The organism is Lacinutrix venerupis, assembly GCF_001971745.1.
In the GTDB taxonomy this organism is placed as follows: Bacteria; Bacteroidota; Bacteroidia; order Flavobacteriales; family Flavobacteriaceae; genus Lacinutrix; species Lacinutrix venerupis.
Genome location: NZ_CP019352.1, coordinates 2,140,001 through 2,255,343, shown reverse-complemented (window position 1 = coordinate 2,255,343; position 115,343 = coordinate 2,140,001). Strand labels below are relative to the sequence as shown.

Genomic DNA, 115,343 nt, shown 5'->3' with positions numbered 1-115,343 from the left:
AATAAATGATGTTTTACAAATTAGTAAACTAGATTCTAAACAAGAAAATAAGTTAAATAAAAAAGCTTTTAACCTAAAAGATCTTGTAATTGGTATTATGAAGTCTTTTGAGTTTTTAAAGGTGCAAAACATGAATACCTTTAATATTAAAATTTCTGAAGACATACCTAATATTTTAATAGGCGATGATGTAAAATTATCTCAGATACTAATTAATATTATTGGAAATGCCTGTAAATTCACCGAGAATGGTATAATAACAGTAAATGTTGGTGTTGAAGCTATAAAAGATAATAATGTAACAATTAATTTTAACATTAAAGATACTGGTATAGGTATAGAAAAAAGTAAACAAGAAGTAATTTTTAATGAATTTGCTCAAGTAGAAAATAGAACAAAAGGATACCAAGGCACAGGCTTAGGTTTACCTATTGTTAAAAAACTTTTAGAGATACATAAATCTAAAATTAACCTTATTAGTGAAGAAGGGAAAGGAACAGAAATTAGTTTTAAAATAACTTACGATATAGCAACCGAAACGTCCCAAGTTATAAAGGAAAATTTATTAGAATCTAAAATTTCTATTAGAAATAAAACAATTTTAGTTGTAGATGATAATAGAATAAATAGAATAGTAACTAAAAAAATTCTAGAAAAATATAAAGCAAAACCATTGGTTGCAAATGGAGGACTTGAGGCAATAGAATTTGTTAAAAATAATACAGTTGAACTTATTTTAATGGATATTAACATGCCAGAAATGAATGGCTTAGAAGCAACAGAAGCGATTAGGTTAATAAATCCAGATGTGCCTGTAATAGCTTTAACTGCAGTAGAAATTGAAGAAATGAAAGAAAGTATACAAAACTCAACAATTTGCGATATTATAGTAAAACCTTACGACGAGGTCGTTTTTATAGAGACCATTTTAAAACATATTTAATTAAGGTTTAACAATAAAAAAAGCTCAAAATTGACATACAATTCTGAGCTTTTTTTATAAAGAATACTACTATTAATAGTAAGTAAAACGTCTTACTTTAGCAATATGTTTAGCTAAACGAATAACTTGATGGCTGTATCCATATTCGTTATCATACCAAACATAAAGTATTGCATTTTTTCCATCTTTCCTTACAATAGTAGCTTTACTATCATAAATAGAAGGAGCAGAGCAACCAACGATATCGCTAGAAACTAACTCGTCGCTCATTTCATATTTAATTTGTTCTACTAAATCACCTTCTAAAGCATATTTTTTTAATGTAGCATTCATACTATCAACACTAGCTTTAGATTTTAATTCTAAATTTAAAATAGCCAAAGATCCGTTAGGAACAGGAACTCGAATAGCATTAGAAGTTAGTTTCCCTTCAAAACTTGGTAATGCTTTAGAAACAGCAGCACCAGCACCAGTTTCTGTAATAACCATGTTTAATGCTGCAGCACGACCACGTCTGTATTTTTTATGAAAATTATCAACTAAATTCTGGTCGTTAGTATAAGCGTGTATTGTTTCTAAGTGTCCGCTTTTTACACCAAAAGTATCTTCAATAGCCTTTAAAACAGGAGTAATAGCGTTAGTAGTACAAGAAGCAGCAGAAAATATATCTAAACTATCTGGGTCATTTTCTAAATGGTTTACACCGTGTACAATATTTGGAATACCTTTACCAGGCGCAGTAAGTAAAACCTTGTCTGCACCAGGAGAATTTTTTAAACGTGTTAAGGCTTCTTTATCTCTAAAAACACCCGTGTTATCAATAATTAAAGCATTATTAATATCGTATTTTGTATAATCTATGTCTTCTGGTTGATTTGCTGAAATAATTCTAACCGTAGTACCATTAATAATTAAAGATTCATTTTCTAAATCTACAGCAACAGTTCCAGAAAATTCACCGTGAACAGAATCGTTACGTAATAATGAAGCTCTTTTTTCTAATACAGTTGCATCGTTTTTACCACGTGTAACAATAGCACGTAAACGCAATTGGCTACCTTTACCAGTTCTAGTCATTAATTCTCGGGCAACTAAACGCCCAATACGTCCAAAACCATATAATACAACATCTTTAGGAGTTATATCATCTGTTTTATCAGCGTTTTTTAATTTGCTAGAAACAAATGCCATAGCATTTGAATGCTCTTGCTCTTCTAAATGATACTCGTAAGTTAATTTACCAATATCCAATTTTGCTGGCGGAATATCTAATGTCTTAATAGCTTGTGCAATTTCCACAGAGTCAAAAACCGAAATTGGTTTTTGCACAAATTCACCTGCATATTCATGAAGGTTTAAAATTTGGCTTACATTTCTATCTATTAATTGGTTTCTAAAAAGAACCAACTCTATAGATTTGTCGTACCAAAGGTCGCTAACAATTTTAATAAATTCTACGGTAGCACGACGTCTGTCGGCTTGAAAAGCTAGTTCGTTTTCATAGGTTTCTTTAACTGGCATTCGTTTAAGTATTTAGTGAGTTGTTTTTTATATTTCAGTTTTACTGAAATTTTTTGCAAAAGTATAGAATTCAAACGTTTTCGTAAAGGATTTTAAATAAAAAAATAAAAGCACTTTAGAATTTTCTAAAGTGCTTTTAAAAATCTTATAATTTTAAATTTTATCTAAATGCGTATTTTAAATTTTGTCCATTAGAATTAATTAACTCAATAGCTAATGGGTGATAAGGATCTTTATTCTTTATAATCTCTTTTACATCTTCAACCGAGTTAACTTCAACACCGTTTACTTTAGTTATAATATCTCCAGCTTGAATACCTTCTTGAGATAAATATTGTGCATATCCTCCAGAAATTGCTGTTATTTTAACGCCTTTTTTAACCTTATACTTTCTTAAGTCTTTAGGCTTAGCATCTTTTATAATACCAATATTAGGTATTGTTAAAGTGTTATTTTTTAATAAAGTTACTTCTGCTTGTTGTTGTACACCATTACGTAAATAATATACTGTTACTTTATCGTTAGGTCTTTTAGTATCTAAATAACCTCTTAAGTCCGAAAATTTTCTAATTTCAATATTATCAACCTTTTTAATAATATCTCCACTTTTTAATCCTGCAGCATCTGCACCAGTATCTTCATCTACATCATCTACATAAAAACCTTCTGTTTCTCCAACTCCAAGTTTTTCGGCAGCACTACTATTTAAAGAGCCACCACGAACACCTAAAATACCATTTTGTACGTTACCAAATTCCATTATATCTTGTACCACTTTCTTTGCTATATTACTTGGCACAGCAAAAGAGTAGCCTATATAAGAACCTGTTTGAGACGTAATAGCAGTGTTAATACCAATAAGTTCTCCATTAATATTTACTAGTGCTCCTCCAGAATTTCCAGGATTTACGGCAGCATCTGTTTGTATAAAAGATTGACTACTTTCTCCAGATAAATCTCTAGATTTAGCACTTATAATTCCTGCAGTTACCGTAGATGTTAAATTAAAAGGATTACCAACAGCTAATACCCATTCTCCAATTTTAGCAGTATCGCTATCACCAAAAGTTGTATAAGGTAAAGCTTCATCACTTTCAACCTTTAATAATGCAATATCTGTTTTGGGATCTGTACCAACAATAGTAGCTTCTAAAGTTCTGTTATCGTTTAAGGTAACGCTTAGTTTTTCAGAAGAATCAATAACATGGTTATTAGTAATAATATAACCATCTGGAGAAATAATTACACCACTACCAGTACCTAATTGTTTACGCTGAGGTACACGACCTAACATTAAATCTCGCATAGATGGCTGCGCGGTTGTTATAGTAATATTTTTTACATGCACTACAGCATCTAACGTTTTTTCTGCCGCATTTGTAAAATTAATACCTTCTATGGCTCCTAAATTACTATTTGATGCAGTATAATTTACAGGTTGAAAAAAAGGTTGAACTTTTTCTTCTTGTTGTGCAATTGTTTGTTCTTCTTCAAGAAAGGTTTTATATGTTCCAAGAGTAATTGCACCTCCTAATACCGAAACTAAAACCAGTGTTGCTATTTTTTTCATATAAAAATTTTTTTATTTCCTTTTAGTAAGGAATCTTAGTTAAGATTTATTAGTATAACTATAAAATTAATTTTTTTATTGCTCAATAAAATCAACTTTAACGAGAGATTAACATCAAAAATAAATTTTCAATACACTATATTTGTTCCTCTAAATTTTACTTAATGACACACACCTTTTTCAAATATCAAGGTACAGGAAATGACTTCGTTTTTATTGATAATCGTAAGGAGTTATTTAACAAAAATAATACCAAATTAATAGCGCATTTATGTAATAGACGCTTTGGTATTGGTGCGGATGGCTTAATATTGCTAGAGAATGATGAAGATGCAGATTTTAAAATGGTTTACTTTAATGCAGATGGAAACGAAAGTACAATGTGCGGAAACGGAGGCAGATGTATTGTTGCTTTTGCTAATAAACTAAACATTTTTAAAAATAAAACAACGTTTAATGCTATAGATGGTTTACACGAAGCAACAATAGATAATGGTTTTGTTAAACTTAAAATGAAAGATGTAGACGATGTAGAAGTATTTAAAGATTATGTGTTTTTAAATACAGGATCTCCACATCATGTAACATTAGTAGAAAATATAAAAGAATATAATGTTAAAAATGAAGGAGCAAAAATTAGATATGGTGCGCCTTATAATAAAGTAGGCACTAATGTAAATTTTGTTAAGCAAATAGATTCTGAAACTTTTTCAGTAAGAACTTACGAAAGAGGTGTAGAAGATGAAACTTTATCTTGCGGAACTGGAGTAACAGCAGTTGCTTTAGCAATGCATACCTTAGAAAAAACTAATACAGAAGTAGTAACCTTAAATGTAGAAGGAGGAACGCTTAAAGTATCTTTTGAAAAAACTGAAAAAGGTTATAAAAACATTTGGCTTCAAGGTCCTGCAACTTTGGTTTTTAAAGGCGAAATAGAATGGTAACATTAAAAGGTGAACATATATATTTACGCGCTTTAGAGCCAGAAGATTTAGAATTTATTCATGCTATTGAAAACGACGAGTCTATTTGGGAATTAAGTAGTACTATAACACCTTATTCAAGATTTTTAATTAAAGAGTATTTAGAACATGCTCACAAAGATATATACGAAGTAAAACAATTACGTTTATTAATTTCAGATTATAATAATGTAAAAATTGGTTTAATAGACGTATTCGATTTTGATGTAAAAAACCAACGCGCAGGTATTGGAATTTTAATTCATAATGCTAATAATAGAGGTAAAGGTTATGGAAAAGAAGCACTTTCTCTATTAGTAAAATACTGTTTTATGCACTTAGATTTGCATCAATTATATTGTAATATTTCTGAAAACAACATGGCAAGTATTGCACTTTTTGAAAATGAAGGTTTTGAAAAAGTAGGATTAAAAAAGGACTGGAATTTCCATAACGGACACTATAAAAACGAATATTTATACCAACTTATTAATAATGTACATTAAAAAAATTATCACAGCCATTGCTATTATTGGCTTAGCAATAGCAGCTTATTTTGCTTATTTTATTTACGGAGCAATGTTAAAACCTAATACAGCATTTAATAATAAAGAAGCTTATATTTTTGTTCCAACCAATGCAACTTATTCAGAAGTTAGGGAGCAATTGGAACCTTTGTTAAAAGATATTGATGGTTTTGATGCACTTGCAGAGCAAAAAAAATATACTACTAATATTAAATCAGGTCGTTTTGTTATAAAAAAAGATATGAGTAATAATGATATTATTAATTCTATAAGAAGTAATAATATACCACTTAAAATAGCCTTTAATAATCAAGAACGTATTGAAGATTTAGCTGGCCGTATAGCTTTTCAAATAGAAGCAGATAGTTTGTCTTTATTAAAAGCAATGACGCATCCTGAATTTTTAAAGAAAAACGGATTTACAACCGAAACTGTTTTAGGAATGTACATACCTAATAGTTACGAAGTTTACTGGAATACTTCTGCAGAGAGTTTTAGAGATAAAATGCTAAAAGAATACCATAGATTTTGGAATCCATCTAGAACCAAAAAAAGAAAAGCACTTAACTTATCTACTAACGAAGTCATGTCTATAGCGGCAATTGTACACAAGGAAACAGCAAAAGTAGATGAGCGTCCTAGAGTTGCTGGAGTATATTTAAATAGAATAAAAAAAGGAATGCCTTTACAAGCAGATCCTACAGTAATTTATGCTGTTAAAAAACAATCGGGAGATTTTAAACAAGTTATAAAAAGAGTACTTTATAAAGATTTAGAAATAGACTCTAAATATAATACTTACAAATACGCAAATATACCTCCAGGCCCAATTTTTATGCCAGATGTTTCAGCAATAGATGCTGTTCTAAATCCAGAAAAGCATGATTATTATTATTTTGTAGCTAATGTAAATAACTTTGGTTATCATAAATTTGCTAAAACTTTATCACAACATAACGTAAACAAACGTGAGTATGTAGCGTGGATAAATAAACAAGGTGTTAATAGATAAAAGTGAAACGTTTTCTACTCTTTCTTTTTTTCTTTAATTTCTTATTTAGCTTAATAGCACAACAAAATAGTTTTTTTAAACCTAGTGATACTTTAAATATAAAACGAAGAAATGCAGTAGTAATTTCAGAAGCTACTGTTGGCGGTTTAACACTTTTAGGTTTAAATCAACTTTGGTATTCAGATTACGAACGTTCAAAATTTCATACAATAAACGATAATAGTGAGTGGCTTCAAATGGATAAGTTAGGTCACGTTTTTTCTGCTTATCAACTTGGTAGTTTTGGAGCAAAAACATTAAAATGGAGTGGTGTTAGAAAAAAAGATCAACTTTTATATGGTGCAACTTTAGGCTTTTCTTTTCTTACTGCTGTAGAAATTTTAGATGGTTTTTCTAGTGAGTGGGGATTTAGTTGGGGAGACTTTACTGCAAATACAGCCGGAACTGGATTGTATATTGGTCAAGAACTTTTATGGAAAGAGCAACGTATTGTTATGAAATATTCTTTTCATAGAACTAAGTATGCTTCACAAAGACCAGATAAACTTGGAAATGGCTTTTTAGAAGAAGCATTAAAAGATTATAATGGACAAACGTACTGGTTATCTGCAAATCTTCATTCTTTTTTGCCAGATACTAAAATACCAAAATGGTTAAACCTAGCTATAGGTTATGGAGGAGAAGGTATGTTGTCTGGAGATAAAACTCTTATAGTAGATAATAATCTTATTAATCAAAATAGAAAGAGACAATTTTACATAAGTTTAGATGTCGATTTGACAAAAATTAAAACTAATTCTGAACTATTAAAGACGTTTTTTAGCGTTTTTAATACTATAAAAATACCATTTCCAACTGTGGAGTTTACCGATAAAAATAGCGTAAAGCTCCATCCTATCTACTTTTAAAGCACTTAAACGATTGATTTTCAGTATTAAAAAAAAGGTTGTACATTTGCACTCGAAATTTTAGGCACGCTTATTGTTTAATAGCTGCTTTAAAAAATCAAATGGTTATGAATAAAAAAAATATTGCAAAGTTAGTTTTATTAGCGTTTACAATATGTATTTTAATTGTAGTATCGCTTTCAAACAAATCTTATACTAAAGATTATGCTATACTGGTTAAAAATAACACAGAAGATATAGCATTAAGTAATTCAATTGAGCAAAATAAAAATGCCAATGTTTCATTTAAAAATCAATTCTCTCCAAAATTAGGAAAATCGTTCAACGGTTTTAAAGAGCAATTAGGTTTTAAAGAATCTCAAAACGATTATTTTAGAGTTAACACTTTAGGTTATTTAGGTAAATACCAATTTGGAAGAAGTACTTTAAAGCTTATAGGTATTAATGATACTCAACTCTTTTTAAATACTCCAGAATTGCAAGAAAAAGCATTTATAGCAAATGCAGAGCGTAACAAATGGGTATTAAGAAAAGATATAAAACGTTTTGTTGGTAAAAAAATTAATGGAATTGAGGTTACAGAATCTGGTATTTTAGCAGCAGCACATCTTGCTGGTCCAGGTGGAGTAAAAAAATACCTAAGAAGCTATGGCTCTAATGGTTTTGAAGATGCTTATGGAACTTCTATTAAGTATTACATGAAACGTTTTCATGGTTATGATACATCAAAAATTAAAGCAAATAAAAAAGCTAAAGTATCTGTTAATGCTTAATTAATAAGTTATTTAACTTTTATGAATTATAAATAACGTTGGTCTTTTATGGAGGTCAACGTTATTTTTTTTCCAGCTGTTTGCCGACATTGTTTTTATAAATTCTGAAGGTAAAGTAATATCGCAAGCCACGCAGATATTTGTGTTACCATTTAATGTATTACACAAGTCTTCAAGAAATTTATTATTTCTATATGGAGTTTCAATAAATAATTGAGATTGATTTTGCTCGAAAGATAAACGCTCTAAGCGTTTTATTTCTTGCTTTCTTTCGTGCTTATCTATTGGCAAATAGCCATTAAAAGCAAAACTTTGACCATTCATACCAGAACTCATCATTGCCATTAATATTGACGATGGACCAACTAATGGCACTACTTGTATATTATTTTCGTGTGCAAGTTTTACAATATCTGCACCAGGATCTGCAACACCTGGACAACCAGCTTCAGATAGTAATCCAATATTTAATCCTTTTTTACATGGTTCTAAAAAAGTTGGGAGTTCTTCTATTTGGGTGTATTTATTTAATGCAAATAATGTTAAGCTAGATTGTATTTTAGATGGACATATTTTTTTAATGTCTCGTCTTGCGGTTTTTTCATTTTCGACAATAAAAATATCAACTTGTTCAATTGTATTTTTTACAGTTATAGGTAAAACCTGTAATGGATCTGTGTCTCCTAAGGTTGTAGGAATTAGATAAAGTTTTCCGTAAGATTCGTTCATTTAATTTATTGTTGTTTTAACCTAGTAGCTATTACATTACATGCTTCGTCTAACATATTATATACGTCGTCGAAACCAGAATCGCCACCATAATATGGGTCTGGAACTTCTAAATCTTTATTAGGATGACTTTCGTTTAAAATAAGCTTTACTTTAGCAATATCTTTAGGGTTTCTAGCCATTTTTACAATGTTGGAAAAGTTAGATTTATCCATAGCGTAAATAAAGTCGAAGTTTTCAAAATCTTCAACCTTAAACTGTCTTCCTCTTTGGTTAGTAATATCTAAGCCGTTTTTTTTAGCAACAGCAATAGAGCGTTTATCTGGTAAACTCCCTATGTGGTAATTACTTGTTCCTGCAGAATCTATTTTAAAATGTTCTGTATTTAATTTTGAATCTAATATACCGTGAGCCAGTGGTGAGCGACAGATGTTTCCGAGGCAAACCATTAAAATTTTAATCATAATTCTGATTTTTTTTTAGACCGACAGCTTTTTTGTCAAGTCTTCAACATACTTTCTAAATTGCTTATCTGTAGAAGATAAGTTGTCAACTGTTTTACAAGCATGTAAAACGGTAGCGTGGTCACGTTTTCCAATTTGAGAGCCAATACTTGCTAAAGATGCTTTTGTTAATTTCTTTGCAAAAAACATAGCTAATTGTCTAGCTTGAACAATATGGCGCTTTCTTGTTTTAGACTGAAGCGTATCAACATCCATTTGAAAATAATCTGATACAACTTTTTGTATATAATCTATAGAAACCTCACGTTTAGTATTTTTTACAAACTTTTCTACTACTTGTTTAGCTAGTTCTATATTAATCTCTTTTTTGTTGAAAGATGATTGTGCAATTAAAGAAATAATGGCACCTTCTAATTCTCGAATATTAGATTTAATATTTTTAGCAACGTACTCTATAATATCATCTGGCATTTCTACACCATCTCGATATAATTTGTTTTTAAGTATAGAAACACGTGTTTCAAAATCTGGTGTTTGTAGTTCTGCACTTAATCCCCATTTAAAACGAGATAATAAGCGTTGCTCTATATCTTGCATATCTACCGGTGCTTTGTCACTTGTTAAAATAACTTGCTTTCCGTTTTGGTGTAAATGGTTAAAAATATGAAAGAAAACATCTTGTGTTCCAGATTTTCCAGATAAAAATTGTACATCATCAATTATTAGAACATCTATTAATTGGTAAAAATGAATAAAATCATTTCTATTATTTTTCTTAACAGAGTCAATATATTGTTGTGTAAATTTTTCAGCAGAAATATATAAAACTGTTTTTTCTGGATATTTATCTTTAATATCTACACCTATAGCGTGTGCTAAATGTGTTTTTCCTAAACCAACACCTCCAAAAATTAATAATGGATTAAAAGATGTTCCTCCTGGTTTTGCCGAAACAGCTAAACCAGCACTTCGTGCTAAACGGTTAGAGTCACCTTCTAAAAAATTATCAAAATTATAATTTGGGTTAAGTTGAGATTCAATTTTTACATTACGAATTCCAGGTATTACAAATGGATTACGTAATTCTCTATCCTTATTTTTTAAAGGCACATCTACATCTTGAGCTTTTACTGAAGAACGATTAGAACTTGGAATGCGCTCTGTAAAAGGTTGCTTGTTACCATAAGTGTTTTCCATTTTTATAATGTAAACAAGCTTGGCAGTTTCTCCTAATTCTTTTGTAAGTGCTACTTTTAAAATTTTAACATAATGCTCTTCAAGCCACTCGTAAAAGAATTTACTAGGTACTTGTACACTTAAAGCATTATCTGTAAGCTTTACTGCAACGATTGGTTCGAACCAAGTTTTGTAGGCTTGAGGTTGGATATTGTCCTTTATAAAATTAAGACAGTTATTCCAGACCGATTGCGCAGTTATACTCATGTTAATTTTTTATATTTTTAAGTTAGTTGATTTACAGACGAAATATTGGGACATTGGCCGTCTGTTTTGTGCTTGGCAAATATGTGAACAAAAAACTTAAAAAAAAAATCATTTACTATTGAATATTTAGTTTTTTTTCCTCATACTGATATCGTAAACGAAACTACAAAAAAAATATCACAATTATAGAATGAAAACTGATAAAATTGATATAAGAGTTAGATATGCAGAAACCGATCAAATGGGTGTTGTTCATCACGGAAATTACGCATTATATCTAGAAATTGCAAGAATTGAATGGTTAAGGAAATTAGGAATTTCTTATAAAAAAATGGAGGAAAGTGGTATTGGTCTTCCGGTTGTGTCTTTAAGTGTAAAATATAAGAAATCTATTAAATATGATGATGTAATTACTGTTAAAACAACACTTAAAAATAAGCCTTCTGTTAAGGTTGAATTTGATTTTGAAATACTGAATGATTTGGGTGAAATTCTTTCAACAGCAAATGTAGTTTTAGTATTTGTTGATTTAAAGACAAATAAACCTACAAGACCTCCAGAATATTTTTTAAAAGCTTTAAGTGAATAATTTTAATATTAGACCTTTTTAATTGATACTTTATATATAGAGTCGAAAATATTGTAAATAGCTTTGGCATCTTTTTTCCTAACAGAAATAGTTACTTCGCAGTCTAATTCTAGTTTTTGGTTGGTAATATTTAAGTTTTTTTCTTTAATAATACGCATTACTTTATTCATTAATTCGTATTCAAAACTTATAACAAATTCAATGTTTATTGTAAGTTCTTTAATACTTGATGCTTCTAAAGCTAATTGAGCTCCCGTTTTATAAGCGTTTATTAAACCTCCAACACCTAGTTTTACACCACCAAAATAACGAACAACTACTATTAGTATATTAGTTACATCGAATGATTGTATTTGGCCATATATAGGCATTCCAGCACTATTGTTTGGTTCTCCATCGTCGTTTGCGCGGTAAACAATGTTTTCGGTTCCAATTTGGTAGGCGTAGCAAAAATGTCCTGCTTTTTGATGTTGCTCTTGTAAGTTTTCAAGGTGGCTTTTAATGTCTTCTTCAGTTTTAACAGGAAATGCATAACAAAAAAACTTAGAGTTCTTGTCTTTAAAAAGTACTTCTTTAGAAGGTTTTAAAATTGTTTTGTATATATCACTTTTATTATCCGCCATAATAATTATGCTAATGTTACTAATATAATAGATACTATTGCTAATGCAATACCAAACCAGTTTTTTAAACTTAACTTTTCTCTAAAAAAACTGAGGCCAACTAGTGTAGATATCATAACAATAGCAACATTGTTAAGAGTAAAAATTATAGAACTTTCAAATTGGTCTATTTGTAAAGCTTTTAAAAGCATATAAATAGAGTAATAATTTATAATGCCTAAAATTAATCCAGAATATATGCTACGAAAATCTATTTTTAATGCACCTTTTATCGCTTTCGCGGAAAGAATAGTAATTCCTATTAAACCAGAAATAGCAAAGATAATAGCCGAAAACAAGTGAGTTTCTATTGTAGAAACATAGGTTGTTTCAATATATTTTAAAGTTGTATCTATAATTCCAGAACCAATAAATAAAATTACTGGTAACCATACATTTTTTAGTTTAACTGTGCTAGTTTTTACCTTAATAGAAGTTAAATAAACAGCAATTAATGCTAGCGAAATGCCTAATAGTTTTTGAGGACTTAAATTCTCGTTGTATGCATATATGCCAAAGACAATTGGTATAACAACACTCATTTTACTAGCAACCGAAGCAACCGAAAGCCCATTTTTTTGAGCTGTTAAAGCCACTACATTAAATATTGTAATAAATAAAAAGCCTAAAAAAACTGCGCCATAAAACCATTGTTTATTAATTATTGAGGTTAATGTTATAGTTTCTGTAGCGCTTGTAATACCAATTGTAAATGCAACAAAATAATTAACTATAATTGTTTGAAGTGTGTTTATTTTGTATTTAGAAAGTAATTTAAATAGAACAAAAACAAGTGTAGAGGCTAATATGCTAATAATTAGATATATCAAAATAAGTTGTTTTTTATGGTAAACAAATCGATTATATCTTCAGTTTTTGGGTTGTTATTCCATACATGAATACCAAGTTTAGCAGCAGCTTGAGTATTCTCTATTGTATCGTCTATAAAAAGGCAGTCTTCGGCTTTTAAATTGTTTTCTTTTAATACAAATTCAAAAATATTGGTATTAGGTTTTCTTAAATTTATTTCATGTGATAAATAAAAAACATTAAAAGCAGATTTAAATTCTTCATAAAAAGGAACATTCTCTTTTATGCAATTAATATGAAGTTCGTTTGTATTACTAAGTAGAATAAGATTATACTTGTTTTCTTTAGCTAATTGTTTTATAAAATCTAATCGTTTAGGAGGAAAGTCGCATAAAATGTAATTCCAAGCTTCAATAATCTCTTTTTTAGATAGTTTAGGAAAGTTTTGAGTGTAAAACTCTATAAATTCAGCAGTAGAAATTAAGCCTTGCTCGTATAGTGTGTTTATGGCTATTAATTCTTCAGAAAGTTCTTCTAATTCAAATAACTCTAAAGCATTTAACATGGCTCCTTCTTTATCAAGATTAATAAATACGTCTCCGAAATCGAATATTATAGTTTTTATCATTTAGTATTGTTATGCTTTTATTTGTGTGTTTTACAAGTAAGAGAATTGTGTGTTTTAAACGTTTAAATTAATGTTTACGTTCGTAAATTCTCAACACGTCATTAAAAATTGTTTGTTCAGAAATTAAATTTCCAGAAAAAACAGGAGCTTTAACGCCTTCTTTAAATTCTATAGCTCCTTTAAATACTCTTGCTTCATCCCAAAGTTCTTTGTCTATAAACAACTGAAGTGTTTTTGCTCCGCCTTCTATAATTATAGAATTAATATTTTTTTTATATAAATATTGGCAAGTTTCTTTTAAAGACTGCTCTTTAATAATTAAAGTTTCAGCTTCAGTATTAAAAATATTATACGCTTTAGAAAGCAAATTGTTTTTATCTAAAACTACACGGATTGGGTTTTCGCCAGTCCAATCTCTAACAGTTAAACTTGGGTTATCTTTAACTACTGTATTGGTCCCTACTAAAATGGCTTGTTCTTCTGCACGCCATTTATGTACTAATTGTCTTGATGTTTTATTAGTAATCCAAATAGGTTTTTGTTCATTTTTTGTTGCAGGTGCTATAAATCCATTGTTAGTTTCTGCCCATTTTAATATAATATAAGGACGTTGTTTGTTGTGGAAAGTAAAAAAGCGTTTATGGTGCGCCTTACATTTAGATTCTAAAACGCCAACAGTAACTTTGCATCCAGAATCTATTAATTTTTTTATTCCTTTTCCAGCAACTTCAGGATTATCATCTACACATCCAATAACTACGTTAGGTATTTTATAATGTATAATTAAATCGCTGCATGGAGGTGTTTTTCCATAATGAGAACAAGGTTCAAGCGTTACGTAAAGTGTGCTTTGTTGTAAAAGAGATTTGTCTTTAACTGCATTTATTGCATTTACTTCGGCATGGTTACCACCGTATTTACTTGTAAAACCTTCACTTATTATTTTGTTATTATATACTATTACAGCACCAACCATAGGATTTGGACGAGTTTTTCCTAATCCGTTTTTGGCAATTTGTATTGCTCGGTGCATATATGTTTGGTGTGTATTCAAATTAAATTTTAATTTTTACATCTTCAATTTCATCGATATTGTATTTATGGGAAAATCCAAAAACTTTATATTTAATTTCACCTTGGTATTGTACTTTAACTGTTTTATTAAGTACGCTACTTAATAAACCACTAAGGTTATTAAGATTTAAAATTTTACTAGTAGGAATATTTGCTGATAACGGAATTGAAAAATCTTTTTTTGCAGGTACATCAAATTCTTTAGAAGATACAGTGGCAGCTTCAATACCATTTACGGTAATAATAATGCCTTCGGTTTCCAGTTTTCCGCCAACATTGTTTGGGTTGTTAAAAAAAGCGTCTGCGGTAACAACAATAAATTCGCTATTAGACTCTGCAACTGCTATATTTTCAACACGCAAAAATTCTGGTTTTTCCTTAAATTTACAGCTTAAAAAGCAACATGTAATTGTTAATAAGATTATAAGTTTCTTCATCTTGATTTTTTTAATTTAATTGGTATTGCTGTATATTCAACCTCAAAATACTGCGTAAAAATACTATAATAAAGTGAGTAAAAATAATATGGTTATTAGAGAAATTATGCTTGAAGATAATGCGCAGATAGAAGGTGTTATACGTGCATGTTTTCCAGAATTTAATATTCCTTTAAAAGGTACTGCTTATGCAGATCCAGAAACAAAAAGAATGTATCAATCTTACAAAAATAAAAACGATGTTTACTATGTAATCGATGTTGATGGAGAAATACTTGGTGGAGCAGGTATAAAAACTTTAAAGGGTTTTAAAAGTACAGTTTGCGAACTTCAAAAAATGTACTTTTCACCAAAAATTAGAGGAAAAGGTTATGGTAAACTATTGTTTAAAAAATGTATAGATTCTGCAAAAAAGATGGGTTATAAGCAGTGTTATATAGAGTCTGCTCCACAATTAAAAGCTGCAATTCATATTTACGAATCATTTGGTTTTAAACATTTAAAAGAGCCATTAGGTGATACAGGACATAACTCTTGTTCAATATGGATGATTAAAGATTTATTATAAATAAAGTTAATTGTGTTAGTAAAAGATTTAGAAAATATATTTCACGAAACATTAGATGTTATTTATGGCAAAGAAGAAGTGTCTAGTTTTTTCTTTTTGTGTACAGAGGCTTTTTATAATATTTCAAGATTAGATATAGCCTTAAATAGAAAAATTTCTATAACAAAGGAAGAGCAGCAACCAATTTTTAATGCTTTAGAAGCATTAAAAAAAGAGCAGCCTATTCAATATATATTAGGTGAAACCGAATTTTTTGGTTTACCATTTAAAGTTAATGAAAATACATTAATACCAAGACCGGAAACGGAAGAGTTGGTGCAGTTAATAATAGACTCTAAAAAAAGTAAAACATCAACTCAATTATCAATTTTAGATATTGGAACCGGAAGTGGTTGTATAGCTATTGCTTTAGCAAAAAACTTAAATAATGCACAACTGTATGCTTTAGATGTTTCGGAAAAAGCAATAGAAAAAGCTAAAGAAAATGCCACTTTAAATAATGTAGATATTAATTTTCTAGAAGGAAGTATTTTAAAAGATGATGATTGTAACACATTATTTAAAAATTTAGAGTTTAATATTATAGTATCTAATCCGCCTTATGTTCGTAATTTGGAAAAGGTAGAAATACAAAATAACGTTTTAAATAACGAGCCACATTTGGCATTATTTGTAGAAGATAATGATCCTTTAATATTTTATAGAGCGATTACAAAATTTGCCAAAAATAAATTGAAACAAAACGGACAATTATTCTTCGAAATAAACGAGTACTTAGGAGAGGAAACCAAGGATTTAGTTGAAAGTTTTGGGTTTAAAAATGTAGAAATATTAAAAGATATTTTTAATAAAAACCGAATGTTAAAAGCAAATATATAATGAATAGTATTGCGGTTTTTTGTGGAGCAAGTTTAGGAAATGATAATATAATAATTTCCGAAGCTCATGCTTTAGGTAAAACTTTAGCACAAAATAATATTACCTTGGTTTATGGAGCAGCAAAAATTGGTATCATGGGAGTTGTTGCTAAAGGTGTTTTAGAAAATAACGGAAAGGTATTAGGTATAATTCCTAATTTTTTAAAAACTAAAGAAATTGTTAGTGAAGATTTAACGCAGTTAATAGTAACTAATAATATGCACGATCGTAAAGTTAAAATGTACGAAAAAAGCGATGGATTTATAGTTATACCTGGTGGTTTTGGAACCATGGATGAGTTTTTTGAAATTACAACTTGGGGACAATTAGGTTTACATATTAAGCCAATAGGTATTTTAAACATAAATGGTTATTATGATGCTTTAATACAACAAAGCAAGGTGATGGTGTCTAAAGGTTTTTTAAGTGAAGAAAACTTTAAAGCAGTTGTAATTGATAATACTATAGACGGATTGCTAGATAAAATGAACAGTTTTAAGCCATTGCCAGCGCCAAAATGGTTAAATAAAGATAGATTATAGAATGACAATACAAGAAAAAATAAACCAACTTCGTAACACACTTCGCGAACATAATTATAATTATTATGTGCTAGATAATCCTACGATTAGTGATTATGATTTCGATATAAAATTAAAAGAACTTCAAGCTTTAGAAGAAGCAAATCCAGAATTTTATGATGCTAATTCCCCAACTTTACGAGTTGGAGGAGAGGTTACAAAAAATTTTAATACCGTAACTCATGAGCATAGAATGTATTCTTTGGATAATTCATATTCTTTAGAAGATTTAAAAGATTGGGAAACTAGAATTAAAAAGTTAGTAGATGGAGATGTTGCTTACACATGCGAACTTAAATACGACGGAGCTTCAATAAGTTTAACATACGAAAATGGAAGTTTAGTAAGAGCAGTAACAAGAGGAGATGGTTTTCAGGGAGACGATGTAACTACAAATATTAAAACTATTAAATCTGTACCTTTAAAATTAAAAGGTAGTTATCCTTTAAAATTCGACATTCGTGGAGAAATAGTTTTGCCTTTTGATGGCTTTGTTAAAATGAATGAAGAGCGTGTAGCAAATGGAGAGGAACCGTATAAAAATCCTAGAAATACTGCTTCAGGAAGCTTAAAGTTGCAAGATAGTGCAGAGGTTGCTAAGCGACCTTTAGAATGTTTGTTGTATAACTTAACAGGAACTAATTTAGGTGTTGAAAATCAATTTGAAAGTTTGGTAAAAGCAAGGCAAATGGGCTTTAAAGTTCCAAACGAAGCGCGCTTATGTAATTCTATTGAAGAGGTTTTTCAATTTATAAATCATTGGGATAAAGAAAGGCATAATCTTCCTTACGAAACAGATGGAGTAGTAGTTAAAGTTAATAATTTATATCAACAAGAAGAATTAGGTTATACAGCTAAAGCGCCTCGTTGGGCAATGGCATACAAGTTTAAAGCAGAGCAAGTATCTACTATTTTAAAAGAGATAACATATCAAGTGGGTAGAACAGGAGCAATTACTCCAGTTGCTAATTTAGAACCTGTTGAATTAGCAGGAACCATTGTAAAAAGAGCATCTTTACATAATGCAGACCAAATTGAAAAGTTAGATATACGTGTAAACGATGAAGTTTTTGTAGAAAAAGGAGGAGAGATAATTCCTAAAATTATAGCTGTAGACTTGTCTAAAAGACCTTTAAATTCTGAGCCAACACAATATATAACACATTGTCCAGAGTGCCAGACACCGTTAGAAAGAGTGGAAGGTGAGGCAAAACATTTTTGTCCAAATTATAATGGTTGCGAACCACAGGTTGTGGGAAGAATACAACATTTTATTTCTAGAAAAGCTATGGATATAGATGGTTTAGGAGGAGAGACTGTTGCACTTTTGGTAAAAGAAGGTTTAATTACTAATTATGCAGATTTATATGCACTTAATAAAGAGCAAGTAATGCCTTTAGAAAGAATGGCTGAAAAAAGTGCAGAAAACTTAATTAATGGTATTGATGCTTCAAAGCAAATACCTTTTGAGCGTGTTCTATTTGCTATTGGAATTCGTTTTGTTGGAGAAACGGTTGCAAAAAAATTAGCTAAACATTATAAAAGTATTGAAGCTTTAGCGAATGCTTCTATTGAAGATTTAGAGAAAGTAGATGAAATAGGTGTTAAAATTGCAGAAAGTGTTGTTGCTTTTTTTGCTTCAGAGGAAAATGTAAATACTATACGAAGACTTAAAGAGTTTGGTGTTCAGTTAGAGGTTTCTGCAGAAAAATTGGCTAATTTAACAAATAAATTAGAAGGTAAATCTTTTGTTGTTTCGGGTGTCTTTACTCAAGTTTCTAGAACAGAGCTTAAAAAGCTTATAGAAGATAATGGCGGTAAAAATGTAAGTTCTATATCTTCTAAAACAGATTTTGTAGTTGCTGGCGATAAAATGGGACCAAGTAAAAGAGATAAGGCAGAGAAATTAAATATTCCGTTAATAACTGAAACAGATTTTTTAAATATGCTTTAATTTTAAAATATAAAAGAAACTTGTAAATAGTTTATGGTTAAAATATGTTTTTTATTTTTTGTTTCTTATTAATTGAAACCGTTAATTTGGTATTTCATTACCTTTAAGCCCTTTATGTCCAAGCAAATCAGATTTATTATTGTAGCCGCTATTATTATTTTAATAATAGTGCTTTTAGATGTGTTTGGGTTTAGCACAATATCTTATAATTTAGAGCTAATGTTTGTTCCTGTTTTAGCATTGTTCTATTTTTTTAAAAAAGGAGCTAAAAGTATTACATTAATACTGTTTTTTTTGTGTTATACAGTAGGAGAACTTGTTAGTATGTTTCTGTATAATCCAGACGAAAACATTTATTATTACTTATGTAATATTTCTTACATAATGGCATATTTTTTTCTTATTCTATATGTTGTAAATAGCTTAAATTTTAAAATAATATTTAAAAAATATCTTTTTTACTTTATAGTTTTATTAGTGTTAAGTGTTTATATACTTTATTTTTTTAAAAATCTAGTGGAGCCTATAAACTTTGAATCCCAAGTGGAATTAGCAGTTCATATTGTAGAGTTTTTATATAATTTATCTTTAGTTGTACTGTTATCTTTATCTTTTTTAAGCTATATCCAAAGTAGTGTAAGGGAGCGCTTGGTATTGTTTCTGTCGTGTTTTTTAATAGCTTTTTCAGAATTTATACTTATTGCATATTATTTTATTGATGAAGATACGCCATTAGGTTATGTTTCTACAGTGTTTTTCTTTTTTGGAGTGTCGTTGCTCTATAGCCATATTCTTATAGCACCTGAAGAGGAAACGAATAGTTTGCTTGTATAGTTTTTCTTTCAAATACAATTTAATTACGTGTATTTCGTCGATTAAGTGTATATTTTAACGTTTATTGGTTTATTTTCTTATATATTTACTTTCCCTTAAATCTATTATAATGAAAATCACAAAATTACAGTGTATAACAAGCCTTCTTGTTATAATCACTTGTTTGTTTATGGTTAGCGTCTTGTTTGACCTTGTTAAACTATCAAGCTATTTAAGAGCTTTTATACTTTCTTTTTTAGTGTGTTTATATTTTACCGTATCAGAAAATAAAAGTAAATTTTTTGCAATTTTTTTAATTTCTTCCGCGTTTGCAGAGTTTATAAAGGCTTTTAGTTATTTTGATGTTAGTGTTTTACCTAGAATTAGTAATATCGCTTATATATTTGGCTATTTAAACTTACTGTTATATATAGCTAAGCGTATTAATTTAAAAATATTAATGAGTAAATTTAAATTACCAATTTTTGTACTATTTATATTTAATGGTTATTTAATATTTACCTTAAATCAAATGATTTTAGCAGATAGTACTATTAAAGTTTATACATTAGATTTTTTAATAGAATGCCTTTATAATATTAGCATATTATTATTGCTTTCTTTTTCATTAATTAACTATTTGTATCATGATTCTAAAAAAGGATTAATACTTTTTTTAGCAAGTGTTTGTATTGTGTTTTCTGAAACAGTAAGAGTGGCATATGTGTTTGTTTCTTCAGATTATATACTAAGTGTAATTTATTCTATACTTTTAATTATAGGTTTCTCTCTTGTGTATTTTTATATTGTTTCTAAAATGAATAAATATTATAAAGTATTATTTTAAAAACGGAATGTTTTTTCTGTTGTAGAATAAAACAATACAAGAAAGAATAAATGTTATTAATGCTGTATAAAATAATATGCCATTATCTCCATTAACACTTATTCCAAGTTGTGTTATGTGTAAAAATATTGCGCCGCCAATTATACCAATAGTAAGTAGAGCTCCAACCCATACTGTTTTAGGGATTAATAGTAATATACCAGCAACAAGCTCTAAAATTCCAATAGCAATACGACCGTAAGGCTCCATGCCAACTTGAGTGAAAATGTAAACGCTATCTGGATGTCCAGTAAATTTATATCTTAAAGTTTGTATTAAAATAATGGCAATAACAATGCGTAATCCTAATAGTATTTTGGCTCTCATAAAAGCATAATGTTAATAATTAATAACTACTAAGTTTAGTCGTTATTAATTATTATTTATTACACTATTATAGAAGTTCCATTTGCAGTTTTGTTTTTGTCAGCATCAAAAAAGAAATCAATTTTACCTAAATTAATACCATAACAACCTACTTGGTTTACTAATACGTTTTTACCATCTTTATTTTGTGCTACTGTAGGCTTTGGTAAAAAAGTGTGTGTATGGCCACCAATAATTAAATCGATATCTCTTGTTTCTTTTGCAAGAACAAGGTCACAAATTTTATTTGGGTTTTTTGAGTAATAATATCCTAAATGAGATAGGCAAATAACTAAGTCGCATTGCTCTTCATTTTTTAAAATTCTAGACATATCTGTAGCAATCTCTACAGGATCTAAATACTCTGTTTCTTTATACATTTTTTTGTCAACTAAGCCATCTAGCTTAATACCTAAACCAAAAACACCAATTTTAATACCTTCTTTCATAAACACATGATAAGGTTTAACATGCGTATCCATTATTGTATTTTTAAAATTATAATTAGCAGATAAAAATTTAAAATCGGCATGAGGTAATTGCGCATACAAACCATCTATACCATTGTCGAAATCATGATTACCAATAGTTGCAGCATCATATTTCATTTTAGACATAAGTTTAAATTCTAATTCGCCGCCATAATAGTTAAAATATGGAGTGCCTTGAAAAATATCACCAGCATCTAATAAAAGTGTATTTGGATTTTCATTTCTAATAGACTCAACTAAACTTGCGCGTCTAGCAACTCCGCCTTGGTTAGCGTTTCTGCCATCTTCTGGGCTAAAAGGATCTATATGGCTATGCACATCGTTTGTATGCAGTATTGTTATTTTTTTTGTTTTTATTGCCGAATTACAAGATTGAAAACCAAATCCACCAAGAGTTACTAATGCTGTGGCAGCCGATGATTTTTGAATAAATGTTCTACGTTTCATTTTTTTAATTATTTGGTTTGGGTAAATCTGTTATCAATTTTCGGGTTAATAGTATCTACTTTTTTAAAGTAATCAATCATAGCATTTCTAATTTTATAATCTAAATAATAAACAGAGTCGTTAGGTTTAAAAAAACGCATTCTGTCTCCACCGTCATATAAATAATCGTTAGTTGCTACATAGTAAGTTTTGTCTTTTTCTATTGGTTTTTTATTAACTAAAGCATTAGAAATTTTATAGTTTTTGTCTAAAGTTAATGTTATACCACGAACAGGATGAGCTCTTTTAGCTTCACTTAAATAATGCATCATACTGTCTATTTGTTGTCCTTTAAGAGCTACAACAACAATGCTGTTTTCAAAAGGCATAACTTTAAAAGCTGTTTCTGTGGTAATGTTTCCTTTAGAAATTATGGATCTAATGCCACCATGATTTAATAAAACAATGTCAATATTTTTACCAGTTCTTTTGTTAAATATTGGGTTTCCTTCAGAAAAAACAACATCTGCCATTAAATTACCAATAGCTGTATTTAAGTCGCCATCACTTTTTGTATAAGTTTTTGGAGCATAAGATAATACTCTATGCATATCTTTTTCTAGTTGTTCTCTATATGGTGAAATTAAAGAGTCAAAATCTTTATCTAATTCAAGGCTATCTTTTATAGCAATTTGTTTACCTTCAATTTTAGAAATTGAATACGGTTCTTGTTTACATGAGTAAATGAAAATAAGAAGTAGCGTTAAATTTAATAAGTGTTTTTTTTTCATGTGTAATACTTAGTTTTTTTTAGAAAACATGTGGTCGATTTTCCTACTTTTGTACAAAGTTTAAATATAAATGATTTTAAAAGGATTAAAAGAAAAATCTAATAAAAACTATATTAATTCTAGGTTAAAAAATAGAGTTGTCTCACAATCAAATAGTAAGATTAATAGTATAGGTGTTATTTTTAATGCAGAAGAGATAGATAATCTTCCAGATTTTAATTTTTTAGCTAAAAATTTATATTTAAATAAAGAAGAAATCGAAATTATTGCTTTTAAAGAGCAAGTTAAAAAAGAAGAAAAAACTTTTAAGCCAACCTTTACATTAAAACATTTAGGGTGGAAAGGCGTTATAAAGGATAAAGAATTGCAACAGTTTTTAAATAAAGAATTCGATTTGTTAATAAGTTATTTTAAAAACGACACAACACCTTTAAAACTTTTAACTGTTTCTTCAAAATCAAAATTTAAAGTCGGCGTTTTAGAAACAGACGAGCGTGTAAACGATTTGATTATAAAAACTGAAATGAATGATTTTAAAACATTTACTTCAGAATTAAAAAAATATTTGAATATTCTAAATAAAATATAAATAATGAAAAATCCTTTTTTAGGTACAGGAATTGCAATAGTTACACCATTTACAACAGAAGGTGAAGTAGATTTTAAAGCACTAGCTAATATTGTAGAATACAATATAAAAAATGGTACTAATTATATAGTAATTAGTGGTACAACAGGCGAAAGTGTAACTATAACAAAACAAGAAAAGCAAGACATAATCGATGCTATAATTAAAACTAATAATGGTAGATTGCCACTAGTTTTAGGTATTGGAGGAAACAATACAAATGCAGTTATAGAGGAAATTAAGACAACAGATTTATCTAATTTTGCAGGAATTCTATCTGTATCTCCATACTATAGTAAACCAACTCAAGAAGGAATATATCAACATTTTAAAGCTGTTTCACAAGCATCTCCTGTGCCAATTATTTTATATAATGTGCCAGGTAGAACAGCATCTAATATGCTTCCAGAAACAACAATAAGGTTAGCAAATGACTTTAAAAATATTGTAGCAGTAAAAGAAGCAGGTAATAATGTAGCCCAATATTTACAATTGTTAAAAGATAAGCCAGAAGGATTTGGAGTTATTTCGGGAGACGATGATTTAGCTTTACCAGTAGCTTTAGCTGGAGGAGATGGAGTAATATCGGTGATTGGACAAGCATTTCCAAAACCATTTTCAAAAATGATAGCATTAGGTAGAGAAGGAGATGCTAAACAAGCATTTAAGCTTCATTTTAAATTAATGGAAATAACAAGTCTTATTTTTTCAGAAAACAATCCAGCAGGAATTAAAGCTGTATTGCAAGCCCTAAATCTTTGTAACGACACAGTTCGATTACCACTTGTTGTCGCTTCAGATGATTTAAAAATTAAAATAGCAAACTTTATAAAGCAGTTTGAAAGTTAAATATTACTTAAACCGTGTGGTAGCTTAATTTCAACTCTTACTTTAGCAGTAAAATTATATTTTTAATATCCATATAAATAGCGTATTTTTGCATCTTGTTTCAAAATCTATAAAATAAACATAAAATTATTTTATAAAACAGATGAAAAAACAATAAAAAAAATTGATGAAAAACTTATTTTATTTACTACTCTTAGTCCTAACGCTTAGCTCTTGTAACGAATATCAAAAAGCTTTAAAGTCTGAAGATATTGCAGCAAAATATAAAGTGGGAGAAGAACTTTATAATGCTGGGAAATTTTCTAAAGCAAATCGTTTATTCGAACAAATAATACCGCAATATAGAGGTAAGCCGCAAGCAGAAAGATTAATGTTTTTAAATGCAGATGCTTCATATCAAACAGGAGAGTTTTATGTAGCAGGTTATCATTTTGAGCGTTTTGTTTCTGCATATCCAAAAAGTTCTAAAAGAGAAGAAGCTACTTTTAAAGCAGCAAAAAGTTATTATCAATTATCACCAGTATATTCTAAAGATCAAGAAGATACATATACCGCATTAGAGAAATTACAAAATTTTATTAATGTTTATCCAGAATCTACAGATGTTACTGAGGCTAATGCCTTAGTAAAGGAATTAAGCTTTAAACTAGAAAAAAAGGCATTTGAAACTGCAAAACAATATAATAGAATTTCAGATTATAAAGCATCTATTTCGGCAATAGATAATTTTATAATAGATTTTCCAGGTTCATCACTTCGTGAAGAAGCTTTGTATATTAAATTTGATTCTGCATACCAACTCGCAGTTAGAAGTGTAGAATTTAAAAAGAAAGCTCGTTTAGAAGCTGCAGAAGCATATTATAATGCATTTAAAAAAGCATATGCAAGTTCTACTTTTTTAGAAGATGCAACAACAAAGTATGAAGATACTTTAGAACAATTAGAACAGTACAATACAAAAAGTTAATAAAACAACTATGGATTTAAAAAAGATCGATGCGCCTTTAAGTACAACAACTTATAATAGAAATAAAGTTGATGCACCTACAGAAAACATTTACGAAGCTATTTCAATTATTTCTAAAAGAGCAGAGCAAATTAATTCTGAAATTAAAAAAGAGTTAATTGAAAAGTTGGAAGAATTTGCAACTTACAACGATTCTTTAGAAGAAATCTTTGAAAACAAAGAGCAAATTGAAGTTTCTAAATTCTACGAAAAACTACCTAAGCCACACGCTTTAGCAGTTAAAGAGTGGTTAGACGGTAAAGTTTACCATAGAAATACAGAAGAAAAACAAGACTAATACTATGTCTATTTTAAGTGGCAAAAATATACTATTAGGCATTAGTGCTGGTATTGCTGCTTATAAAACAGCCATATTAGTAAGAGAATTTATAAAAGCAGGTGCTAACGTAAAAGTAGTTATGACACCTGCTTCTAAAGATTTTGTAACACCTCTTACACTTTCTACACTATCTAAAAATCCTGTACACTCTTCTTTTTATAATGAAGACGATGAGAATGCAGAATGGAATAATCATGTCGAGTTAGGGCTTTGGGCAGACTTTTTTGTAGTTGCACCAGCAACAGCAAATACGCTATCTAAAATGGCAAATGGTACATGCGATAATTTATTATTAGCAACATACTTATCTGCTAAATGTCCTGTATATTTTGCTCCGGCAATGGATTTAGATATGTACATTCATCCATCTACAAAAAATACATTTGCTAAGTTGGAAAGCTTTGGAAATATTATGATTCCTGCAACATCTGGTGAATTAGCAAGTGGTTTAGTAGGACAAGGTCGCCTTGCAGAACCAGAAGATATTGTTGCTTTTATAGAAGCCGATATTCTTAAAAACCTTCCGTTAAAAAATAAAAAAATACTTATTACAGCAGGACCAACCTACGAAGCTTTAGATCCTGTTCGTTTTATAGGAAACCATTCTAGCGGAAAAATGGGTTTTGAAATAGCTAAAGCAGCAGCAAGCCTGGGAGCAGAAGTAATTATAGTTACTGGTCCAACGCACCAAAAAGCTGAACACAGTTTAATACAAGTTATTCCTGTAGTTAGTGCGCAAGACATGTATGAAGCCGTACACCAGCATTTTAATTTTGTTGATGTGGCAATATTATCTGCAGCAGTTGCAGATTATAGACCAAAAGAAGTTTCACAAAGTAAAATAAAAAAGAAAGGTGAAACGTTAACATTAGAGTTAGAGAAAACAAAAGATATATTAGCTTCTTTAGGAGCTATAAAAACAAAACAAATATTAGTTGGTTTTGCATTAGAAACAGATAATGAATTAGAAAATGCAAAAGGCAAATTAAAAAAGAAGAATTTAGACTTAATTGTTTTAAATTCGTTAAAAGACAAAGGAGCAGGTTTTAAAAAAGACACTAATAAAGTGACTATTATAGACAAAAATAATAATATAAACGCTTACCAATTAAAATCTAAAGCAGAAGTGGCAAGAGATATTTTAAGCGTTATAACACAAAAATTAAATGCGTAAACTACTTATACTTTTAGCCTTTTTTACAATAAACTTTGGTTTTTCTCAAGAGCTAAACTGTAATGTAGTTGTAAATGCGCAATTAACGGGTAACGAGAATCTTCAAATATTTAAAACACTTGAAAATCAATTAACAGAGTTTGTAAATAAAACAAAATGGACCAATAGAAACTTTAAACCTCAAGAACGTATAAACTGTAATATAGTAATAAATGTTACAGGACAATCTGGAGAAAATTTTGAAGCATCTATACAAGTACAGTCATCAAGACCAGTATTTGGTTCTACATACACAACGCCTATTTATAATATAAACGATAAAGACTTTTCTTTTAGATATTTAGAATTTCAAAATTTAATTTATAATGAAAATCAGTACGAATCTAATCTTGTTTCTGTATTGGCTTTTCATATAAATATGGTTTTTGGTTTAGACGCCGAAACTTTTCAAAAAGAAGGTGGCGATCCTTACTTTAAGCAAGCTCAACGTATTGTAAATTTTTCTCAACAAGAAAATTTTAAAGGTTGGAAATTAGAAGATGGATTACAAAGTAGATTTGCACTTATAGATAATATTTTATCTCCAACATTTAGTGAGTTTAGAACTGTAATGTATAATTACCATAGAAGAGGAATGGACATTATGAGTGAAAATAGTAAAGATGCAAAAAATGAAATTGTATTAGCGCTATCATATTTTAAGAAAATGAATTCTAATAGACCAAACTCTTATCTTGCCCGTATATTTTTTGATGCAAAAGCAGAAGAAATAGAACAAATATTTTCTTCTGGACCTAATGTGGAAGTTGTAGATTTGGTAGAGCTATTAAACCGCGTCGCTCCAACACATGCCAGTAAATGGCGAAATATAAAATATTAATTTCTTTATTTTTATTACTTAGGTAACAATCTAATAATTATATTTAACGTACACTCTTAATTTGTAGTTATTGCGTAAATTAAATATATAAATTAGAGATTGTAATTAAGTACCGCTTATTAAATTTAAAAAATATGTTAACTTCTTTATCCATAAAAAATTATGCTTTAATAGATCATTTACAAGTAGATTTTAATAATGGGTTTACAATAATTACTGGAGAAACAGGTGCAGGAAAATCTATATTATTAGGAGGACTCTCATTAATATTAGGTAAACGAGCAGATTTAAGTAGCCTTCGTAATAAAGAAAAAAAATGTGTTATTGAGGCTAATTTTGATGTAACAAACTATAAACTCGAAACTCTTTTTAAACTCGAAGATTTAGATTTCGAACCACAAACAATTATTAGAAGAGAAATATTGCCAAGTGGTAAATCTAGAGCTTTTGTTAACGATTCTCCTGTAAAACTTTCTAGCTTACAAGCTTTAGGAGAGCGATTAATAGATATACATTCTCAGCACGAAACACTTCAAATGGTAGACGATAGTTTTCAATTTCAAGTTATAGATGCTTTAGCTAATACCCAGAAAGAAATATCAAATTATTCAAAAAAACAATTAGAATATAAAGCATTAAATAAAGATTTAGAAAAGTTAATAGCCTTTCAAACCGAAGCTATTAAAGAACACGATTATAACTCTTTTTTGTTAAATGAGTTAACCCAAGCGAAACTTAAAGCCGGAGAGTTAGAGACTTTAGAAGAAGAGTTAGAAACTTTAAGCAATATAGATGCAATTCAAGAAAAATTAACAACATCAAATCAATTATTAAGCGATGAGCAAATAGGTGTTTTGTCTACATTAACAGAATTAAAAAATACACTTAAACAACTATCTGTTATTTCTAATAAATACGAAGACCTTTATAATCGTACAAATAGTAGTTTAATTGAGTTAGACGATGTTTTTAGTGAATTAGAAACTTTTCAAGAAAATTTAGAAGCAGACCCAAATAGATTACAAGAAGTAAACGGAAGATTAACAATTATAAATAACTTATTTCAAAAGCATGTTGTATCTACTATAGAAGAACTAATTGTAATAGAAAATCAATTGTCAGACAAAGTATTAGCAACAGAAAATGTAGATTCGGATATAGCTAAAAAGAAATCCGAAATTTTAAAAGTAAAACAAGATTTAGATGCTTTAGCGTTATTAATTCATAATAAAAGACAAAAAGCAATTCCATCTTTAAAAGAAAAATTAGAAGCTATTTTAGCACAATTAGGCATGCCTAACGCCCAATTTAACATTGTACTTTCATTATCAGAAACATATTATTTAAACGGAAAAGATAGTTTAGATTTCTTGTTTTCGGCTAATAAAGGAGGAGAATTTAAACCACTAAAAAAAGCAGCGTCTGGAGGAGAATTATCACGTATAATGCTTGCTATAAAATCTATACTGACTCAATATATAAAATTACCAACTATAATGTTCGATGAGATAGACACAGGAGTTTCTGGAGAAATATCTAATAAAATGGCAGATATTATGGCAGGAATGAGTAAAACCATGCAAGTATTTAGTATTACACATTTACCACAAATTGCAGCAAAAGGGCATACACATTTTAAGGTGTATAAAAAAGATGTAAACGAGGTTACAACAACCAATCTAGTAAAACTTAATCACGACGAGCGTATTGTAGAAATCGCACAAATGCTAGGTGGAGTAGATGTCTCTAATTCTGCCTTAGCGCATGCAAAAGAACTATTAAATTAAACACCTTTATTTATATAAAAGTAGATAAAAGCTAATTATAAAAAATAAGAGTATTTTATATTATCTTTGATGCTTAATACAACTTACCAAAACGACTAAATAAATAACAATATGTCATACAATTTATTAAAAGGAAAAAGAGGAATTATATTTGGAGCATTAGACGAAAATTCAATCGCTTGGAAAACAGCAGAACGTGTTCACGAAGAAGGAGGAACTTTTGTACTTACTAATGCGCCAGTTGCTATGCGAATGGGTGAAATAAATAAGCTAGCAGAAAAAACAGGTTCACAAATTATTCCTGCCGATGCTACAAGTGAAGAAGATTTGCAAAATTTAGTGTCTCAAGCAACCGAGATTTTAGGAGGTAAATTAGACTTTGTTTTACATTCTATAGGTATGTCTATTAATGTAAGAAAAGGAAAACATTATACAGACCAAAATTATGCATGGACACAAAAAGGAACAGACGTATCTGCAATGTCTTTTCATAAAACTATGCAAACACTTTATAAGCAAGACGCTATGAATGAGTGGGGAAGTATTGTGGCATTAACATATATGGCAGCACAACGTGTATTTCCAGATTATAATGATATGGCAGAAAATAAAGCATATTTAGAAAGTGTAGCACGTAGTTTTGGATATTTTTTCGGAAAAGATAAAAAAGTAAGAGTAAATACAATTTCACAGTCGCCAACACCTACAACAGCAGGAAGTGGAGTAAAAGGATTTGACGGTTTTATAGCTTACGCCGAAAAAATGTCTCCTTTAGGAAATGCAACTGCAATGGACTGTGCTAATTATACAGTATCATTATTTAGTGATTTAACAAAACGTGTAACATTACAAAACCTTTATAATGATGGAGGATTTAGTAACATGGGTGTTAGTGATGCGGTTATGGATGCCTTTGTGAAAGGACAAGAAGAATAACAATTATAAAAAATAAACATTATAAACCATTCAAAATTAATTGAATGGTTTTTTTTATGCCATAACAAAAAAAAATTAATATTAAATTATTATCGAACTGTTAACTAATTGTTAACGTTTAATCGAGATAAAAGGTATATTGTCGATTTATTGCTATTTGTTCTTATTACTTAATAAAAAAACAATATTTTGGTAAGATTAATAATTAATATTTACCTAAAAACAATTTAATATGAAGAAAATTACTTTTTTATTTTTAATGCTTTGTGCGACATTTACTTTCGCACAAGTTACAACTTATCCCTATCAGGAACAATTTGAAGGTGTAACAGTATGTGACGGAGGTTTTGCTTGTGTTCCAGAAACATCTTGTGATGATTCAGTACCTACAGGTTGGATTCAAGCAGATACAGACGATGGAAATTTTGCTATAGACTCTGGTTCAACTGGTTCAGGTTACTTAGCAGGAGGAAGCGGACAATATTATTATATTGAGACTTCAGGTTCTTGTACTAATACAAATCAATTAGTTTCTGAAACTTTTGACTTATCATCTCTTACAGCTGCTACTGCTAAACTATCAGTAGCTTCTAATCAAGACGGTTTTTTAACTGTTGAGTTTAGTACAGATGGTGGTGCTACTTGGGATCCAACACCATTATTATCATATACTGCTCCAGGTACAGCTACAGGATGGAATGATCAAACTCTAGATTTAAGTGTAATTACTCCTAATACAAATGTTGCTTTCAGATTTACGGCAGGTGGAGCAGATTCATTTGATGATGATTTAGGTTTTGATAATTTTAGAGTTGAGGAAGCACCAACATCTACGCCTCCTTGTACCGCAAATAACGTGTCTACACCAGATGCTGCATGTGGTAATTTTGATACAGTTTTAACTTGGGATGCATCTGTAGGTGCAGATGGTTACTATTTAACTATTGGTACTTCTACAGGAGGTAATGATGTAGTAGATAATTTAGATTTAGGAGGAGCTCTAACATATACAGTAAGTGATCAAATGATTGCTACGGATTATTTTTGGACAGTATCTCCTTATAACTCGATTGGGACATCAACGTGTACAGAAAATACATATACAACATTTTCAGATGGATGCTACTGTGAGTCTACACCTTCTAGTAATGACGGTACAGGTATAGGAAATTTACTAGTAGGTAGTACAAACTTTTCAAGTACTGGTGATAATACATATGAAGATTTTACAGGAACTCCTGTTGATTTAGGTCAAGGAATTTCTGCTAATGTTCAAATAACATTTGAAACTGGATACAGTTACGATACTAACATATGGATTGATTTGAATGATGATTATGTTTTTGATGATGCAACAGAATTGTTATATTCAGGAGAGTCATTAAGTGATAACCCGACAACTTTAGATGCATCTTTTACAATGCCAGCAGATGCTACGTTAGGACAGCATAGAATGAGAATTGGTACAGCAGATTCAGGTCAATCAACACCAAATTCTTGTTATGAAGGTTCTTATGGAGTAACAATGGACTTAGATGTGAATATTGTTGCTGTATCTTGTACAGCTCCAACAGCTACTGCAACTCTAGTTACAGATTGTGATAATTCTCAGTTTTTTGTTGATGTAGACGTTACAGGTTTAGGTGATGGAACATCGCAAATTAATGATGGAACAAATACTTATCCAGCTACTACTTTAGGAGTTGTTCAAGTTGGTCCTTATGCAGATGGTACATCTGTAAATTTAATTTTAGAAAATGGTACAGATAGTACTTGTGATTTAGCTTTAGGTAGTTTTACATACACTTGTCCAATTCCAGGTCAATTATGTGAGACTGCGCTACCAATTGCTTCAGTACCTTATACTACTTCAGATGATACAGCGAACTATTTTGATGATTATGAGAATGGATCTACACCTTGTAGTTTATATTATATGAGCGGTGATGATGTATTTTATACTTTTACACCTTCTGTAACAGAAACTTATAGATTTGCGTTAAGTAATTTAACTGGTACTTATTCTGGTTTACATGTATTAGATAACTGTTTAGATGCTTCACCTAATTGTGTTGGATTTGTAGGTTCTTCTGGTTCAGCAGATAGGTTTGTAGATGCAGATTTAGTGTCTGGTACAACTTATTACATTGCAATCTCTACTTGGGCTTCTCCTCAGTCTACTGCTTATACATTAGATGTAACAATAGCACCTCCAGCAAACGACGAGTGTGCAGATGCAGAAGCCTTAACTTTAGGAACTATGGTTAGTGGAGATACAGCTGCAGCTACAGATTCTGGAGTGGCAGCAGGTTCTTGTGGTGCAACTGGTGGAGATCAAGATATTTGGTACTCTTTTGTTGCTACTGCTACAATGGCAGTAACAGTTGATACAACTGCAGATACTGTTGTAATATACGATGATACTGCTTGTACAGGAGGTACAGAAATTGCATGTGTTGGAGAAGGTTCTACAGATGTTGGAGGTCTTACAGATGGAGCTACCTACTATGCAAGAGTTTATAACAGTGGTATTGCTAAAGTAGCAGGGCCTGTAGATTTAACAATCTCAGAAACTACATTATCTACTAGAGATTTTAATGGAAACACTATTTTCTCTTACTATCCAAACCCAGTAAATAATACATTAACATTAAACGCTCAACAAGCTATAAATAATGTTACTATATTTAATATGTTAGGTCAAGAAGTTATTAGAACAGCACCAAATGCTGTATCTAAAGATGTTGATATGTCTAGCTTACAATCTGGAACTTACTTTGTACAAGTAACTGTTGGAAGTGCAGTAGAAACTGTAAAAATTATTAAAAACTAATAATTTATATAATATGTTTTACTAAAACTTAGTACTACATAAATATTATAAAAGCCACTCTTTTTAGAGTGGCTTTTTATATTGTATTACTGTACATTTGTATTATGCAATTACCGTTTTCATTTATTATTCCTGTTTATAATCGCCCTAATGAGATAGAAGAGCTTTTACAGAGTTTTTCTAAATTAAAGTTTAGCGGAGATTATGAGATTGTTATTGTAGAAGATGGCTCTACAGATTCTTCAGAACTAGTAGTAAAAAATTATAATTCACTTTTAAACATCTCATATTATTTCAAAGAAAATTCTGGTCCAGGAGACTCTAGAAATTTTGGTATGGAAAAAGCAAAAGGAAATTATTTTATAATTTTAGACAGCGATTGTATTTTACCAGAACAGTATCTAAATGAAGTTATACGTAATTTAAAACATAATTATGTAGATTGTTTTGGTGGACCAGATGCTGCACATGCGTCATTCTCTAACCTACAAAAAGCTATAAATTTTAGCATGACTTCTTTTATAACTACAGGAGGAATTAGAGGTAATAAAAAGAGTGTAAATAAATTTCAGCCTCGAAGTTTTAATATGGGCCTATCTAAAAAAGCATTTCAATCTACTGGTGGTTTTGGACGTGTTCATCCTGGAGAAGATCCAGACTTATCTATAAGGTTATGGAATTTAGGGTTTAAAACAGCATTTTTTGAAAGTGCTTATGTTTACCATAAACGTAGAATATCTTGGTCTAAATTTTATACTCAAGTAAATAAATTTGGTATGGTTAGGCCAATTCTTAATAAATGGCACCCACAAACTAAAAAAATAACATATTGGTTTCCTACCTTATTTGTGCTAAGTATTGTTTTTTCAATTATTATATCGTTTTTAGAAATTATGCTACCTTTATATTTTATATTAGCTTATTACCTTTTAGCTTTTAGTTTAGCTTTAGTAAAAACAAAAAATATAGTAGTTGCTTTTCAATCTTTAATAGCTATAACAATTCAGTTTTTTGGTTATGGTATTGGGTTTTTAAAATCGACATTTTATTTAAGTATTTTAAATAGAAATCCAGAAGCGCAGTTTCCTAAATTATTTTTTAAACATAAATAATGTCTTTAATCTCAAGCACAATAAAAAATATAGTAAGAAGCAGGAAACTAAATGTATTTCTTATATTTTTTATATTGGCTTTTTTTATTTTAATCTTAGCAAGGTTATCGGCAAGTTATACAAATACAGTAAAATTTAAAGTTGTATTAAAAAACATACCAGATGAAATGGTAGTGCTTAACGACTCTACCAATGTATTAAACTTTACAATGAATACAGATGGTTTTGAGTGGTTAAAGTACTATTTTAAAACACCTTCAATAGATATAGATTTTAAAAATGAAGTAAGAAAAAGCGATTCGCTTTATGCGTGGTCTTTGTCTAGAGGATACTCAGGAATTAATGATCAATTTGGAAAAAATATAGAGATAAAAACTATTAATCCAGATACACTTTTATTTAAAGTAGATATTAATGCTGTTAAAAAGGTGCCTGTTATACCTAATTTAAAAATTAATTATAGTCCAGGTTATAATGTTTTAAATTCTATAGTTACTAATCCAGATTCTGTAAAAATAATTGGCCCAAAATCTTTAATTTCTAATATAACTAATTTAGAAACAAATGTGTTAAAACGAGAGAATGTTAACAAGCCTTTTAATGCTAGATTAGCATTAAAATTAGATAGTTTAGATTCTCAAATTTTAGTAAAAACAAAGAGTGTAAGTGTAGATATATTAGTAGAAAAATTTACAGAGGGAACTTTAACTTTACCTGTAGAAATTATTAATGTACCTAAAAATGTAAAAGTTAATTATTTTCCTAAAACGGTTAACCTATCTTACTACACTAGTTTAGAAAACTATAATAAAATAACTGTAGACGATTTTGATGTTATATGTGATTTTAAAGAGCATAATAATAAGTCAACATATTTAACACCAAAGTTAATAAAGTCTCCAAAAACAATAAAAACAGCTCGATTACATGAGCAAAAAATAGAATATATAATCTCAGAATGATAACTGTTGGACTTACAGGAGGAATTGGTAGTGGAAAAACTACTGTAGCTAAAGCTTTTGAAGCTTTAGATATACCTATATATATAGCTGATGATGAAGCCAAAAAATTAATGAATAACTCTAAAGTAATTAGAAGAAAACTAATAAAACTTTTTGGAGAAGAAGCATATTTAAATGGCACACTAAATAAACCATATTTAGCCAAAGCTATTTTTAATAATAAAGAATTATTAAAAACAATGAATGCTATTGTACATCCTAAAGTAGGAAAGCATTTTGTAAAATGGAAAAACAAACAAACTGCTCCTTATGTTATAAAAGAAGCAGCTATACTTTTTGAAAATGGAAGTTATAAAAATTACGACTACATTATAACTGTAACTGCTCCAGAAGAAACACGTATTAAACGTGTGTTAAAGCGTGATAACTCTAATATAAAAAAAGTAAAAGCAATTATAGCTAACCAGTGGCCAGATATTGAAAAAATTAAGCTCTCCGATTTTGTAATAGAAAATATAGATATTAAAAAGACAAAAGAAGAAGTTTTAAAAACCCACCAACAACTCCTTAAACTTGCCAAAAACATTTAAAAAGTTTTAAGTTTTAACATTTTTGTTAATGTAAGGTTAAATCCATCGTTTACTAAATGTTAAAATATTAATTTTGAATGAATGAGTAAAAAAGTGTTTTTTGTACTAGTTGTCCTAATGAGTTTATCTCTTATAGGTATCATATTTGTACAAAGCTATTACATATCTAATTCTATAAGCAGTAAAGAAGATAATTTCAACTTTAATGTTAAACAGTCGTTAATTCAAGTTTCTAAAAATGTTGAACAAGAAGAGTTTAGAGACTATGTTTACAAATTAAAACGTTTAATAGCTCAAGATATAGATATAATTAGAGATACAACAGCTATTCGAAATCTTTATGTTAAACAAGAAGATCAAGCTAAAAACGAAACACTTGTTTACAGAAATGGAATATTAGAAGAAAATTATAAATTATCTCCTGCGCTCTTTGACATAGGTTCTGATTCAATAAGTATTAAAAAAATTATTAGTGAAAAAGAAACCAAAATCTTTAAAACTAGTGAAATTGATGGAAACTTAAATAATAATGAGATTTTTACAGAGTATGGAAGAACAGAAAAAATACTCTTTGATGATTATTATAGAGATTTCGCGTACAGAACGCCAATTCATAGAAGAATATCTCGAGAAAACATAGATAGATTGTTAGCTCTTAAGTTAAAACAATTTGACATAGATATTGATTATGAATTTGCTATATATAGTAATGACTTAGCAACAAAAGTACAATCTGAAAATTTCGAATTAGAAGACCAGATTACAATGGAAGTTCCTATTTTTTCTGAAGATAATGGAACAAACAACTATAGATTATTAGTTAATTTTCCACAAAGAAATAGGTTTATTTGGTCGTCTGTATTAGGTATGTTAGGCTTATCTGTTTTATTTACATCTATAATTATAATTGCTTTTATAACTGCATTAACGCAAATTATGAGGCAAAGACAAATTGCAGAAATTAAAACAGACTTTATAAATAATATGACACATGAGTTTAAAACACCTATTGCAACAATAAATTTAGCTTTAGACTCTATAAAAAATCCTAAGATTATTAATGATAAAGATAAGGTAAAACGCTATTTAGGAATGATACGTGAAGAAAACAAACGTATGCATGCCCAAGTAGAAAATGTACTTAGAATTTCTAAATTAGAAAAAAACGAGTTAAATATTAGTAAGGAAGGACTAGGTATTCACGACTTAATAGAAGACGCTATCTCACATATAGAATTAATTGTAGAAGATAGACAAGGACATATAGAAACAGAACTTAAAGCAACCAAATCTTCTGTATTAGCTAACGAAACACATTTTACAAATGTTCTAGTTAATATATTAGATAATGCTATAAAATATTCGCCAGAAGCACCAAAAATTACTGTACAAACAGAAAATGTAGGTAATAGCATTTTGGTAAATATTAAAGACGAAGGTAGCGGAATGAGTAAAGCTGCTGCTAAACGTGTTTTCGAAAAATTTTATAGAGAACACACAGGAAATATACACAATGTTAAAGGTCATGGTTTAGGCTTGGCTTATGTAAAAAGAATAGTAGAAGACCACAACGGTCATATATCAGTAACAAGTGAAAAAGGGAAAGGGAGTACTTTTACAATAAAACTTCCGTTAATATCATAACATTATGGACGAACAAGAAAAGAAAATATTATTAGTAGAAGACGATCCAAATTTTGGAACCGTTTTAAAAGATTATTTAATGATGAATGATTACGAAGTAATCCACGCCAAAAATGGAATGGAAGGCTTCGAGAAGTTTAAAAAAGACGACTACGATCTTTGCATCTTAGATGTTATGATGCCTTATAAAGATGGTTTTACGCTTGCCAAAGAAATTAGAGAAAAAAATGCCGAAGTACCAATTATCTTTCTAACAGCTAAGGCAATGAAAGAAGATGTACTTAAAGGATATAAAGTAGGAGCAGACGATTACCTAAACAAACCTTTTGATAGTGAAGTGCTTTTAATGAAAATTAAAGCAATAATGGCTAGAAAAGCAACAGATACTGTTGCGGATAGTAAACAGTTTGAATTTAAAATTGGAAATTTCGACCTTAATTCTAAATTAAGATTTTTAACTTTTAAAGGAGGAGAACAAGTAAAATTATCTCCAAAAGAAAACGAATTATTACGTTTATTAGCTTTACATGAAAACGATTTAATGCCAAGAGAATTAGCGTTAACAAAAATATGGAGAGACGATAACTATTTTACATCTAGAAGTATGGATGTGTATATAGCTAAACTACGTAAATACCTAAAAGTAGACGATAGAGTAGAGATATTAAACATACATGGAGAAGGCTTTAGATTAGTTGTTAATCCAGAGTAAAATCTACATTCAATTTACAAATAAAAAACACCACCTATAAAGTGGTGTTTTTTGTTAAATACTAGCCAAATCTCTTTCATTTTTTATAGAGGATTTAGCATCAATTTTTAATTGTTCTATTTCGTTAATAATTACTTTTTTGTAATTTTCGTTAGTACATGTTTTTTTCAAGCTAGTTAGCATAACTAATAGTTTTTGTACCAAAATAATGTCGTGTTTACAGTAAGTTCTTAAAGCAGCCATGACTTGAAAAAGTAAAGTTTTAAAACTAACTGTTTCCATTGTAATTACTATTTCGTCATCAATTTTAGTATAAGTAACATCATTTTTTTCAATTCTAATACTAAAAAGCTGCGTTAAATAATCTATAGCATTTATAGCTGTTCCAGGATCGTTAATACCAGGAGACATGGCTTTAACAGCAATTTCTGTTAATTGCTTAAAGGCTAGCGCGTAATTATCTTCTATCATTTCGCTTTTAGCAAAGGCAAAAAGTTTTAATATTTTTTCAATTTCCTCATCGTTAAGTTTTACGTTAGATTTAAATAAATCATTCTCCTTAAGCACAAAGGTACCTTTAATAGGTATTATTTTAATTTTAGCATCTATTTCTTTAGTTATTTTAGCAATGTTTGTTAACGATACATCTTGCAAATAACCACTAATGTTAGATTTGTAACAGTTCCAATTTTCGGTGTTTTCAAACTCTTTAATATCATCTCCTTCATCTTCATTTTTAATTAAAATTTCTAAACGTTTTTTAGAAGTTTTAAATATTTTCTGCATTATATTACTAATCTGTATTTCTTGAGAAATGGAATGAATAAAATAAATAAATGCTGCCAGACAATTAAGCATAAAAATAATAGCAAACAGTACCGAAAATCCTGGTAGTTGGTATTTATTACCATCTGGCTCTATGTAAACTAGAATAAAAATGCAATAAATAATGGTAGATAAATAAATTCCTAAAACTATTTGATGTCTTGTGTTAGATATTAATCCAGGTAATAGGCGAGGAGAAAAGTTACTAGATGCTTGACTTAAAAGTATCATTACCATAGAGAAACTAAAAACCATAATAGAAATTAAACCAGCAATAAATGTGGTAAGTAAAGATCTTGCAGTTTCGGTATTATTAATAACTAATTGTGGTACGGTTTCTAACAAATATTTAGAGATACCTTGCTCTTCGAGGTAAAACATAAGATATGCAAACAAGCAGCCTACAAAACTTATTAGGGTGGGATAGAATGCTATTTTGTCTTTCAATTTATAAATTAATCGAAAGATGTATACAAATCGTTCTTTCATAAAGTGTTATTTATGTCTAAGATACTCTATTACTTTAATAATTGAAAGTGTTCAATTATAGTTTGCTTTTTATGCTAGAGATTATGTTGTCTATACTTGTTTGGTAGTCAAACCATAAAGTGTTAGGGTCACGTTTAAACCAGGTTAATTGGCGTTTAGCAAATCTCCTTGTGTTTTTCTTAAGTTCTTGAATTGCAAAATCAAGTGTCCATTCGCCATTAAAATAATTAAAAAACTCTTTGTATCCTACCGTATTTAATGCGTTAAGATGTTGCTTGTTAATAAGAGATTTTACTTCTTCTAATTGTCCTTGAGACATCATAATATCTACGCGTTTATTAATACGGTTATATATTGTCTCGCGCTCTGCAGTTAGACCAATGGTTATAGTTTTAAATATGCGTTTATTTTTGTCTTTATTTAAAAATGAAGAATATGGTTTACCACTTCCTAAACATATTTCTAAAGCTCTAATAACACGTTGAGGATTATCTATAGCAATTGTGTTATAAGCTTTTAAATCTAATGTTTTTAATTGAAGCTGAAGTTTTTGCAGTCCATTCTCGGCTAATTCTAAATTTAATTTTTCTCTAATACTCTTATCTATTTCTGGAAAATAATCTAATCCTTTTGTAACGGCATCTACATAAAGACCAGAACCTCCAACCATAATAACAATATCATGTTTTTTAAATAAATTGTCTAAGGTTTTAATAGCATCTTTTTCAAAAGCACCAACGTTATAGTTATCTTCAATAGATTTATTATGTATAAAATGATGTTTTGCTTGAGATAGTTCTTCTTTAGTTGGAGCCGCTGTACCTATTTGCATTTCTTTATAAAATTGTCTAGAATCTGCAGATAATATTTCGGTTTTAAAATGTTGCGCAAGTTTAATACTTAAGCTTGTTTTACCAATGGCAGTAGGTCCAACAATGGAAATAAGATATTTGTTTTTAGAATTCAAAAGTGATGACTATTCTATGTGTAAGTTATGGCCGCAATTATAGCAGTACTCGGCCTCATCTTTATGTTTTGTTGATAAACAATTTTGACACGTTTGAGAGTTTAAGTGAATTTTCTCTGCTTTACTATCCTTGTCAATATCATTTTTGTTTGCGTTTTTGGTATATTCTGCCGAAACAATTCCTGTAGGAACAGCAATAATACCATAACCCATAATCATAATTATAGTTGCTATTAATTGGCCTAAAGGTGTTTGTGGAGCAATGTCTCCAAAGCCTACAGTTGTAAGTGTTACAATGCACCAATACACACTTTTTGGAATATTAGAAAAGCCATGCTCTTCTCCTTCTACCAAATACATTAAGGTTCCAAAAATTATGGATGCAATTAATACTGCAAATAAAAAAACAGATATTTTTGCACGACTGGCTTTTATGGCAGAACTTAAATGGTTAGAAGCACCAAGATAACGTGCCAGTTTTAATACTCTAAATATTCTTAATAGACGTAAAGCTCTTAATGCAACTAATGCGTTACTTCCAACAACAAAAATAGATAAGTACATTGGTATTGTAGATAAAAGATCTATAATTCCATAAAAACTAAGAATATATTTTTTAGGCTTATTTACTGTAATAATTCTAGCAATATATTCTATAGAAAATAAGATAGTAACTATCCATTCTCCTATATATAAAATATCGTGGTATTTGTCATCAATCCAACTAACACTCTCTAACATTACTAGAGCGATACTTGTTAGAATAAAAATAAGTAAAACAATATCAAAAAGTTTACCAGCAGGAGTGTCTGCTTCGTAAATAATCTCGTGGAGTTTATTTTTTAAATTGTTTTTATTTGTTTTACCCATAAATCAAAAATACTAAAAAGATTATTTCCTTAGCTCAGAATCTAATTTAAGAATTTTAAGACGCTTATTTTTTCTTAAGTAACTTTGTATTATGTGTTGCGTGTGTTTATTGTTTTCCATTGGAATAATAATAGATTTTAAAATGTCTTTATTATTTAATTGGTAATTTAAATCGTAAAAACCATAGCCTTTAAATATTCCATTTTCAATTAAAATTGCACTACGTTCGTTAACATTTCGACCTTTATCTATAATAATCATGTCTTGGTCTTTGTAGCTATATTTAGATATAAACTCATTAACACGATTGTTATATAATTTAGTGTTTTCTTCATTTACACAAGCACCATCACATTCTTTTAATTCATACCTAAAACAGCTACTTAAAGTTTTTTCTAAACCTGTTAGCTTTAGGCATAAACTGTATTTTTCTGTGGCTTGATGTAAAAAGTCTTTAGCACTTTGCTTGTTACTAAATGTTGTTATAGGTCTTTTTCGTCCATCGGCTACATCAATTTTTAAATTTATATAACCGTTATTATCTAAAGTAGTATATAAAGCGTGAGAGAAAACATTTTTTCTTAAACCTCTATTAAATATAGGTTTATTTTTTTTTATCTCATGGCTTTCTTTTAATAGCGCAATTAACTCACTACCTGTAGCATCGTAAGTTACAGTTGCTACCTGTAATTGAATTTTTTTAGATTTTCTATTAGTACCTGTAAAATGCTGATTAATACGCTTTTTTATATTCTTACTTTTCCCAATATATATAATATTGCCATCTTTATTATGTATATAATATACACCAGTAATCGAAGGTGTTTGGGCAATAATATCTACTAGTTTTGGCTCTAATTGTTTTTGTGTGTGTTTACGTAAAAATGTTTTAATTATTGTTTTTTCTACGTCTTTGCTTAATAAGAGTTTAAAAAGTTTTACAGTAGCTAAAGCATCTCCAGAGGCTCTATGCCTATCTGTAACCGGTATTCCTAAAGAACGTACTAATTTCCCTAAGCTATAAGATGGTAAATCTGGAATAAGTGTTTTTGCTAATTCTACGGTACAAAGTGTTTCTTTATTAAAATCAAAACCTAAACGCCTAAATTCTGTAGTTAATATTCTATTATCAAACTGGGCATTATGTGCAACTATAACGCAACCTTCGGTGATTTCTACAATTCGTTTTGCAACCTCATAAAATTTAGGCGCATTTTTTAACATATTACTGTTAATTCCTGTAAGGTTAACTACAAAAGGCTGTATTTCTCTTTCCGGATTTACTAAGCTTATAAATTGGTCTACAATCTCGTGTCCATCAAATTTATAAATAGCAATTTCAGTAATGCCTTCTTCATTATATTTACCGCCAGTGGTTTCTATGTCTAGTATTGCGTACAAATAAGTTAAAAGTTGCTTGTATTTATTAGTGTTGTAAAATAATCTACTTTATTTTAGTAAAATTGTTTTGCAGTTTTTATTATAGTGATTAATTATAGTTTCTGCTGCCAAATATACTACTTCCAACGCGAACCATTGTACTTCCACATTCAATAGCTAAATTGTAATCTCCACTCATTCCCATTGAGATTGTTTCTAATTTACAATTAGTAGAATTTAATAATTTTAATTCGTCAAAAACTGTTTTTAATAGTTTGAATTCTTTTTCAATTTGAAGCGTGTTATTAGTAAAGGTTGCCATACCCATAACACCAGTAATTTTAATATTTTTTAAAGTTGAAAATTCTTCCGATTGTAAAATAGTTGAAGCGTCTTGTGGAGTCATTCCAAATTTAGAATCTTCTTCGGCTATTTTAATTTGAAGCAAACAATCTATAACTCTATCATGTTTTTTTGCTTGCTTATTAATTTCTTTTAATAGTTTAAAGCTTTCTACACCATGAATTAAACTTACAAACTCAGCCATGTATTTAACTTTATTACGTTGTACATGTCCAATCATGTGCCATTTAATGTCTTTTGGCATTTCTTTATATTTTTCAACCATTTCTTGGATTTTGTTTTCTCCAAAAATGCGTTGTCCAATATTGTAAGCTTCCATTAAATCACTAATAGGTTTTGTTTTAGAAACAGCTACTAATGTTACGTGTTCTGGAAGTGATTGTTTTATATTGTTAAGGTTGTTTTGTATACTCATTCTTTTTCTTTTCTAGTAATTGCATAATAGATAACATAAAGCCAACTAAAAAGGCCATGAATTATTGCAAATAAAATAGATTTGTTTCTTTCCCATGAAGTAACTACAGCAATTACAGAGCCAAGACCAACTCCATTTTTTATTATGGTATTTTGTATAGTACTAGATTCGTTCTGGAAAGCAAAACATTCTAAACTTATTAAAAATATAATACAAAAAGAAATATGGTGTTTTTTCATAGTTTTATTAAAATTCATAAATGGTTACACCACTTCTTAATTTTGGTTCAATATAGGTGCTTTTTGGTGGCATTTTAAGACCATCGTCTGCAATTTTTTTCATTTGCTCAATGGTTGCAGGAACCATACCAAAACCAACTTTAAACTCGCCACTATCTATTTTGCTTTTTAGATTTACAATTTCTTTTTTTCCACTTAAATAATCTATTCTATTATCATTTCTTAAATCGTAAATTCCAAGAATAGGTTTTAATATAGTTTGGTAAAGCAGTTGCGCGTCTAATTCGTCTAAAGATGTTTCAAAGCTATAATTTGTTTTTCTTAAGTAGAGCGAGTAAAATTCACCATCTAAATACATGCTAAAATGATGAGGTTTAGAAGGTTTGTAAGGCATGATACCTCGGTTTTCAATACGATATATTGCATCTAGCTTAATTAAAAATTCTTCTTTAGTAAAACCATTTAAATCTTTTACAAGTCTATTAAATTCATGGATTTTAAGCTCGGATTCTGGAATAAGAAAACTCATAAAAAAATTATAAGTTTCGTTACCTTGATGGTTTTTATTTTCTGCCTTTAAATCTTTACAAAGTAAATTTGAAGAAGATGAACGATGGTGCCCATCTGCAATATAAAGTGTTTCCATTTTTGCAAAAGCAGCTGTAATTGTTTTTACATGTGCTTCATTATCTATTTGCCATAAGTAATGTGTATCGCGATATGTTGTTGTAAATTCAAATTCTGCACGTTGTTCCTGAATTTTATTTGTAATAGTTGAAATTTCACTATTATCAGGATAGGTTAGGAGTACAGGTTCTGCATTAAAACCTACGGTTTTTAAATAGTCTTTAAATACGGTTTCGCGTGTAGCAATAGTATCTTCGTGTTTTTTAATAACATCGTTTAAGTAGTCTTCTACACTAGCAGCAGCAACAATGCCGTTAAATTCTTGATTGTCACGATCTACAATTTTATAAATGTAAAAAGATGGTTTCTTGTCTTGTACAAAAATACCATCTTCTTTAAATTCTAAATATCTGTTTTTTACTAATTGGTAACGTGCCTCTCCAGAAATCTCTTTAGCATATTTATAGCCTGGATTTACAATATGTAAAAAAGAAAATGGATTATAATCTAAACGTGCTTCGCGTTCTGCTTGCGTATAACTCTGGTACGAGCGTGATGCTACAAGGCTTACTTTATCTCGTGTTGGTTTTACTGCTTTAAACGGAACTACTTTTGCCATAAATTTAGATTACAAACGTAATAGTAGTATTTAGTTAAATTATAAGTTTACTTAACTAAAAACTACTATTATAATTTATTTTAAAAATTGCTTAGCAACTTTTTCGGCTTTTCTAGATTCTGAATAATCATAAAAACCTTCACCAGATTTTACACCTAATTTACCTGCACGAACCATATTTACTAATAATGGGCAAGGTGCATATTTAGGGTTTTTAAAGCCATCGTACATAACGTTTAATATTGATAAACAAACGTCTAAACCAATAAAATCTGCTAATTGTAATGGTCCCATTGGGTGTGCCATTCCTAATTTCATTACCGTATCTATTTCTTCAACACCAGCTACTCCATTATATAGTGTTTCTATAGATTCGTTAAGCATTGGCATTAAAATACGATTGGCTACAAATCCTGGGTAATCATTTACTTCTGTAGGTGTTTTACCTAAAGTTTTAGATAATTCCATAATGGTGTTTGTAACAGCATCACTTGTATTATAGCCACGAATAATTTCTACCAGTTTCATAATTGGTACAGGATTCATAAAATGCATACCAATTACCATTTCTGGTCTAGATGTTACAGCTGCAATTTGTGTAATTGAGATTGATGATGTGTTTGTAGCTAAAATTGTGTTTTCTGGACAAACATCGTCTAATTGTTTAAAAATATTAAGTTTTAAATCTATATTTTCTGTTGCTGCTTCAACTACTAAATCTGAATTTTTAACACCTTCTTTAATGTTTGTATAGGTTGTAATATTACCTAAGGTTTCAATTTTATCAGATTCTGATATTTTTTCTTTAGAGAGCATTCTATCTAAATTTTTAGTAATAGTTGCTACTCCTTTTATTAACGATTTTTCGCTAATATCTATTAATTGTACTTTAAAACCAGATTGTGCAAAGGTATGAGCAATACCGTTTCCCATTGTTCCTGCTCCAATTACTGCTATGTTTTTCATTTATATTTTATTTGTTTTTATAATTTTAATCTAAACAGTTTTTAGACCTACTGTTTAAATTGTTATTTATTGTATAATAATGTTTTTCTAAAATTGATCGATAATCATTGTTGCTACACGTAATGCTTCTGTTCCATCGTGAAGTGTAACTACTGGCTTTGTATTAGTGTTTATAGCATCAGCAAAACTTTCAAGTTCATCTAAAATGGCATTGTTTGATGATACTTCGGGATTATCAAAATAAATTTGCTTTTTAACACCTTCGGCATTTTGAAGAATCATATCAAAATCTCCAGGTGTTTTTGGTGCATCTTTCATCTTTACAACCTCGCATTTTTTCTCTAAAAAATCTACAGAAATGTATGCGTCTTTTTGAAAGAAACGTGTTTTACGCATATTTTTTAAAGAGATTCTACTTGCTGTTAAATTGGCAACACAACCGTTTACAAACTCTATTCTTGCGTTTGCTATATCTGGAGTATCACTAATTACAGATACGCCACTTGCAGATACGCTTTTTACTTTAGATTGTACAACACTTAAAATAACATCTATATCATGAATCATTAAATCTAACACTACAGGAACATCTGTGCCGCGAGGATTAAATTCTGCAAGACGATGTGCTTCTATAAACATAGGGCTGTCTAATTGATGCTTTATAGCAATAAAAGCAGGATTAAATCTTTCTACGTGCCCAACTTGACCTTTTACACCATGCTCGGCAACTAAGGTTCTTAAAGTTTCTGCCTCTTCTACGGTATTGGTTATTGGTTTTTCTATAAAAATATGTTTGCCTTTTGCAATGGCTTGCCTAGCACACTCGTAATGAGATAATGTAGGTGTTACAATATCTACCATATCTACAGCATCTATTAAGGCTTCAATGGAATTAAAGTATTTGTAACCAAATTCGGCTTCAACTTTTTTACCATTTTCTTCACTCGAATCGTAGAAACCAACGAGATTATATTTGTTAGATTGATTAAGTAATCTTAAATGTATTTTTCCAAGGTGTCCAGCACCTAAAACTCCAGCGTTTAGCATTCTGTTTACGTTTTTTTCAAAAATAAGATATTTAGCTACGAATTTCGCAAAATTGATTGAATTTTTAATTGCTTTTATTATTAAAATTAAAATTTAATTTTTGCTTTTAAAACGACATATCTTTTATTAATTTTAGCATTCTAAACTACCCATAATTTTGCGAGATACTTTTAAACATCAAGGCCTTAGACAACAATTAGTTAATGTTTTAATTGGTAAAGGTATAACTGATAAAACAGTTTTAAATGCCATTGGAAAAATACCAAGGCATTTGTTTATGGATTCTGGTTTTTTAGATCATGCATACCAAGATAAGGCATTTCCTATTGCAGCAGACCAAACAATATCTCAACCTTATACCGTGGCTTTCCAAACGGAATTAATGCAAATAGAAAAAGGAGATAAGGTGCTAGAAATAGGAACAGGAAGCGGTTACCAAACGGCTGTTTTGTGCGACTTGGGTGCAAAGGTTTATACTATAGAAAGACAACAGGAGTTGTTTAAAAAAACGAGTAAATTTTTGCCAAAATTAGGTTATAGAGCTAAAAAGTTTGTTTTTGGTGATGGTTATAAAGGTTTACAGGAGCAGGCACCTTTTAAAAGTATTATTGTAACTGCTGGTGCTCCTTTTGTTCCAAAACCATTGTTAGCACAGTTAGAAATTGGTGGTCGTTTAGTAATACCAGTAGGTGATAATGTGCAAACCATGACGCTTTTTGTTAGAAAAGGAGTAATGGAATTTGATAAAACTGAGTTTGGCGAGTTTAGGTTTGTGCCATTGCTTGAAGATAAAAACTAATATTTAATTTCTTCTAAAAACTTTTAATAATACAAAAATTAAAGGCCAAAAGGTTAGGGTAGCAACAATGGTGTATATTAAATATTCGCTCCAAATTCCAAATTGATTGCCGTTGTTTAATGCGATATTTACTATTTGATAACTTGTAATAACAAATAGTATTGCAATTAATACATTCATATAGGTAATCATTTTTACTGACTCTTTATATTGTTTCTCTGCATTTTCTTTTGTTATTTTTATAGGATAATTAAAAATATGAGGATATTGATTAAGTTTAAATAATGCAAAAGAGGTTAAAGCTCCAATAATAGCTAATACAAATAAAGAATCTTTACCTCCATAACTATTAACTTCGCCTTTATAGTTAAAATGCATCGGAACTTGTTTTGGTAGTGCAGAATAGTAAATTGCAGGATATATAAAACAAAAGATAACACAAATTAATACTATAATTTCTAATACTTTTTGTGTTTGGTCTTTTTGGAGTTTTATTTTAGGTTTGTTTTCGTCAAACATATTTTATTGTAAAAGGAATACTAAACTTTATCTATATTCTGGATTATCAAATTTCCAACGTTTTCCATCATCCCATTCTTCTCTTGAATTACCGTAACTTGGGTAACCGTTATTATTTTTTAGCATTAATGCTAAATGGAGTAAGTTATAAGTCATAAATGTGGTATTTCTATTGGTAAAATCACTATCAAAACCAACTGGTTTATCTAGTTTTTTACCTTTCCATTCTTTATCTCCATAACTTGGTCCAGGCCCAACTTTTCCTATCCATCCGCAGTCTGCTTGTGGTGGTATAGAATAACCTACGTGTTGCAGAGAATATAGTATTCCCATTGCGCAATGTTTTATACCATCTTCATTACCAGTAACTATGCAACCACCAACTTTACCATAATAAATATATTGACCTTTATCGTTGGTTTGACCGCTCATTGCATAAAGTCTTTCAATTAGTTTTTGGGCTTCAGAAGACTTTTCTCCTAACCAAATTGGAGTACCAACAATTAGGATATCTGCGTTTAAAATTCTTTTTGATAATTCGGGCCATTCATCAACATCCCATCCGTATTCTGTCATATCAGGATAAACACCGCTTGCAACCTGATGATCGATTAATCTAATTTCATCAATTTGAACATTTTCTTTTGCCATAATGGCTTTAGAAACCGCTATTAACATTTTAGTATGGCTCTCTTGTGGCGATTTTTTAAGTGTACAATTAACATAAACTACTTTTAAGCTGCTAAAATCTATTTTGTCCATAATTGAGGAGTTTTAATTATTACTGCTTAAGTTAATAATTATTTTTAACAAATTAGATGTAGCTACTTGTAGCATTTATTGTTTTTAAATAAATGGCTTAAAAGCTAATTCCAAACATAACAGCATCGTTTAAAAAGCCGCTTTGGTAAGAACGTACATAATCTACACGTAAAAAGCGATATTTACCAAACCCGATATTATCTACACCAATAGAATATTCAGAATAAGGTTTGTTATCTTGAGTAAATGCTGCTTTTGCTCCTAAAATAAGATTAAAATTAAGTTTATTTAATAGTGGTATTTTGTTTAAAATGTAACCATTAAAACGTTGTTCGGCATGAATTTCGGCATAATTATTATTAGTGCTTAAAGTATAATATGGCAAGTTTTTAAATGAAGTTAAGTAAGAGCCATCAAGTTTTACATTGGTTTGGTTGCCGTTAAAATGTTTATAATCCATAAAGGCTATATTATTTGCATTTGAAAAAACACCACCTTGTGCATCATACTCAAATTCTCCTTTGTTTCCTAAATCTATTCTCTGTCTTAATCGCGCTTTAAATTGGTCGAAATTGTAATTAGAGTTAGTTGCAGCAAATCCTTTTTCGTATGCTAAATACAGTGTTGGGTATTTTCTGTTTGGGATATTGTATTTGCCATCTGGATAGCTTAAATAATCTTGAGCAAAGTTAATAGTTGTGTTTATATTTAACTTCGCAATGTTGTGTGTGTTAAAAGGTTGAGTAATATAATCTGTTTCGTTTAAAGGATTATTGCTAGTGTAGCTATCTCTAACTTCATTTACCAATACATAATCGGAGTTGTTAAAAAGTGCTTTTCTGCGCTCGAAAGCTAAGCTAGAATTTAATGTAAAGCCATTAAATAATTCTTGGTAAAATTGACCTTGTACAAAGCTTTTATCATAAAGCTTCATATAGTTATCTTCAAACAATAATGTGCTAACTAAATTCTCTGTATTAGAGATAGGGTTAAGACTATTAAATTGTTCTGTTTTAACTCCTCCAGAAAGTGAGATAAAACGTTTGTTTATACGGTTAAATCTATAACGAGCATATATGGTTCCGCGTAAGCGATCGTCTGCTTCACCATAATTAACATCTCCAGAAATACTAAAGTAACGTTTGTACTCGTCGTAATTTTTGGTGTATTGCATGCCTAAAGTTGCATTCCAGCCTTGTACGGTATTAAAAGTTATTTTTTTAATAGGAGAATCTACACTAAAACGATAATTTTTATGTGAGTTTTGGTAACTATATCCACCAAGTATATTTCCTAATCTAAATTTGTTGTTTTTATTATCTATAGAATCTAAATATGGTTTAGATTCTTTAACTAATTGAATGCTGTCTTTTTTTAGATAATCTGTAGATTCTTCGGTAGTTAAAGGAACAGGACGTTTTTCTTCCCAAAAAAGAGAATCTTTTTTATTAGAATTTTCTTCGAAAGAAAGAATTTCTCTTGTAAAGTGTTTAGCATCAAATTCTGGTGTAAAATCATAATTACTATATACTGCGGTAAACTTACCTTCTCCTTTAAAGCCTAAAAGGCCATATTTAAAATCTATGGTTTGAGAAATTAATGCCCAAATATTATCTGTATCTGAATAAGAAAACGTTTGTTTTAAGGTTAATAAATCTATAGGAGGAATTCCTGTGCGTTTACCAGTAATTGTTACATCTGTTGCATAAATTAACCATTGGTCTTCTACAATATAAATATAACCAGAGAATGCGGCATCATTGTCTCTTTTAGGTGTAATTAATATTTTATTTATAAGGTTGTTTTTATCATCGTAAAAGGTGCCTTCTAATTTATACTTATAATAATTAAAGGCGTAATCTGCAATAGGAGAGATGGCGGTATTGCCAAGTTCTATTGTATTATTGTAAAAATTATAATTTACGTCTGTAGCGTTGTTAAAACTAAAACCGCTAGCATCACCACTTACTTTTGAGGCTAAAATTTTCTCTTTTAATCGTTTTGGTTTTTGGTATTCGATTTTAGAAATGGTTTCAGATAAATAAATTATGCCGCTTCTTGTTGAGTCTAATTCTGTATCTAGCATATCGTCAACTTCTTGTCCAAAAATTGTTTTAGGAGCATCTTTAATTTTTATAAGTCCACGAGAATAAAAGTCTGCTTTATATTCATTTAATTTTTCTAAAACATCTTTACGTTTGGCAATCGTATTTCTTATTATTTGATTGGCTGGATTTTCTTCAGAATTAATAACAACTTCGCTTAAAGAAATATTTTCCTCTATAAGTTTAGCATTTAAAACAAATGGAAGTTTTAAGATATTAACTGTTTTTTTAAGAGTTTTAAAACCTAAATATTGAAAAACAATGGTATAATTACCTGTTTTATTAATGTCTAATGTATAGTTTCCGTCTTCGTTTGTAGTTGTACCTATATACGTGTCGTTTATATAAACGTTAACAAAAGGTAGTGTTTCATTAGTATTAGATGTTACGTTTCCAGTAATTTGAGCGTAAGTAAATACTGAAGTAATAGCTGTAAAAAATAGGAGTAATTTTTTTTTCATAAGTTGGTTTATGTTTCTATTAGTATAGACGCTCTTTTTAATAAAAAGGTTGCCTGCGTAAAACCAAACTTAAATAAATTTAATAATTAAAATTTTAGATTTAACGTAACTTTAATTAATTACTAACTTTTTTGTAGTGATTGTATTTTCGTTTTCTAAAGTGACTAAATACAATCCTTTAGATAAATTTTTAAGAGATATTGTATTGTTTTTTCTGTTTAATTTTTTAGAAAAAACCTGCTGTGCTAATACATTGTGAATTTTTAAACTAGTTGCGTTATTAGCATTTTTTAAATTAATATTTAATATGCCTTTTGAAGGATTTGGATACATATTAAAAACTAAAGAGTTTTCTGTTTTTACACTAAGCGTATTTTCTAGAGCAAGCATTGCAGCCTCCATATTAGGAAAAGGTCCAATGTTACCACCAGAGCCTTGAGGGATTCCTGTGGTAACTATTAAATTTCTTAATTCTTGAGATGTTAAATAGCTTCCTGTTAAAGCAAAGTTGTATGATTGTAAAACAGCTGTAAAGCCACCAGCAAGAGCTGTTGCAGAACTTGTGCCGTTAAAACAACTGCTGTAAGTTTGATTAAAATCGTTACCTATAACAATATTGCAAGAGCCTTGTCCTGTTGTATATACGTTTTGTCCCCAAGCTTGAATATTAACACGAGAGCCATAAGTAGAAAAGCTTAATTTATTATGGGCTGTGTTAGATGACCCTGCACCAACAATTATTGCTCCACTGTCTCCTCTGGCGTTATAACTATTATAAAAAACATCATCTAAATTTTCGCCACCATTTCCTGCGGCAGCAACAATTACAATACCTGCATCTGTAGCTGCTTTAGTAAGATCCCAAATGGCTTGCGAATATTCGGCAAGGACATATTCTCCATTTTGACCTGTAGTTTGCATCTCGTAAATAATAATATCTCCTGCACTGGAATTTGCAATGGCATTAGAAACTGCTAAAACGCGATTATATCCATATTCTTCTGTCCATTCTGGATACAATATATATTCATTTGCACCGTGAGCTAAACCACTTACACCGTAAATGCCATTATCTGCAAAAATAGCTCCGGCTACTTTTGTACCATGTTCGGTATAAGCTACTGTAGCGCTAGAATTTATTGTTGTATTTGGTGCTAAAAAAGCATTAGTGTGGTCTAAATCTTCATGATTTGTATTTATACCATACTCTACCGTTCTAATATTTACGCCTGCGCCATTTACACCATTATTCCATGCGTGTCTTACATTTAGTCCAGGATTAGTTTCTATATAACCTTGGTTATTTTCGAAATTACTGGTTGTAGGTGCTATATCATGAGGAGGTTTTATAGGCGTTGTGTTTGCTTGGTAAGCATAAATTAAACCTGATAGTTTTTGAAGTTTGTTTAGTACTTTTTTTGAAGCTTCGTCATCTAAAAAAGCTTCTATTTTAAACGTGTTTTTTAAAGTGTGATTGCTTTTAGATTGCTTTTCTAAAGCCTCTATTTGTGTGTTCGATAAGCTATATGCATTAGTAATCTTAATATCGAAATCTTGTTTTAAGAGGTTTAAAGTTTCAATATTTAAAAGATCGTTTGGTGCATTAAAATGTAACGACGGTTGGAACTTTAAATAAAACCTTTTAAAATTCTTGTTTTCTTGTCCAATTACTTGTGTTGTAATTAAGCATAATGCAACAGCTAACAGATTTTTTTTTAAAAGTACCAACATTGTATTTAATTATTAAAATCTTTTTTAATGCGTGCTAAATCACGTTTATTGTCACGGTCTTTAATAGTCTCACGTTTATCATAAAGTTTTTTACCTTTAGCTAAAGCAATGTCTAGTTTGGCAAAACCTCTTTCGTTTATAAATAATCGTAATGGTATAATTGTTAAACCAGAATTAGCAACTTCTTTTTCTAGTTTTTTTAGTTCTTTTCTATTTAATAAAAGTTTGCGTTCTGCTTTTGGTGCGTGATTGTAATAATTACCATAAACATATTCTTGAATAGTCATGTTAATAACAAATAATTCACTTTGTTCGTTAAATTCACAAAAACTTTCGGCGATTGATGCTTTACTATCTCTAATAGATTTAATCTCTGTTCCTGTTAAAACTATTCCAGCAGTATATTTATCTAATATTTCGTATTGAAATTTAGCTTTTTTATTAAGTATGTTTATTTTTTTTTGCATGTTGAGGCAAAGCTAAAAAAATTAATGGTATTAATTTAATCTATAGTTTTAAGTTGATGGTTTATTTTTTTATCTGTAATACTAACAATATACATATTATTATAAACAGTTTCATCAATTTCGTTATATTCTTTAGTGCCTATAATATTGTTTGCGAAATCTGAAATAGTGTTACTATGCCCAACTATAAATATGGTTTTGCCTTTAGTTTCATCTTTAAATTTGTTATAGTCTATTTCAAAAGCGTTATAAATTATAGTTTTTAAATTTTTAGATTTTGCAGTAGGTAATGCAGTATTTTTTGTGCGTGTAAAATCTGTAGAGTAAATGGCATCCAACTCTATATTTTTAAAATACTTAGCATAATTTAAAGCTCTTAATTTTCCTTCAGGTAATAATTTAGGATTGTTTGCAGGCTTATTATCTTTTTCTGCATGCCTAACAATGTAATACGTTGTGGTAGTAATTTTTTTATCATCCTCATTATTATTTTGAGCTTTTAAACAGGAAAATGTTGTAAAAATGGATAATAAAATAATTAACTTTTTCATGACTATAGAGTTGAATTGTTTAGAATTTTAAAGGTATTAAAATGAATTTATCTTTCTAATTAATATTTTATATTTAGCCTAAAATTAACGGAATGAGTTTAAAACAAACAGATGTAAATAAAGATTATGATTTAATATGTGTAGGCGCAGGAATAATGACGGCAACATTAGCCTTGTTAACAAAGCTTGTTAAACCAGAACTTAATATTTTAATTCTAGAACGTTTAGATAATGTAGCATTAGAGAGTTCTGCTGCTTGGAATAATGCGGGAACAGGACATTCTGCACTTTGTGAATTAAACTATACACCAGAAAAAGGAAACACAGTAGATTGTACGAAAGCATATAGTATTTGTACGCAGTTTGAATTGTCTAAACAATTTTGGAGTTATTTAGTTGAAGAAAATTTATTAGATAGTCCAAGAGAGTTTATTAATTCCATTCCGCATCATAGTTGGGTAACAGGAGAGGAGAATGTAAGTTTTTTAAAGAAAAGATTTGAAGCCTTAAGAACTAATTTTATGTTTGAAAGCATAGAGTTTACAGATGCTTTAGAGAAAATGAAAGAATGGTTTCCATTAATAGCTGCAAATAGGAGTGAAGATGAGGTTATGGCTGCGACAAGGATTGAATGTGGTGTAGAGATGAATTTTGGAGCTTTAACTCAAAAACTTTTCCATATTTTAGAAACTAAATACAATACTAAAGTACAATGTAATGAAGAGGTTTTAGATATTGATCCAGATGATACGGTAGAGTGGTCTGTAATTGTGGAAAATACTAAAACTAAAAAGAAACAATTTCTTGATGCAGAACATGTTTTTATTGGTGCTGGAGGAGGAAGTTTACTATTGTTGCAAAAAGTTGAGATAGAAGAAAAAGAAGGTTATGGAGGTTTTCCTGTAAGTGGTGAGTGGCTGGTGTGTAAAAATAAAGACATAATAAATAAACATCACGCTAAAGTATATAGTAAAGCAGGACCTAAAGATCCGCCAATGTCTACACCGCATTTAGATACTCGTTTTATTGATGGAGAAAAACAGTTAATATTTGGTCCTTTTGCAGGATTTAGTCCTAAATTTTTAAAACAAGGCTCATTTTTAGATTTATTTAAATCTATAAAAGGAGATAATGTAAAGCCTATGTTAAATGCGTTTTGGGATAACTTACCACTTACAAAATATTTAATAGAGCAGGTTACAGCATCTCACGAAGACAGAATGAACGATTTACGTAAGTTTATAAAAAATGCAAAAAGTGAAGATTGGGAAATATTAGTAGCCGGACAACGAGTTCAAATTATTAAAAAAGATGATTTTGAAAGAGGGAAACTTCAGTTTGGTACTGAAGTGGTAAAAAGTAAAGATGGTAGTATAACATGTTTACTTGGTGCATCTCCAGGAGCATCAACAGCGGTACATGTTATGTTAGAAGTTTTTGAAACCGCTTTTCCGGAAATTGTAAATTCTAAAGAAGGTAAAGAAAAGTTAGAGGAAATTGTTTCTCTATGGAAAGCAGAAATAACACCTGAGTTATTTAAAAAAGCAATTAACAATTCAGCTAAAGCTTTACAACTTTAAAATTATATTATTTTTTTATTGTTAACTTTTTCTTTGTCGAATATAGTTTTTACCCAAGCAATAGCATCTGTAAGATTGTCGAAAATTCCATAAGGTTTATGGTAAAATTGCTTTTCAAACTCTGCATTAGATCGCATACTTTCGCTCCCAGGAATTATTGCAACAGCAATTAGGTTAGGGATTTTTTCAGCTTCTTTATACACCATAGGATTTATAGAAAAAGAATGTACTCTATTAGAAATGTACGCCACTTTTTTATTTTTAAAATGTATGTCTAAAAGTTCTTTAAATGTTTCTGTTTCTTTGTAAGAAACAAGTTCGCCTTCTTTAACTTGTTTAATTAGGAAATCGTCAAAAATAAATACTTCTGCGTGCGGTAGATTGTAATATTTAAACATTCCCATAATATTAGTAGCTAGTCTTAATTTTATAAGATACAAAAAAGGAACATTATTTTCTAAATATTAATACAATACATCTATTTTTTGATTAAAAATGCAGTTTAAATGTAATATTTGTAAGATTTTGTTTATAAATGGAAGAAATAAATTGCTAAAATTTAAATTATAAAAAAATAAAAAAGCAACAATTAACATTATATGTCTCTTGTTGCTTTTTCAAACTAACTAACTAACCATTATTATGAAAACGTGCTATAGTTTTGTTTATTTTATGTTTAACAATACTTTATGATTTTAAGTTAAACTTCACTTAATTTAAAGTGCATCAGATACTAAATCGCCTTGATTTCTAAACACTAATTTTTTGTCAAAAGCATCTAATAATATTACACTATCTGTTGTAACTTTTCCAGAAAGAATTTCTTTACTTAAAGCATTTAAAACTTCTTTTTGTATAACTCTTTTTACTGGTCTTGCGCCAAATTCTGGTTCGTATCCTTTTTCAGATAAATATTCGATTGCTTCTTGTGTGGCATCAAATGTAATACCTTGTTTAGCAATCATTTTTGTAATGCTCTTTAATTGAAGGCTAACAATTTTATTAATATTTTCTTTAGTTAAAGGTGTAAATAGAATGGTATCATCAATTCTATTTAAAAACTCTGGTCTTACAGATTGTTTTAATAAGCCTAATACATCTATTTTGGCAGATTCCATTGCAGTATCTAAATCTTTAACGGTGTCAAAACGTTCTTGTATAATTTGACTTCCCATATTAGAGGTCATAATTATAATTGTGTTTTTAAAATCTGCAGTACGACCTTTATTATCGGTTAAATGTCCTTCGTCTAAAACTTGTAATAGAATATTAAAAGTGTCTGGATGTGCTTTTTCAATTTCATCCAATAAAACTACAGAGTATGGTTTTCTTCTTACGGCCTCTGTAAGTTGTCCACCTTCATCATAGCCTACATATCCTGGAGGTGCACCAACAAGTCTACTTACAGCATGACGCTCTTGGTACTCACTCATATCTATACGTGTTAATGCGCTTTCGTCATCAAATAAATACTCTGCTAAAGCTTTAGCGAGTTCTGTTTTACCAACACCAGTAGTTCCTAAAAATAAAAAGGTTCCAATTGGTTTTTGTGGGTTTTGCAAACCGGCTCTACTACGGCGTACAGCATCACTTACAGCTGTTATAGCTTCTTCTTGACCTACAACACGTTTATGTAACTCATCTTCAAGTTTTAAGAGTTTTTCTCTATCACTTTGCAGCATTTTGGTAAGAGGAATACCTGTCCATTTTGCAACAACTTCTGCAATGTCCTCGTAGGTAACTTCTTCTTTTATTAAGGATGTTTCAGACTGTGTTTTTAATTCGGCTTGTAATTTTTCAAGAGCTTCTTGAGCTTCTTTAATTTTGCCGTATCTAAGCTCTGCTACTTTACCGTAATTACCTTCACGCTCCGCTTTTTCTGCTTCAATTTTAAAGTTTTCAATATCTTGTTTTGTGTTTTGAATATTATCAACAAGTTCTTTTTCACTTTTCCATTTAGCATTAATTTCGTTTCGTTCTTCTTTTAAATTTGCTAAGTCACTGCGTAAAGATTTTAATTTTACTTCATCTTTTTCGCGTTTAATGGCTTCTATTTCAATTTCTAACTGCATGACTTTTCGGTCTAAAACATCTAATTCTTCTGGTTTAGAATTTATTTCCATGCGCAATTTAGAAGCTGCTTCATCCATTAAGTCTATAGCTTTATCTGGTAAAAAACGATTAGTAATATAGCGTGTAGATAATTCTACAGCACCAATAATGGCTTCATCTTTTATACGTACTTTATGGTGTGTTTCGTATTTTTCTTTAATACCTCGTAAAATAGATATGGCACTTTCTGTATCTGGTTCGTCTACCATTACTTTTTGAAAACGACGTTCTAGTGCTTTGTCTTTTTCAAAATACTTTTGGTACTCGTCTAAAGTGGTTGCTCCAATTGCGCGTAACTCGCCTCTGGCTAGTGCAGGTTTTAAAATGTTAGCTGCATCCATAGCGCCTTGTCCGCCGCCAGCACCTACAAGTGTGTGTATTTCGTCTATAAACAAAACAATATCGCCATTGCTGTTTGTTACTTCTTTTATTACTGCTTTTAAGCGCTCTTCAAACTCACCTTTAAATTTAGCTCCTGCAATAAGAGCTCCCATATCTAATGCAAATATTTGCTTATCTACTAAGTTTTCTGGAATGTCTCCATCTACAATTCTATGTGCTAAACCTTCGGCAATTGCGGTTTTTCCGGTTCCTGGTTCTCCTACTAAAATTGGATTGTTTTTTGTTCTACGAGATAAAATTTGAAGAATTCTTCTAATTTCTTCATCGCGTCCAATTACAGGATCTAATTTCCCATCTTTAGCTAACTGGTTTAAGTTTTTAGCATATTTGTTTAAAGAGTTGTAAGTGTCCTCTTGACTTTGAGATGTTACACGATTTCCTTGTCTTAACTCGTTTATGCTTGCTTTTAAGTTTTTTTCTGTAACACCTTGATCTTTTAATACCTGAGCAATTTTGCTGTTAGACTTAAAAATTGCTAAAATTAAATGTTCTATAGAAACAAACTCATCGTTCATATCTTTTGCGATAATAGACGCTTCATTTAAAGCTTTAGAGGCTTCACGCGATATGCTTAATTCTCCTCCTGTAACTTTTGAAAAACTTTCAATTTGTTTATCTAAAATTTGTTTTAGCATTGGAATATTAACATTCATTTTCTTTAAAATAAATGGTAATACATTTTCGTCTACTTCAAAAATTGATTTAAAAATATGTTCGTTTTCAATTTGTTGATGCCCATAGCTTTGAGCAAGCTGTTGCGCTTGCTGTATAGCTTCTTGAGATTTTATTGTATAATTATTAAAATTCATATGTATATATCTTAATTAATTGTTGTTATGTTTTTCAGCATAAAAGGCAATTATCTTACCATACCGAAAAACTAGACGTAAAGCGACAAAATGACCTGTTTTTGCTTGTAGAAACTGACTTTTTGTCCTGTCTAGTATTTCTAAATAAGTAAGCTTAGTTTTTTTGTCTTTTAATGTACTATTTTTTTGAAAATGAATTAATTAAGTTTTATTTTTATTTCTTAAATTTTTTATAAAATTTTTATTTTTATTAATGGATAGCCTCAAGAAAAAAATTAGACGTAGATATATAATATTTACATCTATATCAATTGTATTGTTTTCTTTACTGTTTTTTACGGTACAGAGGCATATTACTATTCAAAAAGATGATGCTTATATTATAAATAGGTCTGGTAAGCAACGTATGTTAAGTCAAAATATTGTAAAGCAAGTTCTAGCATACAATAATAATTTTAGTTCTTTAAATATAAGAAAAAGAGATTCTTTAGTAGTTAATAAGCTTATAAAGGAATTTGATCAATCTCATGTTTATTTGGTTGACTATTATAAAAAATTACATAATAGTAAAAAACTCGATTCGCTTTTTAGTATTGTAGATACTAATCTTAAAAAAATAATATCTTCAAGTAACTTAATTTTAAATTCTGCAGAAACAGAGTTAATTAATGATGAGGTATCCAAGCTAGTTGAGGCGGAAGATGTATTTTTAGACACTATGGATTTGATAGTGTTTGAGTACCAATATATTGCAGAAGAAAACCTAAAAAAGTTACAAAATAATTTTTATAATTTAATGGCAGTTGCGATACTGCTATTGGGCTTAGGATTTTTCTATTTATTAGTGCCAGCTATTAGAGAAATGATTGCTAAAAATGATGCTCTAAAAGATTCAAACAGTGCACTAAAAAAGACTAAGGAGGAAATTAGAAACAATTTAGTAGAGTTAAAAAGGCTTAAAGAAGATTTAGAGGTTAAAGAGCAATTTAATAAAATTTTCATTGAACAAGCTCCACCATCATTAGCAATGTTGGATAAAGACATGAGATATATTGCTGTTTCAAAAAGATGGAAAAAAGATTACGGTAAAGAAGATATAGATATTATTGGTAAATCGCATTACGAAGTTTTTCCAGAAATTGGTGATGAATGGAAAGCAAAACACCAAAGATGTTTAAATGGTGATATAGATACGCGTGACGAAGCGCCATTTTTTAGAGAAAATGGAAGTGTGCAATGGCTCTCTTGGGACATAAGGCCATGGTATTTGGAAGATAATACAATAGGTGGTTTGTTAATGTATACAAGAGATATAACAAGTGTAAAAGAACAAGCATTAGCCAAACAAAGAATAGAGGAAATTTTAAAAAGGACTAGTGATGTAGCAAGAATTGGTACTTGGGAGCTGGATATAGAAACCGATTTATTAACTTTTTGTAATGTTTCTGAAAAAATTTTAAAACTACCTAAAGATTATACAATACATAGTAAGGATAGTTTACACTTCTATAAAGAAGGTGTAAGTAGGCAAAAAATTATAGATGCAATTTATAATTTAATTAAAACAGGTAAGCCATTTGATATAGAGTTGGAGGTGATCAATGAAGAAGGAGAAGAGATTTGGATTAGAGATATAGGTCAAGCAGAATTTGTTAAAGGAAAATGTGTTAGGTTGTTTGGGGTTTTTCAAGATATAAATCACATAAAAAAGGCAGAAAAAGAACTAAACCATAAAAATGAGCTTTTAAACTTTGCTGAAAAAGTAAATAAAATTGGTAATTGGCAATGGGATTTTAAAACCAACCAAGTAATATGGTCTTCTGGTTTGTATGATATAATGGATCGTGAGCAAAATGAAGACATTATAACAATTGAAAAATTTATAGATTATGCATATCCTGAAGATGTAGAAAAAATACAATTGCATATTAAAAACTCTATAGAAAATAAAAAATTTGATGGTGAATTAATACATAAAATAATCTCTGAAAAAGGAAAGGCAAAAATAGTACAAGTATTAGGTAAAGTTTTTACAGACGATGATGGAGAAGTTGCGTCAATAATAGGAAGTTATCAAGATATAACGCATATAAAAGATGTGGAATATTCGCTGTTAAGACAAAATGATTTATTAAATTTTTCTGAAAGAATTACAAAAACAGGTCATTGGAACTGGAATGTAGTATCTAACAAAATCGTATGGTCCGATAATTTGTACGATATTATGGAATATACTAAAGGTTCTGTTGATGTTTCACCTCACACACTATTAGATATAACGCATCCAGACGATCGAGATGGTATGCAAAAGCATATGCAAAAAACATTTGAAGAAAAAGAATTTTCAAATGAATTAATACATAGAGTTATAACACCAAGTGGAGCTATTAAAACACTAAGAGTTTTAGGTCGAGTGATTAAAGACGAAAATGGAGAGATTGTAGAAATAATTGGTGCAACGCAAGATATTACGAGTCAAAAAATGGCAGAAAATAAGTTTAAAGGACTTTTAGAATCTGCTCCAGATGCGATGATTATTCTAAACGACCAAAAACGCATTCATCTTATAAATAAACAGGCCGAAAATTTATTTGGTTATACGGCTTCAGAATTAAAAGGCGAGAGAATAGAGTTGTTGCTCCCAAAACGTATAATAGAAAATTTTAAAGTATATAGAGATGCTTATTTTGCAGACCCAAAGTCTATTGCAATGGGAGATAATCGAGAGTTAATAGGTTTAAAAAAATGCGGAAAAGAATTTCCTATACAAGTAAGCTTAAGTCCATTAGAAACAGACGAAGGTTTTTTAGTATCTTCTGCAATTAGGGATATAACTAAGCAAAAACAGGTAGAACGTAATATTAGAAACTCTAAAGAAAATTTAGAGTTACTTGCTAAGAAATTAAAAACTCAAAATGCTCAATTAGCAGATTTTGCGCATATAACATCACATAATTTAAGAGCTCCTGTTAGTAATCTTAATTCTTTATTAGATATGTATTATATGTTTGATAAAGAGGAAGATAAACAAGATGTTTTTAAAAAGTTTCAAAAGGTTATAACTCATTTAACAGATACATTAAACACGCTTGTAAGTGCTCTAAAAATAAAAAAAGAAAAAGCCAGTTTAAGTTCTGTTGATTTTTCTGAAACTTTAAAAAAGACGAATGAGTTATTAGCAGCTCAAATTATTGAAACCGAAGCTGAAATTACAAGTGATTTTAAAGAAATAAATAAAATTTCTTATAATAAAATTTATTTTGAAAGTATTTTTCTTAATTTAGTGGAAAACGCTATTAAATATAAAGCAAAAGATAGAGCCCCAAAAATACATTTAAGTACTAAACTAATAGATAATCACGTTGTGTTGGAAATTAAAGACAACGGCTTAGGTATTAATCTAAATAGACATAAGCACAAAATATTTGGTTTAAATAAAGTGTTTCATAGACATCCCGAAGCTAAAGGTGTAGGTTTATTTATTACGAAATTACAAATAGAATCTTTGGGAGGAAAAATAACAGTAGAGAGTACTGTTGATGAAGGCTCTAAATTTATTATTAATTTTAATAAATAAATATGGATAACACTTTAAATATCTGCATTGTAGATGACGATGAGATTTATAAGTTTACAGTTGTAAAAATTTTAGAATCAATAGATTTTAATAAAAAAATTGAGGTTTTTTCTGATGGAGAAGAGGCTTTTTCTTTTCTTTTAGATAATATAGATGATTCAGAACAATTACCAGATATTATATTGTTAGATATAAACATGCCAGTAATGGATGGTTTCCAGTTTATGGAAGAGTATATAAAAATTAAACCTCGAGTAGGTAAGAAAATTACAATTTATATGGTTTCGTCATCGGTAGATTTAAATGATATTGAAAAAGCGAAAGGTATTAGTGAAATTTCCGACTATATTATTAAGCCAATAAAAAGAGGTCAATTAAAAGAAATAATATCTGGCCTTCGTGATATTGGGCGTGTTTAATTTTTTTAAATAATTTAAATATGTTTTAAAACATATTTTTTTTTATACTTAATAGTAGCAATTTTATGGGAATTTTTAATAAAATATTTGGAGGTACATCTCAGCCTAAAGAAGAGAAAATATTACCTTGGATTCCATTAACTGCAGTTTCTCAATTGAAGGCTATTGCAGAAAAATCAAAATCTAAAACGCAAATTATTTTTAAGCACTCAACACGATGCGGTATTAGTAAAATGGTAATTAATCAATTTGTTGATGCTTATAATTTAGATTTAAATGTAGACTTGTATTATCTCGATTTGTTGAATTATAGAGAAACTTCAAACGAAGTAGGTTATAAATTTCAAGTAATGCATCAATCGCCACAATTATTAGTTATTAAAAATGAAGTAGTGGTAGTTCATGCTAGTCATGGTGCTATAAATGAAATAGATTTACCTAAATTTGTTTAAAAATTTTTAAATGAAAAAAACAATATTTTTATTTTTTATAGTCTTACTAATTTTCAACTGTAATAATGATGTTACAAATGAAGCTTTGCCTTCTAATCATTTAGAAAAATATAAATGGAATAATAAACTAGAAGACTCTTTAGTTTCTGGATCTACATATTTATCTGTCTATTCTCAAATTTATAGTATTACAGAGCATAAAAAATTAGATTTAACAGCAACTATAAGTATTAGAAATATTAATAAGAGAGATACTGTATTTATTAAAACTGCTAATTATTATGATACAAAAGGAGATTTAATTAGAACGTATTTAACAACTCCTATCTTTGTTAAACCTATGCAAACTATTGAGATTGTTATTGATGAAAAAGATCAAACTGGAGGAGCTGGTGCTAACTTTGTTTTCGATTGGTTGGCTCCTAAAAAAGTAAATTCACCTTATTTTGAAGGTGTTATGATTACTACTTATGGACAACAAGGTTTATCTTTAACTACACAAGGAGTAGAAATTAAAAATTAAATTATAGTAAATATTATATTAATGCGTTTAGTGCGCTAATATGTTTTTAGATAGAAAAAAGTCTTAATCAATATATCGATTAAGACTTTTTTTCTTGTACTTATTTTTGTTTTAGTCTGGATTAGTGTTTGTTATTACCCATTTTTTTATGTATCCGTTGTAAGTAAGTTCAAAAGCATCACCTTGTGGTATAGTCATATTTGGGCTGTATAGAATTCTATTTGAACTAGAAGAGCTTGAATTGTTTGGTAAAAAAGTAATAGCTCCATTTGTTGCGACTACTAATATTTTTTTGCCATGTTTTGCAGCCTTAATACCAGAAACAGTAACGTCTTGACTTAATGATAGAAATCTTGTTTTAAGAACAAGTTTTCTTCCATTGTTAGAATCTCCAGGAAAAATACCTATTTCAGCGTTATGAATTTTAATTGGATTTGGGTTGGTGTGTTCTTTATTGCTGGCAGTTGCGAATGCAATATTTAATACGCAAAAAAGCGTAAGTAATGTTTTAGGTAACTTAATCATTGTTGTAGGATTTATAATGTAATAGCTCGGTAAAAATACATTAAATCCGGATTAAACACTAATAATCAGTACTGTGCGTGCTCTATTTTCTATGAAACGCTATTTTATTCGTTAAAACAATATATTATTTCGTTTAAAAGCTGTTTTCGATTAATCGTTCACTTGTAATCGTTAAGTGGTACATTATCAATTAATTAGTTGGTGAATTGAAAGAGTTGTTAAATAACTGCTTTGTGTAGTATAAGTGATTTTTACTTTAAAAATATAGCTAATTTTCAATATAAACTTGTCCGCGATGCGGTTTTAAAGCGTCTCTAACTGGTCTCATTTCATTTTCATTTACAACTAAATAAGCAATAGCATGAAAGCTATTAATAACCTCAAAACCAGTTATGTTTAAACTAAGTTTTTCAATTGCAATATATTCTTTTAAATGCTTTTCGTGGTGCTCGGCTATTTTTAAGCCATCTGGGCCTTTAAAATCCCATATTAATTTTAGTTTACGCATTTTTTACAGAAATGCCTTTTTCGGCAAAATTTTTAAAATCGTTTAAATATTTTATAGTTTGTTTTTTAAAAATGTTTGGAGATAACAACATCATAGAACGCATAAAAAAGTTTGTTGCTAAAAATTCATTTTTAATTATCCATTTTGTGTGTCCTTGTGCTGTACTTTCAAAGTAGTTTTGCTGTATGTTATGTACGCCTTTAGTATCGTAATGAAGATGTAATAGATGTGGTAAATTAGTTTCTGTAATTGTTTCTACAAGTTCCATTTTACGATTTCCTAAAGAGTAATTTAATTTTATTTTAGATCCAACTACACCGATATCTCCAGATAAATGTTCAAAACTTTCTAGTCCACGTTGCCAATGTTTAAAGTTATCATGGTTTTCAAGAATTGTTATAAACTGTTCTAAAGGAACTTTAATAATAATCTGCGAAGTATATTTCATTTTATGGTAAAAACTTTTTCAAATTTAAAATTATGCAAATTAAACAAGTTGTTAGTAAAGTATCGCTTAAATATTAATTTTAATAGTTAAAAGTAATTTTTTAAAGATTTGTTTTTAAACTAAATGTCTTTTCTTTCTGCAATAAATATTCTTTTTTTATCGTTAGGCATTGTGCTTGCATTATAGGCTAATATTGTTATTTTTGCAACACTTTGTCTATTTTTAAATAATTATGAAAATTAAACATCTATTTTATTTTTTATCCTTTATTCTTACCTCTCTATTTACGGTTCAAGCTCAAGAGGAAGAAGTGCTTTTTACAGTAGATAATACACCGGTTTTAGCATCAGAATTTGTTAGGGTTTATAATAAAAATCTCGATTTAGTTAAAGACGAATCTCAAAAAGATATAGATGGTTATTTAAAACTTTTTATTAATTACAAACGAAAATTACAAGAGGCAAAACAATTAGAGTTAGACCAGAAGCCTAGTTATCTTCGTGAATTCGAAAATTATAAAAAGCAATTAGCTAAAAACTTTTTAGCAGATAATAAAGTTACAGAAGCTTTAGTAGAAGAAGCGCATAAAAGACTTCAAACCGAAATAAATGCTAGCCATATATTAATTAAAATTGATGAAAATGCAAGTCCTCAAGATACGTTAGAGGTATATAATAAAATTTTAAATCTTCGAGACCGTGTAATTAATGAAGGTTATAAAAATATACAACAAGAAGTACATAATGGTAAAACAATTTTTGCAGAAGATTTAGGTTACTTTTCTGCATTTAAAATGGTTTATCCATTTGAAAACGCAGCATACAACACTAATGTTGGTGAAGTTTCAAAACCATTTAGAACGCGATTTGGATATCATATTGTAACTGTTTTAGATAAGCGTAAAGCTAGAGGCGAAGTTTCTGTTGCGCATATTATGATTAAAACAGATCAAGATAATACCCAAAATAGCGAAACAAAAATAAACGAAATAGCTAAACGTATTGAGCAAGGAGAGCCATTTGATGCTTTAGCAAAACAATTTTCAGAAGATAAAAGCACCGCTAGTAAAGGAGGTTTGCTTAAATCTTTTTCAAGTGGTGAAATTAGTTCTCCCATATTTGAAGATATTGCATTTTCGTTAAAAACAGTAGGAGAGGTTTCTAAGCCTTTTAAAAGCCAATTTGGATGGCATGTAATACAATTAAAAGCAAAAAAAGATATCGCTTCTTTAGAAGAAATGAAGCCGCAATTAGAATCTAGAATAAAAAGAGACTCTAGATCTAAAGTTATAAATGATTTTAGAGTAAAAACATTAAAAGAAAAATATACAATTACAGAAAACACTAATGATTTAAACTATTTTAAAAGTATTATAAACGATGGTTTTTTTGATAATGTATGGAGTTTGCCTTTAAATTTTGAAGCAGAAAAAATATTCTTAAAAATTCAAGATAAAAAATTAACTTATAAAGATTTTGGTCAGTTTTTATTAAAAAGCCAACGAAATTATAATAATAAATCTTCTAAAATATCTGTTATATTAGATAAGTTGTATGAAACTTTTTTAGAGAATGAATTACAAAAATATCAAGAAGAAAATTTAATAACAGAAAATATTGATTATGCACAAATTGTTGAAGAATACAGAGATGGTTTATTGCTTTTCGATTTAATGGAAACAAAAATTTGGAACGTATCTAAAACAGATACAGTTGCTTTAAAAGCATATTATAATGCGCATAAAAACAACTATTTTTATCCAGAACGTGTAAATGCTGTTGTTGCTTCTTCAGCAAAGAAAAATATTATTAAAAAAGTTTCAAAATTAATGAGTAATGGAGGCGATTTTGAAACAATTAAAAATTTGGTAAACACAAAAAATCAAATTAATGTAACTTTTTCTAGTGGAGAAATGGATAAAGCGCATCAAGCTCTACCTAAAAACTTTATATTTAAAGAAGGAATATCTAAAATATACAAGCATAACGAAACTTATGTTGTTGTTAATGTATTAAATATTTTACCTAAAAGTCCAAAAACTTTTGAAGAAGCTAAAGGTCGTGTAACAAGCGATTATCAAGTTTTTAAAGAAGAAAATTGGCTTAAGGAATTAGCGGCAAAATATACCGTAGAAATTAACGAGGAAGTTTTAAATAAAGTAAAGCAGGTTTTAAAGAAATAGTATGTTTAAAAAAATTATTTTTTGTCTATTTATTAGTGTTATTAGTGTTTCTTGCGAATATTTTAAGCAGCCAGAAACTCAAGACGCTATAGCAAGAGTTAATGAAACATACTTATATAAGGACGATATAAAAAAAATACTTCCAGAAAATTATACCAAACAAGATAGTACTGTATTAGTTAATAATTACATTAATAACTGGGCAACAGAACAACTATTAGTAAAAGGAGCGACTTTAAATTTAGATGAAAATACGCAAGAGGAATTTAACCAGTTAGTAAAACAATATCAAAACGATTTATATAGTAAGGCCTATTTAGAAGCTCTTGTTTATAAAAACCTTGATACAACGGTTTCTGTAGAAGAAGCAACCAAGTATTACAATGAAAATAAACAAGCTTTTAAACTAAATGAAGACCTTATAAAATTTAGATACATTAATATTGATGAAAATAGACTCGATTTTGATGAGGTAAAACAAAAATTTAAACGTTTTAATAATAAGGATAAACGTGAGTTAGACTCTATAGCTATACAATTTAAATCCTATTCCTTAAACGATTCTGTATGGATAAGACTAGATCAAGTTATTACTAAAATACCAACAGTAAATACAGATAATAAAAATGAACTGTTAAAAAAATCTAATTTTATACAAAGCAAAGATTCATTAGGGCTATATTTGATGCAAATTAATGATGTTCTACTTAGAAACGCCGAAGCACCACTAGAATACGTGCAACCAACTATTAAACAAATAGTAATAAACAAGCGTAAATTAGAGCTAGTGAGACAATTAGAAAAGGATATTACAAAAGATGCAATTAAAAATAAACAATTTGAAATTTACAATTAATTTGAAACACATAATAGCAGTTTGCTTAACACTTTTTGTAGCTAATGGAATTTTAGCACAAGAAATTATTGATGAAACACCTGTAGTAGAAAAAAAGGTAGATACTATAAAGCCAACAACAAATATTAAAGTAGATGGTGTTTCTGCAGTAGTTGGAGAATACATTATTTTAGAATCAGATATAGATAAAACTTTTTTACAATTAAAAGCACAAGGTGGAGATCCATCTGCAATTAGTAGATGTCAATTATTTGGAAAGCTTTTAGAAGATAAATTATACGCACACCATGCAATACAAGATAGTATTGTAATTAATGATGCCGAAATTCGTTCTTATGTTGGACAACAATTAGAGCAAATCAAGCAACAAGTTGGTGGAGATATGCAAAAGGTTCTTGATTTTTATAAAAAAGCAGACGAGCAAAGTTTAAGAGACGAAATGTTTGAAATAAACAAAGCGCAGAAGTTAGGATCAGAAATGCAGCGTAAAATTATAGACGAGATAGAAGTTACTCCAGAAGAAGTTCGTCAGTTTTTTAATAAAATTCCTAAAGAAGAACGTCCAACATTTGGAACAGAGTTAAAAGTAGCACAAATAGTTATAGAGCCTAAACCTACACAGTTAGAAATAGATAATGTAATAGCTAAGCTAAAAGCAATAAAAAAAGACGTAGAAGAAAATGGTGCAAACTTTAGATCCAAAGCACTCTTTAATTCAGACGATCCAGGATCTAAAAAAAATGGAGGAGCATTACCTCCAATGAATAGAGCTAGACCTAGAATGGTAAAAGAATTTAGAGAAGTTGCTTTCTCTTTACAAGAAGGTGAAATTTCAGAACCTTTTAAAACACAATATGGTTATCATATTATATTACTTGAAAAAATTAGAGGACAAGAATATGATGTAAGACATATATTAATGATTCCAGAAGTAGCAGAAACTGCAATTCAAGAAGCTAAAGATAAAATAGAAGAAACTAAAAAGAATATTGAAGAAGGCACAATAACATTTGCAGACGCAGCAAGAGAAGTTAGTGATGAAGTTGAAACAAAATATCAAGGAGGTCAATTAATTAATCCAGCAACTCAAGACTATAATTTTGAATTAACTAAAATGGATACAGAAATCTATGTTAAAATTCAAGATTTGCCAAATAATGAAGTTTCAGAAGTTCTTGTAGATAGAGACGAAATAGGAAACGTTCAATTTAAAATTCTTACCGTAACAGATAGAATAGATGAGCATGAAGCAAATTATGCTAGAGATTATCTTAAAATTAAAGAACTAGCACTTAACGAAAAACGTTTAAATGCTATAGCGAAATGGCAAGAAGAGAAAATCCAAGACACTTATATTAAAATAAGCGGACAATATAGAGACTGTGATTTCACAAATAATTGGCTTAAAAAATAATACAGAATAATTAAAAATGTCAGACGTAGCAGCTATCAACCAATTAGTAGTTAAGTACAAATCATTAAGACAAGAAATTGCGAAAGTAATTGTAGGTCAAGACGATGTTGTAAATCAAATATTAATTTCTATTTTTTCTGGAGGTCACGCCTTATTAATAGGTGTTCCTGGTTTGGCAAAAACGTTAATGGTTAATACTATAGCTCAAACATTAGGGTTAGATTTTAAACGTATTCAATTTACACCAGATTTAATGCCTAGTGATATTCTTGGAAGTGAAATTCTTGACGAAAGTCGAAATTTTAAGTTTATAAAAGGACCTATTTTTTCTAATATTATTTTGGCTGATGAAATAAACCGTACACCTCCAAAAACTCAAGCAGCTTTACTAGAAGCTATGCAGGAAAGAGCGGTAACCGTTGCAGGACATCATTATAAATTAGATTTACCATATTTTGTATTAGCTACCCAAAACCCAATTGAGCAAGAAGGTACATATCCTTTACCAGAAGCACAATTAGACCGTTTTATGTTTGCTATAAATCTTGATTATCCAACTTTTAGTGAGGAAGTACAGGTGGTAAAAGCAACCACTAGCGATGTAAAATCAAAAGTAAACACTTTATTTTCTGCAAAGGAAATTATAGATTTTCAACAACTTATTCGCAAAATTCCGGTAGCAGATAATGTTATAGAATATGCTGTGAAAATGGTTGCTAAAACACGACCTAATAAAGATACTGCTGCAGACTTGGTTAAGCAATATATTGATTGGGGAGCAGGACCAAGAGCTTCACAAAACTTAATATTAGCAGCAAAAACACACGCAGCAATTAATGGTAAATTTTCGCCAGATATAGAAAATGTTCAAGCTGTAGCAATTAGTATTTTACGTCACAGAATTATTAAAAATTATAAAGCAGAAGCTGAAGGCGTAACTGAAGAACAAATTATAAGAAGTCTTTTTTAAATCTAAACTAAAGGGTTTGTTTTAGTGTTAAATTTCAATTTGCATATTATCAGTTACCTATACTACTCATGTTTCTCTTAAGGTTAAGCTTTGTTACATTGGTAATATATTCTAAAAAATTTCATACAGGCAACAAAAACAGAATTTAGAATAACTATAATTAATAGTTTTTTTAAATGTCTTTTAAAGAAATAGCTAATAGCTATTCTCTAATAATAAAATATTATTTTGTTAATAGTATTTCTGTAAATAAAGCAATTAGGTTTTTTTTTACCAATTTGATATTTTTTAAACATTCAAATTATCATTTTAATAAAAAAATAAGCTACTGTAGTGTTTGTTTTGAATTATTCGCAAACATTTTTAGATTGTGTTACAAATTTTTTAATTCTTCAATATTTTGTATTTTTGGGCACCAATTTTTAATAGACTTTAGAGTGTTTTTTAACCTTAAAAAATATTTAAAGTTTAAAAGATTACAAACCAAACTAACCCAGCTTTTTAAGCTGTATAAAACAGAATTAATTCTATTATATGAATATTTATAACGATTATCTTAAGCAAATCGAAACTCGAAAAGAGCAAGGTCTTCATCCACAACCAATCGATAGTGATAAATTACTTAGCCAAATCATTGAGCAAATTAAAGATTTAGATAACGAACATAGAGAAGAATCTCTTAACTTTTTTATCTATAATGTTTTACCTGGTACTACAAGTGCAGCTACAGTAAAAGCAAAATTTTTAAAAGAAATTATTTTAGGAGAAGAAATAGTTAAAGAAATCACTCCAGAGTTTGCATTAGAGCAATTATCACACATGAAAGGTGGGCCTTCAGTTGAAGTATTATTAGATTTAGCTTTAGGAGATAATGAAGAGATAGCTAAAGATGCTGCTAAGGTTTTAAAAACACAAGTATTCTTATACGAGGCAGATACAGATCGTTTAGAAGAAGCTTACAATAACGGTAGCGCTATCGCTAAAGATATTATTGAGAGTTATGCACAAGCAGAATTCTTTACAAAATTACCAGATGTAGAAGAAAAAATAGAGGTTGTAACCTACATCGCTGGAGTAGGAGATATTTCAACAGATTTATTATCACCAGGTGGAGATGCACATTCACGTTCAGATAGAGAATTGCATGGTCAATGTATGTTTGAACATAACAAAGACATGCAAAACGAATTATTAGCATTAAAAGAGCAACACCCAGATAAGCGCGTTATGCTAATTGCAGAAAAAGGAACAATGGGAGTTGGGTCATCTAGAATGTCTGGTGTTAACAACGTAGCATTATGGACAGGTATTCCTTCTAGTCCGTACGTGCCCTTTATTAATATAGCACCAGTAATTGCAGGAACTAATGGTATTGCTCCAATTTTCTTAACAACGGTTGGTGTAACAGGAGGTATAGGTTTAGACCTTAAAAACTGGGTATCTAAAAAAGATGAAAACGGAAATACTATTGTAGATGAAGATGGAGAACCAGTATTAGAACAAATGTACTCTGTAGAAACAGGAACTGTTTTAACAATAAATACAAAAGAGAAAAAATTATACCACGGTAATGTTGAATTAAAAGACATTTCTGCAGCATTTACTCCTCAAAAAATGGAGTTTATGAAAGCAGGTGGATCTTACGCTGTAGTTTTTGGAAAAAAACTACAAACCTTTGCATGTAAAGTATTAGGTATAGATGTACCGCAAGTTTACGCGCCATCAAAAGAGGTTTCAATAGAAGGACAAGGTTTAACAGCAGTAGAAAAAATATTTAATAAAAATGCTGTTGGTACTTCAGGAGCTACATTACACGCAGGATCGTATGTTCGTGCAGAAGTAAATATTGTAGGTTCTCAAGATACTACAGGTTTAATGACATCGCAAGAATTAGAGATGATGGCTGCAACAGTTATTTCTCCAATTGTAGATGGTGCTTACCAATCTGGTTGTCATACCGCATCAGTATGGGATGATAAATCAAAAGCTAACATTCCAAGATTAATGAAGTTCATGAACGACTTTGGGTTAATTACTGGTCGTGATCCTAAAGGAGTTTATTTTCCAATGACAGATGTTATTCATAAAGTACTTAATGATATTACTGTTGGAGATTGGGATATTATTATTGGTGGAGATTCACACACACGTATGTCTAAAGGTGTCGCCTTTGGAGCAGATTCTGGAACAGTTGCTTTAGCATTAGCAACAGGAGAAGCATCTATGCCAATTCCAGAATCGGTTAAAGTAACCTTCAAAGGACAAATGAAATCTTATATGGATTTTCGTGATGTTGTGCATGCAACGCAACAACAAATGTTAAAACAATTTGGTGGAGAAAATGTTTTTCAAGGTCGCGTTATTGAGGTGCATATAGGAACATTAACTTCAGATGAAGCCTTTACATTTACAGATTGGACAGCAGAAATGAAAGCAAAAGCTTCAATCTGTATTTCAGAAGATGATACATTAATTGAATCTTTAGAAATTGCAAAAGGACGTATCCAAATCATGATTGAGAAAGGTATGGATAACGAAAAACAAGTACTTCAAGGGCTTGTTAATAAAGCAGAAACAAGAATTACAGAACTTAAAACAGGTATAAAACCTGCATTAAGGCCAGATGCAGACGCTAAATATTATGCAGAAGTTATTATTGATTTAGATGAAATTGCTGAACCAATGATTGCAGATCCAGATGTAAATAATGAAGATGTTTCTAAGCGTTATACGCACGATAATATTCGTCCATTGTCTTACTATGGTGGAACCAAAAAAGTAGATTTAGGTTTCGTGGGATCTTGTATGGTTCACAAAGGTGATATGAAAATATTAGCGCAAATGTTGAAAAATGTTGAAGCGCAACAAGGTAAAGTGGAATTTAAAGCACCTCTAGTAGTAGCACCACCAACCTATAATATTGTAGATGAATTAAAAGAAGAAGGTGATTGGGAAGTATTACAAAGATATTCAGGATTCGAATTTGACGATAGCGCACCTAAAGGTTTAGCACGTACTAAGTACGAAAATATGCTATATTTAGAGCGTCCTGGTTGTAACCTTTGTATGGGTAACCAAGAAAAAGCAGAACCTGGTGATACTGTAATGGCAACATCAACTCGTTTATTTCAAGGTAGAGTTGTAAAAGATACTGGAGATAAAAAAGGAGAGTCATTATTATCATCTACTCCTGTAGTTGTGCTTTCAACTATTTTAGGAAGAACTCCAACGATGGCAGAATATGAGGCTGCTGTAGAAGGTATTGTTTTAACAAAATTTAAACCTTCAACAAAACAATTAGTTAGGTAATATATTTCTATATATTTAAAAGCCTGAATTATGCAATTCAGGCTTTTTTTTGTTTTAAATTTAACATATAAAAAAACTATTTTAGAATCAATCTATAATATCATTCAGATTTTTAAACTCAATCTGTATTTTGTATATTACAACAATAAAACTTAAACAAAAAAAAATAATATGGCATTCGATATCGATATGATTAAGAAGGTTTACAGTCAAATGGCAGAACGTGTTGATGCAGCTCGTGAAGTCGTTGGTAAGCCATTAACACTTTCAGAGAAAATTTTATACAATCACCTTTGGGATGGTAAAGCAACTAAAGCTTTTACCAGAGGTAAAGATTATGTGGATTTTGCTCCAGATCGTATTGCTTGTCAAGATGCTACAGCACAAATGGCATTATTGCAATTTATGCAAGCTGGTAAAGATAAAGTGGCAGTACCAACAACTGTACACTGCGATCACTTAATTCAAGCAAAAGAAGGAGCAGCAACAGATTTAAAACACGCTAACGATGTAAGTAGCGAAGTATTTAATTTTTTAGAATCTGTTTCAAATAAATACGGTATAGGTTTCTGGAAACCAGGAGCAGGAATCATTCACCAAGTTGTTTTAGAAAATTATGCTTTTCCAGGAGGAATGATGATAGGTACAGATTCTCACACAGTAAACGCTGGTGGATTAGGAATGGTTGCTATTGGTGTTGGTGGAGCAGATGCAGTAGATGTTATGGCTGGTATGGCTTGGGAACTTAAATTTCCTAAACTTATTGGTGTAAAATTAACAGGAGAACTTTCTGGATGGACGGCGCCTAAAGATGTAATTTTAAAAGTAGCCGAAATTCTTACCGTAAAAGGTGGAACTGGAGCTATTGTAGAATATTTTGGGCCTGGAGCAACAGCAATGTCTTGTACAGGTAAAGGTACAATTTGTAACATGGGTGCAGAAATTGGAGCAACAACTTCAACTTTCGGGTACGATGAGTCTATGGAGCGTTATTTACGTGCTACAGATAGAGAAGATGTTGCAGATGCTGCAAATAAAGTAAAAGAATATTTAACTGCAGATGCAGAGGTTTATGCTAATCCAGAACAATATTTCGATCAAGTTATAGAAATAAACTTATCTGAGTTAAATCCATTATTAAATGGACCTTTCACTCCAGATTTATCTACCTCTGTAGGTAACGATATGACTGAAAAAGCTAAAGCTAACGATTGGCCAATTCAAGTAGAATGGGGATTAATAGGTTCTTGTACAAACTCATCTTACGAAGATTTATCTCGTGCTTCTTCAATTGCGCAGCAAGCATTAGATAAAGGTTTAAAAATGAAAGCAGAATTAGGTATTAATCCAGGTTCTGAAAAAGTAAGATATACTGCAGATCGTGACGGTATTTTAGGCATATTTGAAAAACTAGATGCTAAAATATTTACTAACGCTTGTGGACCATGTATTGGTCAGTGGGCTAGATATAGCGATCCTAAAAATGCACCAAAAAATAGTATTGTGCATTCTTTTAATAGAAACTTCGCAAAACGAGCAGATGGAAACCCAAATACTCACGCGTTTGTAGCCTCTCCAGAATTAACAGCAGCTATTGCAATTGCTGGTCGTCTAGATTTTAATCCAATGACAGATAAGTTAATTAACGAAGATGGCCAAGAAGTAATGTTCGATGAACCTAGAGGTTGGGAGCTACCACCAAAAGGTTTTGAAGTTAAAGATAATGGATATTTAGCTCCAGTAGAAGATGGAAGTGGAGTAGAAGTTGTAGTTAGTCCAACATCAGAACGATTACAATTATTAACACCTTTTGAGCCAATTGGAAATGAAATTAAAGGTGCTAAACTTTTAATTAAAGCATTTGGTAAATGTACAACAGATCATATTTCTATGGCTGGACCTTGGTTACGTTTCCGTGGGCATTTAGATAATATTTCTAACAACTGTTTAATTGGAGCTGTTAATGCTTTTGGTAAGAAAACTAACTTTGTTAAAAACCAATTGACAGGAGAATTTGCAGGTGTACCAGACACAGCAAGAGCTTACAAAGCAGCAGGAATTAAATCGGTTGTAGTAGGTGATCATAACTATGGTGAAGGTTCTTCAAGAGAACATGCAGCTATGGAGCCAAGGCATTTAGGTGTGGCAGCTGTAATAGTAAAATCTTTTGCACGTATACATGAAACAAACCTTAAAAAGCAAGGAATGTTAGGTTTAACATTCGCTAATGAAAACGATTACGATTTAATTCAAGAAGACGATACATTTAACTTTGTTGATATTGCCTCTTTCTCTCCAGATAAGCAATTAACTTTAGAAGTGGTTCATGCAGATGGAAGTAAAGATACAATTATGTTAAATCATACATATAACCAAGCGCAAATAGATTGGTATAATGAAGGTTCTGCATTAAACTTAATTAAAAAGCAAAACGCTTAATAGTTAATTTTTTATAAAAAGAAAACGCTTAGAAATTTAATTCTAAGCGTTTTTCTTTTTTTATATTATAGTTGTTATCGTACTTGATGTATTGTAAAATAAGAATTAGCAGAGTCTCCAAGTAAACTGAGGTTTATTAAATCGCTATTAATTTTAAAAGTAATTACATCACCAACATTTAAACTTAATAAAGTATTTGCAGTTCTAACAGGAGGAGTAACATTAATTCCTAAAACGCCAATATTAGCAAAACTATTTGTAGCTTCTAAAACATTATTTTTATAAATAGAAATGCCAAAATTAGTAGCAATTGCAATAGCTGAATTTGCTTTTATTTGCGCATGTATATTGTAGATACCAGCTTGTTTTGCTGTAAATTGATGGGTTGTAGTATCAAATTCATCATTTAAATCAAAATCTTCATCATCAAAAGGAATTAATGCTTCGTTAGAAACTAAGCTAAGGTTTACTAAAGCAGTAGAGGAAAATTTTGCTTTAACCGCAGTTTTTATAACACTATTTATTACCTGTTGCGATTCAACTCTTTTTATAATTCCGTCATTCGAAATTACTAAAATTGAATCTTTAATTACAGATTCTATAGTTTCATGGGTAATAGTTCTAATTCTTAAATCTCCATTAACATCCAAACTCGCAGTTGGGTTAGTAGTTCCTATTCCTACTTGAGAAAAAGCAGAAAAACTAATTAGAGAAATTAATAAAATTTTTAAGTTCATAGCATTATTTTTTTTTATTAAACAAAACCATCAACAAATTGGTATATAGCGTTGTAAATTTATTTTAAATTTTAAATTTATCTACGAAAAGATTGTTTTATTCGATGAAATGCAATAAAATTTAAGATTTACGTCTTTTTTGTAAGAAATTATTACAAATTATAGGATGTAAGGTTGTCTTTTTTTTTTCGACTTTAATTAAATACTTATATAAGATGAATACAATTTGGTTTTTTGAAGATTCCAATCTTTTTAAAGTTTTATGTCCTCATAAATTTAAAGCTTATAAGAAGAATCACGATTTTGATGGTTATAAAAAAAAGGACTACATCTATTTTGCCCAAGACTCAGCAAATAAAGTTTATTTAATAGAAAAAGGTAAAGTGAAAATTGGATATTATAACGAGGAAGGAGATGAAATTGTAAAGGCAATTTTATCTAAAGGTCAACTTTTTGGCGAAAAAGCAATATTAGGAGAATCTGTACGCGACGAATTTGCTCAATCTATAGATAACTCAACTTCTATATGTCCAATAGGAGTAAATACTATGTACGAGCTTATGAGAGATAATCAAACTTTTAGCTTTAAAGTCTATAAGTTTATTGGGTATAAACTTAGAAAGCTCGAAAGACGACTCCAACTATTAATGTTTAAGGATACTAAAACGAGGTTACTAGAGTTTTTAAACGAACTTTGCGAAGAATATGGTTATAACTGTCCAGAAACAGGCCATAATATTATAACTCATCCATACACACAAAAAGATATAGCTTCTTTAATAGGTACTTCTAGGCCAACATTAAACATATTATTAAATGAGTTAAAAGAAGAAAATATTATAGATTTTAATAGAAAAGAAATAAAAATTTATAATAAACTCGTTTAGTGTTAGCTAGCTAACATTTAATTATAAGTTCTTGTTTTAATTTTACCTGTATAAATAAATACAAACAAAAAAACAAAAACTATGATTAAAAAAACGATTTTAGGAGTTTTGGCATTAGGAATATTTGCCACCTCTTGTAGTAACGATGATGATGCAACTGTTATTGTACCAGAAACTTCACCTTTAACTTTAAATCTAAACGGTTTAGAAGCATTAGGAAATGATTTTGTTTACGAAGGTTGGATAATAGTAGATGGGAATCCTGTATCAACAGGAACATTTAGTTCTGTAAATTTTCCGCAAACATTTCAAGTTAACACATTACAATTAAATGCAGCTACAACTTTTGTGCTTTCTGTAGAACCTGCTATTGATCCAGATCCAGCACCAGCAGCAACAAAAATATTAGCAGGAGATTTTTCGGGAGCATCTGCAGTAGTTAATTCTAATTTAGTAGCAGATTTTTCTCAAGTTGAAGGTGCTTTTATATTAGCAACACCAACAGATATGGATGATACAAACGAGTCAAGTGGTGTTTGGTTTTTAGACAATTCATCTGGAGCAGCAACAACAGGTTTAATTTTACCAGAACTATCTGAAGGTTGGAAATACGAAGGATGGGCTGTAATTGATGGAACACCAATAAGTACAGGTACATTTACAGATGCATCTATGGCAGACGATAATGCAGCAACATCTCCATTTAAAGGAGATTCTGGAAATGGACCAGGTTATCCAGGAGAAGATTACTTGCAAAATGCACCAGCAGGTTTAACATTTCCTACAGATTTAAAAGGACAAACTATTGTGGTATCTGTCGAACCTAGTCCAGATAATGATCCAGCACCATTTACTTTAAAACCATTAGCTCACATGATACCAAGTGATGCAATGGAACACTCTACAATAACTATGGGTGATGGTCCAGTAACAATATTAGAAGGGTCTGTAACAAGATAAGTATAAATAAAACTACAGAATACTATTTATAGTCTTTGTAAATTCAGTTTATTAGACATTATAGTATAGTTTGTTTTTATTAGATTTGAAGCGTTAATCGAGTGGTTAACGCTTCATTATTTAAATATAATTATGATAAAAAGAAACATTTCAATAAAAAATATCTTTTTCTTAATATTAATTGCATTATTAATTATTCCACAAACAAGACAGCAAATTCAAATTGCTTTACATACAATGATTGCTAAAATTAATCCAAGCCTTGAAAAAGAAGATGCAGTAGCAAAAATAAGTAGCTATAATTGGAAATTGAAAGATTTAGAAGGCAATAGTGTAGATTTAAACCAAGTAAAAGGTAAAGTGGTATTTGTAAATATGTGGGCAACTTGGTGTCCTCCGTGTATTGCCGAAATGCCTTCGATTCAAAAATTGTATAATGATTATAAAGATAAAATTGAATTTGTTTTAGTTTCAAATGAAAAACAAGCAACTATTAAATCATTTTTAGAAAAGAAAAATTATAATTTTAATACGTTTATACCACAAACTCAAATTCCTCAAACGTTTAATGTAAAAAGTATACCAAGAACATTTCTTATAGATAAAGAGGGAAATATTATTATAGACGAGTCTGGCGCTGCTAATTGGAATAGCCAAATGGTAAGAAATACCATAGATAAGCTATTAAAGGATTAAATAATTAAAGTGTTTTAAAAAAAGCCTTTATAAAAGCAAAAGAGAATAAGGATTTCATAATTTTAAATTCTTCTAAAAACGAAGAGTCTTCATCTAAAAAACGAAACATACTTTCTATGGAGTTTTTAGTGTAAAATTGCTCGAAAATCCATTCGCCTTTATGGTTTTCATCTTTTAAAACCTTCAAGAATACTTTGTCGTAAAACTTAAATTTCTTTTTAAATAAGTTATCTGAAGGATTTTTATTGGCTTTTAAATTCTTGATAATTGTAGAAACTTTTTTTTCTGTATTTTTAAAAGAATAACCGGTAGATCCTTTTACCCAACCTCCAGCAGTACCAATTTTTGTTATATTTTTAGTTGAATAATTTTCGAAAGGAAAATTCGTCATAGGAATTTTACCGCTTTCAATTTCAACTATATTATAATTTTCAATTTTTAAAACACTTTTAATATATTCTTTTATGTATTTATCGTAAGTTTCTTCTTCTACAATATTAGGAGTGAAATAAGTAAATTCTACAAGAGCTTCGGTTTTAGAAAAAGGTAGTACATAGGTAAATGTTGTTTGCTCACCATCTTTTAGTCTATAATCCATCATTGTAAATTGTTCAGGATTAAATTCGGGTGTTTCGGTTTTAATTGTCCAGCCCTTAAAATGCTGAATAACTTTAGTGTAATTATTTTCTTCTGAAAAATAGTCTTTAGGAATTCTACTATCAAAAACATGATGAGCAGAGTAGGTGTTGGTTATCGTTGTTACAGTAGGTTTGGTAGAATTTTCAACTTTTATAACTTCGTCTATAATAAAATGAATATTAGGTTTTTTAGAAAGGACGCGTTTAGCTTCGGTATAAAAATCTAAAGCTTGTATGGTTTTGTAGGTATAAGGATTAAGGTTTAAGGTAATTTGTTTTCTTGAAGAATAGAACAAAGCTTCCTGCCAAGATTTTTCAACAATATTATCCCATTTTCCTTTTCCTTTTTCCCAAAAACTCCAAGTTTTGTCGTTTTTGTTTTTGATAGATTTGTCTATTAAAGCTATTTGTTTGTTTTTAAAAAAAGGTTGTTCAGCAAAACTTAAGGCTAATTGTAAACCAGCAAGGCCATTGCCAACAATAATATAATCGAAAAACTCGCTATTATTCATTTAATAGAGCTTATCGCTTAAAATATTTAAATGGGACAATAAGCATTCCAAAACATTCTCCATGATCTTTACCTAAATGTTTATGGTGCATTTTGTGAGCACGTCTCACTCCTTTGGCGTACCAATTGTTGGCATTTCTAAGTATTTTAAAACGTTGATGAATAAAAATGTCGTGTACTACAAAATATGCAACGCCATAGGCCATAATACCTAAGCCAATAGGTAAACACCACCAAACGTTTTCGTAACTCCAAAAGTAAAAGCAAGTCATACTTACAATGGCATAAAAAATAAAAAAAGCATCATTACGCTCGAACCAGCTATCGTGATCTTTGTGGTGATGGTCTTTGTGTAAAGACCACAAAAAGCCATGCATTACGTATTTATGTGTAAACCAAGCCATAAATTCCATAGCGCAAAAAACGGCTAAAAATATAAGTATCCAGTATAGTGTTTGCATTACAATAAATTTAGTTGATATTTTACGTAACTCCTAGTTAAAAGCTCTACTTTTTTATAATTAGGAACTCTAACACGAGTATTTTTAATATCTAAAGCAGGTGTTTTTTTTAATTTTTTTAATAATTGGCTATAATAACGGTAAGCCATAAAAACACCAAATTTTGCTTCTATAGGTAGAAGCTTAATGCCTTCTAATCCTTTTGCAAAATCATGCTCAATATCTTCAATTATAAGTTGCTTAGCGCTTTCATCTAAATTGTTTAAATCTGTATTAGGAAAATAGGTGCGTTCTAATACATCAAAATCTGCTTTTAAATCTCTTAAAAAATTTACTTTTTGAAAAGCTGAACCTAATGACATTGCAGCATCTTTTAAGTCTTCGTATTTTTTATTATCTCCTTTAACAAAAACCTTTAAGCACATTAAACCCACAACATCGGCTGAACCATAAATGTAATTTTTATATTCTATTTCTGTTAAATAAGTAGTTTTCGTTAGATCTAAACGCATACTTTTCATAAAAGCATTCACCATTTCCATATCTAAGCCGTATTTGTGATATGTATGTTGAAATGCATTTAAAATTGGGTTTAAACTAATTTTATCTGTTAAAGCATGCTCTAAGTCTGCTTCAAATTTCTCAAATAAACTTTGTTTGTCGTAATCATGAAAAGAATCTACAATTTCATCAGCAAACCTAACAAAACCATAAATATTATAAATATCTTGTCTTATAGTGTTTGCTAACATTTTAGTTGCCATGGAAAACGACGTGCTGTAAGATTGTGTTACAACCTTACTACACTTATTAGATACCGAATCGAATAATGCTTTCATAAGTTAAACTTGGTGTTTTTTAATTAAATCTGCTACTAGTTTTCCAGAAATAAGAGCTGGAGGTACTCCTGGTCCAGGTACAGTTAACTGTCCAGTAAAGTACAAATTTTCTACTTTATTACTTTTTAAGTTAGGTCTTAAAAAAGCTGTTTGCATTAATGTATTTGCCATGCCATAGGCATTACCTTTATACGAGTTATAATCTTTAATAAAATCGTTTACACAAAACGATTCTTTAAAAATTATGGAGTCTTTAACTTCTTGAGAAGTTAAATCTTCAAACCTATCGATAATTTTATTAAAGTATAGTGTTCTTAAAGCTTCTGTATCTTCAATTCCAGGAGCTAAGGGTATTAAAAATATTCCGGCCTCTTTGCCGTCTGGAGCAGAATTTTCATCAGTAATACTAGGGAAACTAGCATAAAATAATGGATTTTCAGGCCATTTGGGAGTATCGTAAATATCTTGTGCATGCGCTTCAAAATCTACGTCGAAAAATAAAGTATGGTGATTTACATTTTTTAATTTCTTATTAAAACCAACATAAAATAATAATGATGAAGGAGCAAAAGTTTTTTTACTCCAATATTTTTCAGAATATTGTCTGTTTTCTTTACTTAATAAAGTTTCGCTGTGGTGATAATCTGCTCCACTTAAAACAATATCTGCATTGTATGTTTTGCCTTTTGAAATAATACCAGTTGCTTTACCTTTATCTACGATTATTTTATCTATTGGGTTTTCAGTTTTAATATCTACACCAAGAGATTTTGCTAATTTTTCCATAGCAAGCACTACTTGGTACATACCTTTTTTAGGATGAAATGTTCCAATACCAAAATCGGCATAATTCATAAAACTATAAAAAGAAGGAGTATTACTTGGTTTTGCTCCAAGAAATAAAACAGGAAATTCAAGAATTTGAGCTAATCTATTATTTTTAAACTCTTTTCTTACATCACGTTTAATTGTACTTAAAAACTGATGTATTTTTTTTATTGTTACAGGTGTTACCAATTCTAAAGGAGATACGCCTGGTCTATAAACTAAATCTTTAATTGCTACTTCATAATTATTTTGAGCATTATCAATAAACTTTTTTAATTTTTTTGAACTACCTGGTTCTTCTTTTTCAAAAGCTAAATAAATTTTTTCTAAAGTATCTTCAATAGTGATGTAGTCATCCTTGTCAAAATAAACACTATAAGCAGGATTTAGTTTTTCTAGCTCATAGTAATCTGAAGGTTTTTTATTAAAATCATTAAAAAAGCGTTCAAAAACATCAGGCATCCAATACCATGTAGGACCTATATCAAAAGTAAAGCCATCTTTTTTTAATTGTCTAGCGCGACCACCAATAGAACTGTTTTTTTCAAAAATGGTTACTTTGTAACCTTCTTTTGCTAAATAACAAGAAGCAGATAAGGCAGAAAAACCAGAACCAATTATAGCTATACTTTTTTTCATATTAATAGTTTTTGTTTGGAGTTAAAGTTTCTAAAATAGCTTTGGTGGATTTAAAAAGTAATATTTTTTCATTTAGTTCACTTGTATCCAAGGTATCAATTTGTCTTCCAGAAATTAATAAATTATTATTAGTTCCTGTTAATACTTTGTTACTTAAAGTTTCTAAATAGTTATTTATGTTTTCTGTATCTGGTTTTACTGTAAAATTTGAAATAAATGTAATATCATTATAAAAATCTGTTAGGTACTCTAAACTTTCAATTGGTACACTTTGACCTAAATATATAGATTGAGCGCCAACTCTTGTTAATTCATAATTTATAAATAATAATCCTAATTCATGAATTTCGTTTTCAGGTAAAAATAAAACATAGGTTTGATTTGAATTTTTATTTTTCTCTATATCAATTTCATTCTCAGTAATTACTAATATTTTCTGTTTAATTAACTCCACAATAAAATGCTCATGAGCAGGAGTTATGGTATCAGTTTGCCATAAAAGACCAATGTCGTCTAAAAAGGGAACTATAAATAAGTAAAAAATATCTTTAAACGAATATTGCTTTTCTAAATCGCTATAAGTAGAATAGAAGAGAGATTTATCAAAACTAAACATAGCCATTTTAAAAGCATTTAAAATAGAGTTGTTTTGATTTTTGTTTTTAGATATTTCATTAACAAGTAAAGGTATCTCTTTCTCGCTTAGTTTGGCAATTTTAGAAATTTTATACCCATTCCTATTTAAATAACTAATGTTTAAAATTTTCTGTAAACTTTTTAAACTATAGTTTCTAATATTAGTATCTGTTCTATTAGGTTGAAAAAGAGAGTAGCGTTTTTCCCAAATTCTTATAGTATGTGCCTTGATACCCGATAGGTTTTCAAGATCTTTAATACTAAACTTTGTTTTAATATTGTTCATAGTATTGCTAAAATAGTTAAACAAAATAATTTAACAACTATTTTTAACAGAGTTTTTTATAATAAAACTAAGAAAAGTAAAATGTTTTAGAGAAATAGTTAAGTGCGCACGAGAAGATTCGAACTTCCACGATTTCAGTAATCACTGGCCCCTCAAGCCAGCGCGTCTACCAATTCCGCCACGTGCGCATTTAAAATATGGGATAAAAAAAAAGTTAAGCAAAGCTTAACTTTTTTTTAGTGACCGGGCTGGGGCTCGAACCCAGGACCCTCTCCTTAAAAGGGAGATGCTCTACCAACTGAGCTACCAGGTCATTTGCGTTTCCGGGTGCAAATATAGAACCTTTTATTAGTAATACAAGCGTATTTTTAATTTTTTTTTGTTTTTTTGTGAAGATGTTTTGTACATGTTTAATAATCAAATAATAAGCCCTTAAATGAATATTGTATTAATTGGATATATGGCTTCTGGAAAGTCAAAAATTGGAAAAGAATTAGGAAAAATACTATCTTATGACTTTAAAGATTTGGATAATGTTATAGAAAATGGAGAAAATAAAACTGTAAGAGAAATTTTTGAAGACTCTGGCGAATTATATTTTAGAAAAAAAGAGAAGGAATATTTAGACGCACTTTTAAAACAATCGTCTAATACAATTATAGCTCTTGGAGGAGGAACACCTTGTTATTATAATACAATGGATACTTTAATAGAGGATAAAAGTTTAAAAACTGTATATTTAAATGTAACTATTCCTGTATTAGTTAATAGGTTAAATAACGAAACATCTAAAAGACCTTTAATAGCTCATATTAAAACAGATGCTCTTTTAACAGAGTTTATAGGTAAACACTTATTTGAAAGAGTTCCTTTCTATAATAAAGCCGAATTTAAAATTGATGCAAATGGAGATGTAGATGGTATTGTGGAAAATATTCTACTTCGTTTATTTTAAATTTACTTCAAATTTATCTCCTTTTAATATAACTTCTACATGCTCATTTAAAGATGTTGATAGAGAGATACCTTTAAAATCTGCTTTTACAGGATATTTTTTGTGATTTCTATTAACAAGCACAGCCGTTTTAAATTTCTTTAAAGGCACATCTAAAAAGTGTTTAACACCATAAATTAATGTTGTGCCAGAATTTAGAACATCATCAATAAGTATAATAGACTTATTTTCATAATCTTCCTTTTTAATAGAGGTTGTTATAGTTTGTAAAGGATTTTTTTTGTCAATAATTACCTTACATAATATTGTATTTAGAGGTGAAATTTTATTTAAAACTACCTTTATTTTTTTTGCCAAAATATACCCATTAGTATCTATTCCTGCTAAAATAACTTCAGTTTCATTACTATTAGCTTCATAAATTTGATAAGCTATTCTTCTTATTTTATGTGTTATCTCGTCGTGAGAAAGGATACAATTTTTTAAACTAGTCATAATTTATACTTTATTAATAAAGTGGCTATTCTTCTTCATTTTCTCTGTAAACATTATCTATATCTCGCCTATCTTTTTTTGTTGGTCTTCCAGTACCTTTTTTTCTATAATAATCTTTAGCAAATTTAAGTAATTCTTGAGATTCAAAAGCAGATTTTGGTGTTGTATCGACTCTGTAAATATCAACTAGTTTAGCTCCAACACGATTTGGTGGAATATCTAAAACTGTAAGTGTGTAGTTAATTTGGTTTTTTCGTAATTCTATTTTATCAGTAGGATATACCTCTCTACTTGGTTTAACAACTTGATTGTTAACCTTTATATGGCCTTTTTTACATGCTGTTGTTGCAATGTTTCGGGTCTTAAAATATCTTACACACCACAAATACTTGTCTATTCGCATATAATTTTACTTAATTCTACGTTAATGATATTGTACAAAATTATTATATAGTTTATCTTGCACCCAAAAATAAGCAAAAATGAAATTAAGAAAATTTTTATTCCCAATTTTATCTCTATTACTTGTTACTTTTTCTTGTAACGATGATGATACAGAAGAATTTGTCATTGTTGAATTAAGAGATAGTCAAGAGGTTTATGAAGAGAACTTAATTGAAATTCAAACGTATTTAGAAACGCATTATTTTAACTACGAAGATTTTGATTTTACAGATAATACAAATCCTGCAAATAACGATTTTACTGTAGTATTAGATACTATTTCTGCAGATAATGGTACACAAGATAAAACTCCAATTATAGATTATTTAAATCAAGCAGATGGTATTTACCCAAGATTAGATATTAAGGTTGTAGAGCAAGACGATATAGATTATAATTTATATATTTTAAAAGTAAGAGAAGGTGAAGGAGATAGTATTAGTCCTTTAGATGCAGCTGCAATGGCATATAAAGGAACAATACCAGACGGAACAGTTTTCGATAGTCAAATAGGTATTGAAGCTGGTCAGCCATTTAATTTAACACCAGTAGGAGATGCAGCAGGAGTTGTTACAGGATTTAAAGAAGGTATAGTTGAATTTAAAACTTCAACGAATTTTACAGAAAACACAGATGGAACGATAACTTACATAAACCATGGTATTGGAGTAATATTTATGCCTTCTGGTTTAGGATATTTTGCTTCACCATCTACATCAACAATACCTCAGTATTCACCTTTATTTTTTAATTTAAAAGTTATTTCTAGAAGTAATACAGATTGGGATTTAGATGGAATACCTTCTCATTTAGAGCACCCAGATGGAGATTTTACAGAAGCTGATGATGATACAGATGGAGATTTATTAGTTAATTTTATAGATAACGATGATGATGGAGATGGTGTATTAACTGTAAATGAAGTAATAAAATTAGAATATGATAATGATGGTACAGATCAATTTATGAGTAAAGCAGAAGCAAAAGCTTATTTTGATGCAAATGCGGCAGATGATGAATTTTTTATTTATATCGAAGGTGAGTTAGACGGTACATTTACCTTACACACACTTATAATTCCAGATGATAATAATGATGGTATACCTAATTATTTAGACAGTTCTGTAACTACAAATTTAGAAGAAGAGTAATTACATAATATATATTAAAAAGCCCAATTTGAAATTCAAATTGGGCTTTTTTTATTTCTTAAATAGAAGTATTATAGTTTTACAGAAAGACTTAATATTAATTGATTTTGTCTGGTGTCTAATCTATCTACACTTACAGTAGAGTTATTTAAAATTATATTAGCCTCGTTGTCCGAGAAGCCACGCTCATAACGTAAATCTATTCCAAAGGAATCAAAATTTAATCCAATTCCAAAATTAAGACCCACAGTAAAATCGTTTTCTAAATTGCTAATTCTTGCGTTTTCAAAATCAGAATTTAATATATATTGAAAAGCAGGACCTGCAAAAACACTAACAGGACCTAAAACTTCTATACCTACTAAAACAGGAGCATCGATACGTTTTAAATTAAAATCACCAACAATATATTCGCTAGTGGTTTTAGTATACATTATTTCTGGTTTTATATATAATTTGTCTCCAATTTTACCAAAAACACCAATATGATATCCTATTGTTGCTGTAGGATCGTCTGAAGTATTACTAATAGAATTAAAGTAATCACCATTGGCATTGTAGTTTAAACCTGCTTTAACTCCAAATCCAGTTCCATTTTGTGCTACTGCAGTTAAAGTAAAAATGATAATAAAAAATAAGGAAAAACCTATTGGTTTGCTAAAACCACTTTTTTTGTTGAAGTGATTTTGATTTTTTTTTAAATGTCTCATAATTGTTTGTTTTTTAATGTGAATGAATATTTAAAACGAAAACTCTACTAATATATTTCCTTAAACTTATAAAAATGAAATATTAAGATATAAAAAAAGCTGAAAAACAATTTCATTTTTCAGCTTTAAAACATTCTTTTGTAAGAATTTTATTTTCTTTTTATAACGTTTTCACACGCTTTAACAATAGCATTAGCATTTAAACCGTATTTTTCCATTAATTGAGCTGGTGTTCCAGACTCACCAAAAGTATCGTTTGTAGCTACAAATTCTTGAGGAGTTGGTTTATGTTGAGATAAAACTCTAGCAATACTCTCTCCAAGTCCACCTAAGTGGTTGTGCTCTTCTGCAGTAACAATACATTTTGTTTTACTAACAGAGTCTATAATTGCTTTAGCATCTAAAGGTTTAATAGTGTGTATATTTATAACTTCGGCAGAAATTCCTTTTTCGTTTAAAGTTTTAGCAGCTTCAAGCGCTTCCCAAACTAAATGTCCAGTGGCAGCAATAGTTACATCTGTTCCGTCTTGTAGGTGTAAAGCTTTTCCTATTTCAAATTTTTGATTTTCTGGAGTAAAGTTTGCAACTTTTGGTCTACCAAAACGTAAGTAAACAGGTCCTTCATGTTCTGCAATAGCCATAGTAGCAGCTTTTGTTTGGTTATAATCGCAAGGATTAATAACAGTCATGCCAGGTAACATTTTCATTAAACCAATATCTTCAAGTATTTGGTGTGTTGCACCATCTTCACCTAAAGTTAAACCAGCGTGCGATGCACAAATTTTTACATTTTTATTAGAATAAGCAATACTTTGTCTAATTTGATCGTATACACGACCTGTAGAAAAGTTTGCAAATGTTCCAGTAAAAGGAATTTTACCACCAATAGTTAAACCAGCAGCAACACCCATCATATTAGCTTCAGCAATTCCTATTTGAAAAAAACGTTCTGGATTTTCTTCTATAAATTGGTCCATTTTTAAGGACCCAATTAAATCTGCACAAAGTGCAACAACATTTGGGTTTGTACGTCCTAATTCTGTTAATCCTGCTCCAAATCCTGAGCGTGTATCTTTATTTCCTTGATTTTCGTAAGTTTTCATTTTTGTCTCTTGTTTTGAAGGATTAATAGTCACCTAAAGTTTCTGGGTTTTGTAATAAGCCTTCGGCTAATTGTTCGTCATTAGGAGCTTTACCATGCCATGCATGAGTATGCATCATAAAATCTACACCGTTACCCATAACTGTTTTTAATAATACACAAACAGGTTTTCCTTTACCTGTTAAAGCTTTAGCTTCAGCCATTCCTTTTAAAATAGCTTCTATATTATTTCCTTCTTCAATTTCTACAACAGTCCAGCCAAAAGCTTCAAACTTACCTTTTACACTTCCTAATGGTAAAACAGTATCTGTAGAACCATCAATTTGTTGCCCGTTTAAATCTATTGTAGAAATAATGTTGTCTACATTATTTCCAGCTGCATACATTATAGCTTCCCAGTTTTGTCCTTCTTGCAATTCGCCATCACCATGTAAACTGTAAATTAAGTGATTATCACCATTTAATTTTTTTGCTTGTGCAGCACCAAGAGCAACACTCATGCCTTGCCCTAAAGATCCAGATGCAATACGTATTCCAGGTAAACCTTCATGAGTTGTTGGGTGACCTTGTAAACGAGAGTTAATTAATCTAAAAGTATTTAACTCATCTACTGGAAAATATCCAGCTCTGGCTAAAACACTGTAATAAACAGGAGAAATATGACCGTTCGATAGGAAAAATAAGTCTTCACCTATGCCATCCATATCAAAACCATCGTTTCTGTCCATAATCTCGTTGTAAAGCGCAACAAAAAATTCTGCGCAGCCTAAAGATCCACCAGGATGCCCTGAATTTACTTTGTGAACCATTCGTAAAATATCTCTACGAACTTGGGTTGTAATGTCTTCTAGTAGTTGTGTGTTTGCCATTATTTTTAGCTTGATTTATAAAGCATCAAAAGTAACTTTTTTAAAGAAGTAAAACAAAGATTGATTAAAGGCACTTATTAACGAATTAGTATAATTTGCTAACAATTTTATTTTTTTTGCGTTACCAGAAGGGTCGGGCTATACGTTACAAGTCCTCGCACCTCCTACGCGGGCTGTGGGCTTTACACTGCTATCCCTAACGCAGCTAATATTTTAGGTGTAATAACTAATTTTTTTAATTTTATTAAATGTTTAAGAAGCATTGTAATTTTGTTATTTATCTTTACCAACTGAATTTATAAGTAATAATGACATTCGATTTAAAAGCAAAAGATGCACAAAGTAGTGCCAGAGCAGGAGTAATAACAACAGATCATGGTGTTATAGAAACACCAATTTTTATGCCTGTTGGTACCGTAGCATCTGTAAAAGGAGTACACCAAAGAGAACTTAAAAACGATATTAACCCAGATATTATTCTAGGAAACACTTATCATTTATATTTAAGACCACAAATAGAAACTTTAGAAAAAGCCGGAGGCTTACATAAGTTTATGAACTGGGATAGAAACATTTTAACAGATTCTGGTGGTTATCAAGTATATTCGTTATCGTCAAGACGAAAAATAAAAGAAGAAGGTGTTAAATTTAAATCACATATAGATGGTAGTTACCATACATTTACTCCAGAAAATGTTATGGAAATTCAACGTTCTATAGGTGCAGATATTATTATGGCTTTCGATGAGTGTACACCTTATCCTTGCGATTATAATTATGCTAAACGTTCTATGAAAATGACACATAGATGGTTAGACCGTTGTATTAATCATCTTGAAAAAGTGCCATTTAAATACGATTATTCTCAAGCATTTTTTCCTATAGTTCAAGGTAGTACTTATAAAGATTTACGTAAGCAATCTGCAGAATATATAGCAAATGCAGGAGCAGTAGGTAACGCTATTGGAGGATTATCTGTAGGGGAACCAGCAGAAGAAATGTATGCAATGACAGAAGTTGTTACAGATATACTTCCAGAAGATAAGCCACGTTATTTAATGGGTGTTGGTACACCTATTAATATATTAGAAAACATAGCTTTAGGCGTAGATATGTTTGATTGTGTTATGCCAACACGTAATGCTAGAAATGGTATGTTATTTACAGCACACGGTTCTATAAATATTAAAAATTTAAAGTGGAAAGATGATTTTTCTCCTTTAGACGATATGGGCATTACATGGGTAGATACAGATTACTCTAAAGCTTACGTTAGGCATTTATTTAGTGTAAACGAAAGATTAGCAGCCCAAATTGCTACAATACATAATTTAGGTTTTTACATGTGGTTGGTTCGTGAAGCTAGAAAGCATATTTTAGCAGGAGATTTTAGAACCTGGAAAGATATGATGGTTAAACAAATGGATAAAAGACTATAACAATATTATAGCTCTCTGTTTAGAGGGTTTAAGAGAGGATGAAAATACTTGATTGGTACATATTAAAGCGTTATTTGCTTACTTTTTTAATGATGATTTTACTGTTTATCCCTATTGGTATAACGGTACACTTAGCAGAAAAAATAGGTAAGATTTTAGAACGCGAGGCACCTTTTGGTGAAGTAATGGTGTATTTATTAGACTTTACTATATATTTTGCTCACTTACTGTTTCCATTATTTTTATTTCTTTCTGTAATATGGTTTACTTCTAAACTGGCAAATAATACAGAAATTGTTGCTTTTTTAAGTTCTGGAGTATCATTTTCAAGATTTTTAAGACCTTATTTAATAGGAGCAACTATTGTTGGATTAATTTCTATAGCTTTAGGTTTATACCTTGCTCCAAACGCAAGTAAAGGATTTAACGACTTTCAATATAAGTATTTAAAAAGTAAAAAAAATTCTCAAAGCCAGAAGCTGTTTAAGCAAATTAATGATAATGAAATTATTTATGTTAGTAGCTTTGACGCTAATAGAAACCAAGCTTTAAACTTTACTTTAGAACATTTTGAAAACGATAAATTAGCCTATAAAATAAGTGCTAATAGTATTAGATATATAGAAGAAGATTCTATATATAGATTACGTAATTATTTTAAAAGAACAGTAAATAATAGAGAAGATATACTTGAAACCGAAAGGAAAAAAGATACTGTTTTTGGGTTCGATTTAGAAGATTTAGTCCCAGACGAGTATATTGCAGAAACTTTAAATTATGTTGCTTTAAAACGATTTATCTCTAGAGAAGAAAAAAGAGGGTCATCTAATATTGGAAGATATAAATTAGAGTTATATAGAAAATGGAGCTTACCAGTATCTGTATTTATATTAACAATAATTGCTGTTGCAGTATCCTCAATAAAACGTAGAGGAGGCATGGGTGTAAATCTAGCTTTTGGTATTACTATAGCAATGATATTTGTGTTTTTTGACAAAGTATTTGGTACTATGGCAGCACAATCAGATTTTTCGCCTTTAATAGCAGTTTGGTTTCCTAATGCCATTTTTGGTGTTTTAGCAATAATACTTTTATATAATGCTAAACGATAAGGTAAAAAATTATTTGCATCTTCATTTTTTGGTTTTTATTGCTGGATTTACAGCCATTTTAGGAAAACTAATAAGTCTAGAAGCAGTTTCTTTAGTTTGGTACCGTATGGTTATAGCAGCAATAATCATGTTTCTATACATTAAAATTGCTAAAATAGATATATCTATAAATAAACAAACTCTAGCTAAATTTTCTATAGCAGGAGTTATTATAGCATTGCACTGGATAACTTTTTTTGCAGCAATAGATGTGTCTAACGTTTCAATAGCATTAGCTATGTTTTCTACAGGAGCGTTTTTTGCTTCGTTTATAGAACCAATTATATATAAACGAAAAATTATTTGGTACGAAATTGTTTTTGGAATAATAGTTATTTTGGGAATTTTAATTATTTTAAAAACTGAAATGAAGCATATTTCTGGTATTATATTAGGTGTTTTATCAGCATTTTTTTCTTCATTATTTGCAGTTTTAAATGGAAAATTTCTTGAAAAAGATCCCGCAACAAAAATTTCGTTTTACGAGTTTATTGCTGGAGTTGTTTTTATTTCAATTTTTATAATAATATTTGGACAAGGTTTTTCATCACAATACTTTGCATTAAGCACTCAAGATATTATTTATTTACTAATTTTAGCCTCTATTTGTACAGCTTATGCATTTATAGCTTCTGTATATGTAATGAAGCAAATTAGCCCATATACAGTGGTGCTTACGTACAATTTAGAACCTATATATGGTGTTGTTTTAGCACTTATTATATTTCCCGAAACAGAAATAATGTCGTCTTCATTTTATTATGGAGCAATCATTATTTTAACCACTGTTTTATTAAACGGAATAATAAAAAACATAAAAGCCTTTAAAAATAAGAATACGCAAAACCAAAAATTTGTGTAGTTTTGTAAACTAACTTAGAAATTTTTTAATACAATTCTCAATGGAATATTTAGAATTTGAATTACCAATAAAAGAACTAGAAGATCAATTAGACAAATGTCAAGTAATTGGTGAAGAAAGCGATGTAGATGTTACAGAAACTTGTAAACAAATCGAAAAAAAGCTTGTAGCTACTAAAAAAGAAATATATAAAAACTTAACACCATGGCAGCGTGTACAAATGTCGCGTCACCCAAATAGACCATATACTTTAGATTATATTAAAGCATTATGTGGAGATTCGTTTTTAGAGTTACATGGTGATCGTAGTTTTAAAGATGATAAAGCTATGATTGGTGGTTTAGGTAAAATTGGAGACCAAAGTTATATGATTATTGGTCAACAAAAAGGATATAATACCAAAACAAGACAATATCGAAACTTTGGTATGGCAAATCCAGAAGGTTACCGTAAAGCATTACGTTTAATGAAATCTGCCGAGAAATTTGGGATACCAGTAATTACATTATTAGATACTCCTGGAGCATATCCTGGTTTAGAAGCAGAAGAGCGTGGTCAAGGCGAAGCTATTGCAAGAAACATTCTTGAAATGACACGTTTAAAAGTGCCAATTATAACAATTGTTATTGGTGAAGGAGCATCAGGTGGTGCATTAGGTATTGGAGTAGGAGATAAAGTATTAATGTTAGAAAATACTTGGTACTCTGTAATTTCACCAGAATCTTGTTCTTCTATTTTATGGAGAAGCTGGGAGTTTAAAGAACAAGCTGCCGATGCATTAAAATTGACTGCAACAGACATGAAAAAAATGAAAATTGTAGACGAAATTATAAAAGAACCATTAGGAGGAGCACATAGTGATAGAGATAAAACTTTTTCAGCGGTAAAAGCAGCAATTGAGAAATCTTACGAAGAGTTTAAAAACTTATCACCAAAAGATTTAGTTGCAAAACGAATGGATAAATATTCTCAAATGGGAGTGTTTAAAGGCTAGCAACAATAAATACAATAAATAAAAAAATCTGAAAGTTGCGCTTTCAGATTTTTTTATGCTTATTAACAATATAATTGACTTATTAACAGTTCAATTGTTAATGAAGTGTGAAGATTGAGTAAGCTCAAAAGACTCATACTCTTAACAATTGTTTTACTTTCGCTTAACATGAAGCAACCACAAAACATATCTGGATATAAAGTAGATAAAAGCACCATTATCTCCCTTGAAAAAGGAAAAATACCGCCGCAAGCTATTGATTTAGAAGAGGTTGTGCTTGGTGCAATGATGATTGATAAAAAAGGTGTCGATGAAGTAATTGATATTTTAAGCCCAGATGCTTTTTATAAAGAAGCGCATCAACATATTTTTGAAGCCATTTTTATGCTGTTTCAAGAAAGTCAACCTATCGACTTATTAACCGTTTCTACGCAATTAAAAACAAATGCGAAGTTAGACTTAATTGGAGGCGATTTTTACCTTATTTCTTTAACCCAAAAAGTATCATCTTCTGCTCATATAGAATTTCATGCACGTATTATATTACAAAAATATATTCAGCGTAGTTTAATTAAAATTTCAAGTGAAATTATTGAAACGGCTTACGATGAGACACAGGATGTTTTCGATTTACTTGATACTGCAGAATCTAAACTTTATGAAGTAACTCAAGGAAACATTAAAAAATCTAGTGAAACAGCACAAGACTTAGTAATACAAGCCAAAAAGAAAATTGAAGAAATTTCTAAAAAAGATGGGATGAGTGGTATTCCATCTGGATTCGATAAATTAGATAAATTAACATCTGGATGGCAACCTAGTGATTTAATTATTGTTGCCGCTCGTCCTGGTATGGGTAAAACAGCATTTACACTTACTATGGCTAGAAATATGGCTGTAAACTCTAATGTTCCTGTAGCTTTTTTCTCTTTAGAGATGGCTTCTGTACAATTAATTACACGTTTAATTTCTAGTGAAACTGGTTTATCTTCCGAAAAACTTAGAACAGGAAAATTAGAAAAACATGAATGGGAACAACTTAACGTTAAAGTTAAAGCATTAGAAAAAGCACCTTTATTTATTGATGATACACCATCGCTTTCTATTTTCGATTTACGTGCAAAAGCAAGACGTTTAGCCTCTCAGCATGGTATAAAAATGATTATGATTGATTATTTACAGCTTATGACAGCTGCAGGTAATGGAGGTAATCGTGAACAAGAAATATCTACTATTTCAAGAAACTTAAAAGCATTAGCCAAAGAATTAGAAGTGCCGGTAATTGCACTTTCTCAATTATCTCGTGCGGTAGAAACTCGTGGAGGAAGCAAAAGACCTTTACTATCAGATTTACGTGAATCTGGAGCCATTGAGCAAGATGCCGATATTGTATCTTTTATTTATAGACCAGAATATTATAAAATTGACGAATGGGATGATGACGAACAATCTCCAACAGCAGGTCAAGGAGAATTTATTGTTGCAAAACATAGAAATGGTGGTCTAGAAAATATTCGATTAAAGTTTATTGGTAGCTTAGGTAAATTTGATAATCTTGATGATTTTGATACACCTTTTACCTCTGGACAAGAATTTCATAGTAAAATGAATGAAGCAGCAAACGATAATACGTTTAATTCTGGTAATTTTACAGCCTCACCAGAAGATGCTTTTGGCGCACCAGATGATGAAGTGCCATTTTAATTTTTTAAATGAATAAACTTCTTTTTTATTTATGCTTAAGCATGATTTTATCTTGCTCATCTATTAAAGAGAATACTTTAGTATCTACTACTAAAGAAGAATCTAAATACAAATATTCTCAGACTGGTACTATAGAAAATGTAGACTCTTTATATTCAATATTAAAAGAAAATACTAGAGAAAATATAGAGACTAATAAGCCGTTAGTAATTATTTATCACTTAGGCGAAAACCATTGTAACACCTATAAAGATAGTTATGATAGAAGAAATAAAAGGAGATTATGGATTAAGCAACTGCACAGTAAGTTAAATAAAATAGCAGAGGTTAAGCCAGTTTATATTTATAAAGATACTATTGGAATTAATAAGTATAAAGGAATTGTAAATTATTATAAAGACCCAGACAGTACAATTGAGTATTCATTTTTTAAAGAGCAAAACTATTGTTCTAATTTTGTGGTTGTATCTCCAAATGGGAACTTTATAAGTAATTATGGTGAATACCCTAAAGAGGCAGTTTGGGAAGCAGCTAAATTAATTTTAAATAAAGATTAAATACTCTGTTAAAATTTCATAATAAAAGTCTTCATTAAATTATCTTTACATAAAAATAAGTGTAATCCTAATGGATAAAATACGTACAACAAATTATTTACTTTTAATTATAGTAATACCTATAATATTTTATTTACTTAAAATACTATCTTTTATATTTATACCTCTTATCTTTTCAATGTTTATAGCATTATTGTTTTTGCCACTAATGCGTTTTTTAAAGCGAAGAGGAATACATAAAATTATAAGTATTTGTATTGTTTTATTAATAATTACACTTGGCGTTAAATTAGGAGTAGAATTAGTAAAATTATCAAGTAAACAAATAATAGAAAGTGACTCATCATTTTTTTTAAAGGCAGAAACAAAAATAAATGATTTAGTTTACGAAGTAGAATCTGTTTTTGGTGCCAATGCAGTTAAAGAAGACAACGCAAAATTATCGAGATTTTTAAATAAAGAAACTGTTTTTAAAAATTTCGGGAATACTTTAAGTGTAGTTAGCAAGTTTTTAACAGCACTATTAATGACTGTTTTTTTCGTTGTTCTTTGGTTAGCAGAATCTATAAATATTGAAAATCTTTTAAATAAAACTATTTTAAGAAAAAGACATCAGTCTATTAAAACATTTATTAAAATAGAAAACGATTTAATAAAGTTTATTAAAGTAAAAGTATTAGTTAGCTTTCTAACAGGTGTATTTACAGGTTTAGCATGTTATTTTTTCGATGTTAGTTTTCCAATTTTTTGGGGATTATTTGCATTCTTAATCAATTTTGTGCAAATGGTAGGTTCTTTTGTAACCGTAATTTTATTGTCAATTTTTGCATTTGTAGAATTAGAAGCATCAAGTACATTATTATTCTTTATAATAGCTATTGCGGGAACACAAGTACTTTATGGTAGTATTTTAGAACCAATATTTATGGGAAAATCCTTTTCTATAAACGTTATTACAGTACTTGTTGCATTAATGTTTTGGGGATTTATATGGGGAGTACCAGGTTTAATTATGGCAATTCCTATTACAGTATTTCTAAAAATTATATTTGAGCAATTTCCTAGTACAAGAGGTATTGCAAAGCTTATTTCTGCTTAAATTACACTTGTTAAAGTAGCTTAGGTTTTTAAAAAAGGAATATTTTTTGATTATATTTCAACAAGGCTATCTTAAAATAGTTTTTATTGAAATTTTCTATAATAAAACAATGAGAAAAATACTATATATATTCATTTTCCTATTAACTACTCAAAGTTATGCTTCATATATTTTGGTTCCTATGGATGCCGAAACTCAGGAAAACCATTTAAAAGCTTACGGAATTACTTATTGGACACTTGCCAAAAACATTAAAGTTAAATGGTTATTAAACTATAGAGGAGGATCTTTTCTATTACCCGATACAGATGAAATACAGAAAGAATGTAAAATTAGAGGTGTTAGTTTCGAGATTTTAAGCAACGATAAAGTTGAAGGTATTCTACAAGATATTAGCAGCCCAAGTAAAAATATGGAAGCTGTAGTTTTAGAAAAAGCACCAAAAATCGCTGTTTATACACCAAAAGGTAAGCTGCCTTGGGATGATGCAGTAACAATGGTTTTAACCTACGCTGAAATTCCTTACGAAACTATTTACGATGAACAAGTATTAAAAGATGAACTCGTTTTATACGATTGGTTACACTTGCATCATGAAGATTTTACAGGACAATTTGGTAAATTTTACGCACGCTATAGAACTGCAGCATGGTATATAGAAGAAAAAAATGAAGCCGAAGCATTAGCAACAAAATTGGGTTACAATAAAGTATCCGAAGCTAAAAGAGATGTTGCTCTTAAAATACGAGATTATGTAGTAGGTGGTGGTTTTATGTTTGCTATGTGTAGTGCAACAGACAGTTTTGATATAGCACTATCTGCAGAACATGTAGATATTTGCGAGCCCATGTTTGACGGTGATGCAAGTGATGCAAATTATCAATCTAAAATAGATTACAATAAAACCTTTGCATTTAAAGACTACACATTAGAAAGAAGCCCAATGGTATATGAGTTTTCTAGTATAGACATGACTAGAAAACGTAAAATACCAAAACAAACAGATTATTTTTCATTGATGGATTTTTCTGCAAAATGGGATCCAATTCCAACTATGTTGTGTCAAAATCATACTGCATTAGTAAAAGGATTTATGGGTCAAACCACCTCATTTACACGTGAAGAAATTAAAAGTAATGTATTAGTAATGGGAGAAAATAGAACCAATGGAGAAGCAAAATACATACATGGCATAAAAGGAAAAGGCTTTTTTACTTTTTATGGCGGTCACGATCCAGAAGACTACACACATAAAGTTGGCGACCCAAAAACCGAATTAGATCTGCACCCAACATCTCCAGGCTATCGTTTAATTTTAAATAACGTATTATTTCCTGCAGCAAAAAAGAAGAAACAGAAAACTTAGTATGAAGTATTTTTTGTTTTTTATTTCATGCTTATGTTTTCAAGTATTACTATCTCAAAATGATAGTATTATAAATTTTGGAGAAAATTTGGTTCAAGAAAATGAGTTGGACGAGGCAATTAATTATTACAATAAGCATTTACTTAAACCTAAAACAAAAGAACAAGAAATATTCTTATTACTAGGACTTGCAGAAGTATACAAACTTAAGCTAAATTATAATCAGGCTAATAATTTTTTTATAAATGCCTTTGAAAAGATTAAAAGTATAGAAGACAGACAATTAGAGTTTTTATACCATGTAAAACTTGGAGAATTTTTTAGAAAAAGATCTTTAGAGACTGAGTTTGAAACCGAACTGGATAAGGCTAGAAAAATTTTAAAGTCTTATAAAATTAATGACAAGTATCTAGTAAAATACTACAACCGAAAAGCAGCCTTATTTACCGAACGTTATCAAAACAATGATTCTACACTTTTTTATGCTAATAAATCACTTGATTTAGCCAAAAAAGTAAAAGATAAAGATAACGAGTTTTATTCGTTATTGGAGATTGCAGGCGTTTACGAACGTAAAAAAGACTATAAAACATCAATACGATATATAGAAGAAATAATTGAATTTGCAAAAAACAATAATATGCAACAACAAGAAGCTGATGCATATATAAGTTATATCATGGCATTAGCAAGAAGCAATCAATTAGAAAAAGCATTAAACACAGCTTTGCATGCTGCTAATTTTTCAAAAAAAAATAATCTATTATATAACGAGATAATTTTTAATGAGAATATTCAAAACCTATATTTTAGATTAAAAGATACAGAAAAAGCATACGAATACTTAAAATATAGATTAGAACTTACTACTAAGTATAACGAAATAAAAAAAGAAGAATTATTATTTAATTTAGAAGCGAAATATAAATTAGCAGATAAAGAAAATCAAATTAAAATAAATACACTTGAACTGGATAATAAAAATAAAGCTTTAGCATCTAACAAAATCAAGTTATATGTAAGTATTGGATTGTTATTAGCAGCTACACTTGTTACAGTTTTAATAGCTTATTTTTTTAGAAAAGAAAAACACAGTAATAAGCAATTACAAGCATTATCATACGAAAACGAATTTTTGTTAAGTGAGGCCAATCATCGTATTAATAATAACTTACAGTTGGTAATTATTCTTATAGCAGATCAATTAAAAAAAATAGAAGGCACTAATGGTTTCGAATTAAAAAATATTTTAACCAAAGTAGAAGCAATTTCAACTCTACATAAACATCTTTATAAAAATACAGACAAAAAGAAAATTAATGCTCAAAACTACCTTGAAGATGTAAAAGTTAGTTTTTTTGATGTTTTTAAAGCTAACGATATAACTATAAATTTTAACTGTGAACCAGTTGGAATTCCTAATGATATTGCTATGTATTTTGGGTTACTACTTACAGAGTTATTTATCAATTCTATAAAGCATGCTTTTTTAAAAGAGGATTATAAAGAAATAAATTTTGAATTATATCAAGAACAAGATATTTTGGTTCTTAAATATTCTGATAACGGAAAAGCTAATACCGGCAAAATAGTACAACCTAAATTAATAAATAAACTCTGTAGGCAATTAAAAGCAGAGTATAAAATTAATACCACAGAAGGTTTTGTATTTGTACTTGAAAAACACCTTAAAAATGACTAACCAAAACAAGATAAAAATTCTAATTGTAGAAGACGAAATTTTAATAGCAGATTTTATTTTGGACATTTTACAAGAATCGAATTTTAAAACTATAAAAATTGCTAACGACTATAATACAGCTTTAAGTTTAATGGAATCTTTTTTACCAGACATTATTTTAATGGATATTAATTTAAACAGTGGTAATACAGGTATCGAGCTTTCAAAATTAAAAAATAAAAATGCTACTGTTATTTTTATTACTGGTCAATACGATTTTGCATCAATGAGCGAAGCTTTAAAAACAAATCCAGATGCTTATTTAACCAAACCAATAAAAAAAGTTGATCTTTTAGCATCTATAAATTTAGCATTACACAAAAAACAAATTAAAACGTTGCAGTTTAGAGATGGTTATGATACTGTTAAACTAGAGTTCGATGCAATTAATTATATAATTGCAGATGGTAATTACATTAATATTCATACTAATTCTAAAAAATATACTGTTAGGCAATCTTTAAATACTATTGCAGAGCAACTTCCCGATAATATGTTTATTAAAACTCACCGGTCTTATTTAGTTAATGAGTCTAAAATAGAAAGAATTACTTCAAATTCAGTTTTAGTAAATAATATAGAAGTTCCACTGTCTCGAACTTTTGGTAAACAATTAAAATAACCTTTTAAATACAAGATATTGTATTTCGTCCCTGTTTATTTGTATTTAATAGGTAAAAATTTAGATTTGGCGCCTTAATTCTAACCAAACCTAAATCTTATGAAATTAAAATTCTACATTTTTTTATGGGCATTATTTTGCCTTAATTTTTCTTACGCACAAACAACACCTGTTTTAACAGGAATTTCCCAACCTTACAGTTTGGCATTCCATGAAGATAATTTATATGTAGCAGAGCGTTCTATAAAAAGAATATCTATAAAAGATATTACAACATCCGGAACCGGCATAACAGGAGTACTTACTTATACAAACGATAATCCTGTAGCCTTAACAATGGATGGAGATAATCTATATTTAGGCTATCAAAACTCTAATATAGTAGATAAAGCTAATGTTGTTAATTATACAGGTTTGCAAAATGTTTATGTTAGCAATTCTGCTCCTATAACTTCTTATGGATCAGTTGTTCACGATGGTTATTTGTATTTTACAAATTCAAATTATGGAGAAATAATACAAGTAGATTTATCATCTGGTGGTTTTGTAACATATATTAGTGGTTTACAAAATCCATATGGTTTAGCAATTAAAGGAGATGATCTTTATGTTTCAGAATTAGGTACTAGTCGAATATCTAAAATAGATGTTACAACTACACCGGCATTAACGACAGTAATTACAGGTTTAGCTAATCCTAGAGGAATTGCATTTTATGGTAATAACCTATATGTTGCAGAATATTCTGCAAATCGCATTGGTGTAATAGATGTTACTGCAACTGCACCTTCAAATACTCCTATAGTAACAGGTAGTGTATTTGGCCCTATTGATGTAGCACTAAAAGGGAACGATTTATACATTGCAGAATTAAGCAATAATAGAGTTTCTAAAACTACACTTCCATTATATGAGCCAAGTCCTGCAACACATTTAAATTTTGATGGTGTAGATGATTCAGTATCACTAACAAATACTTATGGCTCTGTTACAGACTTTACAATTGAAGCTTGGATAAAAACAAATTCTGATGGAATAATTATACATAGTAATTCTGCTTATGATAATAGTTATTTAGCAGTGACTAATGGAAAATTAACTTATACAACAAGCAGACATGGTTACGGAGGTCATATTCTTACATCTAATCAAAATGTTAATGATGATACTTGGCATCATGTCGCATTTTCTACAAGCTCAATAAACACAAATGGTCAAGGTAGCTTATATATTGATGGAGTTTTAGATAATTCCACTTCATTTGCTGTATACACAGTTCCAATGGGCTCTTTAACTATTGGAGGTGTTAATACTTCATACTTTAGTGGTTCTATTGATGAATTACGTGTTTGGGATGTAGTGAGAACTGCTGCAGAAATTAACAATGCCAAAAGTAGCGAAATACAATGCAATGAAACAGGTTTAATAGCTTATTATCAATTTAATAAAGGTATTGATGCAAGCGAAAACACCAATATAACTTCTTTAACCGATATAACAGGAAATGTTAATAATGGAACGTTAAATAATTTTGCTTTAACAGGAACAACTTCAAATTGGTTAGCCGGATCACCAATAACTACGGTATCACTTCCACCAGATGTTGTTTCTCCTGTAGAGTATATGCAATATGATACGGCAACTCCATTAACAGCGACTACAGGAGCAAATGGAACAGGTTTAATGTGGTACACTACAGAAATTGGAGGAATGGGAGATGCAAATGCGCCAACACCAGATACATCAACACTAGGTTCTACTTCGTATTGGGTAGCAAGCACAAACAACAATGGTTGTGAAAGTGAGCGTACAGAAATTGTAGTAACTATTTTACAACCAGCTACAAATTTAGATTTTGGAGGTGCTTTAGATTATGTAAATTGTGGTAATGGTGCAAGTTTACAAATTTCAGGAAATGCTATAACTTTAGAAGCTTATGTTAAATTTAATAGTTTTGCAGGAGCTGAATGGGGAGGAAATATAATTAATAAAAATGGTACTGGTGATTACGGTTATATGTTAAGAGCTGGTGGTAATGGAGTTGTTAATTTTAATTTAGGTAATGGTACTTGGAACGAAGTAAGCTCTCCACAAAATACAATAAGTTTAAATACTTGGTATCATATAGCAGGAGTGTACGATGGTACTACTCAAAAAATATATGTAGATGGTATTGAAGTCGCTTCAAATAATCTTTCAATTAATTTTGTTGAAAGTGGTTTTAACTTAAATTTAGGTCGTGATCCTCAATTTACAGATAGAGGTGTAGATGCGTCAATAGATGAAGTTAAAATATGGAATATTGCTAGAACAGAAGATCAAATAAATGCATCAAAAAATTGTGAATTACAAGGAGATGAAGTAGGTCTAGCTGCATATTATAAATTTAATCAAGGCCTTGACTCAGCAGATAATTCATCAGAAACAAGCTTGTTAGATGCAACTTCAAATGGAAATAATGGAACCTTAACAAACTTTAATTTAACAGGAACGATCTCTAATTGGCTGGCAGGTTCTCCAATAACAACAGGATTAATAATTCCTTCTGAAGCAACAGTTACAACACCAGTAATATATAATCAAGGCGATACTGCTTCACAATTAACAGCAACTACAGGTGCTAATGGAACAGGATTAATGTGGTATACTACAGGAATTGGTGGAACGGGAGATGCAAATGCGCCAACACCAGACACATCAACACTTGGTTCTACTTCATATTGGGTATCAAGTACAAATGATAATGGTTGTGAGAGTGAGCGTGAAGAAATAGTAGTTACTATTAATGAGCTAATTCCTGCAACACATTTAAATTTTGATGGTGTTGATGATTATATAAATATAAATATTGGAGAATTTACTACTTCATTATATAATTACACACACGAATTTTGGTTTAAAACATCAAGTGCAGATGGTACAATATTTAACTTTTCAGATACAGGATTACCAAATTCTGGTGGGTTTAACAAAACAATATATTTACAAAATGGAAATTTAGTATCCTACGTTTACAATAATTCAGAGCATTACATTACATCAACAACAACGTATAACGATAATAACTGGCATCACGTAACAGAGATTGCAAATGCCTCAGAAAGGAAATTATATGTAGACGGTGTTTTGATTGGTACAGATTCAAATTTTTCAAATCAATATTTTGGATATATTGTTTTAGGAGCAAGTAATAAAACTCCTGGAGTTTACTTTAATGGTGATATTGATGAAGTAAGAATATGGAATATAGCTTTACTTATAGAAGATGTTAATAATAGAGGTAATTGTGAGTTACAAAACAACGAAACAAATTTATTAGCATATTACCGATTTAATCAAGGTAATGCTACAGTAGATAACACTTCTGAAACAACTTTAGTAGATGCTACTTCAAACACATATAATGGAACATTAAATAATTTTGCATTAACAGGAACGACTAGTAATTGGTTAGCAGGATCACCTCTTGGAGCTGCGCCTACAATTACAATGCAACCACAAGACCAAACTATTTCATCTGGAGATAGTTCAGTAGTTTTTTCTGTATCTGCTTCAAATGCAACATCATACCAATGGGAATTTAGTAATGCAGACGAAGATATTTGGACTCCTCTAAATGATAGTTTATCAGATCCAGATATTTCTGGTTCTACAACTAATACCTTAACAATCTCAGGACAAAATATAGAAACTATTACTAACTTAAAATTTAGAGTTTTAGTAAACGGAGAGTCTAGTTGTTATATTATTTCAAATGAAGTAACCGCAAGCGAAACACTAAGTGTTTCGTCATTTAAAGAAGATGATATTAAGATATATCCAAATCCAACAAATAATTTAATAAATATAGCAACAACTTTAAACTCTAGCTTACAATTATCTATTTACGATATAAACGGTAGAGTGTTATTAAGTAAAACATGTAATCAACAAATTAATACTATAGACATTTCAGCATTTAGTAATGGAATGTATTTATTAAAAATGAAAACAGATTTTGGTGAAGTAACTAAAAGAATAATTAAAGAATAATTTTTTAAAATTTTTATCATTATAAAAAGGGTCACAGGAATGTGATCCTTTTTTCATTTGAATACAATATTAATTTCAAACATATTTTCTTACATTTAAAAAAAATCAAACTGCATGTCAACAAAAGAAGATATTTTAAAAAAAATAGAAATACTAATTACTAATCATTTTAGAACACCAGAAGAAGCATTTAACTTTTTCGATGATAATGGTGATCAAAAATTATCGAAATCAGAAATTAAAGATTTGTTACAAGAAGCAAAAATTAGTGGTTTTATTCGTGGTATTGTAGCTTCAAAGTTAATAGAAGGTTACGATAAAAATGATGACCAATTAATAAGTTGGGAAGAATTTCAAACCGCTATAGACGAAATATCTAATTAAAATATTGTGAAAAATCTTATTTTTCAATTCTTACGTTTGTTATTACAAACAGTTATATTCTGGATTTTAGCTTTTTGTCTATTTATATTTATTAGATATTTTGCAATAGGAGCAGAGGAAGGTGTAATTGTAACAGTTTATCATATTTCAGATATACTATTTTTTGGAGTCTTATTAGGCTTACTCATAGGTTCGTTGTTTGCCGTAGTAGAGTTTTTATTCGATAAATTTTTATCAAAAAATCTATCTCTAGCTTTAGTACTTCTAGAAAAACTAGTAATTTATTTAATAGGTATTATTTTATCTCTCAATTATGTTTTTCCAATTGCAGAAACCGAATTAAATTTAAATTTAACAACAGAAATAGGCTGGTGGAAGACTAGTAGAATATTCTGGTTAATTGTTTCTTATTTTTTAATTTGCTCAATAGTTTTCTCATTTATAAAAATAGCTAATGAGAAATTTGGTAGTGGAATGTTCTTTAATTTTTTAATAGGAAAGTATAGAACACCTAAAGAAGAAAAAAGAATATTTATGTTTTTAGATTTGCAAGCCTCAACTACAATAGCTGAAGAGTTAGGGCATTATAAATATAGTGAGTTTATACAAGATTGCTTTTACGATTTAAATAGAATTGTCTCTAAATACAATGCAGAAATATATCAATATGTTGGAGACGAAGCAGTATTAAGTTGGAAATATAAAAAAGGAATTAAAAATAATAATTGTGTAGATTTATTTTTTCATTTTCAAAAACGAATCGAAAAGAAGCAAAAATATTATTATAGTAAATACAATTTAGCACCTGTTTTTAAAGCAGGTTTACATGGAGGAAAACTAATAATTACAGAAGTTGGAACAATTAAAAAAGAAATAGCTTATCATGGAGATGTAATAAATACAACTGCTAGAATTCAAGGAGAATGTAATAAGTACAAAGAGCTGTTACTGTGTTCAAATACATTACTTATGGAATTAAAACTATCAAATAAATATTCTACAGAATTTATTGGAAATTTAGAATTAAAAGGAAAAGAAGAAAAGTGTAAAATTTCTGCGATTAAAAGCATTTAATAATTCCTTTTAGCCTTAAGTAATTGTTGCAAAATAGTTTCAACACCATAACTATCATTATTTGTAGTTTCAAAATTTGCAACAGCTTTAACATCTGGATGGGCATTTTTCATAGCAAAGCTATATTTAGCTAGTTTTAGCATTTCTATATCATTATTATAATCACCAAAAACCATGGTTTCTTCAGGAGTAATATTATAATTCTTTTGAATAAGTGATAGTGCGTGTCCTTTATTTGCTTTGTTTTCAGAGATATCAACCCAATGATTAGCACTAACCTTTACCTTAAAACGATCTTCTATATGTTTTACAAAAGGATATATAAAACGTTCAGAACTTTCTTCATGAAATAATGCAATTTTGTAAATAGGTTCTGTAATTTCTAAAGTATTTAAAATCACTTTATAATTAGGGTAGTACTCTTTTAAAAGATTTAAAAGCTTAGTCGAATCGCTTAGTATATAAGCTTTATTTTTAGCACAGAAAACAGAATGAGAATTTTCTATACTTAAAACTAAATTACAAATTTCTTTAAAATTGTTTTTTTTAATTGGGTTAGATAGAAATAATTCATCATTTTTTATTGCTAATCCACCATTTTCAGACACAATTATAATGTCGTCTTTTATTTTTGAAAGTTTATCAATCATACTATAATATGGTCGACCACTTGCGGCAACAAATAAGATGTCGTGAGATTTTATATCATTAAATAAGCTAAAAAACAACTCACTAACCTTATGATTAGAATTTAGCAATGTACCATCCATATCTGTAACAATTAATTTAACTTGAGATAAATTCATATTTTTTTTAATTAAAGATAATTAGTGTTGTTGTTTAATATTTAAAGAGAATATTAAGTTAATATAAATATTAACAAAAAAGCCTGACTCGAAAGAGTCAGACTTTTTATATATAAGTGAAATGATATTATTTTATTGGCAAAAAGCCTTTATTTAATTTTGTTCACAATTGCTTCAAAAGCAGTTGGGTGGTTCATCGCTAAATCAGCTAAAACCTTACGGTTTAATTCGATGTTATTAGCTTTTAATTTACCCATAAATTGTGAATAAGACATACCGTGTAAACGAGCTCCAGCGTTAATACGCGTGATCCATAATGCACGAAATGTTCTCTTTTTAACTCTACGGTCTCTATACGAATATTGCATCGCTTTATCAACCGCATTTTTTGCTACTGTCCAAACGTTTTTACGTCTTCCAAAGTAACCTTTTGCTTGTTTAAGCACCTTTTTTCTTCTGGCTCTTTTGGCAACAGAATTTACTGATCTTGGCATAATTTAAATGTGTTTTGTAGTAGGCGGTTAAATTTTAACACTTGTTTTTAATCTTAGTTAGCCTAACTCCAGGGTTATTAATTTGTTTTTAACCTATTAAAATAATGTTACTTTAAACGCATCATTACTTTAATGTTGTTCTCATCTGCAGGGTGTACTAATGTACTATGCGTTAGAGCAAGCTTACGTTTTTTAGATTTCTTTGTTAAGATATGACTCTTAAACGCGTGCTTTCTTTTTATCTTCCCAGTACCAGTAAGCTTGAAACGCTTTTTAGCACTAGATTTTGTTTTCATTTTAGGCATCTTGTTTCCTAGTTTTAATTATTTCACTTATAATTTTGTTATGTTGATGCTATATCAACACCTTTTGTTTTACTTTTTTGGAGCAATAAACATTGTCATTCTCTTACCTTCTAATCTTGGCATTTGTTCTACTTTACCAAGTTCTTCTAGGTCTTGAGCTAAACGCAGTAATAAAATTTGACCTTGCTCTTTAAACACAATCGAACGTCCTTTAAAAAATACAAATGCTTTTAATTTAGCACCTTCTTTTAAAAACTTTTCTGCGTGTTTCTTTTTAAACTCGTAATCATGGTCATCTGTTTGAGGGCCAAAACGAATTTCTTTTATAACAACTTTAGTCGCTTTACTCTTTAAAGCTTTATCACGCTTTTTCTGTTCGTAAAGAAACTTTTTATAGTCCATAATTTTACACACAGGCGGATCTGCTTTCGGCGAAATTTCTACCAAATCAAGTTCCTGCTCTTCAGCTATGGCTAAAGCTTGTTTAGTTGTGTAAATACCAACTTCAACATTTTCTCCAACTAGACGCACTTTTTCTGCTCTAATTTTCGAGTTGATTTTGTGTTGGTCTTCTTTAATGACTCTTAAAGGTCCTCTTGATCTTTTTCTACGTATTGCTATGACTTTATAATTTTAGTTAAACGTTATATTTAAAATTGTTTCAATGTTTTATTTATTTCTGTTTTAACAATTTCTGAAAACTCTTCTACACTAATCGTGCCTAAATCGTCTCCGCCATGTTGTCTTACAGATATCTTGTTTTCATTCTCTTCATTTTCTCCTATAATAATCATATAAGGAGTTTTATTCATTTCTGCTTCTCTAATCTTTTTACCAATAGTTTCACTACGGTTATCTACAAGTGCGCGAATTTCGTGATTTTCTAGCAAATTTAAAACTTTTTCACCGTATTTTTCATATTTCTCACTAAGAGTTAATATAGAAACTTGATTTGGCATTAACCATAATGGGAAATTTCCGCCCGTATGCTCTAGTAAAATAGCTATAAAACGTTCCATACTTCCAAAAGGAGCACGATGTATCATTACAGGTCTGTGTAATTCGTTATCACTTCCTTTGTATGTTAAGTCAAAACGTTCTGGTAAATTATAATCTACTTGTATTGTTCCTAGTTGCCATTGTCTACCTAAAGCATCTTTTACCATAAAATCTAATTTAGGGCCATAAAAAGCTGCTTCACCAGTTTCAATAACATAATTCAATCCTTTGTCTTTTGCAGCACTAATAATGGCTTGTTCTGCTTTTTCCCAATTTTCAAGACTACCTATATATTTATCAGGATTTTCAGGATCTCTTAAAGATACTTGTGCAGTAAAATTTTCAAACCCTAAAGAACCAAAAACATAAAGAACTAAATCAATTACATTTTTAAACTCTTCGTCTAATTGGTCTGGTGTACAAAATAAATGTGCATCATCTTGTGTAAAACCACGAACACGAGTTAAACCATGTAATTCTCCACTTTGCTCATATCTATAAACTGTACCAAATTCTGCATAACGCTTAGGTAAATCTTTATAAGACCATTGCGCAGCATTGTATATTTCACAGTGGTGAGGGCAGTTCATAGGTTTCAATAAAAACTCCTCATCTGCTTTTGGAGTTTTTATAGGTTGAAAACTATCTTCTCCATATTTGGCATAGTGTCCAGAAGTAACATATAATTCTTTTTGTCCAATGTGTGGGCTCATAACCATTTCGTAACCTGCTTTCTTTTGTGCAGCTTTTAAAAAGTTTTCTAAACGTTCACGTAAGGCAGTTCCTTTAGGTAACCATAATGGTAAACCAGCTCCAACTTTTTGAGAGAAAGTAAATAACTCTAATTCTTTACCAAGTTTCCTATGATCTCTTTTTTTAGCTTCTTCTAAAAGAGCTAAATACTCAGTTAATTCCTTTTGTTTAGGAAAACTAATACCATAAACACGAGTTAATTGAGGTTTTGTTTCATCTCCTCTCCAGTAAGCACCAGCTACAGATAATACTTTAACGGCTTTAATAATTCCTGTATTAGGAATATGTCCACCACGGCATAAATCTGTAAAAGTAGAATGATCACAAAATGTAATTGTACCATCCTCTAAATTTTCTATTAATTCAGTCTTAAAAGGATTATCTTTATATAATTCTAGGGCTTCTGCTTTAGTAGCACTTCTCATATTAAAGTCATACTTACCTCTAGCTATTTCCAGCATTTTGTTTTCAACCGTTTTAAAATCTTTTTCAGTTAAAACGTCGTCACCAAAATCTACATCATAATAAAATCCACGATCAATAGCAGGTCCTATAGTTAATTTAGCATTTGGATATAAATCTTGTATAGCTTGTGCTAAAACATGAGCACTAGAATGCCAGAAAGCAGTTTTTCCTTCATCATTATTCCAGGTATATAATATCAAAGAACCATCGGTGGTTAAAGGTGTAACGGTTTCAACTGTTTCACCATTAAAACTTGCAGAAATAACATTTCTAGCCAAGCCTTCACTAATGCTTTTAGCAACATCCATAGGAGTAGAATTCGTGTTAAACGATTTTACACTTCCATCTGGTAAAGTAATCTGTATCATATATAAGTTTAAATTCAATTAACAAAGATAATAGGTTACAAACTCACAAGCAATACATAAACGTAAATTATACAATAATTAATTTGGCGTTCCCTATCGGTCAGGCTTTCAACTATATCTTTTTGCAAAAAAAAATGCAAAAAGGATGCCGTCTCAATCCTTAACGCGGTCATAGCACTTAAGTTGGTTACAGCCGTAAAGTTGTTTTAAACCTTTAAATAATTAAGTATATTAATATAAACAAAAAACAAAAGAATATTGCATACATGTTCTAAAGTAAATGAAGAATTACTTCCATGCATGTAAGACGTAATTTTCCCATTAAAAATCGTGTATATATAATAAGGACAAATAGTAGAAAAAAATTTAAAAAAAATAGGGTGTATAATGTGTTGATTAGAAGCTTTTAAGAGTGTTTGTAAAAATAAAATTAAAAAAAGATTAAATAAAAGCTTGCGTAAGAGAAAATAGGTTGTATATTTGCAGCCGCTTAGCGCTATAGCCACAGAGGTAAAAGCAAAAGCAACGTTCATAAACAAGGCTAAAAAAAAAATAAATAAAAAAAGTTTCAAAAAAGCTTTTTATATTAAAAAAAGGTTGTATGTTTGCAGCCGCAAAAAACGCCAACGTTTTGAGCAAAAAAGTTCAGTGATATTTTAATGTTTTAATAGTTTAAATGAGGATAGAAATTTTCAAAAAAAAATTAAAAAAACATTGCACAGAATAAAAAAGGGTTTTACATTTGCAGCCCGCTAATAAGGCAACGAATTAGCAAATCAAAAATAGAGAATAAAAGTTCATAAACATATTGAATTGACAGCGTAAGTTTTTAACTGGAAACGGTTAGAGACAAACAAGAGAATAAACCATTCGAGTACTAATTAATTTCTTTGGTTGTTAAGCATATTAGTGGAAACACTTAAAAATTTAACGATGAAGAGTTTGATCCTGGCTCAGGATGAACGCTAGCGGCAGGCCTAACACATGCAAGTCGAGGGGTAACAGAGGAGCTTGCTTCTGCTGACGACCGGCGCACGGGTGCGTAACGCGTATAGAATCTACCTTGTACTGAGGAATAGCCTTTGGAAACGAAGATTAATGCCTCATAGTATATCGGTTCGGCATCGAGTTGATATTAAAGATTACGGTATAAGATGACTATGCGTTCTATTAGCTAGATGGTGTGGTAACGGCACACCATGGCGACGATAGATAGGGGCCCTGAGAGGGGGATCCCCCACACTGGTACTGAGACACGGACCAGACTCCTACGGGAGGCAGCAGTGAGGAATATTGGACAATGGAGGCAACTCTGATCCAGCCATGCCGCGTGCAGGAAGACTGCCCTATGGGTTGTAAACTGCTTTTATACAGGAAGAAACACCTCTACGTGTAGAGACTTGACGGTACTGTAAGAATAAGGATCGGCTAACTCCGTGCCAGCAGCCGCGGTAATACGGAGGATCCAAGCGTTATCCGGAATCATTGGGTTTAAAGGGTCCGTAGGTGGATAATTAAGTCAGAGGTGAAATCCTGCAGCTCAACTGTAGAATTGCCTTTGATACTGGTTATCTTGAGTTATTATGAAGTAGTTAGAATATGTAGTGTAGCGGTGAAATGCATAGATATTACATAGAATACCAATTGCGAAGGCAGATTACTAATAATCAACTGACACTGATGGACGAAAGCGTGGGGAGCGAACAGGATTAGATACCCTGGTAGTCCACGCCGTAAACGATGGTCACTAGCTGTTCGAACTTCGGTTTGAGTGGCTAAGCGAAAGTGATAAGTGACCCACCTGGGGAGTACGTTCGCAAGAATGAAACTCAAAGGAATTGACGGGGGCCCGCACAAGCGGTGGAGCATGTGGTTTAATTCGATGATACGCGAGGAACCTTACCAGGGCTTAAATGTAAATTGACAGGTTTAGAGATAGACTTTTCTTCGGACAATTTACAAGGTGCTGCATGGTTGTCGTCAGCTCGTGCCGTGAGGTGTCAGGTTAAGTCCTATAACGAGCGCAACCCCTGTTGTTAGTTGCCAGCGAGTCATGTCGGGAACTCTAACAAGACTGCCGGTGCAAACCGTGAGGAAGGTGGGGATGACGTCAAATCATCACGGCCCTTACGTCCTGGGCTACACACGTGCTACAATGGTAGGGACAGAGAGCAGCCACTGCGCGAGCAGGAGCGAATCTATAAACCCTATCACAGTTCGGATCGGAGTCTGCAACTCGACTCCGTGAAGCTGGAATCGCTAGTAATCGCATATCAGCCATGATGCGGTGAATACGTTCCCGGGCCTTGTACACACCGCCCGTCAAGCCATGGAAGCTGGGAGTGCCTGAAGTCCGTCACCGTAAGGAGCGGCCTAGGGTAAAATCGGTAACTAGGGCTAAGTCGTAACAAGGTAGCCGTACCGGAAGGTGCGGCTGGAACACCTCCTTTCTAGAGAAAGACGACCGAATAAATTTAAAATAAAGGAAAAAATTGTTTATTCTCCTGCTGTTAATTTAAAATAAACTTATAGTAGAGTCTCATAGCTCAGCTGGTTAGAGCGCTACACTGATAATGTAGAGGTCGGCAGTTCGAGTCTGCCTGAGACTACTAACTACTATGAAAAAAGGAAATTCTAGAAGTTGTCAATTCTAAATATTTAAGTTCTGAATGCAATATTCGGGGTTTTAAATGGGGGATTAGCTCAGCTGGCTAGAGCGCCTGCCTTGCACGCAGGAGGTCATCGGTTCGACTCCGATATTCTCCACAATCAACATGAATTTGTTGAAAACGTTCATTGACATATTGAAAAAAGATACATGAAAATAAAGATTTGAGATTTATCTCAATGATTTAAATAATATTAAATACTAATAGTTAGTTACGAGCTGCTATTAGTAATGTAACTCATTAAAAAAGCAAATAGTACAATAAGCTAAATAAGAGCGTATGGGGAATGCCTAGGCTCTCAGAGGCGATGAAGGACGTGATAAGCTGCGAAAAGCTACGGGGATTGGCACATACAAATTGATCCGTAGATATCCGAATGGGGCAACCCAGCATGTTGAAGACATGTTACACCGTAAGGTGAGCAAACCCGGAGAACTGAAACATCTAAGTACCCGGAGGAGAAGAAAACAAAAGTGATTCCGTTAGTAGTGGCGAGCGAACGCGGATTAGCCCAAACCAGTAATGTTACGGCATTGCTGGGGTTGTAGGACTGCAATATTTGAGCTGTAATGAATTAGAATAGTTTGGA

General features: G+C 29.9%; 106 protein-coding genes, 4 tRNA genes and 2 rRNA genes (2 of these 112 running past the window's edge). 61 read left to right on the top strand and 51 right to left on the bottom strand.

Going from position 1 to position 115,343, the window contains the following annotated elements:
- Positions 1-943: the final stretch of an ATP-binding response regulator gene (locus BWR22_RS10230; RefSeq protein ID WP_076733579.1), read on the top strand. Its footprint begins 1,274 nt before the window's first position; the window shows 943 of its 2,217 coding nt (coding positions 1,275-2,217); its start codon lies off the left edge, out of view; its stop codon occupies positions 941-943.
- Between the two features lie 72 nt (positions 944-1,015).
- Here BWR22_RS10230 and BWR22_RS10225 read toward each other — a convergent pair whose 3' ends face one another.
- Complete coding sequence (locus BWR22_RS10225) at positions 1,016-2,464, bottom strand: glyceraldehyde-3-phosphate dehydrogenase (protein WP_076733578.1); 1,449 nt, start codon at positions 2,462-2,464, stop codon at positions 1,016-1,018.
- Positions 2,465-2,624: 160 nt separating this feature from the next.
- Positions 2,625-4,034, bottom strand: a complete 1,410-nt coding sequence (locus tag BWR22_RS10220; RefSeq protein WP_076733577.1) for a trypsin-like peptidase domain-containing protein — start codon at positions 4,032-4,034, stop codon at positions 2,625-2,627.
- A 164-nt stretch (positions 4,035-4,198) separates the two neighbouring features.
- On the opposite strand from BWR22_RS10220, the gene dapF reads away from it, so the two are divergent.
- The 5 genes from dapF (at position 4,199) to BWR22_RS10195 (ending at position 8,216) form a co-directional block, all read left to right on the top strand.
- Complete coding sequence (gene dapF, locus BWR22_RS10215) at positions 4,199-4,978, top strand: diaminopimelate epimerase (protein WP_076733576.1); 780 nt, start codon at positions 4,199-4,201, stop codon at positions 4,976-4,978.
- Entirely contained in the window at positions 4,972-5,502 is a 531-nt protein-coding gene (locus BWR22_RS10210; RefSeq protein ID WP_076733575.1) for a GNAT family N-acetyltransferase, read from the top strand. The genes dapF and BWR22_RS10210 overlap by 7 nt, the downstream gene beginning before the upstream one ends.
- Positions 5,492-6,535, top strand: coding sequence for an endolytic transglycosylase MltG (gene mltG / locus BWR22_RS10205; RefSeq protein WP_076733574.1), 1,044 nt, complete (start codon positions 5,492-5,494; stop codon positions 6,533-6,535). Before BWR22_RS10210 ends, mltG begins: the two co-directional genes overlap by 11 nt.
- A gap of 2 nt (positions 6,536-6,537) precedes the next feature.
- Complete coding sequence (locus BWR22_RS10200; RefSeq protein ID WP_076733573.1) at positions 6,538-7,443, top strand: DUF2279 domain-containing protein; 906 nt, start codon at positions 6,538-6,540, stop codon at positions 7,441-7,443.
- Between the two features lie 107 nt (positions 7,444-7,550).
- Positions 7,551-8,216, top strand: coding sequence for a peptidoglycan-binding protein LysM (locus BWR22_RS10195; protein ID WP_076734411.1), 666 nt, complete (start codon positions 7,551-7,553; stop codon positions 8,214-8,216).
- A 12-nt stretch (positions 8,217-8,228) separates the two neighbouring features.
- Here the strand turns inward: BWR22_RS10195 and BWR22_RS10190 are convergent, their stop codons facing one another.
- From BWR22_RS10190 to dnaA, 3 genes are read right to left on the bottom strand one after another with little or no spacing between them, the layout of a single operon-like run.
- Entirely contained in the window at positions 8,229-8,945 is a 717-nt protein-coding gene (locus tag BWR22_RS10190) for an SAM-dependent methyltransferase (protein WP_076733572.1), read from the bottom strand.
- A 5-nt stretch (positions 8,946-8,950) separates the two neighbouring features.
- Positions 8,951-9,409 (bottom strand): low molecular weight protein-tyrosine-phosphatase, encoded by a 459-nt coding sequence (locus tag BWR22_RS10185; protein WP_076733571.1) that lies wholly within the window; start codon positions 9,407-9,409, stop codon positions 8,951-8,953.
- A 15-nt stretch (positions 9,410-9,424) separates the two neighbouring features.
- Entirely contained in the window at positions 9,425-10,852 is a 1,428-nt protein-coding gene (gene dnaA / locus BWR22_RS10180; protein WP_076733570.1) for a chromosomal replication initiator protein DnaA, read from the bottom strand.
- A 190-nt stretch (positions 10,853-11,042) separates the two neighbouring features.
- Here dnaA and BWR22_RS10175 point away from each other — a divergent pair, with 190 nt between their 5' ends.
- The gene (locus BWR22_RS10175) at positions 11,043-11,441 is read left to right on the top strand and encodes an acyl-CoA thioesterase (RefSeq protein WP_076733569.1); all 399 of its coding nucleotides are present in this window, start codon (positions 11,043-11,045) and stop codon (positions 11,439-11,441) included.
- An 8-nt stretch (positions 11,442-11,449) separates the two neighbouring features.
- Here the strand turns inward: BWR22_RS10175 and BWR22_RS10170 are convergent, their stop codons facing one another.
- From BWR22_RS10170 to BWR22_RS10150, 5 genes are all read right to left on the bottom strand, one after another.
- A complete protein-coding gene (locus BWR22_RS10170; RefSeq protein WP_076733568.1) occupies positions 11,450-12,064 on the bottom strand; it encodes an IMPACT family protein in 615 nt (204 codons plus the stop codon).
- 5 nt (positions 12,065-12,069) lie between these two features.
- Positions 12,070-12,933: an EamA family transporter gene (locus tag BWR22_RS10165; RefSeq protein ID WP_076733567.1), complete on the bottom strand. Its 864-nt coding sequence runs from the start codon at positions 12,931-12,933 to the stop codon at positions 12,070-12,072.
- Positions 12,930-13,541, bottom strand: coding sequence for an HAD family hydrolase (locus BWR22_RS10160; protein WP_076733566.1), 612 nt, complete (start codon positions 13,539-13,541; stop codon positions 12,930-12,932). Before BWR22_RS10160 ends, BWR22_RS10165 begins: the two co-directional genes overlap by 4 nt.
- A gap of 67 nt (positions 13,542-13,608) precedes the next feature.
- Positions 13,609-14,574: a bifunctional diaminohydroxyphosphoribosylaminopyrimidine deaminase/5-amino-6-(5-phosphoribosylamino)uracil reductase RibD gene (ribD, locus tag BWR22_RS10155; protein ID WP_076733565.1), complete on the bottom strand. Its 966-nt coding sequence runs from the start codon at positions 14,572-14,574 to the stop codon at positions 13,609-13,611.
- A gap of 22 nt (positions 14,575-14,596) precedes the next feature.
- Complete coding sequence (locus tag BWR22_RS10150) at positions 14,597-15,052, bottom strand: hypothetical protein (protein ID WP_076733564.1); 456 nt, start codon at positions 15,050-15,052, stop codon at positions 14,597-14,599.
- Between the two features lie 73 nt (positions 15,053-15,125).
- On the opposite strand from BWR22_RS10150, the gene BWR22_RS10145 reads away from it, so the two are divergent.
- The 6 genes from BWR22_RS10145 (at position 15,126) to BWR22_RS14370 (ending at position 20,733) form a co-directional block, all read left to right on the top strand.
- Positions 15,126-15,620, top strand: coding sequence for a GNAT family N-acetyltransferase (locus tag BWR22_RS10145; protein ID WP_076733563.1), 495 nt, complete (start codon positions 15,126-15,128; stop codon positions 15,618-15,620).
- 12 nt (positions 15,621-15,632) lie between these two features.
- On the top strand, positions 15,633-16,499 hold the full coding sequence (gene prmC, locus BWR22_RS10140) for a peptide chain release factor N(5)-glutamine methyltransferase (protein WP_076733562.1): 867 nt from the start codon (positions 15,633-15,635) through the stop codon (positions 16,497-16,499).
- On the top strand, positions 16,499-17,080 hold the full coding sequence (locus BWR22_RS10135; RefSeq protein ID WP_076733561.1) for an LOG family protein: 582 nt from the start codon (positions 16,499-16,501) through the stop codon (positions 17,078-17,080). The genes prmC and BWR22_RS10135 overlap by 1 nt, the downstream gene beginning before the upstream one ends.
- 1 nt (position 17,081) lies before the next feature.
- On the top strand, positions 17,082-19,073 hold the full coding sequence (gene ligA, locus BWR22_RS10130; protein ID WP_076733560.1) for an NAD-dependent DNA ligase LigA: 1,992 nt from the start codon (positions 17,082-17,084) through the stop codon (positions 19,071-19,073).
- A gap of 543 nt (positions 19,074-19,616) precedes the next feature.
- A complete protein-coding gene (locus tag BWR22_RS14375) occupies positions 19,617-19,907 on the top strand; it encodes a hypothetical protein (RefSeq protein ID WP_156875596.1) in 291 nt (96 codons plus the stop codon).
- 439 nt (positions 19,908-20,346) lie between these two features.
- Entirely contained in the window at positions 20,347-20,733 is a 387-nt protein-coding gene (locus BWR22_RS14370) for a hypothetical protein (protein WP_147427018.1), read from the top strand.
- Here BWR22_RS14370 and BWR22_RS10115 read toward each other — a convergent pair.
- Genes BWR22_RS10115 through BWR22_RS10105 form a run of 3 tightly spaced genes read right to left on the bottom strand, consistent with a single transcriptional unit; the run spans position 20,725 to position 22,846 of the window.
- The gene (locus BWR22_RS10115; protein ID WP_076733557.1) at positions 20,725-21,099 is read right to left on the bottom strand and encodes a DoxX family protein; all 375 of its coding nucleotides are present in this window, start codon (positions 21,097-21,099) and stop codon (positions 20,725-20,727) included. The genes BWR22_RS14370 and BWR22_RS10115 overlap by 9 nt on opposite strands.
- Before the next feature lie 59 nt (positions 21,100-21,158).
- Positions 21,159-22,076 (bottom strand): bifunctional metallophosphatase/5'-nucleotidase, encoded by a 918-nt coding sequence (locus BWR22_RS10110; RefSeq protein ID WP_076733556.1) that lies wholly within the window; start codon positions 22,074-22,076, stop codon positions 21,159-21,161.
- Between the two features lie 8 nt (positions 22,077-22,084).
- Positions 22,085-22,846 carry a 5'-nucleotidase C-terminal domain-containing protein gene (locus BWR22_RS10105; protein ID WP_076733555.1) on the bottom strand — a complete coding sequence of 254 codons (762 nt, stop codon included), beginning with the start codon at positions 22,844-22,846 and terminating at the stop codon, positions 22,085-22,087.
- A 70-nt stretch (positions 22,847-22,916) separates the two neighbouring features.
- Between BWR22_RS10105 and BWR22_RS10100 the strand changes: the two genes are divergently transcribed.
- The 14 genes from BWR22_RS10100 (at position 22,917) to BWR22_RS10035 (ending at position 38,299) form a co-directional block, all read left to right on the top strand.
- Positions 22,917-23,435 carry a DUF6913 domain-containing protein gene (locus BWR22_RS10100; RefSeq protein ID WP_076733554.1) on the top strand — a complete coding sequence of 173 codons (519 nt, stop codon included), beginning with the start codon at positions 22,917-22,919 and terminating at the stop codon, positions 23,433-23,435.
- 3 nt (positions 23,436-23,438) lie between these two features.
- Positions 23,439-24,323, top strand: coding sequence for a 4-hydroxy-tetrahydrodipicolinate synthase (gene dapA, locus BWR22_RS10095; RefSeq protein WP_076733553.1), 885 nt, complete (start codon positions 23,439-23,441; stop codon positions 24,321-24,323).
- A 166-nt stretch (positions 24,324-24,489) separates the two neighbouring features.
- Positions 24,490-25,290 (top strand): outer membrane protein assembly factor BamD, encoded by an 801-nt coding sequence (locus tag BWR22_RS10090; RefSeq protein ID WP_076733552.1) that lies wholly within the window; start codon positions 24,490-24,492, stop codon positions 25,288-25,290.
- Positions 25,291-25,300: 10 nt separating this feature from the next.
- The gene (locus BWR22_RS10085; protein WP_076733551.1) at positions 25,301-25,627 is read left to right on the top strand and encodes a DNA-directed RNA polymerase subunit omega; all 327 of its coding nucleotides are present in this window, start codon (positions 25,301-25,303) and stop codon (positions 25,625-25,627) included.
- A 4-nt stretch (positions 25,628-25,631) separates the two neighbouring features.
- Entirely contained in the window at positions 25,632-26,843 is a 1,212-nt protein-coding gene (gene coaBC, locus BWR22_RS10080; protein ID WP_076733550.1) for a bifunctional phosphopantothenoylcysteine decarboxylase/phosphopantothenate--cysteine ligase CoaBC, read from the top strand.
- Positions 26,836-27,723 (top strand): type IX secretion system protein PorD, encoded by an 888-nt coding sequence (gene porD / locus BWR22_RS10075; protein ID WP_076733549.1) that lies wholly within the window; start codon positions 26,836-26,838, stop codon positions 27,721-27,723. Before coaBC ends, porD begins: the two co-directional genes overlap by 8 nt.
- Positions 27,724-27,857: 134 nt before the next feature.
- Positions 27,858-29,510, top strand: coding sequence for a DNA repair protein RecN (recN, locus tag BWR22_RS10070; protein WP_076733548.1), 1,653 nt, complete (start codon positions 27,858-27,860; stop codon positions 29,508-29,510).
- A 111-nt stretch (positions 29,511-29,621) separates the two neighbouring features.
- Complete coding sequence (locus BWR22_RS10065; protein ID WP_076733547.1) at positions 29,622-30,446, top strand: enoyl-ACP reductase FabI; 825 nt, start codon at positions 29,622-29,624, stop codon at positions 30,444-30,446.
- Positions 30,447-30,678: 232 nt separating this feature from the next.
- The gene (locus tag BWR22_RS10060) at positions 30,679-33,279 is read left to right on the top strand and encodes a T9SS-dependent choice-of-anchor J family protein (RefSeq protein ID WP_076733546.1); all 2,601 of its coding nucleotides are present in this window, start codon (positions 30,679-30,681) and stop codon (positions 33,277-33,279) included.
- A gap of 104 nt (positions 33,280-33,383) precedes the next feature.
- A complete protein-coding gene (locus BWR22_RS10055) occupies positions 33,384-34,391 on the top strand; it encodes a glycosyltransferase (protein ID WP_076733545.1) in 1,008 nt (335 codons plus the stop codon).
- Positions 34,391-35,353, top strand: coding sequence for a CdaR family protein (locus BWR22_RS10050; protein WP_076733544.1), 963 nt, complete (start codon positions 34,391-34,393; stop codon positions 35,351-35,353). Before BWR22_RS10055 ends, BWR22_RS10050 begins: the two co-directional genes overlap by 1 nt.
- Positions 35,350-35,943, top strand: a complete 594-nt coding sequence (coaE, locus tag BWR22_RS10045; protein ID WP_076733543.1) for a dephospho-CoA kinase — start codon at positions 35,350-35,352, stop codon at positions 35,941-35,943. Before BWR22_RS10050 ends, coaE begins: the two co-directional genes overlap by 4 nt.
- 81 nt (positions 35,944-36,024) lie before the next feature.
- Positions 36,025-37,587: a sensor histidine kinase gene (locus BWR22_RS10040; RefSeq protein ID WP_076733542.1), complete on the top strand. Its 1,563-nt coding sequence runs from the start codon at positions 36,025-36,027 to the stop codon at positions 37,585-37,587.
- Between the two features lie 4 nt (positions 37,588-37,591).
- Positions 37,592-38,299 carry a response regulator transcription factor gene (locus tag BWR22_RS10035; protein WP_076733541.1) on the top strand — a complete coding sequence of 236 codons (708 nt, stop codon included), beginning with the start codon at positions 37,592-37,594 and terminating at the stop codon, positions 38,297-38,299.
- Between the two features lie 54 nt (positions 38,300-38,353).
- On the opposite strand, the gene BWR22_RS10030 is transcribed toward BWR22_RS10035, so the two are convergent.
- The 9 genes from BWR22_RS10030 to BWR22_RS09990 all read right to left on the bottom strand — a co-directional run bounded on the left by BWR22_RS10030 (position 38,354) and on the right by BWR22_RS09990 (position 47,106).
- Entirely contained in the window at positions 38,354-39,505 is a 1,152-nt protein-coding gene (locus BWR22_RS10030) for a DUF2254 domain-containing protein (protein ID WP_317042515.1), read from the bottom strand.
- 163 nt (positions 39,506-39,668) lie between these two features.
- On the bottom strand, positions 39,669-40,580 hold the full coding sequence (gene miaA / locus BWR22_RS10025; RefSeq protein WP_076733539.1) for a tRNA (adenosine(37)-N6)-dimethylallyltransferase MiaA: 912 nt from the start codon (positions 40,578-40,580) through the stop codon (positions 39,669-39,671).
- A gap of 9 nt (positions 40,581-40,589) precedes the next feature.
- Positions 40,590-41,450 (bottom strand): ion transporter, encoded by an 861-nt coding sequence (locus BWR22_RS10020; RefSeq protein ID WP_076733538.1) that lies wholly within the window; start codon positions 41,448-41,450, stop codon positions 40,590-40,592.
- Positions 41,451-41,471: 21 nt separating this feature from the next.
- Positions 41,472-42,851 carry an exonuclease domain-containing protein gene (locus BWR22_RS10015; protein WP_076733537.1) on the bottom strand — a complete coding sequence of 460 codons (1,380 nt, stop codon included), beginning with the start codon at positions 42,849-42,851 and terminating at the stop codon, positions 41,472-41,474.
- 88 nt (positions 42,852-42,939) lie between these two features.
- Positions 42,940-43,608, bottom strand: a complete 669-nt coding sequence (locus BWR22_RS10010) for a YggS family pyridoxal phosphate-dependent enzyme (RefSeq protein ID WP_076733536.1) — start codon at positions 43,606-43,608, stop codon at positions 42,940-42,942.
- Positions 43,605-43,847: a hypothetical protein gene (locus BWR22_RS10005; protein WP_076734410.1), complete on the bottom strand. Its 243-nt coding sequence runs from the start codon at positions 43,845-43,847 to the stop codon at positions 43,605-43,607. Before BWR22_RS10005 ends, BWR22_RS10010 begins: the two co-directional genes overlap by 4 nt.
- 7 nt (positions 43,848-43,854) lie before the next feature.
- The gene (locus tag BWR22_RS10000) at positions 43,855-45,093 is read right to left on the bottom strand and encodes a DUF1015 domain-containing protein (protein WP_076733535.1); all 1,239 of its coding nucleotides are present in this window, start codon (positions 45,091-45,093) and stop codon (positions 43,855-43,857) included.
- Positions 45,094-45,168: 75 nt separating this feature from the next.
- Positions 45,169-46,059 carry a 3-hydroxyacyl-CoA dehydrogenase family protein gene (locus BWR22_RS09995; RefSeq protein ID WP_076733534.1) on the bottom strand — a complete coding sequence of 297 codons (891 nt, stop codon included), beginning with the start codon at positions 46,057-46,059 and terminating at the stop codon, positions 45,169-45,171.
- Positions 46,060-46,146: 87 nt separating this feature from the next.
- Positions 46,147-47,106 (bottom strand): Gfo/Idh/MocA family protein, encoded by a 960-nt coding sequence (locus BWR22_RS09990; protein WP_076733533.1) that lies wholly within the window; start codon positions 47,104-47,106, stop codon positions 46,147-46,149.
- 157 nt (positions 47,107-47,263) lie between these two features.
- Here BWR22_RS09990 and BWR22_RS09985 point away from each other — a divergent pair, with 157 nt between their 5' ends.
- Complete coding sequence (locus BWR22_RS09985) at positions 47,264-47,905, top strand: protein-L-isoaspartate(D-aspartate) O-methyltransferase (RefSeq protein ID WP_076733532.1); 642 nt, start codon at positions 47,264-47,266, stop codon at positions 47,903-47,905.
- Positions 47,906-47,908: 3 nt separating this feature from the next.
- Here the strand turns inward: BWR22_RS09985 and BWR22_RS09980 are convergent, their stop codons facing one another.
- The 6 genes from BWR22_RS09980 to BWR22_RS09955 all read right to left on the bottom strand — a co-directional run bounded on the left by BWR22_RS09980 (position 47,909) and on the right by BWR22_RS09955 (position 54,501).
- A complete protein-coding gene (locus BWR22_RS09980) occupies positions 47,909-48,424 on the bottom strand; it encodes a DUF1648 domain-containing protein (RefSeq protein WP_076733531.1) in 516 nt (171 codons plus the stop codon).
- A 27-nt stretch (positions 48,425-48,451) separates the two neighbouring features.
- Positions 48,452-49,186: a flavodoxin family protein gene (locus tag BWR22_RS09975; RefSeq protein WP_076733530.1), complete on the bottom strand. Its 735-nt coding sequence runs from the start codon at positions 49,184-49,186 to the stop codon at positions 48,452-48,454.
- Positions 49,187-49,283: 97 nt separating this feature from the next.
- A complete protein-coding gene (locus BWR22_RS09970; protein WP_076733529.1) occupies positions 49,284-51,752 on the bottom strand; it encodes a DUF5686 and carboxypeptidase regulatory-like domain-containing protein in 2,469 nt (822 codons plus the stop codon).
- A 111-nt stretch (positions 51,753-51,863) separates the two neighbouring features.
- Entirely contained in the window at positions 51,864-53,483 is a 1,620-nt protein-coding gene (locus tag BWR22_RS09965) for a S8/S53 family peptidase (protein ID WP_076733528.1), read from the bottom strand.
- A gap of 5 nt (positions 53,484-53,488) precedes the next feature.
- Complete coding sequence (smpB, locus tag BWR22_RS09960; protein ID WP_076733527.1) at positions 53,489-53,950, bottom strand: SsrA-binding protein SmpB; 462 nt, start codon at positions 53,948-53,950, stop codon at positions 53,489-53,491.
- Positions 53,951-53,985: 35 nt separating this feature from the next.
- Positions 53,986-54,501: a phosphoglycerate mutase family protein gene (locus tag BWR22_RS09955; RefSeq protein WP_076733526.1), complete on the bottom strand. Its 516-nt coding sequence runs from the start codon at positions 54,499-54,501 to the stop codon at positions 53,986-53,988.
- A 92-nt stretch (positions 54,502-54,593) separates the two neighbouring features.
- Here BWR22_RS09955 and mqo point away from each other — a divergent pair, with 92 nt between their 5' ends.
- Positions 54,594-56,081 carry a malate dehydrogenase (quinone) gene (gene mqo, locus BWR22_RS09950; protein ID WP_076733525.1) on the top strand — a complete coding sequence of 496 codons (1,488 nt, stop codon included), beginning with the start codon at positions 54,594-54,596 and terminating at the stop codon, positions 56,079-56,081.
- Positions 56,082-56,083: 2 nt separating this feature from the next.
- Here the strand turns inward: mqo and BWR22_RS09945 are convergent, their stop codons facing one another.
- Together BWR22_RS09945 and clpB are read right to left on the bottom strand one after the other, a co-directional pair.
- Positions 56,084-56,479 (bottom strand): hypothetical protein, encoded by a 396-nt coding sequence (locus BWR22_RS09945; protein ID WP_241828203.1) that lies wholly within the window; start codon positions 56,477-56,479, stop codon positions 56,084-56,086.
- A gap of 318 nt (positions 56,480-56,797) precedes the next feature.
- Positions 56,798-59,404, bottom strand: coding sequence for an ATP-dependent chaperone ClpB (clpB, locus tag BWR22_RS09940; protein WP_076733523.1), 2,607 nt, complete (start codon positions 59,402-59,404; stop codon positions 56,798-56,800).
- A gap of 253 nt (positions 59,405-59,657) precedes the next feature.
- On the opposite strand from clpB, the gene BWR22_RS09935 reads away from it, so the two are divergent.
- The 4 genes from BWR22_RS09935 (at position 59,658) to BWR22_RS09920 (ending at position 64,375) form a co-directional block, all read left to right on the top strand.
- Positions 59,658-62,981, top strand: a complete 3,324-nt coding sequence (locus BWR22_RS09935) for a PAS domain S-box protein (RefSeq protein WP_083678279.1) — start codon at positions 59,658-59,660, stop codon at positions 62,979-62,981.
- A gap of 2 nt (positions 62,982-62,983) precedes the next feature.
- Complete coding sequence (locus tag BWR22_RS09930) at positions 62,984-63,400, top strand: response regulator (protein WP_076733521.1); 417 nt, start codon at positions 62,984-62,986, stop codon at positions 63,398-63,400.
- A 65-nt stretch (positions 63,401-63,465) separates the two neighbouring features.
- Positions 63,466-63,852, top strand: a complete 387-nt coding sequence (gene ytxJ / locus BWR22_RS09925; protein ID WP_076733520.1) for a bacillithiol system redox-active protein YtxJ — start codon at positions 63,466-63,468, stop codon at positions 63,850-63,852.
- Between the two features lie 10 nt (positions 63,853-63,862).
- Positions 63,863-64,375, top strand: coding sequence for a DUF3124 domain-containing protein (locus BWR22_RS09920; protein WP_076733519.1), 513 nt, complete (start codon positions 63,863-63,865; stop codon positions 64,373-64,375).
- Positions 64,376-64,486: 111 nt separating this feature from the next.
- Here the strand turns inward: BWR22_RS09920 and BWR22_RS09915 are convergent, their stop codons facing one another.
- The 3 genes from BWR22_RS09915 to BWR22_RS09905 form a co-directional block, all read right to left on the bottom strand.
- Positions 64,487-64,900 (bottom strand): hypothetical protein, encoded by a 414-nt coding sequence (locus BWR22_RS09915; RefSeq protein ID WP_076733518.1) that lies wholly within the window; start codon positions 64,898-64,900, stop codon positions 64,487-64,489.
- Between the two features lie 268 nt (positions 64,901-65,168).
- Positions 65,169-65,408, bottom strand: a complete 240-nt coding sequence (locus BWR22_RS09910; protein WP_076733517.1) for a hypothetical protein — start codon at positions 65,406-65,408, stop codon at positions 65,169-65,171.
- On the bottom strand, positions 65,401-65,856 hold the full coding sequence (locus tag BWR22_RS09905) for an SRPBCC family protein (RefSeq protein ID WP_076733516.1): 456 nt from the start codon (positions 65,854-65,856) through the stop codon (positions 65,401-65,403). Before BWR22_RS09905 ends, BWR22_RS09910 begins: the two co-directional genes overlap by 8 nt.
- A 232-nt stretch (positions 65,857-66,088) precedes the next feature.
- Between BWR22_RS09905 and BWR22_RS09900 the strand changes: the two genes are divergently transcribed.
- The 6 genes from BWR22_RS09900 to BWR22_RS09870 all read left to right on the top strand — a co-directional run bounded on the left by BWR22_RS09900 (position 66,089) and on the right by BWR22_RS09870 (position 77,026).
- Positions 66,089-68,038: a peptidylprolyl isomerase gene (locus BWR22_RS09900; RefSeq protein WP_076733515.1), complete on the top strand. Its 1,950-nt coding sequence runs from the start codon at positions 66,089-66,091 to the stop codon at positions 68,036-68,038.
- 1 nt (position 68,039) lies between these two features.
- Positions 68,040-68,894, top strand: a complete 855-nt coding sequence (locus BWR22_RS09895) for a peptidylprolyl isomerase (protein WP_076733514.1) — start codon at positions 68,040-68,042, stop codon at positions 68,892-68,894.
- Positions 68,857-70,308, top strand: coding sequence for a peptidylprolyl isomerase (locus BWR22_RS09890; protein ID WP_076733513.1), 1,452 nt, complete (start codon positions 68,857-68,859; stop codon positions 70,306-70,308). Before BWR22_RS09895 ends, BWR22_RS09890 begins: the two co-directional genes overlap by 38 nt.
- Before the next feature lie 16 nt (positions 70,309-70,324).
- A complete protein-coding gene (locus BWR22_RS09885) occupies positions 70,325-71,278 on the top strand; it encodes an AAA family ATPase (protein WP_076733512.1) in 954 nt (317 codons plus the stop codon).
- A 534-nt stretch (positions 71,279-71,812) separates the two neighbouring features.
- Positions 71,813-74,587 carry a bifunctional aconitate hydratase 2/2-methylisocitrate dehydratase gene (locus tag BWR22_RS09875; protein ID WP_076733510.1) on the top strand — a complete coding sequence of 925 codons (2,775 nt, stop codon included), beginning with the start codon at positions 71,813-71,815 and terminating at the stop codon, positions 74,585-74,587.
- A 171-nt stretch (positions 74,588-74,758) separates the two neighbouring features.
- A complete protein-coding gene (locus tag BWR22_RS09870; protein WP_076733509.1) occupies positions 74,759-77,026 on the top strand; it encodes an aconitate hydratase in 2,268 nt (755 codons plus the stop codon).
- A 74-nt stretch (positions 77,027-77,100) separates the two neighbouring features.
- On the opposite strand, the gene BWR22_RS09865 is transcribed toward BWR22_RS09870, so the two are convergent.
- On the bottom strand, positions 77,101-77,763 hold the full coding sequence (locus tag BWR22_RS09865; RefSeq protein WP_076733508.1) for a C1q-like domain-containing protein: 663 nt from the start codon (positions 77,761-77,763) through the stop codon (positions 77,101-77,103).
- Between the two features lie 215 nt (positions 77,764-77,978).
- On the opposite strand from BWR22_RS09865, the gene BWR22_RS09860 reads away from it, so the two are divergent.
- The 3 genes from BWR22_RS09860 to BWR22_RS09850 all read left to right on the top strand — a co-directional run bounded on the left by BWR22_RS09860 (position 77,979) and on the right by BWR22_RS09850 (position 80,306).
- Positions 77,979-78,650, top strand: coding sequence for a Crp/Fnr family transcriptional regulator (locus tag BWR22_RS09860; RefSeq protein WP_076733507.1), 672 nt, complete (start codon positions 77,979-77,981; stop codon positions 78,648-78,650).
- Between the two features lie 81 nt (positions 78,651-78,731).
- On the top strand, positions 78,732-79,610 hold the full coding sequence (locus tag BWR22_RS09855) for an anti-sigma factor (RefSeq protein WP_076733506.1): 879 nt from the start codon (positions 78,732-78,734) through the stop codon (positions 79,608-79,610).
- Positions 79,611-79,742: 132 nt separating this feature from the next.
- Positions 79,743-80,306: a TlpA family protein disulfide reductase gene (locus BWR22_RS09850; protein WP_076733505.1), complete on the top strand. Its 564-nt coding sequence runs from the start codon at positions 79,743-79,745 to the stop codon at positions 80,304-80,306.
- Between the two features lie 4 nt (positions 80,307-80,310).
- Here the strand turns inward: BWR22_RS09850 and BWR22_RS09845 are convergent, their stop codons facing one another.
- The 7 genes from BWR22_RS09845 to BWR22_RS09815 all read right to left on the bottom strand — a co-directional run bounded on the left by BWR22_RS09845 (position 80,311) and on the right by BWR22_RS09815 (position 85,457).
- Positions 80,311-81,456, bottom strand: a complete 1,146-nt coding sequence (locus BWR22_RS09845; protein ID WP_076733504.1) for a lycopene cyclase family protein — start codon at positions 81,454-81,456, stop codon at positions 80,311-80,313.
- A gap of 10 nt (positions 81,457-81,466) precedes the next feature.
- Positions 81,467-81,916 (bottom strand): sterol desaturase family protein, encoded by a 450-nt coding sequence (locus BWR22_RS09840; RefSeq protein ID WP_076733503.1) that lies wholly within the window; start codon positions 81,914-81,916, stop codon positions 81,467-81,469.
- Positions 81,916-82,755, bottom strand: a complete 840-nt coding sequence (locus BWR22_RS09835) for a phytoene/squalene synthase family protein (protein ID WP_076733502.1) — start codon at positions 82,753-82,755, stop codon at positions 81,916-81,918. Before BWR22_RS09835 ends, BWR22_RS09840 begins: the two co-directional genes overlap by 1 nt.
- Positions 82,756-82,758: 3 nt before the next feature.
- Positions 82,759-84,222, bottom strand: a complete 1,464-nt coding sequence (locus BWR22_RS09830) for a phytoene desaturase family protein (RefSeq protein WP_076733501.1) — start codon at positions 84,220-84,222, stop codon at positions 82,759-82,761.
- A gap of 1 nt (position 84,223) precedes the next feature.
- On the bottom strand, positions 84,224-85,144 hold the full coding sequence (locus tag BWR22_RS09825) for a MerR family transcriptional regulator (RefSeq protein ID WP_076733500.1): 921 nt from the start codon (positions 85,142-85,144) through the stop codon (positions 84,224-84,226).
- A 103-nt stretch (positions 85,145-85,247) separates the two neighbouring features.
- Positions 85,248-85,332, bottom strand: a tRNA-Leu gene (locus BWR22_RS09820).
- Positions 85,333-85,384: 52 nt separating this feature from the next.
- Positions 85,385-85,457, bottom strand: a tRNA-Lys gene (locus BWR22_RS09815).
- Between the two features lie 123 nt (positions 85,458-85,580).
- Here BWR22_RS09815 and BWR22_RS09810 point away from each other — a divergent pair.
- Positions 85,581-86,099 (top strand): shikimate kinase, encoded by a 519-nt coding sequence (locus BWR22_RS09810; protein WP_076733499.1) that lies wholly within the window; start codon positions 85,581-85,583, stop codon positions 86,097-86,099.
- On the opposite strand, the gene BWR22_RS09805 is transcribed toward BWR22_RS09810, so the two are convergent.
- Together BWR22_RS09805 and BWR22_RS09800 are read right to left on the bottom strand one after the other, a co-directional pair.
- Positions 86,091-86,594 (bottom strand): phosphoribosyltransferase family protein, encoded by a 504-nt coding sequence (locus BWR22_RS09805; RefSeq protein ID WP_076733498.1) that lies wholly within the window; start codon positions 86,592-86,594, stop codon positions 86,091-86,093. The two genes, BWR22_RS09810 and BWR22_RS09805, sit on opposite strands and share 9 nt — an antisense overlap.
- A gap of 25 nt (positions 86,595-86,619) precedes the next feature.
- Positions 86,620-86,997 (bottom strand): RNA-binding S4 domain-containing protein, encoded by a 378-nt coding sequence (locus BWR22_RS09800; protein ID WP_076733497.1) that lies wholly within the window; start codon positions 86,995-86,997, stop codon positions 86,620-86,622.
- Positions 86,998-87,076: 79 nt separating this feature from the next.
- Between BWR22_RS09800 and BWR22_RS09795 the strand changes: the two genes are divergently transcribed.
- Positions 87,077-88,189 (top strand): FKBP-type peptidyl-prolyl cis-trans isomerase, encoded by a 1,113-nt coding sequence (locus tag BWR22_RS09795; RefSeq protein ID WP_076733496.1) that lies wholly within the window; start codon positions 87,077-87,079, stop codon positions 88,187-88,189.
- A gap of 71 nt (positions 88,190-88,260) precedes the next feature.
- Here the strand turns inward: BWR22_RS09795 and BWR22_RS09790 are convergent, their stop codons facing one another.
- From BWR22_RS09790 to BWR22_RS09780, 3 genes are all read right to left on the bottom strand, one after another.
- On the bottom strand, positions 88,261-88,899 hold the full coding sequence (locus BWR22_RS09790; RefSeq protein ID WP_083678277.1) for an outer membrane beta-barrel protein: 639 nt from the start codon (positions 88,897-88,899) through the stop codon (positions 88,261-88,263).
- Between the two features lie 149 nt (positions 88,900-89,048).
- Positions 89,049-90,002, bottom strand: a complete 954-nt coding sequence (locus BWR22_RS09785; RefSeq protein WP_076734408.1) for a transketolase family protein — start codon at positions 90,000-90,002, stop codon at positions 89,049-89,051.
- Between the two features lie 22 nt (positions 90,003-90,024).
- Complete coding sequence (locus BWR22_RS09780; RefSeq protein WP_076733495.1) at positions 90,025-90,870, bottom strand: transketolase; 846 nt, start codon at positions 90,868-90,870, stop codon at positions 90,025-90,027.
- A 308-nt stretch (positions 90,871-91,178) separates the two neighbouring features.
- On the opposite strand from BWR22_RS09780, the gene tgt reads away from it, so the two are divergent.
- The 13 genes from tgt (at position 91,179) to BWR22_RS09715 (ending at position 107,895) form a co-directional block, all read left to right on the top strand.
- Entirely contained in the window at positions 91,179-92,309 is a 1,131-nt protein-coding gene (tgt, locus tag BWR22_RS09775) for a tRNA guanosine(34) transglycosylase Tgt (protein WP_076733494.1), read from the top strand.
- Positions 92,310-92,347: 38 nt separating this feature from the next.
- The gene (locus BWR22_RS09770) at positions 92,348-93,421 is read left to right on the top strand and encodes an LptF/LptG family permease (RefSeq protein WP_076733493.1); all 1,074 of its coding nucleotides are present in this window, start codon (positions 92,348-92,350) and stop codon (positions 93,419-93,421) included.
- On the top strand, positions 93,408-94,322 hold the full coding sequence (locus BWR22_RS09765) for a DMT family transporter (RefSeq protein ID WP_076733492.1): 915 nt from the start codon (positions 93,408-93,410) through the stop codon (positions 94,320-94,322). The genes BWR22_RS09770 and BWR22_RS09765 overlap by 14 nt, the downstream gene beginning before the upstream one ends.
- Before the next feature lie 40 nt (positions 94,323-94,362).
- Complete coding sequence (locus BWR22_RS09760) at positions 94,363-95,316, top strand: acetyl-CoA carboxylase carboxyltransferase subunit alpha (RefSeq protein WP_076733491.1); 954 nt, start codon at positions 94,363-94,365, stop codon at positions 95,314-95,316.
- 168 nt (positions 95,317-95,484) lie between these two features.
- A complete protein-coding gene (gene dnaB, locus BWR22_RS09755; protein WP_076733490.1) occupies positions 95,485-97,020 on the top strand; it encodes a replicative DNA helicase in 1,536 nt (511 codons plus the stop codon).
- Positions 97,021-97,028: 8 nt separating this feature from the next.
- On the top strand, positions 97,029-97,577 hold the full coding sequence (locus tag BWR22_RS09750; RefSeq protein WP_156875595.1) for a hypothetical protein: 549 nt from the start codon (positions 97,029-97,031) through the stop codon (positions 97,575-97,577).
- Between the two features lie 70 nt (positions 97,578-97,647).
- The gene (locus BWR22_RS09745) at positions 97,648-98,676 is read left to right on the top strand and encodes an AI-2E family transporter (RefSeq protein WP_076733488.1); all 1,029 of its coding nucleotides are present in this window, start codon (positions 97,648-97,650) and stop codon (positions 98,674-98,676) included.
- A 181-nt stretch (positions 98,677-98,857) separates the two neighbouring features.
- Complete coding sequence (locus tag BWR22_RS09740) at positions 98,858-100,042, top strand: asparagine synthetase B (protein WP_076733487.1); 1,185 nt, start codon at positions 98,858-98,860, stop codon at positions 100,040-100,042.
- A gap of 1 nt (position 100,043) precedes the next feature.
- Positions 100,044-101,744, top strand: a complete 1,701-nt coding sequence (locus BWR22_RS09735) for a tetratricopeptide repeat-containing sensor histidine kinase (protein ID WP_076733486.1) — start codon at positions 100,044-100,046, stop codon at positions 101,742-101,744.
- Positions 101,737-102,405 (top strand): LytR/AlgR family response regulator transcription factor, encoded by a 669-nt coding sequence (locus BWR22_RS09730; protein WP_076733485.1) that lies wholly within the window; start codon positions 101,737-101,739, stop codon positions 102,403-102,405. The genes BWR22_RS09735 and BWR22_RS09730 overlap by 8 nt, the downstream gene beginning before the upstream one ends.
- A gap of 99 nt (positions 102,406-102,504) precedes the next feature.
- On the top strand, positions 102,505-106,437 hold the full coding sequence (locus tag BWR22_RS09725; RefSeq protein ID WP_076733484.1) for a LamG-like jellyroll fold domain-containing protein: 3,933 nt from the start codon (positions 102,505-102,507) through the stop codon (positions 106,435-106,437).
- A 114-nt stretch (positions 106,438-106,551) separates the two neighbouring features.
- The gene (locus BWR22_RS09720) at positions 106,552-106,821 is read left to right on the top strand and encodes an EF-hand domain-containing protein (protein ID WP_076733483.1); all 270 of its coding nucleotides are present in this window, start codon (positions 106,552-106,554) and stop codon (positions 106,819-106,821) included.
- 6 nt (positions 106,822-106,827) lie between these two features.
- Positions 106,828-107,895: an adenylate/guanylate cyclase domain-containing protein gene (locus BWR22_RS09715; RefSeq protein ID WP_076733482.1), complete on the top strand. Its 1,068-nt coding sequence runs from the start codon at positions 106,828-106,830 to the stop codon at positions 107,893-107,895.
- Here the strand turns inward: BWR22_RS09715 and BWR22_RS09710 are convergent.
- The 5 genes from BWR22_RS09710 to thrS form a co-directional block, all read right to left on the bottom strand.
- Complete coding sequence (locus BWR22_RS09710) at positions 107,892-108,701, bottom strand: Cof-type HAD-IIB family hydrolase (protein WP_076733481.1); 810 nt, start codon at positions 108,699-108,701, stop codon at positions 107,892-107,894. The two genes, BWR22_RS09715 and BWR22_RS09710, sit on opposite strands and share 4 nt — an antisense overlap.
- Positions 108,702-108,850: 149 nt before the next feature.
- Entirely contained in the window at positions 108,851-109,195 is a 345-nt protein-coding gene (gene rplT, locus BWR22_RS09705) for a 50S ribosomal protein L20 (RefSeq protein WP_076733480.1), read from the bottom strand.
- A gap of 107 nt (positions 109,196-109,302) precedes the next feature.
- The gene (gene rpmI, locus BWR22_RS09700) at positions 109,303-109,500 is read right to left on the bottom strand and encodes a 50S ribosomal protein L35 (protein WP_076733479.1); all 198 of its coding nucleotides are present in this window, start codon (positions 109,498-109,500) and stop codon (positions 109,303-109,305) included.
- A 69-nt stretch (positions 109,501-109,569) separates the two neighbouring features.
- Entirely contained in the window at positions 109,570-110,058 is a 489-nt protein-coding gene (infC, locus tag BWR22_RS09695) for a translation initiation factor IF-3 (protein WP_241828242.1), read from the bottom strand.
- A 92-nt stretch (positions 110,059-110,150) separates the two neighbouring features.
- Positions 110,151-112,085 carry a threonine--tRNA ligase gene (gene thrS, locus BWR22_RS09690; protein ID WP_076733477.1) on the bottom strand — a complete coding sequence of 645 codons (1,935 nt, stop codon included), beginning with the start codon at positions 112,083-112,085 and terminating at the stop codon, positions 110,151-110,153.
- 930 nt (positions 112,086-113,015) lie between these two features.
- Between thrS and BWR22_RS09680 the strand changes: the two genes are divergently transcribed.
- The 4 genes from BWR22_RS09680 to BWR22_RS09665 all read left to right on the top strand — a co-directional run.
- Positions 113,016-114,535 (top strand): 16S ribosomal RNA (locus BWR22_RS09680).
- An 85-nt stretch (positions 114,536-114,620) separates the two neighbouring features.
- Positions 114,621-114,694 (top strand) — tRNA-Ile (locus tag BWR22_RS09675).
- An 83-nt stretch (positions 114,695-114,777) separates the two neighbouring features.
- Positions 114,778-114,851, top strand: a tRNA-Ala gene (locus BWR22_RS09670).
- 161 nt (positions 114,852-115,012) lie between these two features.
- A 23S ribosomal RNA gene (locus BWR22_RS09665) occupies positions 115,013-115,343 on the top strand (it continues 2,490 nt past the right edge of the window).
- The 16S and 23S rRNA genes sit together here with 2 tRNA genes alongside, the layout of an rRNA operon.

What these genes read in the sequence shown, in the direction of transcription:
- BWR22_RS09780 (WP_076733495.1), bottom strand. Translation starts at nt 90,870, where the DNA reads ATGGCAAACACACAACTACTAGAAGACATTACAACCCAAGTTCGTAGA.
- BWR22_RS14370 (WP_147427018.1), top strand. Translation starts at nt 20,347, where the DNA reads ATGAGTAAATTTAAATTACCAATTTTTGTACTATTTATATTTAATGGT.
- BWR22_RS10105 (WP_076733555.1), bottom strand. Translation starts at nt 22,846, where the DNA reads ATGAAAAAAAAACACTTATTAAATTTAACGCTACTTCTTATTTTCATT.
- BWR22_RS09955 (WP_076733526.1), bottom strand. Translation starts at nt 54,501, where the DNA reads ATGAAAAAGTTAATTATTTTATTATCCATTTTTACAACATTTTCCTGT.
- BWR22_RS10055 (WP_076733545.1), top strand. Translation starts at nt 33,384, where the DNA reads ATGCAATTACCGTTTTCATTTATTATTCCTGTTTATAATCGCCCTAAT.
- BWR22_RS09995 (WP_076733534.1), bottom strand. Translation starts at nt 46,059, where the DNA reads ATGAAAAACATAGCAGTAATTGGAGCAGGAACAATGGGAAACGGTATT.
- BWR22_RS09835 (WP_076733502.1), bottom strand. Translation starts at nt 82,755, where the DNA reads ATGAAAGCATTATTCGATTCGGTATCTAATAAGTGTAGTAAGGTTGTA.
- BWR22_RS10115 (WP_076733557.1), bottom strand. Translation starts at nt 21,099, where the DNA reads ATGAGAGCCAAAATACTATTAGGATTACGCATTGTTATTGCCATTATT.
- BWR22_RS10210 (WP_076733575.1), top strand. Translation starts at nt 4,972, where the DNA reads ATGGTAACATTAAAAGGTGAACATATATATTTACGCGCTTTAGAGCCA.
- BWR22_RS09850 (WP_076733505.1), top strand. Translation starts at nt 79,743, where the DNA reads ATGATAAAAAGAAACATTTCAATAAAAAATATCTTTTTCTTAATATTA.
- BWR22_RS10220 (WP_076733577.1), bottom strand. Translation starts at nt 4,034, where the DNA reads ATGAAAAAAATAGCAACACTGGTTTTAGTTTCGGTATTAGGAGGTGCA.
- BWR22_RS10065 (WP_076733547.1), top strand. Translation starts at nt 29,622, where the DNA reads ATGTCATACAATTTATTAAAAGGAAAAAGAGGAATTATATTTGGAGCA.
- BWR22_RS09830 (WP_076733501.1), bottom strand. Translation starts at nt 84,222, where the DNA reads ATGAAAAAAAGTATAGCTATAATTGGTTCTGGTTTTTCTGCCTTATCT.
- BWR22_RS10005 (WP_076734410.1), bottom strand. Translation starts at nt 43,847, where the DNA reads ATGAAAAAACACCATATTTCTTTTTGTATTATATTTTTAATAAGTTTA.
- BWR22_RS10185 (WP_076733571.1), bottom strand. Translation starts at nt 9,409, where the DNA reads ATGATTAAAATTTTAATGGTTTGCCTCGGAAACATCTGTCGCTCACCA.
- BWR22_RS09915 (WP_076733518.1), bottom strand. Translation starts at nt 64,900, where the DNA reads ATGATTAAGTTACCTAAAACATTACTTACGCTTTTTTGCGTATTAAAT.
- BWR22_RS10160 (WP_076733566.1), bottom strand. Translation starts at nt 13,541, where the DNA reads ATGATAAAAACTATAATATTCGATTTCGGAGACGTATTTATTAATCTT.
- BWR22_RS09945 (WP_241828203.1), bottom strand. Translation starts at nt 56,479, where the DNA reads ATGTTTAAATATTACAATCTACCGCACGCAGAAGTATTTATTTTTGAC.
- BWR22_RS09965 (WP_076733528.1), bottom strand. Translation starts at nt 53,483, where the DNA reads ATGTTGGTACTTTTAAAAAAAAATCTGTTAGCTGTTGCATTATGCTTA.
- dnaB (WP_076733490.1), top strand. Translation starts at nt 95,485, where the DNA reads ATGAAGCAACCACAAAACATATCTGGATATAAAGTAGATAAAAGCACC.
- BWR22_RS09910 (WP_076733517.1), bottom strand. Translation starts at nt 65,408, where the DNA reads ATGCGTAAACTAAAATTAATATGGGATTTTAAAGGCCCAGATGGCTTA.
- BWR22_RS09975 (WP_076733530.1), bottom strand. Translation starts at nt 49,186, where the DNA reads ATGGACAAAATAGATTTTAGCAGCTTAAAAGTAGTTTATGTTAATTGT.
- BWR22_RS09855 (WP_076733506.1), top strand. Translation starts at nt 78,732, where the DNA reads ATGATTAAAAAAACGATTTTAGGAGTTTTGGCATTAGGAATATTTGCC.
- BWR22_RS09900 (WP_076733515.1), top strand. Translation starts at nt 66,089, where the DNA reads ATGAAAATTAAACATCTATTTTATTTTTTATCCTTTATTCTTACCTCT.
- BWR22_RS09800 (WP_076733497.1), bottom strand. Translation starts at nt 86,997, where the DNA reads ATGCGAATAGACAAGTATTTGTGGTGTGTAAGATATTTTAAGACCCGA.
- BWR22_RS10030 (WP_317042515.1), bottom strand. Translation starts at nt 39,505, where the DNA reads ATGTTTTACCTCGAAGAGCAAGGTATCTCTAAATATTTGTTAGAAACC.
- ribD (WP_076733565.1), bottom strand. Translation starts at nt 14,574, where the DNA reads ATGCACCGAGCAATACAAATTGCCAAAAACGGATTAGGAAAAACTCGT.
- BWR22_RS09785 (WP_076734408.1), bottom strand. Translation starts at nt 90,002, where the DNA reads ATGAAAACTTACGAAAATCAAGGAAATAAAGATACACGCTCAGGATTT.
- thrS (WP_076733477.1), bottom strand. Translation starts at nt 112,085, where the DNA reads ATGATACAGATTACTTTACCAGATGGAAGTGTAAAATCGTTTAACACG.
- BWR22_RS09725 (WP_076733484.1), top strand. Translation starts at nt 102,505, where the DNA reads ATGAAATTAAAATTCTACATTTTTTTATGGGCATTATTTTGCCTTAAT.
- BWR22_RS09720 (WP_076733483.1), top strand. Translation starts at nt 106,552, where the DNA reads ATGTCAACAAAAGAAGATATTTTAAAAAAAATAGAAATACTAATTACT.
- recN (WP_076733548.1), top strand. Translation starts at nt 27,858, where the DNA reads ATGTTAACTTCTTTATCCATAAAAAATTATGCTTTAATAGATCATTTA.
- BWR22_RS10060 (WP_076733546.1), top strand. Translation starts at nt 30,679, where the DNA reads ATGAAGAAAATTACTTTTTTATTTTTAATGCTTTGTGCGACATTTACT.
- BWR22_RS09875 (WP_076733510.1), top strand. Translation starts at nt 71,813, where the DNA reads ATGAATATTTATAACGATTATCTTAAGCAAATCGAAACTCGAAAAGAG.
- BWR22_RS09770 (WP_076733493.1), top strand. Translation starts at nt 92,348, where the DNA reads ATGAAAATACTTGATTGGTACATATTAAAGCGTTATTTGCTTACTTTT.
- BWR22_RS09920 (WP_076733519.1), top strand. Translation starts at nt 63,863, where the DNA reads ATGAAAAAAACAATATTTTTATTTTTTATAGTCTTACTAATTTTCAAC.
- BWR22_RS09765 (WP_076733492.1), top strand. Translation starts at nt 93,408, where the DNA reads ATGCTAAACGATAAGGTAAAAAATTATTTGCATCTTCATTTTTTGGTT.
- ligA (WP_076733560.1), top strand. Translation starts at nt 17,082, where the DNA reads ATGACAATACAAGAAAAAATAAACCAACTTCGTAACACACTTCGCGAA.
- BWR22_RS09970 (WP_076733529.1), bottom strand. Translation starts at nt 51,752, where the DNA reads ATGAAAAAAAAATTACTCCTATTTTTTACAGCTATTACTTCAGTATTT.
- dapA (WP_076733553.1), top strand. Translation starts at nt 23,439, where the DNA reads ATGAAAAATCCTTTTTTAGGTACAGGAATTGCAATAGTTACACCATTT.
- coaBC (WP_076733550.1), top strand. Translation starts at nt 25,632, where the DNA reads ATGTCTATTTTAAGTGGCAAAAATATACTATTAGGCATTAGTGCTGGT.
- mqo (WP_076733525.1), top strand. Translation starts at nt 54,594, where the DNA reads ATGAGTTTAAAACAAACAGATGTAAATAAAGATTATGATTTAATATGT.
- BWR22_RS09740 (WP_076733487.1), top strand. Translation starts at nt 98,858, where the DNA reads ATGGATGCCGAAACTCAGGAAAACCATTTAAAAGCTTACGGAATTACT.
- BWR22_RS10195 (WP_076734411.1), top strand. Translation starts at nt 7,551, where the DNA reads ATGAATAAAAAAAATATTGCAAAGTTAGTTTTATTAGCGTTTACAATA.
- BWR22_RS10150 (WP_076733564.1), bottom strand. Translation starts at nt 15,052, where the DNA reads ATGAAGAAACTTATAATCTTATTAACAATTACATGTTGCTTTTTAAGC.
- BWR22_RS10090 (WP_076733552.1), top strand. Translation starts at nt 24,490, where the DNA reads ATGAAAAACTTATTTTATTTACTACTCTTAGTCCTAACGCTTAGCTCT.
- BWR22_RS09890 (WP_076733513.1), top strand. Translation starts at nt 68,857, where the DNA reads ATGCAATTAAAAATAAACAATTTGAAATTTACAATTAATTTGAAACAC.
- dnaA (WP_076733570.1), bottom strand. Translation starts at nt 10,852, where the DNA reads ATGAGTATAACTGCGCAATCGGTCTGGAATAACTGTCTTAATTTTATA.
- BWR22_RS09990 (WP_076733533.1), bottom strand. Translation starts at nt 47,106, where the DNA reads ATGCTAAACGCTGGAGTTTTAGGTGCTGGACACCTTGGAAAAATACAT.
- BWR22_RS09980 (WP_076733531.1), bottom strand. Translation starts at nt 48,424, where the DNA reads ATGTTTGACGAAAACAAACCTAAAATAAAACTCCAAAAAGACCAAACA.
- BWR22_RS10050 (WP_076733544.1), top strand. Translation starts at nt 34,391, where the DNA reads ATGTCTTTAATCTCAAGCACAATAAAAAATATAGTAAGAAGCAGGAAA.
- BWR22_RS10225 (WP_076733578.1), bottom strand. Translation starts at nt 2,464, where the DNA reads ATGCCAGTTAAAGAAACCTATGAAAACGAACTAGCTTTTCAAGCCGAC.
- BWR22_RS09935 (WP_083678279.1), top strand. Translation starts at nt 59,658, where the DNA reads ATGGATAGCCTCAAGAAAAAAATTAGACGTAGATATATAATATTTACA.
- BWR22_RS10000 (WP_076733535.1), bottom strand. Translation starts at nt 45,093, where the DNA reads ATGGCAAAAGTAGTTCCGTTTAAAGCAGTAAAACCAACACGAGATAAA.
- BWR22_RS09795 (WP_076733496.1), top strand. Translation starts at nt 87,077, where the DNA reads ATGAAATTAAGAAAATTTTTATTCCCAATTTTATCTCTATTACTTGTT.
- BWR22_RS09825 (WP_076733500.1), bottom strand. Translation starts at nt 85,144, where the DNA reads ATGAACAATATTAAAACAAAGTTTAGTATTAAAGATCTTGAAAACCTA.
- BWR22_RS09840 (WP_076733503.1), bottom strand. Translation starts at nt 81,916, where the DNA reads ATGCAAACACTATACTGGATACTTATATTTTTAGCCGTTTTTTGCGCT.
- BWR22_RS10100 (WP_076733554.1), top strand. Translation starts at nt 22,917, where the DNA reads ATGATTTTAAAAGGATTAAAAGAAAAATCTAATAAAAACTATATTAAT.
- porD (WP_076733549.1), top strand. Translation starts at nt 26,836, where the DNA reads ATGCGTAAACTACTTATACTTTTAGCCTTTTTTACAATAAACTTTGGT.
- BWR22_RS09905 (WP_076733516.1), bottom strand. Translation starts at nt 65,856, where the DNA reads ATGAAATATACTTCGCAGATTATTATTAAAGTTCCTTTAGAACAGTTT.
- BWR22_RS10040 (WP_076733542.1), top strand. Translation starts at nt 36,025, where the DNA reads ATGAGTAAAAAAGTGTTTTTTGTACTAGTTGTCCTAATGAGTTTATCT.
- BWR22_RS09790 (WP_083678277.1), bottom strand. Translation starts at nt 88,899, where the DNA reads ATGAGACATTTAAAAAAAAATCAAAATCACTTCAACAAAAAAAGTGGT.
- clpB (WP_076733523.1), bottom strand. Translation starts at nt 59,404, where the DNA reads ATGAATTTTAATAATTATACAATAAAATCTCAAGAAGCTATACAGCAA.
- coaE (WP_076733543.1), top strand. Translation starts at nt 35,350, where the DNA reads ATGATAACTGTTGGACTTACAGGAGGAATTGGTAGTGGAAAAACTACT.
- BWR22_RS09885 (WP_076733512.1), top strand. Translation starts at nt 70,325, where the DNA reads ATGTCAGACGTAGCAGCTATCAACCAATTAGTAGTTAAGTACAAATCA.
- BWR22_RS10085 (WP_076733551.1), top strand. Translation starts at nt 25,301, where the DNA reads ATGGATTTAAAAAAGATCGATGCGCCTTTAAGTACAACAACTTATAAT.
- mltG (WP_076733574.1), top strand. Translation starts at nt 5,492, where the DNA reads ATGTACATTAAAAAAATTATCACAGCCATTGCTATTATTGGCTTAGCA.
- smpB (WP_076733527.1), bottom strand. Translation starts at nt 53,950, where the DNA reads ATGCAAAAAAAAATAAACATACTTAATAAAAAAGCTAAATTTCAATAC.
- ytxJ (WP_076733520.1), top strand. Translation starts at nt 63,466, where the DNA reads ATGGGAATTTTTAATAAAATATTTGGAGGTACATCTCAGCCTAAAGAA.
- BWR22_RS09865 (WP_076733508.1), bottom strand. Translation starts at nt 77,763, where the DNA reads ATGAACTTAAAAATTTTATTAATTTCTCTAATTAGTTTTTCTGCTTTT.
- BWR22_RS09810 (WP_076733499.1), top strand. Translation starts at nt 85,581, where the DNA reads ATGAATATTGTATTAATTGGATATATGGCTTCTGGAAAGTCAAAAATT.
- BWR22_RS09805 (WP_076733498.1), bottom strand. Translation starts at nt 86,594, where the DNA reads ATGACTAGTTTAAAAAATTGTATCCTTTCTCACGACGAGATAACACAT.
- BWR22_RS09730 (WP_076733485.1), top strand. Translation starts at nt 101,737, where the DNA reads ATGACTAACCAAAACAAGATAAAAATTCTAATTGTAGAAGACGAAATT.
- BWR22_RS10035 (WP_076733541.1), top strand. Translation starts at nt 37,592, where the DNA reads ATGGACGAACAAGAAAAGAAAATATTATTAGTAGAAGACGATCCAAAT.
- BWR22_RS10110 (WP_076733556.1), bottom strand. Translation starts at nt 22,076, where the DNA reads ATGAAACGTAGAACATTTATTCAAAAATCATCGGCTGCCACAGCATTA.
- BWR22_RS10175 (WP_076733569.1), top strand. Translation starts at nt 11,043, where the DNA reads ATGAAAACTGATAAAATTGATATAAGAGTTAGATATGCAGAAACCGAT.
- rplT (WP_076733480.1), bottom strand. Translation starts at nt 109,195, where the DNA reads ATGCCAAGATCAGTAAATTCTGTTGCCAAAAGAGCCAGAAGAAAAAAG.
- BWR22_RS09895 (WP_076733514.1), top strand. Translation starts at nt 68,040, where the DNA reads ATGTTTAAAAAAATTATTTTTTGTCTATTTATTAGTGTTATTAGTGTT.
- BWR22_RS09870 (WP_076733509.1), top strand. Translation starts at nt 74,759, where the DNA reads ATGGCATTCGATATCGATATGATTAAGAAGGTTTACAGTCAAATGGCA.
- BWR22_RS10135 (WP_076733561.1), top strand. Translation starts at nt 16,499, where the DNA reads ATGAATAGTATTGCGGTTTTTTGTGGAGCAAGTTTAGGAAATGATAAT.
- BWR22_RS09735 (WP_076733486.1), top strand. Translation starts at nt 100,044, where the DNA reads ATGAAGTATTTTTTGTTTTTTATTTCATGCTTATGTTTTCAAGTATTA.
- BWR22_RS10010 (WP_076733536.1), bottom strand. Translation starts at nt 43,608, where the DNA reads ATGAGTATACAAAACAACCTTAACAATATAAAACAATCACTTCCAGAA.
- BWR22_RS09710 (WP_076733481.1), bottom strand. Translation starts at nt 108,701, where the DNA reads ATGAATTTATCTCAAGTTAAATTAATTGTTACAGATATGGATGGTACA.
- tgt (WP_076733494.1), top strand. Translation starts at nt 91,179, where the DNA reads ATGACATTCGATTTAAAAGCAAAAGATGCACAAAGTAGTGCCAGAGCA.
- BWR22_RS09845 (WP_076733504.1), bottom strand. Translation starts at nt 81,456, where the DNA reads ATGAATAATAGCGAGTTTTTCGATTATATTATTGTTGGCAATGGCCTT.
- dapF (WP_076733576.1), top strand. Translation starts at nt 4,199, where the DNA reads ATGACACACACCTTTTTCAAATATCAAGGTACAGGAAATGACTTCGTT.
- rpmI (WP_076733479.1), bottom strand. Translation starts at nt 109,500, where the DNA reads ATGCCTAAAATGAAAACAAAATCTAGTGCTAAAAAGCGTTTCAAGCTT.
- BWR22_RS09760 (WP_076733491.1), top strand. Translation starts at nt 94,363, where the DNA reads ATGGAATATTTAGAATTTGAATTACCAATAAAAGAACTAGAAGATCAA.
- BWR22_RS10170 (WP_076733568.1), bottom strand. Translation starts at nt 12,064, where the DNA reads ATGGCGGATAATAAAAGTGATATATACAAAACAATTTTAAAACCTTCT.
- BWR22_RS09750 (WP_156875595.1), top strand. Translation starts at nt 97,029, where the DNA reads ATGAATAAACTTCTTTTTTATTTATGCTTAAGCATGATTTTATCTTGC.
- BWR22_RS09930 (WP_076733521.1), top strand. Translation starts at nt 62,984, where the DNA reads ATGGATAACACTTTAAATATCTGCATTGTAGATGACGATGAGATTTAT.
- BWR22_RS10020 (WP_076733538.1), bottom strand. Translation starts at nt 41,450, where the DNA reads ATGGGTAAAACAAATAAAAACAATTTAAAAAATAAACTCCACGAGATT.
- BWR22_RS09745 (WP_076733488.1), top strand. Translation starts at nt 97,648, where the DNA reads ATGGATAAAATACGTACAACAAATTATTTACTTTTAATTATAGTAATA.
- BWR22_RS10190 (WP_076733572.1), bottom strand. Translation starts at nt 8,945, where the DNA reads ATGAACGAATCTTACGGAAAACTTTATCTAATTCCTACAACCTTAGGA.
- BWR22_RS09860 (WP_076733507.1), top strand. Translation starts at nt 77,979, where the DNA reads ATGAATACAATTTGGTTTTTTGAAGATTCCAATCTTTTTAAAGTTTTA.